The sequence below is a fragment of the Micromonospora sp. NPDC023869 genome (assembly GCF_055559695.1).
Genome location: NZ_JBVHKD010000001.1, coordinates 1,159,312 through 1,273,694, shown reverse-complemented (window position 1 = coordinate 1,273,694; position 114,383 = coordinate 1,159,312). Strand labels below are relative to the sequence as shown.

The following is a 114,383-nucleotide window of genomic DNA, read 5'->3' as shown; positions in this document are numbered from 1 at the left end:
TCCGGGACACCGCCGCCGACCCGGTCGCCGCCGGGCTCGCCGGTCTGGTGCGCTCGGCGCAGTTGGAGGCCCCGGGCCGGTTCGTCCTGCTGGACGTGGAGGACCCGACCCGGATCGGACCGCTGTCCGCCGCCGCGCTCACCACCGACGAGCCCGAGATAGTGGTGCGCGCAGGCACCGCGTGGGTGCCGCGGCTGGAACGGACCGGTGCCGCCCCCGCCGCCCCCACCCGGGGCTGGGACCCCGAGGGCACCGTGCTCGTCACCGGAGGCACCGGCGCACTCGGCGCGCTCTTCGCCCGGCACGCCGTCACCGGGTACGGTGCCCGCCGCCTGCTCCTGGTGAGCCGGCGTGGGCCGGCCGCCCCCGGTGCCGGGGCCCTCGCCGACGAGCTGACCGCGCTCGGCGCGGACGTCCGGATCGTCGCCTGCGACGTCACCGACCGTGACACCCTGGCGGGGTTGCTCGCCGATGTGCCGCTCACCGCCGTGCTGCACACGGCCGGGGTGCTGGACGACGGCGTGATCTCCGCGTTGAGCGGCGCACGGTTCGACGCCGTCCTGCGGGCGAAGGCGGACGCCGCGTGGCACCTGCACGAGCTGACCCGCGACCGCGACCTGGCCGCCTTCGTGCTCTTCTCGTCCGTGGCCGGTCGGCTCGGCGGTGCCGGCCAGGCCAACTACGCCACGGCGAACGGATACCTGGACGGGCTGGCGGCACACCGGCGCGCATCCGGCCTGCCGGCGCTCTCCATCGCCTGGGGGTTGTGGGATCGCGACGGCGGCATGGCCGGCACCATCGCCGCCACCGGCCGCCGCCGGATCGGCGAGTCCGGGCTGCGACCGCTGTCGGCGGAGGCCGGGTTGGCCCTGTTCGACGCCGCTCTGGCCGGCGACGACCCGGTCGTGGTGGCGGCGCGGGTGGACCTGTCCGCCGGCAGCGCGGTGCCCCGACAGCTGCGCCACCTCGCCCGTGGCGCGGAACGTCCGGCCTCGGCGGGGGAACCTCTGCCCACCCGGCTACGTCGGATGTCCGCCGAGGAGCGAGACCGGGCTCTGTTGGACCTCGTGGTCGGTGGCGCGACCGGTGTCCTCGGTCACGGCGAGGCGGACCGTGTCGAGGCCGACCGTGCCTTCAAGGACCTCGGCTTCGACTCGCTCACCTCGATCGAGCTGCGGAACCATTTGTCGACGACGACCGGTGTGCCGCTGGCCGCCACGCTCGTCTTCGACCATCCCACGCCGCTGGCGGTGGCCCGACACCTCGCCGAGCTGCTGGCCCCCGACGACCCCGTGCGGCACGACCGTGACCCGGACGGTGGCGAGGACGAGACGGAGATCCGGCGCCTGCTGGCGGAACTGCCCCTGGACCGTCTGCGCGCGCTGGGTGTGGTCGACGCGGTGCGGCGCGGTATCGCCCCCGTGCGGGACGACGCCGACGACCCGGTGGGCGAGATCGCACGGATGGGTGTCGACGAGCTTCTGGCCCGGGCGCTCGGCCCGACGACCGAGCCGGCATGACCGATCGGATCCGCATCGCACCGGAGGGAGTGCAGGCAGTGAACGAGGAGAAGCTGGTCGAGGCGCTACGGGCCTCGCTGATCGAGAACGAGCGGTTGCGCAAGGAGAACCAGTGGCGGGCCGTCCCGCCCGAGCCGATCGCGATCGTCGGCATCGGGTGCCGTTTTCCCGGCGGGGTGACGAGCCCCGACGAACTGTGGCAGCTGGTCACCGAGGGGCGTGACGCGATCGGGGAGTTCCCCGCCGGCCGGGGGTGGGACCTGGAGGCCGTCTACCACCCGGAGCGTGACCGCCCCGGCCGTTCCTACGTACGGCACGGCGGCTTCCTCTACGACGCCGACCAGTTCGACGCATCATTCTTCGGCATCTCCGCCAGGGAGGCGCTGGCGATGGACCCCCAGCAACGGCTGCTGCTGGAGACTGCCTGGGAGACGGTCGAACGGGCCGGGATCGACCCGGCCAGCCTGCACGGCAGCGACACCGGACTCTTCGTCGGCGCCATGTACCACGACTACGCCGCACACGTCACCAGCGTCCCCGACGGGGTGGAGGCATACCTCGGCGGAGGCAGCTCCGGCAGCATCCTCTCCGGCCGGGTCGCGTACACGATGGGCCTGCACGGCCCGGCCGTCACGCTCGACACCGCCTGCTCCTCCTCCCTGGTGGCGCTTCACCTCGCCGCCGCGGCGCTGCGGCGCGGGGAGTGCGGACTGGCGCTCGCCGGCGGGGTGACGGTCATGGCGCACCCCACCGCCTTCGTGGAGTTCTCCCGCCAGCGGGCACTCGCCGCCGACGGCCGGATCAAGGCGTACGCGGACGCGGCCGACGGCACCGCGTGGGCCGAGGGTGCCGGGCTGCTGCTGCTTGAGCGGCTGTCGGACGCCGAGCGGCACGGACATCCGGTGCTGGCCCTGATCCGTGGCAGCGCGATCAACCAGGACGGTGCCTCCAACGGTCTGACCGCCCCGAGCGGTCCCGCCCAGGAGCGGCTGATCCGTCGCGCCCTGGCCGACGCCGGTCTGCGCGCGTCCGATGTGGACCTCGTCGAGGGGCATGGCACCGGCACCGTCCTCGGCGATCCGATCGAGGCGCAGGCGGTACTCGCCACGTACGGGCAGGGTCGGCCGGTAGACCGTCCGGTCTGGCTCGGCTCGATCAAGTCGAACATCGGGCACGCGCAGGCCGCCGCGGGGGTGGCCAGCGTTGTCAAGACCGTCCTCGCGCTCCGCCACGGAGTCCTGCCGCCGAGCCTGCACGTCGACGAGCCGTCGTCGAAGGTGGACTGGTCGGCCGGGGCGGTCCGGCTGGCGACCGAGCAGCGTCCGTGGCCCGAGGTGGGCCGCCCACGCCGGGCGGCGGTCTCGTCGTTCGGGGTGAGCGGCACCAACGGCCACGTGATCCTGGAGCAGTACGTGCCCACCACGCCCGACGAACTGCGGGAGGCGAGCGGTCCGGTGCTCGTGCCGCTGCCGTTGGCCGCCCGCGCCACGGAGGCGCTGCGCGGCCAGGCCGACCGGCTCCGGCGTCGCATCGAGGACGATCCCACGGTGCGCCTGGCCGACCTCGGCCTCTCCCTGGGCACCACCCGTACCGCGTTCCCGCACCGGACGGTCGTGGTCGCCACCGACCGAAACGAGGCCCTGGGCGCCCTCGCCTCGCTGGCCGCCGGGGAGCCTGCTCCCCACGTCGTGAGTGGACGCGCCCTCCCGGGTCGTCTCGCGGTTATCTTCACCGGTCAGGGCAGCCAACGCCCCGGGATGGGCCGGCAGCTGTACCAGGCGTTCCCCGAGTTCCGGCGGGCCTTCGACGCCGTCTGCGCCGAACTGGACGCCGCCCTCGCCGGTCACGTGCCCCACCCGGTCGCCGAGGTCGTCTTCGCCGCCCCGGGCACGGACCTCGCCGCCCGGCTGGACGACACGGTCTACACCCAGACCGGTCTGTTCGCGCTGGAGGTGGCCCTGTTCCGGCTGCTGGAGTCCTGGGGCGTGCGCCCCGACCTGGTCGCTGGGCATTCGGTCGGCGAGGTGGTGGCGGCGCACGCCGCCGCCGTGCTCGGACTCCCGGACGCCGCGCGGCTGGTGGCCGCTCGTGCCCGACTCATGCAGGCGCTGCCCACCGACGGTGGCGCGATGATCGCCCTGCAGGCGTCGGAGCAGGAGGTGGCGCCGCTGCTCAGCGACCGCGTCGGTCTGGCCGGCGTGAACGGACCCACCGCGGTGGTGGTCTCCGGCGACGTGGACGCGGTCGAGGCGGTCGCCGCACGGTTCGCGGCGACGGGCCGCAAGACCAAACGGCTGGCGGTGTCGCACGCCGGTCACTCCCACCGGATGGAGCCGATGCTCGCCGAACTCGGGGCCGTCGCGGCCGGTCTGACGTACGCGGCACCGACTCTCCCGCTGGTGTCGACCCTGACCGGTCGGGAGGCGGGCGCAACCGAGCTGGCCGACGCGGCGCACTGGACCGGGAACGTCCGCCGCCCGGTCCGGTTCCTGGAGGCGGTCCGGGAGCTGCAGGCGCGTGGGGTCACCACCTTCCTTGAGGTGGGGCCCGGCGGTGTGCTCAGCGGCATGGGTCCGCACTGCCTGAGCGAGCCGACCGACGACGTCGAGTTCGTCCCGGCCATGCGGGAGGCCGACGAGCCCCGCGCCGCCGTCGCCGCCCTGGGGCACCTGCACGTCCGCGGGCACGCGGTGGACTGGCCGGCCTTCTTCGCCGGTCATCGGGCGCGTCGCGTCGAGCTGCCGACGTACGCGTTCGATCGCAAGAGGTTCTGGTTGCAGTCCGGCAGCGTCACGAGAGAGGTCACCCACGCCATGCCCACCGAAGAGCCCGAGACGGCACCGCTCGCGCAGCTGGCCGGCCTGGACGAACCCGCGCGCCGCAAGGTGCTGCTGGAGCTGGTCCTCGCGGAGGCGACGATCGCCGCGGAGGAGGCCCTGCAGACCCCGCTCGATGCGGAGAGTCCCTTCTTCGAGGTCGGCTTCAACTCGCTGTCCGCCGTCGAGGTGCGCAACCGCCTGGTCCAGGCGACCGGCCTGTCCCTGACGCCGATGCTGCTGTTCGACTACCCGACCCCGGAGATGGTCGTGGACTACCTGATCATCCTGATCGACGAGGAGCGCGCAGATGTTTGACGTGGACAAGTACCTGGCGGTGATCGGCCATACCGGTCCGGTCAACACCGACCTCGCCACCCTGCGGGCGGTGCAGAAACGACACCTGATGTCGATACCCTTCGACAACGCCGTCTACGGCGCGGTGGATCGCGGTATGGCCATCTGGGACGAGGTGGACATCGACGGCGACGCGATGTTCGACACCATCGTCACCGGCGGGCGCGGTGGCATCTGCTACGAACTCAACGGCCTGTTCCGACTGCTGCTGCAGGGGCTCGGCTTCGACTACCGGATCTTTGCCGGCGCGATCCGACAGGTCAACGGCGCGTTCGGCCCCGACCTGGAGCACATCTTCGGCTGCGTGCTGCTCGACGGCGAGACCTGGCTGGTGGACGTGGGCATCGGCGCTCCCTGCTACTCGGAGCCGCTGCGGGTCTGCGACGAGGAGCAGGAGCAGTACGGCGTCCGCTACCGCATGACGGAGGAGGACGGCTACCGTGTCGTCTACCGCCGCCCCGCCAACGGTGACTGGCAGGTCCTCTACCGCTTCCGTCCCCAGTTCCGGGACATCGGCGAGTGGCACGACCCGGACCCCGCGCTGGTCGAGTTCCCGCCGGATCTGATCGCACCGGGCACGTTCATCCGCAGCCGGGGCACGGCCACCGGACAGCTCGTGTTGACCGGGCGTCGCTTCCTTCGCCTCGACAACGGCCACGAGGAAGTGCGTGTGCTGGTCAAGCAGCCGGACCTGGATGCGGCCGTGGACCTGATCCTGAACGGGCGGGGATGAGGACCCGATGACCACGGACGTGCTGATCGTCGGGTACGGTCCGGTCGGTCAGGTGCTGGCCCTGCTGCTCGCGCAGCGGGGTCACCGGGTCACCGTGCTGGAGAAGTGGCAGCGCCCGTTCCCGATGCCCCGGGCGGTCTCCTTCGACGGCGAGTCCGCACGGATCCTGGCCGCCGCCGGTGTCGGGCGCGAACTCGGCGACGCCGGCGAGCCGTCGCGGGACTATATCTGGCGCAACGCCCGAGGCGACGTCCTGTTGTCGGTCGACGTCGCCGAGCACGGCCAGTGCGGATGGCCGGACTCCACCTCGATGTACCAGCCGGGGCTGGAGGAGGCGCTCGCCCGACGGGGCGCCGACCACCCGTCGCTGACGGTGCTGCGTGGTCGGGAGGTGGTGGAGATCACCGAGGAGAGCGACGCCTGCGTGGTCACCGCCGCCGACCGGTCCGGCTCCCACACGGTCCACCGGGCCCGGTGGCTGGTCGGCTGCGACGGCGCGAACAGCTTCGTCCGCTCCCGGATGGGCGTCGACGAGGTGGACCTCGGCTTCTCCAACGACTGGTTGACCTGCGACGTGACCCTCCGCGAGCCGCGCGTCTTCACTCCGAACAACCTGCAGATCTGTGATCCGGCGCGGCCCACCACGGCGGTCTCGGCCGGTCCCGGACATCGGCGCTGGGAGTTCATGCGCGTCCCGGGCGAGACCGTGGCGGAACTGGACAGCCGGGAGGCCGCCTGGCGGCTGCTGGCCCCGTTCGACATCCACCCGGGCAACGCGGTGCTGGCACGGCACGCCGTCTACACCTTCCAGGCCCGGTACGCCGAGCGTTGGCGGGCCGGCCGGATGCTGATCGCGGGCGACGCCGCCCATCGGATGCCGCCGTTCGCCGGTCAGGGCATGTGCTCCGGCTTCCGCGACGCGGCGAACCTGGCCTGGAAGCTGGACCTGGTGCTGTCCGGACACGCGGGGGACGCGTTGCTCGACACCTACGAGGTCGAGCGGCGCGCACACGTCCAGCACGCGATCCTCATGTCGGTGAACCTCGGCCGCGTCATCTGCCAACCCGATCCGGCGGCTGCCGCCGACCGGGACGCGGCCATGCTGGCCAACCGGCGGCGGATGGCCGGCCACCCCCAGGACCCCCCGATGTACCAGCCGCTCACCACCGGACTACGAGCCGACAGCCGAGCGGCGGGTTGGCTGGTTCCTCAGGGCAGGGTCACCGCCGGCGGGGTGACCGGGCTCTTCGACGACGTGGTCGGCCGAGGGCTGATCCTGCTGGTGACGCCGGAAGTGGCTGCGGGGCTCAGCGGAGAGACCGTGGCCTTCCTGCGGGCGCGCGCCGGGCAGGTGGTCGTTCTGGGCGAGGGGAGTGGGCAGTGGGCCGACACGGAGGGGACCTACCGGCGTCTGCTGGCCCGAGCCGGCTGCCGCGGCCTGCTGGTCCGTCCCGACCACTACGTCTACGGCGGTGGCCGCACCGCCGCGGAACTGGACGGCGTCGTGGCCGAACTGCGCCGGAGCCTCAGGGCGCGGGTGTCGGGCGTCGCCCGGTGAACGCCGCTAACGAGGATCCGGGCGGTCCTCGGGTCGCCCCGTCGCCCGTCGCAGGTCCGCCAGCATCCGCACCGGGTCCGGCTCGACACCGGTGAAGAGGCGGAAACCCGCCGCCGCCTGGAACGCCAGCATGCCGACGCCGTTGAGGGTCCGGCACCCGGCGGCCCGGGCGGCGGCCAGCAGCGCCGTCTCCAGGGGCCGGTAGATGATGTCGGCCACCCACATTCCCGGCCGCAACTGTTCGGCGGGCAGCGGCATGCCCGGGGACTGTGCCATACCGACCGGAGTCGCGTTGACGATCCCGTCCACCTCCGACGCGGTCCGCTGGGTGGCGTCCACTGCAGTCGCCCGGCCGGGGCCGAACCGGTCGTTGAACGCCGTGGCCAGCTCATCCGCTCGTTGCGGGATCGGGTCGGTGACATACAGTGACATGGTCCCCGTGTGGAGGAGGGCGTGGCCCACCGCCGCCCCGGCGCCGCCCGCCCCGAGCAGGAGCACCCGGTCCCGGCGGGCGTCCGGCAGCTCGTGGTCCAGACTCATCGCGAAGCCCCACCAGTCGGTGTTGTGTCCCATCGCGCCGGCACCGGTGAACGTCACGGTGTTGACCGCGCCGAGCGCGGCCGCCTCCGGGGAGAGTCGGTCCATCAGCGGAACGACCTGCTGCTTGCAGGGATGGGTGACGTTGAGCCCGGTGAATCCCAGTGCCGGTGCCGACCGCACCAGCTCGGGCAGCGCGACCCCGGCGGCGACCGCTTCCCGCACGTCGACCGTGCGGTAGAACAGGCGGATACCGCGCCGGTCGGCCTCCGCCTCGTGCAGGGCCGGACTGAGCGAGCCGTGCACGTCGGTGCCGATCAACCCGATCAGGCAACGCGCGGGGCCTGGAGTGTCCGGGACCATGTGACGCCTCCGTAGGGACCTTCCGCATCGAAACCATCTGCTTCGGATGGGTCCTCGTTATGCTTGCAGGATGACCGCCACCGCGCCAGTGTCGTTGGACAACGACCTGATGTTTCTACTCTCCTGGGCGAGTCACGCGCTGGCCACGGAGCAGACCGCCGGACTGTCCGGTCTGGGGATCACCCCGCGCGCCTACTGCGTTCTGGTGAAAGCCATGGCGGCGGACACCACCCAGACCCAATTGGCCCAGCTCTGCGGGCTGGACAAGACCACCATGGTTGCCACCATGGACGAGCTGGAACGACTGCAGCTCGCGGAGCGCCGGCCATCGGCGACCGACCGCCGGGTACGGATCATCGCCGTCACGCCGAAGGGACGCCGGCTGGTGGCCAAGGCGGCGGACATCGTCTCCCAGATCCAGGACGACGTTCTCTCGGCCCTGCCCGTGGAGAACAGGCGGGTCCTGATGGACAGCCTCGCGCAGCTCGTGGACGGCCGCCTGGCCAGCCTGGTCCCCTGCGAGCGGGCGCCGCGCCGCCGCGAGCGCCGACTGGCCTGAACGCTGCTCCCAGCCCATGTCAGGGGCTTGATAGGGGTAGGCCGGCCCGCACCCTGACCGTAACGTCCCAGCCGTAGGCGACGGACGTGGGTGTCGTGGGGGATCGGTATGGGTTTGCTGACGCTCGACCCGGCGGAACGCTCCCCGGGGCCGACTCCGGCGGCCCGTCGGCGCCCACGCCGTCTCGTCCGTCTCGTTCTCGTGGTGGCCGCCACGTCCCTCGCCGCCGCCGGCCTGGTGCTCGCCGTGCGGGACGCCGTCACGCCGCCGGCCACCGCCACCGCCAGCCTCGCCGGCGTCACGCTCGCTCCCGGTGACGCCGGCTGGACCGCGATGGCGGCGCACCACATGGACGGCCAGGCCGGATACCAGATGCCGGCGCAGATGATGCCGGGCGCCCCGGAGGGCGACGACATGCGGCTCGGCGTGCCGGTCACCCTGGTCAACTCGGGTCACACCGTCCGGGCGCTCGATCTGGGCGCCGAGGTGTCACTGGCCGGCGGCCGCATCGACGGCCGGGAACGGCCGCATTCGGACACCATCGGCCGGTTGGCCCGCCTGGCCCCGGGCACCGCCGTGCACGGCGTGCTCTACTTCGACACCATCGTGCCCGGCCCGGACGACCCACCGCTGTACCTGACCTGGGAACGTGACGGCGGGGTACGGCGGCTGGAGCTCAGGATCTCCGGCGACGCCACCGGGCACCACGGCCACGGCTAGCTCTTCCCGCCCCGCCCGCACGACGAGGAGTCCTCGATGCGCGTATCGCGTCGGTCCACCCTGCCCGAAACCGGGACTGGAATCGCCCGTACCCGCCGTGCCGGCCCCGACGGCTACCGCAGCACACTGCTGCCGGCGTTGCTGCTGGCCGTCGGCGCTGCGTTCTGGCTGCACCGTGGCCTGTTCACCGACCCCCTTCCGGGGATGGTCGGACGTCTGCTGGTGGACGTGGCCGTCGCGCTGCCGCTGATGGCCATGGCGGTGGGTCTGGTCGATTCGCTGACCGTGCCGCGCGACCGTGTCCGCGGCGCCATCGGCGACCGGGCCGTCCGGTCCGCGGCACTCGCGGTCACCGCGGTCGTGTTCTACGTGCCGGCCGCAGCGGTACAGGCATTCCTCCGCACCGCCACCGGGGACAGCGCGACGCGCCCGCTGGCGGAGGCGCTCGCGACCGCCGTCCGGGCGGCCCCGGTGCTGCTGCTGGTCGCCACGATCTGCGTGCTGTTCGCCGAGTACGGCCTGCACCGCGTCCGGGATGACCTCGCACGTCCACCCGGCCCCGGTGACCGGCGCGTGCCGGGTCGGCTGGCCGCCACCGGGCTGCTGCTGTCGGCCCTGCTCGTGGTGCCGACGGCCGGCGCGGAGCCGGTCTGGGCCGGCCCCACCGGCTGCGACAACGCCGCGCGCCGTACCTTCGACGTCTCGGCGATCAACCTGGACATCACGGTCAACCGGTTCGGCGACCACGACCCGTACGGCTTCATGTACGTCCTCGCCGAGCGGGAGGACGACGTGCGCCGCCAAGAGGCCGCGCTGCTGGCCGCCTCGGCGATGGATCGGGACGACCCCGCCGCCGCGAAGGTCTCTGTCGGACTCGGCCAGGACCCGATCCAGCCGTTGGTGATTCGTGCCCGTCTGGGCGAGTGCGTGGTCATCAACCTCACCAACAAGCTCACCATGACGCCGCGCGGCGGTCCGCTCGGCAACCCGGCGCTGCTACAGCCCGGCGGCGTGCCGTCGGTCTCCATCGACATGTCCGGGGTCGCGTACGACGCGGCCGGCGGCGACGGTGGGCAGGCGGTCGGCGCGAATCCCGTCGCGGTGATGGTCGCACCCGGGCAGACCCGCCAGTACCGTTACTTCTTGGACCCGTCGATGGGGGAGGGCGCGAAGGTCTTCCAGAGCGGCGGTGAGTCGACCCAGTTGACCGCCCACGGGCTCTTCGGCGCGCTGGTCGCCGAACCCGCCGGAGCCCGGTGGTACGACCCGGTCACGGGTGTCGACCGTACCTCGGACACCGGCTGGAACAACTGGGAGGCGATGGTCAAACCCGGTGCCGGACCCGCCTTCCGCGAGTTCACGCTGATGTACCACGAGATCGGCGACGTGAACTTCAACCTGCGGCGTCCACTGCGGGAGAACGACGAGGGCATCCCGATCGGTCAGGATCCGGGAGTACCCGTCGGCGACCAGGAGCAGTACGGGCGACCGCTGCCGATGTTCGACGTCCGCCCGCCCATACCCCAGGTCCCGACCGAGGGCGGCGGAGGCACCAGCGCCTACCGACCGGCCAGCCGCGCGATCAACTACCGCAGCGAGTCGTTCCACCGTCGACTCCAGTTGGAGGCTCGACGCGGCAGCGCGGCGCAGCAGGCGAACAAGTCCCTGGCGTACAGCTCCTACACCTACGGTGACCCGGCCACCCCGATGCCGCGTTCCTACCTGGGCGAACCGACGAAGACCCGGGTCGTGCACGCCGGGTTCGAGCAGTTGCACGTCCACCACGTGCACGGCGGCGGAACGCGCTGGCTGGCCAACCCCGACGGCGCCGACGCAGGTACCACGATCCGACTGGACTCACAGACGATCAGTCCGCGGGAGAGCTTCGACCTGGTGCACGAGTGCGGCGCTGGCGGCTGCCAGCAGGCGGCGGGGGACTTCCTCTACCACTGTCACATCGGGCAGCACTACGTCGCCGGCATGTGGGGACTGTGGCGGGTCTTCGACACCGCACAACCCGACCTCGCGCCCTTGCCCGGGGCCGCGGCCCCGCCCGTCGGCGTGACCTCGGCGCAACTGATCGGCCATCGGGTGCAGGGCCGGGAGGTGGTCCCCCGCGCGCGTCTCAGAGACCCCTCTCGACAGGTGGCGCTGGAGACCCTCGTCGAGGGGTACCTGCCGCCACCGGGCGCCCGGTGGGGCACCGAGACCGGCACCCCCGATCCGGACGACGCGACCGTATGGGACTGGGTGCGGTCGGGCCCGGCGAACGCCCCGGTATACCTCGGCGAGCCGGAGACGACCGAGACATGGGCCAACTACCGCCCGAACAACCCCGGCACGCGGCCCGAGATCCTGTTCAACCCGACGACCGGACGGCCGGCGTACCCGATGCTGCGCCCGCATCTGGGCATGCGTCCACCGTTCGCCCCGGGCGGCCACTCCGGCACGCCGGGTCTCGGGGACACTGCCGGGCGCGACAGCCCGAACGGGATCTGTCCGCAGCGCGCCCCGGTGCGACGGTTCGACATCACCGCGATATCGGTCGCGGTGCAGTCCACCGCGCGCGAACGAGACGATCACGGTCGGATCTTCGTGCTCAACGAGGACAAGGACGCGGTACGCGCCGGCACCAAACCCGTCGATCCCCTCGTGATCCGTTCGAACGTCGGCGACTGCGTGGCGCTGACCTTCGGCAGCGAACTTGACCCGGCGGCACAGAGCAAGGTGAACATGCACACGCACCTGGTGCTCTTCGATCCGCTCGGGTCCGACGGTGTGGTGGCGGGCTTCGCGTACGAGCAGTCCGTCTTCGCGGCGGGCCGGGACGGCCGCCGACTCACCTCCGCGTCGGGCAGGCACATCACCGTGGACACGGTCGGGAAGCTGCGTCCCGGTGTCGCGATCGGCATCGGTGTCGGCCGGAAGAACGTCGAGGTGCGGACGGTGACGGCCATCGACGGTGACCGGCTCGTCCTGGACCGACCGCTGACGAAGAGACACACGGCCGGCGAGCCGGTGACAGTGGAGTTCGTGCAGTACCGGTGGTATTCCGACATGGACACCGGCACCGTCTTCTGGCACGACCACGTGGATGCCATCCGGTCGTGGGCGCACGGGCTCTTCGCCGCCCACATCGTCGAGCCGCCCGGCTCCACCTACCACGATCCCCGCACCGGCAAGCAGGTCAAGAGCGGCACGATCGTCGACGTGGTGAACCGGTCGGGGTCGGTCGGGGTCGGCCAGTCCGGCGCGTTCCGCGAGTTCACGATCTTCTTGCACAACGGCAGGCGTGGCCGCACCGAGCTGACCGCACCGCCCTCGGTCGACGGGCTGAATCCCTTCAACGCCGGGCAGGAGTGCGAGGAGGGAAGCATCAACCTGCGAGCCGCCCCGCTCGGCGAGCGAACACCGCCGGGAGCGACGCCGGCCGACCCCACCACCACCGACCAGCGACGCGAGTACAACGGGGCACGATGTCGCAACGCCTTCACCCGTACCCCGGCTCCGCCCGAACAGGCGGACGCGAACACCGTCCGCGCCACGGTGACCACGGTGGACCCGTACGTCTTCTCCTCCGTCAAGTACGGCGATCCGGACACTCCGGTGCTCCGGGCCTACCTGGGCGACCCGGTGGTGATCCGCACCGTCGGGGTCAACGACCGGGCGGAGTCGCTGCGGGTACAGGGCCATCGGTTCCGCAAGGAGCGTTTCGACCGTGCCGGGCAACTCGTCGACACGGCCACCACCGGCATCTCCGAGCGGTTCGACTTCGTGATGGACGGCGGTGCCGGCGGTCCGGCGCGCAGCCCGGGTGACTACCTGTACTACAGCACCCGAACGTTCGCGCTCGACAGCGGCGCGTGGGGGCTGTTCCGGGTACACGACCGGCGCCAGGCCGACCTTCGGCCGTTGCCCGGACACCGACCACCGGCACCGGGGGCGGGCTTCCCGCGACAGCGACCCGCGACCGGAGACACCCAGGCGGCACCCGGTCCGGATCCGGTGTCGGCCAGACGGGCCGACGGCACACCGGACCCCACGGTGGTCACCGCGACGTCGCCGACCTGCCCCGGCCCGGCCCGCCAGCTCCGGTACGACGTCTCCGTCATCAACCAGGAGCTACCCACCGCCCCGAACGCGGATCCGCACGGTGTGATCTATGTCCTCACCGCAGACGTCGCCGCCGTCAGAGCCGGACACAAATCGGTCGAACCGCTGGTGCTGCGGGCGAACGCAGGGGACTGTGTGGTGCTGACGCTGCGCAACCAGACCACGCCCGGTTCCCGCTACGGCGGCCACCGCGCCGGACTGGACCTGGCCAAGCTGCTGCGCGACCAGCAACTGGCCGCAGGGGCCGCGATCGGCCTGAACCCGGATCCGACCGTGGCGCCCGGGCAGACGGCGACGTACACCTTCCACGCCGACCGGGAACTGGGCGCCTCGTTGTTCCAGAACCTGGCGTCAGTGGCGTCGCTACGGCACGGCGGGTACGGCATGCTGATCGTGGAGCCGGCCGGTTCCACCTGGTCGGACAGTACGACCGGGAAACCGCTCGGACCGGACGCCACCAGCACCGGGGCGGTCATCCGGCCCCCCGGCGCACCGGCGTTTCGCGAGTTCGCGCTGCTCATGCAGACCACCGACCAGCACTTCGCGCGCGGTGTCCTGCCCTACGGCGAGTTCGTCGCCGGCAGCGGCGTGAACAGCCCGACGGCGGCCAACCGGCAGATCCCCCCGGTGCCCGGCGCGCCACCCGGCACCGAGGGCAACGCGGGATCGGCCGACAAGGCCTACAGCCACGTCAACTACCGCAGCGAACCGTTGACCGAGCGGCTGGGACTGACGGCTCATCCCGACGACTACACACGGGCGTCGGTGACCGGCTCCTTCGGTACGGCGTTCAGCTCGGCGGACCACGGTGAGCCCCGCACGCCGGTCCTGCGTGCGATCACCGGCGACCCGGTGGTTCTGCGCGTCGGCGTGGGCGCCTCCGACCAACTCCATCCGTTCACGGTCAGCGGGCACGCGTTCCGGCCGGAGCCACGCCTCCACGGCTCGCCGCAGGTCTCGACCCGCACCCTCGGTGCGGGCGAGACGGTGGACGCCAGGCTGGGTGGGGCCGGGGGAGGAGCCGGCAACAGCGGCGACTACCTGTACGCCGATGCCCGGGCGCCGTTCGCCGCGGCCGGTATGTGGGGCATCCTGCGGGTGCTCCCATCCGGTAGGCCCGGCGGCGCCGCTCCCCTCTAGGGCCCGTTCCACCGCGCCCAGGCCCAATGAAGGGAGGGCCCCCGGCAGTGCGCCGGGGGCCTTCCCTTCGCGGTCAGTCGCTCAGCAGACCGGCGACGACGGTGGCGAGTTCGATCGACTGGGCGCCGTTCAGACGCGAGTCGCAGGGAGTCTCGTAACGACCGGCCAACTCCGCCTCGGTCAGCTGGCCGGGCCCGCCGAGGCACTCCGTCACGTCTTCCCCGGTCAGCTCCACGTGTACGCCGCCCGGCCAGGTGCCGGCCTGCCGGTGCACCTCGAAGAACCCGGTCAACTCGTCGACGACCCGGTCGAAGCGCCGTGTCTTGTAGCCAGCCGCCGACTCCTCGGTGTTGCCGTGCATCGGGTCGCACTGCCAGATCACCTCGTGGCCGGATCCCGCCACGGCGGCGACCAGCGGCGGAAGGGCGTCCCGAACACGCCCGGCACCCATCCGGGCGATCAGGGTCAGTCGGCCCGGGCGACGGTGCGGATCGAGGCGGCGTACGTACTCCAGGACCTGGTCCGGTGTGGTTGACGGGCCGATCTTCACACCCACCGGGTTCGCTATCAGCTCGGCGACGGCCACGTGGGCGCCGTCCGGTTGCCGGGTCCGCTCGCCGACCCAGAGCTGATGCCCGGAGCTGGCATAGAGCCGCGGTCCGCCCGATGTCTCCACCACCCGCAGCGCGGAGCGTTCGTAGTCCAGCAGCAACGCCTCGTGGCTGGCGAAGATCTCCCGACCGGCAGGTTCCCCGGTCAGCGCGCGGACCAACTCGATGGTGGCCCGTGACCGGTCGTGGGCGTGCAGCATCCGCGTCGGGTCGGGTCGGCGGGCGGCGGGTGTGGGATGCGCCGAATGCACGATGTCGCCGCGGTACACCGGCAGCCCGAGCGCGTCGACCTGGGCCGAGCGCGGCTTGGCGTACTGGCCGGCGAACCGGCCCACGACGACGACCGGCGGTCCGGTGGCGGCGATGACATCCGCCATCTGCGACAGGATTCGTACCGTGGCCCGCACGTGCGCCGAGTCGTCGCTGAAGGACTCCGCGCAGTCGCCGCCCTGTAACAGGAACGCCTCGCCGCGAGCCACGGCGCGAAGCAGCTCACCCAACCGGTCGGTCTCCTCCGGTGTGGTGACGGTGGGCGCCCCGGCCAGAGCGTCGACCACCTCACGGGCCGCCGCGAGGTCGGGCCAGGCCGGTTGCTGCGCGGCGGAGCGGGCAAACGCCCGGTCGACGACTTCCCGCAAGCCAGGAGGCAGGGCGGCGGGCGCCGCATGTCGCGGCGGCGCGTTGGTCGCTGATGTCACGGCGAAATCTCCCTTCGACGCTGCTTGTCTGTCCCGACGGTTCAGGAGCTGAGCCGTCGACGCCGCGTCGAGGCCGTCTCGACCGACAGGTTGGCCGGCAGCTCCTTGCGTTGGCGTACGCCGAGCTTCCGGTAGACGCGGGTGAGGTGCTGCTCCACTGTGCTCGCGGTGATGAACAGCTTCATGGCGATCTCGCGGTTGGTGTAGCCCATCACGGCGAGCGAGGCGACGCGGCGCTCGGAGTCGGTCAGCGCTTCCACGCTGTCGGAACTGGACGAGACTCCGTCCAGCGCGCCCAGGTCGCCGTCGATGGCGAGCAGCTCGTTGCAGATCGGCGTGGCGCCGCACATCTTCGCGACGTGCCAGGCGCGGCGGAAGATGGTACGCGCCCGGCGCCGGTTGTTGGTGGTGTGCAGGGTACGGCTCAACGTCGCCAGCACCCGGGCCATCTCGTACCGGTCGCCGCAGGCCTCGAACAGCTCCATCGCCTCGGTGAGGATCGCGGGGCGCCGCGCGAGCGGGCTGATCAGCGCGAGCAACCGCAGCGCCGTGCCGCGGACCCGGGGATTCGACGCCTCGGGACGGGCCAGCTGGTCGTAGATGAGCCGTCCGGCCTGGTCGTGGTTGCCGAGCCGTAGCCACGCCTCGGCTGCGCTGGTCCGCCAGAGCACCGGCGCGGCGAGTGCGAGGTCCCACGTCTGGATCAGCTCGCCACAGGCCAGAAAGTCGGACAGCGCCGCGTGCGGGTGGTTGGTGGCCAGGTAGTGGTCGCCCCGGGCGTGCAGGTAGTCCAGGCCGTACGTGGTCTCGAAGAGCGTCTCCGGGACCAGGAGCGCGAGATACCGGGTGGCCTCGTCGAACCGTCCCATCCGCGTCGCCGCACGCGTCGCCAACGCCACCGGCAGGCTCGCCGCCACGCCCCAGGCCCTCGGTGAGAGGACCGTCATCGCCTCCTCCGCCAGTTCGCGCGCAGCCGGCATGTCGCCCTGACGAAACGCCAGGCCGGCGGCGGCGACGGCGAAGATGGCCCGCCAGGTCGGCGCGGTCGACTCGTCGCAGTCCCCGCGCAGGCGGGTGCACCAGTCGCCCGCCACGTCCCACTGGTCGACCGAGACGAGGGTCCGGAGCGCCAACAGCGCCGCCTCCTCGGTCCAGGCGGTGCCGCGCCGCAGGCGCAGGTCCCGCAGTACCGTCTGGGCGTGGTCGGCCGCCTTGCCGAACTGCCCGCGGCCGAGGAGCTCGGACATGGTGGCGGCGGCACGCAACCAGGGGTCGGTCCGCGTGGTCACCGGGACCGGCCGCCGTGCGTTCAGCGAGGCGGCCGGAGCGCCCCGTCGGGCGAGGGGTGGGTGCAGGTGCGCCAGCCACAGCTCGGTGTCGGCGAGCTCGGCGGCGGCCTCCGGTGCCGTCCCGGTGTTGGTCTCACGCAACCCTTGCAGCACCGGCACCGCCTCGGCCGTGCGGCCGTGCCAGAGTAGCTGGCGGACGGTCGCGGTCCGGTCCTGCCGGCTCAGCCGGGCCGCGTTCGCCGGGGCGGCCAACGTGGCGAGGTGCCGAGTGACCGCCAGCGGGTTGAGCGGCCACTGCGCCTGAGTCAGCCGGGCCAGGATGGTGAGGCGCTCGCCGGGCTCATGGGACTCCCGGTGCGCGAGTTCCAGGCACCGGGTGGCCGTGTGGGGGTCGTCACCGACCAGCGCGTGTTCGGCCGCCGCGAGCAGCACGGAAATCGACCAGGGGTCCTCGACCCGGTCGGCGTCAACGAGGAGGCGGGCCACCACGGTCACCGCGTGACCGAGATCGTGCAACTGTCGGGCGGCGCGCAGGTGCAACGAGGCGTGCTCGTCGGCGCTGAGGTCGTCCAGAACCGCGGTCCGCCCGGCCGGATGTCGGAAACCGTTGTCGACGAGGAACCGTGCGGTGACCATGGTGTGCAGCGCGTGTCCGACCGCGTCGAAGTCCAGCCCGGTCAACTGGCTCAGGCCGGCCGGCCCGGCGTCGTCACCGAGGACGGCCAGGCCCCGGGCCACCCGCAGCACCTCCGGATCGCTGCGGTGCAGACAGACCAGCAACGTCCTGCCGTAGCCCTGGACGCGTACGTCGCCGCCGGAGCGATGGTCCTCGACGAGCGCCTCCAGCAGGGCCGGGTTCCCGCCACTGAACGTCGTGAGTCCGGTCGCGAGTCGACGAGCGGCAGGTTCGCCCAGATTCCGTCGGATCAGCTCGGCGACCCCGCCAGGGGAGAGCGGGCCCACGCCGGTGGCGTGCACGTTGGGCTGACGTCGCAGCGTCGAGCGGAGTGACCACCGGTCGGGGCGCTGGTCGAGGTCGTCGGTGACGACCACCAGCACCGGTGCGGTGTGCACCCGCCTTGCCAGGTGCACGATGAACTGCATCGAGGCGTCGTCGGTGTGCTGCAGGTCGTCCACGGTGACGACGAGTGGACGCTGTCCGGCCAGGTCCAGCAGGGCCACGCAGAGCCGGTGGAACAGCCGCAGGGTCTCCGCCTCGTCCGGCGCGGTCTGGTCCGCGGCGCGCGCGGCGGGACAGAGCCGGGCCACCACCTCGGCCGGCAGCGGGGAACCACGGAGCAACTGTCCCAGCACGCCGAAGGGCAGCGACTCCTCGGCGGCTGAGCCGACCGCGCTCAACACGAGAGCGCCTGCTGCCGCCGCCCGATCTACGCAATACTGCAGTAGTGCGGTTTTTCCCGTTCCGACCGGACCGTGCAGAAGAATGAGCCGACCTGCTCCGGAAACAAACTCTGAGACATGTTTGTCTAGCTGTGTGAAATGCCCGTCTCTTTCGACCAGCTGCATCGTTCCCCCGAGATCGATCAGTTGTGGCGTCAGCCATCGAGGCGCATCGTGTGCCGGTCGAGCCTATCCAGCGATCGTCGAGAGACGGAAAATTGTTGTCCACCATCGAGCAACAGGCCACCCATCGCTCGATGTTGCTAATGTTTCCGCCCGGTGACGAACTGTTCGGGCGGTGGGTCTGCGGACACCGGGTGTGCACACGCGCTGTCGTCGGCGGCGAGCCGGTGTCCGCGACCGCGACGTCAGGGACGGCGCAACCGGCTGAGCAGGTACAGCAGCACTGCGGCCGGCGGGAGGTGCAGAGGCAGGAGCGCCAGGGCCGCGGCGTTGCTGAGCCCGGGGTAGTGCGGCGAGGACTCCATGCCGAGCAGCAGCAGCGGCGGCACCATGCTGATCACCAGCACCACACCGACGACGATCGCGAAGGTGCGCAAGGGACGCCGGGCGCGCCGGCTGATCAGCTGATAGAGGGCGGTGCCGAGCAGGGTCGCCACCACGGTGTTGAGCACCACCGCCACCGGCTGGAGTTGGCTGAACTCGTCACTGATGTCGAGCGCGGCGCGCAGGACGAGCGCCAGCACCACGTTGATGACCGTCGAGACGAGGGCGGCGAGCAGGCCGGCCAGCCAGATCTGCTTTCCAGAGGTGCGCTGCTCAACGGTGGTGCCGGGGTGCGTGGTCGCCATGTCTACTCTCCATTGGTCCGTGCGGGATTGATCGGTATAGGACAGTCTAGGACGGATCGACTGGCGGGAGCAATTCGCCCCGCGCGCGGGCGAGCAGCAACGCCCCGTGTAACGAGGAGAGCCCGCCCAGCGTGGCGGCGGCTACTGGGGGCGTGCGGTGACCGGGCCGGGCCAGCGCGGCTGTCGCCGCCGCGACCTGGTCGACATAGCCCGGTGTGCCCGCCGCGAATCCACCCCCGATGATCAGCACGGACGGCCGTACCAGCTCCGAGAGGCTGACCGCCGCAGCAGCCAGGGCGCGCGCCGACGCCCGGACGGCGCCCGTCGCCCACTCCGCTCCGGCGGCGACGCCGTCCCGCAGTTCGGCGAAGCCGACCGGCGATCCCCGCAGCTCGGTGGCCCGGCGCAGCGTGGCCGGACCGGAGGCCAGCGCCTGCACACAGCCCCGGCGACCGCAGTCGCAGCGGGTCCCGCCGAGGTCGACCACGATGTGCCCGACCTCGCAGGACCCCCGTGGCCCCGGCACCGGTTGCCCGGCCAGGACCACCCCGCCGCCGATACCGGTGCCGACGCCCAGGTAGACCGCGTGAGAGACGCCGGCTGCGTCCGCTTCCGCGATCGCCGCGAGGTCGCCGTCGTCGGCCCAGGCCCGCTGCGCCTGCGGAAACAGGTCGGCGAGTGTCGCGTCCAGATCGAGTCCGGTCCACCCCGGACGCCCTGGCCAGGCCGTCACCCGGCCGGCGTGCGTGGTGGCGGGCATCGCCACGCCGACGCTTCTGATCACCGGACCCCACGCCTCGGTCAATTCCCTGACCTGTGCGGCGAGTGCCGCCAGGTCGCGTTCGCGGTCGTCGCCGGCCGGCCAGGTGACGGTGGCCAGATACGGCTCCCGGCCGTCGGCCTCCGCCCGCAACGCCACCTTGGTGCCGCCGATGTCTATCCCGAGAAATGCTGTCGAGGAGGCCGCCGTCGTCATGGTTGACGAGTATTCCGGCGATGGGCATTCGCGCGGGAAGCCCCCGGTAATTTTCCGGCCATCGCCCTTCCTCGGTGAGATGTTGGGGGTGGACGATCAATCCATGCCATCGGTACGGTCGTTGCAACGAACCGGGTTGGGTCGATGCCCGGGTTTCCAAGTCATTTGCGTGGGGCCGACTCCGGCATTGGTGATCTGGATGGAGACCAATGGGTAACGTGATTCTGATGGTGAACATGCCTGCGCGCGGGCACGTCTTCCCGACCCTGGCCGTGGTCGCCGGGCTCGTCCAGCGCGGCCACCGGGTCGTCTACACCGCCGTCGGCGAGTACGCCGACCTGGTGCGCTCCGCCGGTGCCGAGGTGTTGTCCTACGACTCGGTGGACCCGATGTCGGTCATCGGCGGCGCCGACTCCGGCCGGGTCCCGTTGCTGCTGCTCGACGAGTGTGAGGCCATCATCCGGGCGGCCCGGGAGCACTTCGCCGACGCCCCGCCGGACCTGGTGGCCTACGACGGCGCGTTGCTGCAGGCCGGTCGGATCCTCGCCCGGGTCTGGGGACGCCCCGCCACGCAGCTCAGCCCGGTCTTCGCCTCGAACGAGCACTACTCGTTCCCGGAGCAGATGATGAAGGCTGCCGGCCCCGCCAGCATGGACAACGGCGTGATGGCCGAGTTCTTCCCCCGGATGGCCGGCATGCTGGCCGCACACGGCGTCGACCTGGACCCGATGGAGCTGGTCACCGCCGTCGAAGGGCAGAACCTGGTGTTCCTGGCCCGGGAGTTCCAGCCGGCCGGTGCCACCTTCGACGATCGCTTCGCCTTCGTCGGGCCGTGCCTGGGCGAGCGTGGATTCCTCGGCGACTGGCGGCCACCGTCGGACGGTCGGCCGGTGGTCCTGGTCACCCTGGGCACCGTGCACAACGGTGACACCGAATTCTTCCGCTCCTGCCTGGCCGCCTTCGCGGACGGTCCGTGGCACGTGGTGATCTCGGTCGGCGGGGGCGTGGACCCGGCCGACCTGGGCGCGCCGCCCAAGAATGTCGAGATCCACCGGTGGGTGCCGCACCTGAAGGTGTTGGAGCACGCCGACGCATTCGTCACCCACGGCGGTATGGGCAGCGTGAACGAGGCGCTCTACTGGGGATGTCCGATGGTGGTCGTGCCGCCGTGGCCGGACGTGGTGCCGAACGCCTGGCGCCTTGTCGAGCTGGGCATCGCCCGTCAACTCGACCCCTCCGAGATCAGTGCCGACCTGCTCCGCGAGTCGGTCGCGGCGGTGACCGACGACCCGGAGATGCGGGAGCGGGCCCGGCAGATGCGTACCCACACCCGGGAGGCCGGCGGCGCACCGCGCGCCGTGGAGGAGTTGGAGGCCTACCTCCAACGGGCGGCCTGACCTGGCACCCGCCCGCCGCGCCGGGCTCAGCTGACGTGCACCACGTCCCGGTACCGCCGAAGCAACTGCGCCCGGCCCGGGTCGTTGGGCGGGCACAGTTCCAATGCCGCCTGGTAGTACCGGGACGCGGCGTGCTGGTGCCCCTTCATCGAGGTGCGCTCCGCCGCGATGACGAACGCCGTCCGGGCGTGCCGGGTGAGCGCTTCGATGGGTCGCCCGGCGTCCCTGCTGAGTGAGATCGTCTGCCAGTAGTGGTGGATGAGCAGATGCGGGTGCTCTGGCAGCCGATGCTCGACCCACCGGGCGGCCTGGTGGTGCTTGTCGAGCCGGACGGAGCGGGGCAACTGGGAATAGGCCACGTCACGGATGAGGATGCTGCGGAAGGCGTACTCGTTCTGGCCGAGCACCGACGCGCTGTGCACCCGGTCGACCAGGTCGCGGCGCTCCAACTGCTCCAGGCGCCGGGCCACCTCCTGGGCGTCCCGGTTGCCGAGCGCAGCGACCGGACGAGGCCACACCACGTCACCGAACACGGCGGCGTCCTGGAGTACCGCCTTCTCCACGGCGGGCAGCGTGTCGAGCTGGGCGGCGATCGTGTTGTAGACCGACTGTGGCAGTTCCAACAGCTTGTTGGCGGAGTACTCCTGCGACACGGGTGGGGCCGAACCCGCCGACGCCGCCGGGATCTCACCACGATGCATCCGGAAGTACTCGGTCGCGAAGAGTGGATTGCCGCCGATCCGGCGCAGCAGCGCCCGACATTGCGCGCTGACCGCCGCCTCCCGGCCGCGGTCCGGTCCGGGAACCGGGCCGGGACCGGGCTGCTGCGCTCCCGCGCAGATGCCGTGGTGCAACGCCAGCGACTCCAGCACATGCCAGGTACCGGTGGCGGACAACGGTGTCAGCGTGATGACCGTGGCGTTGCGCATGCCACCGCCCCAGAACGGCCTGCGCTGCAACAGCTCCGGCCGCGCGGTGGCGAGTATGGACAGAGGTACGCCCGTCGTCTGGTTTGCCAGCTCCTCCACGAAGTCCAGGAGCAGGTCGTCGGCTCGGTGCAGGTCCTCCAGCACCACGACGGTGAGCTGTTCCACCGCGACCGCCTCCAGGAAGAGCCGCCATGCGGGAAAGGAGTGGCGGATCGCGGTCGGCATCGGTGGCTCGGACCAGCCGAGCAGCGTACGCAGATGGGAGAGCAGCCACGCGGTGGAGCCCGAGGTCTGCGGCAGGCCGTGGACGGCGACCTGTAACTTCCGTTCCGCGACGGTGCGGGAGTCGGTCTCCGTGATCCCGGCGAAGGAACGCGCTATGGCCCGCAGCGGCGCCATCGGCTCCGTGCCCGGACCGGGTGAGGTGCCGGTCAGCAACCGCGCCGGGGGTACGCCCTGTCGCAGGGTCGCGAGCCACTCGGTGACCAGTCGGGTCTTGCCGATTCCGGCCTCGCCGAGCAGGGTCATGAGGTTCGGTTGGCGCCGGCGGTGGGTATCCGCCAGGAGATTGCCGAGGATGTCCATCTCGCGGTCCCGTTCGACCAGCGGCGCGAGCCCGGACAGATGGGCGTGCAGAGCCGGGTTACGTGGAGTCGGTTCGCCCTGCGGCGAGTAGTGGAAGACGTCCGCGGTGGCCTGCCGGGTCACGTCGCAGACCCGTATCGCACCGGGCGGCACCTCGTCGATGACCCGCAGGTTGGTGTTGAGCATGCTGCCCTGGACGTCGGTCGACCCGTCGCCCACGCCGCCGGTGGGTTTGTATGTCACCAGCGCGTCTCCGGTGGCGATGGCGATCTGGACGGCGACCTGTGGCGGACCGCAGCGGGTCGGTGACGGGCCGGTGGCGATCCGGTCACGGATGGCCAACGCCGCCCGCACCGCCAGTTCGGGGTCGTCCTCACCGGTCGACGGGACACCGAAGAGGGCGAGCCAGGCCGAGCCGACGGCCCAGAAGTTCTGCACCAGCCCGCCGAGCAGCTCCACCTCGGATCTGATCAGCCCGTCTAGGTTGCTCAGCACCTCCGCCATGTCCTCCGGATCGTCGGTGCCGAGCGGCAACTCGATCCGGGTGCGGATGTGCAGGACACTCACCCGTTTGCGTTCGGTCCGCACCGACACGGTGGGTGCCTGCTCCTTCCGGCGTGCCGGCGGGCCGACAGTCGGTTCGGTGTCAGGCTGGTCGGGTTCGGGGCTGACGACCGGAACCGGCGGTGGCTGGTGGGTCGGGTGGGCCGGCGGTTCGCCACGGTCCTGCCGCGCCGGAACCGCCGTGCCGGCGGCCGGGACGGCCGCGACCCGCGCAGGATGCGCAGCCCCGACGCCCTCGGTGGCAGCCGGCAGTATCAGCGACGGGTCGTGGTCGAGGATCTGCCGCTCCAACTGTTGCAGTGCCCGGCCGGGATCCAGACCGAGCTGGTCGGCGAGGGTTTCGCGCAGCCGGCGGTAGACGGTGAGGGCATCGGCCTGCCGGCCGCTGCGGTAGAGAGCGAGCATCAGCTGGCCGCACAGCCGTTCGCGGGGCGGGAGAGCGTCGGCGACGGCCCGTTCCAACTCGTCGAGGACCGCCTGGTGCCGGCCGAGAGAGAGCTCGGCATCCACGTACGCCTCGATCGCGGCGAACCGGAGGTTCTGCACCGCGGACAGCTCGGGCCACTCGATACCGAACTCGACGAGATCCGCCAGTGCGTGGCCCCGCCACAGGGCCAACGCCTCCCGAAGAGTGCGGGCGGCCGCTTCGGTGCCGCCCGAGTGCGCCTCGGCGTTGCCGCGTTCGACGAGCCGCTCGAAGCGGATCAGGTCGACGCTTTCAGCCGGCACCCGCAGCAGGTATCCGGGAGGTGACGTGAGCAGGACCGGCGCACGCTCGCCGTGTGCCGAGGCGGCCAGCAGCGACCGCAGCCGAGACACGTAGTTCTGCAGCATCTTGCGAGCCGTCGCTGGCGGCGTGTCGCCCCAGAGGCCCTTGATCAGGCGGCTGGCTGCCACCGTGTTGTTGGCGTGCAACAGGAGCAGACCCAGAACCGCCCGCTGATTGAACCCGCCGAGCGGGAGAGGTGAACCAACAGCTTCCACTTCGAGTGCACCCAGGACCTTGAAGTGCACGTATCACTCCTCCCGAAAAGCGCGGACGTGACAGTGGAGGTTGATTCCCAGTTCACGGTCCCAGCCGGCGGATAGGCTGGTTTGCGGGCCGAGTGTCATGATGTTCCCCCGTCGACATAACTGATCCCCGGCCCAGAATATCGGCCGGGGACGCGATAAGAAGCGCGTTCTATTATCGGCACGTCGGCGACATAAATCGAGACTCATCCATCTTGGCATCCGCCTTCGTTCGGCGCAACCCTCAAGGTCGCCAAGGCGTCGGCCCTCCGGCGCCGCGCCACCCCTGCGGGCTCAGAAGCGTCGCCCGCGGCCGAGTCGTGGCAGCTCACCGTCCAGCTGATCGTGCCGCACCAGCCGTCTTGCCCCGGATCCCGTCCGGTGTCCCCGCGTCAGCGGCTCGATCCGCACGAGTGAATCACGCTCGGATCGGCCTGCTGGGCGGCGTGGTGCAGGGTCGGTGGCGACGCGGTCGGCGGTCGGCCGGTCGGGCAGGTGTTCGACCTGCCGGACGACTGAGTGCCGAACTGTCGATAATCGCTTCCCGCCCTGGTCTGACCGGAGTGCTAGGGGGCGTTGTGGGGTATCCGCCCGCCCTTTACGTCCCTATGCTCGGGTCAATAAGCGCCGGAATCAGGCGACGCGACCGGTCCGGTCCGTGATTCGGCATAACCATTCTTCTGGGACGTTCTCTCATTCAGGGGGCCACGATGATCAGTAGACGTACGATGCTGCGCGCCGGCGGGAGCCTCGCCCTCGCGACCGCAGCGGTCGGGGCCGGCGGGTCGGCAGTCGCCGGCGGCCTGCCCTGGTGGCGTCTGCGGCATCTGCTCCGGGGCGACCTGGTGCTTCCCTCGGACGCCGGTTACGACTACGCCCGACAGTTGCAGATCGCCCAGTACGACGCGATCCGACCGGCCGCTGTCGCCTACTGCGAGACTCCGGCGGACGTGCGGGCCTGCCTCCGTTTCACCCAGGACCACGGCGTCTCCCTGCGTGTCCGCAGCGGCGGACACAACCTCGCCGGCTGGTCGACCGGCCCCGGCCTGGTCGTGGACCTGTCCCGGATCAACCACGTCGGCGTCGGGGCATCGACCGTACGGCTCGGGTCGGGCGTGCAGTCGATCGACGCGCTCACCGCACTCGCCGCTCGAGGTCGACAGATCGTGACCGGAACCTGTCCCACGGTCTGCGCGGGAGGATTCATCACCGGCGGCGGCGTGGGCTGGCAGACCCGGAAGTTCGGCCTCGGCAGCGACCGGATGGTCTCCGCCGGCGTGGTGCTCGCCGACGGGCGGTACGTGCGTGCCTCCTCCCGCGAGGAGCCCGACCTGTTCTGGGCGCTGCGCGGCGGTGGCGGTGGCAACTTCGGCGTGGTCGTCGACTACGAGGTCCAACCGATCGCTGTGCCCACCCTGGTGCGGTACACGGCGGTGTGGCCGGGGGAGCGGGCCGAGACGCTGCTGGCGGAGTGGCCCGCGTGGTGCGCCGCCGCGCCGCATGAACTGGGGTCCTCACTGCTCCTGGTGCCGCCGGTCGACGGCGGGGGCGCGGAGATGGTGCTGATCACCGGTGTTCATCTGGGTGCCCGCGCCGGGCTGGACAGGGTGTTCGCCGAACTGACCGAGCGCGCCGGGGGGCCGCCGTTGAGCCTCGTCGTCAACGAGTCGGCCTACGCCGAGGCGATGAAACAGTCGTACGGCTGCGAGTCGCTGACGGTGGACCAGTGTCACCGGGTCGGGTACAACCCGAGCGCGGTGCTGCCCCGTACCGGTTTCCAGCGCCAGGCGTACCGCCTGGCAGCGGCCCCGTTGACCGCTCGCGCCGCCGCACGCGTGGTCGCGGCCTGGCGGCGTGGGCTGGACGCGGGCATGCATCAGTGGCTGCAGTGCATGGCGCTGGGAGGCGTCGCCGCCGAGCGCTCCCCGCACGGCACCGCGTGGGCGCACCGGGACGCCGCCTTCCTGATCGGGGCCCAGGTGGGTGTGGACGACCCGACCCCGCCGGCCGATCGGGTGGCTGCGGCCGAGGCGTGGACCCAGGGCGTCGCGGCGGCGCTGGCCGGGGTGACCAGCGGTGCCTACATCAACTTTCCCAGCTCCGTGATGCCGGCCGACTGGGCGCGGCTGCACTACGGACGCAACTACGAACGGCTGCGTCGGGTGAAGCGCCAGTACGACCCCCACGGCGTCTTCACGCACCCGTACAGCATCCGTTGACACCGCGTCGAACGGGCGTTTCTGCAGTTGAAAGCCGAACGGGAAGGCTTTTCTTCAACGGAACCTTCTCGAACGGACCTTTCTGGTATCGTCCGTTCGACCGGTGCCGCCACGCGCGCACGACAGGAAGGAACCACAATGGTCGACGCCGCTCCGCAGCCCGCCAGGTCTCGCTGGCTCGCCTTCGGGGTCCTCTGCTCGGTGCAGCTGATGGTCATCATCGACACGAGCATCGTCAACGTGGCGCTCAAGTCCATCCAGGAGGACCTCGGCTTCAGCCAGGCCGACCTGGCCTGGGTGGTGAACGCCTACACGATCTCCTTCGGCGGCCTGCTGCTGCTCTCCGGGCGGCTCGGCGACGTGTTCGGTCGCAAACGGGTCTTCATGACCGGCTTGATCGTCTTCACTGTCGCCTCGATGCTCTGCGGCGTCGCCAACAGCCAGGAGATGCTGATCGCCGCCCGGTTCCTGCAGGGTGGCGGGGCAGCCATGGCCGCCGCGGTGGTCATGGGCATCGTCATCACCATCTTCCGAGAAGACCGGGAGCGGGGCCAGGCGATCGCGGCATTCAGCTTCGTCGCCGCTGCAGGCGGGTCCATCGGCGTGCTGGCCGGCGGCATCCTCACCGAGGGGATCAGCTGGCACTGGGTCTTCTTCATCAATGCGCCGATCGGCGCGCTCGCCGTCGCGCTCGCCGTCCCTCTGATCATCAGCGACCGGGGGCTCGGTGTGAAGGCCGGCGCCGACCTGCTCGGCGCGTTTCTGGTGACCGCCGGGCTGATGCTCGGCGTCTACACGATCGTCAAGGTCGGAGAGTACGGCTGGGGCTCCAGCCACACCCTCGGCCTCGGTACCCTCTCGGTGGCGCTGCTCGTCGGTTTCGTGATCCGCCAGACGCGGGCCGCCAATCCGCTCGTGCCGCTCTCGCTCTTCCGCAGCCGCATTGTCTCCGGTGCCAACCTCGTGCAGGTCACGATGACGATCGGTCTGTTCGGCTTCAACTTCCTCGGCGCGCTGTATCTCCAGCGTGTGCTGGGTTACACCCCTGTCGGCGCCAGTTTCGCCTTCCTACCGATCGCGGTGGTGCTGGCGGTCGTCTCGCTCGGCCTGTCCGCCCGGCTCAACGTGCGATTCGGCCCGCGCAACGTCCTGCTGGCCGGCTTGACGCTGATCGCCGCCGCACTGTTGTTCGCCGCCCGTGCTCCGGCGAACGCGGAGTACCTGGTGGACGTGCTGCCGATGGCGGTGTTCCTGGGAGCCGGTGCCGGTCTGGCGATGCCCGCCGTGATGACGCTCGCCATGTCGACCGCCACGCCGCAGACCGCAGGCGTCGCATCCGGGCTGGCCAGCACCTCTGGCATGGCGGGCGGCACCATCGGGCTCGCGGTGCTGGCCACCGTGGCCGACGTGCGGGCCCGCAACCTGGTCGGTGAGGGCGCGGACCCGATCGGCGCGCTCAACGACGGCTTCCACCTCGCCTTCGCGACCTCGGCGGTGGTGTTGGTGATCGGCATCGTGCTCGCACTGGTGATGCTGCGCTCCGCGCCCGCCCCGCAGGGTCCGCCCGGGCCCCCGCCCGGCGAAACGGCCGATGCCCACGGTGCCGACGAGACGCCGTCGCAGACCGCCGAGGCCACCAGCGGTGGACGCCGGGAGGTCTCTCATGGAGACTGACCGATGGGCCGGCAAGACGGTGCTCGTCACCGGCGGGATGGGCTTCATCGGGTCGCACTTCGTGGAGGAACTGCTGGCCCGCGAGGCCCGCGTGATCAGCGTGCACCGCCGTGAGGTGCCCAGCGGCCTGGACCCCCGTCCCAGGCTCCGGACGCTCCGTCTGGACCTGCTCGACTACGCCGAACTGCGCGCCGCCTGTCGGTACGTGTCCCCGAGGCTGGATGCGATCGTCCACTGCGCCGCGCTCGACGGCAACACCGAGTTCAAGCTCCGGCACTCCGCCCAGATCCTCGACGCGAATCTGCGCATCGGTTCCAACGTGCTCAACTGCGCCCGCGAGTACGACGTGCCGGACGTGGTGCTGATGGGCTCGGCGGAGGTCTACGCGGGCACGTCCGAGACCCCCCGCCGCGAGGACGACGACTACCGCCGGGACATGCGCTACACGGCCAACGGGTACCTATTGTCCAAGACGTTCCTGGAGATCCTGGCGGAGTTGCACCGGGAGCAGTTCGGCATGCGCATCTTCGTGCCACGCCCCACCAACGTCTACGGCCCGGGTGACTGGCCGGTGCCCGGCTCCGGGCGAGTGATTCCGACGATGCTGCGGCGGATCCGCTCCGGTGGGCCGGTGGAGATCTGGGGCGACGGCTCCCAGAGTCGTACCTTCGTCCACGTCCACGACCTGGTCCGAGCCACCCTGCGGATGGTGGAAAGCCGGCGCCACTCGACCATGAACATCGGCACCGATGAGCCCGTCTCGGTCCTCGCCCTGGCACAACTGCTGTTCCGCCTCACCGGCCGTCCGGAGCTGATCCAACGAAATCCCGACAAGCCGACGGGCGCGCCCAACCGCGTGCTGGACCTGACCCGGATGAAGGAGACCATCGACTTCTCGCCGCGGCCCCTCCTGCTGGGCCTGCGGGAGACGGTCGCCTGGTTGGACGACCACGAGCGGGCCATGTCCGGCGACACCGCTGCGCGTACCGCCGCGGCCTAGATGTAGGCCCGCGAGTCAATCCCGAGAGAGGACCGACGAAGTGATCAAGGTGGGCATCATCATCGGCAGCACGCGGCCACGCCGCAACGGCGAGGCCGTGGCGCGCTGGGTGCACGATGTGGCGGCCAAGCGGAGCGATGCCGAGTTCCAGCTCATCGACCTACTGGACTACAAGCTTCCGCACCTGGACGAGGTCATGCCGGCCTCTCTGGGCCAGTACAGCCAGGAGCACACCAGGGCGTGGGCCAACGCGGTCGCCGGGTTCGACGCGTTCGTCTTCGTGACGCCCGAGTACAACCACTCGACCTCCGGGGCTCTGAAGAACGCGATCGACTTCCTGTACGCCGAGTGGAACAACAAGGCAGCAGGCTTCGTCAGCTACGGCAGCGCCGGAGGCACCCGGGCGGTGGAGCATCTGCGGTTGGTGGTCGCCGAACTGCAGATGGCCGACGTGCAGGCGCAGGTGGGTCTCTCGCTGTTCACGGACTTCGAGCACTTCAGCGTCTTCAAGCCCGGCCCTCACCAGGAGGAGGCGCTCCACACGATGCTCAACCAGTTGGTCGCCTGGGGTTCCGCGCTGGCATCCCTGCGCGAGTAGCCGCCGTGGAGATCGAACCCCTGGCCGTAGAGGGTGCCTGGCTCATCAGGCCGACGCAGTGGCCGGACGACCGCGGCGCACTACTTGAATGGTACCGCCCGGATCTGCTGGCCCGCCGGATCGGACATGAACCGGTGATCGCCCAGGCCAACCTGGTCGTCTCCCGCGCCGGGGTGATCCGCGGCATCCACTTCGCCGACGTCCCACCCGGCCAGGCCAAGTACGTCACCTGCGTGTCCGGATCCGTGCTGGACGTGGTGGTGGACGTACGCGTCGGCTCGCCCACCTTCGGGCAGCACGTGGCGGTGCCGCTCGACGATGTCGGGCGGCACGCTGTCTACCTGGCCGAAGGGCTCGGACACGCGGTCTGCGCACTCTCCCCGGACGCCACCGTCACCTATCTCTGCTCCACCGGGTACCGGCCGGGCGCCGACCACACCGTCCACCCGCTCGATCCCGACATCGGTGTGCGGTGGCCGGCCGGGGAGCTTGTGCTCTCCGATCGCGACGCGGCCGCGCCGTCACTCGCCGAGGCCGCCGAAAAGGGCCTGTTGCCGAGCTGGGAAGCATGCCGGGAATGGTCTCGCTCAATCGCCTTAACCTCCTCCTGAAAGCGTAAGAACGGGGTCGTATAGGGGAGCGACTAGGGTCCCGTAGGCGCTTCCTCTCGCTAGCATTATCGCGGGTGCCGATCGGTGCCTTGACTGTGGCGAGAGGTGCTGGCAATGGACCATTCCTCTGCGGCTTACGGCAACGACGTCGTAACAGATCCGGAGAATGAGATCGAGGTCGTGCTGGAGGGCGGCCCGACGAATTTTCCGCTTCAGCTTCGCAGGCGCAGGATCCTCCCTGGCCTCGACAAGATCAAGATTCATTACAATGGAGGCTACGAGCACTTCGAGCGGACGGATCCGGGTACGGAGAAGACGATCGTCTACCGATGGGTGACCCGGACCCGCATCGCCGAGTGACAAACCGTACGAACGACAGGGCCGGGTCGAGTCGACCCGGCCCTGCGCCGATTCAGGCTTGCGCGGCTGTGCGCTTGAGCGGTGCCCACCAGTCCCGTGACTGCTCGTACCAGCGGATGGTCGCGGCCAGCCCCTCCGAGAAGGGGACTCTCGGGCGGTAGCCGAGCTCCGTCGCCGCCTTGCCGCAGTCGACCGAGTAGCGCAGGTCGTGCCCCTGGCGGTCCTGAACGTGCCGGATCATCGAGCAGTCCTGACCGAGCGCGTCGAGCAACGTGCGGGCCAGGGTCAGATTGTCCAACTCCGTGCCGCCGCCGATGTTGTAGATCTCGCCCGCACGGCCGCGTTCGGCGACCAGCGCCACGCCTCGGCAGTGGTCGTCGACGTGCAGCCAGTCCCGCACGTTGCGTCCGTCGCCGTAGAGCGGCACGGGGAGACCGTCCAGGAGGTTCGTCACGAAAAGCGGGATGACCTTCTCCGGAAACTGATACGGCCCGTAGTTGTTCGACGCCCGTGTCACGCACGTGTCCAGTCCGTACGTCCGGTGGTAGGCGTGCACCAGCAGGTCCGACGAGGCCTTCGAAGCCGAGTACGGTGAGTTGGGCGACAGCGGCTCCGCCTCGTCCCAGGAGCCCTGCGCGATCGATCCGTACACCTCGTCGGTGGAGACGTGGACGAAGCGGCGGACACCCTCCCGCACCGCCGCCTCCAGCAACACCTGGGTGCCGAGCACGTTGGTCCGTACGAACACACCGGCTCCCGCGACGGAACGGTCCACGTGCGACTCGGCCGCGAAGTGGACGACCACCTCCGTCCCGGTCATCGCAGCGCGGACCGTCTCGGGGTCGGCGATGTCACCCTGCACGAAGGTGAGGTCCGGGTGGTCGATCACCGGGGTCAGGTTGGCCATGTTCCCGGCGTAGGTGACCGCATCCAGCACCCGGACCGGGCCGGCCAGCGCCGGGTACTCGCCGGTGAGCAGGCGACGGACGAAGTTGCTGCCGATGAAACCGGCACCGCCGGTGACGAGAGTACGCACGTCAACGCACCTCCGCGTGCGGGCCACCGCCGTGTTCGGCGGCCACGTCCATCACGTACCTGCCATAGGGCGCGTTGGACAGCGCCAGGCCCATCCGGTAGCAGGACTCGGCGTCGATGAAGCCCATCCGCAGGGCGATCTCCTCGAGGCAGGCGATCCTGACTCCCTGGCGCTGCTGAAGGGTCTGTAGGTACTGCGAGGCCTGCATCAGCGCGTCCGGGGTCCCGGTGTCCAGCCAGGCGAAGCCCCGCCCCAGGTCGACCAGCTCGGCGGTGCCGCGCGCGATGTAGGCGCGGTTGACGTCCGTGATCTCGGTCTCGCCGCGGGCCGAGGGGCGCAGGCTCCGGGCGATCTCCACCACGTCCGAGTCGTAGAAGTACAGGCCGGTGACGGCGCGGTTGCTCGGCGGCGCCACCGGCTTCTCCTCGATCGAGACCAGACGGCCGGCATCGTCGGTCAGGCCCACGCCGTACCGTCCCGGATCGTCCACCGGGTAGCCGAACAGCACGCATCCGCGGAGCGCCTCGATGCTGCGGCGCAGCAGCTCCGAGAAGCCGTGTCCGTGGAAGATGTTGTCACCGAGGACCAACGCGGTGGTGTCCCCGGCGATGTGATCGGCCCCGATCAGGAAGGCCTCCGGTATGCCCTTGGGCTCCGGCTGCGTCGCGTATTTCAGGTCGAGTCCCAGTTGCGAACCGTCACTCAACAGCCGCTGAAAGAGGGGCAGGTCCGCCGGGGTGGTGATGAGGAGTATGTCTCGCACGTCGGCGAGCATGAGAACCGAGAGCGGATAATAGATCATCGGCTTGTCGTAGACCGGCAGCAATTGTTTCGAGACGCTCGTCGTCGCCGGTCTCAGGCGAGAACCCGTCCCGCCCGCGAGAATGATTCCCTTCACGGCTGGACCGTATCCGACGGCAGGTTTTCGTAACCAGTCCACGGATCAGGGTTAGGGGGGCGGGTCGGAAATTGAGCGTCAGATAAGGGGTTGCCGAAACGTCCGCCCGCCGTCCGGCCGTGCGGACGCCCACAGCACTGCATGCGCCCACCAAGAATGGGTCACGAGCCTGACCGGATCGCTCAGTGCGACTGTCGTCGACGTCGAGGCTCTCGGGGCGATGGGCCGTCACGTGCGAGGACTGTGGCCGGCGATACCGCCGTGTCACAGCCGGGCACGGTCAGCGGCCTGCCGGCCGGACTCCCAGCCGTCGCGGCTGTCCACCCGGATGGCCCGGGACCGGACCGTGTCCGGGAAGACCCGCCGCATGGTCTCGCGGATCTGCTCGTCCCGCGCGGCGAGTACCGGCAGCAGGTCGGCCGCGTCGCTCGCACCGTTCCCGTCCCGCCGATCGGTGGCCTGCGCCAACGCGACCTGCGCCGCGGCGGTCAGCCGTTCGTCGATCCGGTCGGCGAAGGCCACCAGGAACGACTGACGGTACGCCTTCAGCCGGCTCCGGCCGGCCTTACCGCCCGGCGGCTCGGTCCGGGCCATCGCCTGATGCGCCTGCACCAGCAGCGAGGTGTAGAGCAGGTCCACCGCGTCGATGTCGGTGTCGAAACCGAAGACGGTGCTGAACGCCAGCTCCGGTGACCAGACCGTGTGGCAACGGTTCGCCTTGGCGACGGCGGCCAGCAGGGACGCCTTCTCCCCGTCGTGCGGGTGGTCCACACCGATCCGGCGCGCGTACGGCACCACCCGAGCCGTGTCACCGCTACGCGCTGCCAGCAGCGCCTCGTCCAGACTGTGCCGGGTGACCAGTTCCTGCGCCTTGGCGGTGTACGCCTGCGCCTCGGCCGGAAACGTCGTCGACTCCGCCTTGGCGAGCAGGGCGCGTACCCGGTCCAGCAGCCGGGCGTCGGTCCGTGACGACCCCGACCCGCCGACCGGCGCGGCGGCGGACCCGGGCGGCGGGACGAGCACCTCGATCGGCGGGAGCGCGGCCAGGATGGCGAGCAGGCCCAACACCAGGTCGAGTACGGCCACCCGGTCGAGCCGCCAGCGGGCCGCGAGAGCGTCGACGTATCCCGCGTCGTCCGCCCACCAGACCTGCGCCCCGAGCGTGTCCGCCTGCGCCAGCCACCGCCCGTCGACCGTGGTCCGGGGAAACCGTCGCAGGTACGCGGCGACCGCGTCGGTCACCAGGTCGGCCTGGCGCGGCAGGCCCCGCCGCGCGACCACCCGGTGCAGCTCGGTCGGCTGCCACCCGCCCCGCCACAGCCGCGCGAACGCCTCGTCCCGCGCCGCCACCAGCGCCGGGTCGACGTCGACCGACGGTGTGACGGTCAGCGCGTCCAGTCCCGCCTCGTAGTCGACCGACCCGGCGAGAACCGCCCTGATCCGTTCCCGCACCGATGTCACCAGCCCAAGCCTACGGAGCCCGGGTCGTTGATGTGCAGCGGTGGGCGGGCCCGACATGACGTCGAGCCCGCCCGGTTCATCAGGCACACCTCGCAGGTGTCAGACCTGGCTGCGCAGCTTGGAGAGCTGCGTACCGGCCAGGTCGGTCACGATCATCTGGCCGCGAGGCGGAACTGCTGGTTGGTTTGTCCGTGGCAGTCGTAGAGCTGGATCTGTGCGCCGTTGGTGGTGTTCCAGGCGTCGAGGCAGCGGCCGGATTGGACGCCGCTGATGGTGCCGTTGGTGTTGATGTTCCATTGTTGGTTGGTCTGGTTGTGGCAGGCGTAGATCTGGACGGCGGCGCTGTTGGCGGTGCCGGCGGCGTCGAGGCACATGTCGCCGTAGACGCGGAGTTGTTTGGTGGAGCTGTTGTAGGTCCAGGCTTGGTTGGTCTGCTTGTTGCAGTCGTAGAGCTGGACGCGGGTGCCGTTGGTGCGTGACGAGTTGGGGACGTCGACGCACCGGCCGGACTGCGTACCGATGATCTCGCTGGCGGAGCCGGGCGGCGGCGTGGTCGGCGGCGGCGTGGTCGGCGGCGGCGTGGTCGGCCCGGGCGTGGTGGGGGTCGGCGTCGGCGTGCTGGTCGGCGGCGGCAGCAACGGGCACGTGCTGCGGTAGGTGACGACGCCGCTGTTGTCCATCAGCGGGCAGAGGAACTGGGTGTACCGGGCGTCGTTGTCGACGAACGTCTTCAGGAACGGCAGCATGGTCCGGATCAGCACCGGGTTCGACCGGCCGACCATGAAGCCGTGGTCGCCACCGGCGACCTCCAGGTAGACGCTCTCCGTCGTGGTCGGGATGCTGTTGTACAGGCCGAGGGCGTAGGACGGGGTCACCACCGTGTCCGCCTGCCCAGAGATGATCATCGTGGGCACCCGGTCGTTGGCCAGGTTCGACGACGGCGAGTACGGCGTGATGCCGGCCACCGCCTTCAACGACGGGCGTCGCATGGCGGCGCTCAGCGCCCCGCCGCCGCCCATCGAGTGGCCCGCGACGGCCAACCGGTTCGGGTCGACCCGGGTGCGCACCGTGCTCTGCTGCGTCAGGTAGTCCAACGCGGCGAGCAACTGGGTGCCCCGAGCCGTGTCGAAGTCGTTGCGGCTGTTGGTCTCGATGCCGATCACCACGAAACCGTGCGAGGCCAGCCACGGTCCCATCCACGCCAGTTCGGCGGAGAACAGAGCGGTGTATCCCGGCGAGATCGCGATGGCCCCGAAGGTGCCCTGACTGGTGTCGGTCGGGTAGTAGATCCGACCGCCGTTGAAACCGTTCCCGGACGGGACGCTGACCGACGTGTTGGCGAAGGGGCCGTTCTCGGCCGCGACGCTGTTCCGGGTGGGGTCCGGGCCCCGCTGGTACGGGTTGTCGGCGGCCGACGCCGACCCGGTCGCCATCGTGATGGTGAGCAAGCCGACGGCGGCGGCGAGTCCGGCGGTGGCGAGCGTGAACAGCCGTCCCCGGACGCGGGGGGACGCTCGGTGAGCGTCAGTGATCCCCGAGGGCAGGGGAGGGGGCGCATGTCCTCGCACTGTCGATACCTCCTGGTGGTGGGGGTTGGTGTGGGATGGGCGGGTCCGGTATGCACCGGACCCGCCCGCGCCGGCTGTGCCCTAGCCGGACCTGCACGCGGTCAGCGTTGCAGGGTGAGTAGTCCGGGGCGGTAGGGCAGGAGGCCGTAGTCGCCGCCGGAGTTGGGTGAGCGGCCTTGGTAGAGGAACTGGAGGTTGCAGGCGTTGACGGTCATGGTCTGGTCGGCGTTGGTGCGGATGAGTTCGCCGTGGCTGATGTCGTTGGTCCAGGTGGCGCCGCTGTTGGCCTTGCCGGCGAAGGGGTTGCTCTCGGTGGCGGCCTGGGGGGTCCAGGTGCCGCCGAGGCTGGTGGCGGTGAAGGAGCGGAAGTAGCGTCCCTGGGAGCCGATGGCCTCGACGAGCATGAGGTACCGGTTCTCGCCTTCGAGCTTGTAGACCTGCACGCCTTCGAACAGGTTGTTCGTCGTGTCGGTCATGATGGTGGTGTAGTTGGCGCCGAAGCTGCCGGGGAAGTTCCCGATCGGCATGCTGGCCCGGTAGATGCGGCCGTTGTCTCCGGCGAAGAAGAGGTACATGTTCTGGCTGTCGCCGATGAGCGCCTGGTCGATGGGGCCGGTGCCGGAGTTGGAGATGGATCCGGTGAACAGGGTCTGCGCCGGTCCCCAACTGTTCACGTTCGTCGGGTTGGTGGAGGTGCGGTAGGAGAAGGCGGGGCCGCCCCACTGGTAGGCCAGGACCCAGACGTTGCGGGGTGCGAAGTAGAACAGTGAGGGGGCGACGGCGGAGAACGGCATCTGGTTCTGGCTGGCCGAGCCCATCTGGTTCCAGTTGGAGAACAGGCCGAAGTTCATCGACCCCCAGCTGGTGCCGGTGTCGTGGGTGGTGGCGTAGACGAGCTGCTGGCCGTTGTAGGGGGCGTGGGTGAAGTCCTTCAACGACACCCACCCCGAGCGCGGCTGCGCCAACGCACCCGTTGACGACCACCGGTACGACGACGGCAGAGAGCAGTTACCCGACGGCGGCGGAGTGGTCGGGGGCGGGGTGGTCGGCGGCGGCGTGGTGGGCGGCGGGGTGGTCGGCGTGGTGCCGCCGTTGCAGGCCACGCCGTTGAGGGCGAAGTTGGTCGGTGCCGGGTTGCTGCTCGTCCAGGAGCCGTTGAACCCGAAGGACACCGAGCCGTTGGTCGGGATCGCGCCGTTGTAGCTCACGTTCCTCGCGGTCACCGCCGTGCCGCTCTGCGTCAACGTGGTGTTCCAGGACTGCGTCACCGTCTGCCCGGCGCCGAAAGACCAGGTCAACGTCCAGCTACTCAACGGATCGCCGAGATTCGTGATCGACACGTTGGCGCCGAATCCACCCTGCCACTGCGACGCCACGGCGTACGTGACCGAACAACCTGCCGCTGCGGCGCCGGCCGGCGGTGCGACGACGGCCACCGCCGACGTCGCCAGCATCGCCACGCCAGCCGACACCAGACTGGCATTGACCATTCTGGATCTAGCCATAAAGCATCCTTCCCAGCGCAGAATCGACCAACGCATTCGCGAGGGTCATTGTTAGGTGAGCGTTAACATACGTGTCAGGCATGCTACGGGAGCGCTCCCAACCCCTCAACCTTTGACGCCGATGGATGCGATTTAGGTCTTTGCGCCCATCCGAGGCCCGGTGCCGACGCCCACGCGCACCTGGGTACGCGTACTCAACCCGGTCCGGCCCGCGCGCTCAGGTGCCGGCGCGTCGGCGCGAACAGGATTGGCGACATGGCCGAACTGCCGCACCGACACATCGCCCTGGGTACCGCCGAGTCGCCGTTGCCGGCGCTGGCCGCGCGGTGCCGACAGACGACGCTGGCGACCGGCGGCCGCGCGGTCGCCACGCTGACCCGGCTCGCCGGTCGCCACCCCGCCGGATGGCGGTGGCTGGCCCGGCGGCACCACCCGCTCCTGGACCGGCTGGCCGCGGCGAACGCCCAGGCGGTCTGCGAGCGGGCCGCTCGACAGGTCCCCGCGTACCGGTCCTTCCTGCGCACCCGCCCGGCCCGCGCCCGCCGCCGACTGGCCGATTTCCCCGAGACCGACAAGCACGGGTACGTGACGGCCTACGACGCCGCCGCACGCTGCTGGCAGGGACGCATGCCGACCCGGGGAGTGGTGGTCGACGAGTCGGCCGGTTCGTCCGGGCGGCCGTTCAACTGGCCCCGGGGCGACCGGGAGCTGCGCGCGGTGCACCGGGACATCGCCGGCTACACCGGACTGGTCTTCCCGATGCGCCGACCGTTCGTCATCAACGCGTACTCGATGGGGGCCTGGGCCACCGGGACCACGACCGGCGCGGCGATGTCCCGGATCGCGGTCGTGAAGAACACCGGCCCGGACCTCGGGAAGATCGTCGACACGCTGCACGAGTTCGGTCCCGACTACGACTACCTGGTGACCGCCTACCCGCCGTTCCTCAAGCACCTGCGGGACCGGCTTGACGCCGGCGGCTTCGAGTGGGGGAAGTACCGCGTCTTCGCCAGTTGCGGGGGCGAGGGCATGACCGAGGCGCTGCGCGACTACCTGGAGCAGCGGTTCGCCCTGGTCCGCTCCGCGTACGGGGCCTCGGACCTGACCATCGGCATCGGTGCCGAGACCCGGTTCACGGTGTGGCTGCGGCGACGGTTGCAGACCGACCGTGGGCTGCGGGCCGAGCTGCTCGGTGCCGACGAGCAGCGACTGCCGATGGTGTTCCAGTACAACCCGTTCTCCACCTACCTGGAGACGAACGACCGTCGGGAGCTGGTGTGCACGGTCACCGCAGACGTGCTCCAGCCCCGACTGCGCTACAACATCGGCGACGAGGCGGTGCTCGTGCCGTACCAGCGGATCGTCGAGTTGGCGCACGCCGACCCGGTCCGCCGAGCCGAGTTCCGCACCGCCGTCTCCGTCGAGCGGATGACCCTGCCGGTGCTGCTGCTGTTCGGCCGGCGCGACTCCACCGTCTCCTACCTGGGAGCAAACCTCTATCCCCAGGACGTCGAGTACGGCCTCTACACCGGCAACCCGCACGCCGCCGAGATCAACCGCTTCTGCCTGACGTTGGTCGAGGACGCGTCGCTGGAGACCCGGCCGGTGATCCACATTGAGCTGCGCCGCCCGCTGCCCGAATCGCAGCGCGACGCGCTCGTCGCCGCCTGCCGCAGCGGCGTACGCCGGCACCTCACCTCGGTCTCCCGGGACTTCGCGCAGTCGCTGCTGGAGGACCCGACCGCCGGAGACCTGCGGGTGGAGCTGCACGAGTCGGGCAGCGGCCCGTTCACCGGCGAACAGAAGATCAAGAACGTCTACCTGGTGAGGTGATCATGCGTACCCGTGACTTCTCCCGCGCGCCCGCGCAGGCCCGCGCCGGCGCCATGTTCATCGGCGGGACCCGCTACGCCAACCCGCTGGTGCTGCTGCGGCTGGCCCCGGACTGGTTCCGGATGGTCCGTGACATGCGCCGGATGTCCGGCTACTGCTGGCACACCGTCTACTGGCAGTTTCCGCTCACGCTCGGCACGATCGCGTTCTTCACCGACCGCGACGCGATGCTGCGCTTCGCGCGTACCCGCCACCACCGGAAGCTGATGGCCTGGCTGACCGACGGCACTCGGAACGCGACCGCAGGATTCATCCGGCTCTACACGGCCTCGCCGGACGGGTACTCCAACGGCACCTGGCGTGCCGAGGGGCCGGAGATGGGGCACATCGACACGTTCACTCCGCTCGGTGCGGAGACGACCGGCCCGGCGGTGATCCGGTGAGTGCCGACGCGTACCGCTTCGAGCGGGCCACCTGCCGCCGTGGCCTGCGGGAGTTCCTCGGACTGACCGACCGCCTCTATGCCGACGAGCCGCGTCATGTGCCCACTCCGCGCCAGCAGATCCGGCAGTGGTGGCAGGACGGCATCCCGATGTACGTGCTGCGGGACGCCACCGGCACGGTGGTCGGCCGGACCACCCTGCACACCGACGCGGCCTTCGACGCCAAGATTGGCCGCCGGTGCCAACTCTTCGGGCTGACCGAGTTCACCGCCCCGGCCGCCCGACCGTTGTTCGACGCGATCTCCGCGCACGCCGACCCCGACCGGGACCTGCTCTTCGGCCCGGTGGCGTTGCTGCCCAACCAGGCCGGTGGCGTGATCACCTCCGGGTACGCCGAGCGCGGCTTCGTCGACAGCGCCTGGAACCCGGCGCACTACGCGGCGGCGTACGAGGCGTACGGGTTCCAGCGCCGGTTCGAGTCCGACACCTGGATCTGCCCGGTGCCCACGCCGGCCGAAGCGGCGCCACCGGTACGCGTCGACCCGGACGGGGCGCGGATCGAGCTGCACCGGGGTGACGTACGGCGTCTCGATGACCAACTCGACCTGCTCCGCGGCATGCTGAACGACTCCTTCGCCCAGCTCGGGTACTACACCCCGATTTGCGCCTGGCAGCTACGGCGGCAGACCGACGGGCTGGCGTACCTGCTGGACGAGTCGTTGCTGCTCTATCTGACCCGGGACGGTCAGCCGGTGGCGTTCACGCTGTGCGTACCGGACATCAGCGAGTTCATGGTGGCGGTCCGGGGCGACCTGCACCTGGTCAACCAGATCCGGCTGCTCGGCACCCGCCGCCGCTACCGGCGGGAGGCGGTGCTGATCGTCAAGGGTGTGGTCCCGGAGTACCAGGGGCGCGGCTACCAGCGGTTGCTCTCCACACACCTGCACCACAACCTGCACACCGCCGGCTACACCGCGCTGCGCAGCACCTACGTCGGTCGGGACAATCCGGCGTCGGCGGCCCAGTACCGACGCCTCGGTGGCCGCCCGTTGCACGGCTACACCTTCTACGCCAAGGAGCGGTAGGTGGACGTCGCCGCGTTCCGCGCCCTCGAACCGCTCTGCTGGCGTGCACCGAGCGCGCACAACACCCAGCCGTGGCGGCTGCGGTACGAGCCCGGACAGATCCGGGTCGGGTGGAACCCGGCGTACACCCTGCCGGCGGCCGACCTCACCGGCCGTGACCTGCGCCTGTCCCTGGGCGCGTTCGTGGAGACCTGCCTGATCGTCGCCGCCGACGCCGACCTGCCGCTGGAGTACGTCGCCGACCACGACGACCCGTGGGTGGGCCGGTTCCAGCCGGCACCGAGCCGCTACCCGACGCCCTTCCGCACCACCGAGGTCTGGGATCGGCGTACCCACCGGGGCGGTTTCGTCGGCGGGCCGGACAGCGACGCGCTCGCGGCGGTGGACGCGGTCGCCCGGCAGGCCGGCGGCAGTGTCCGGACCGTGCCGCACGCCGACCGCCTCGGCGCGCTCCTGCGCGAGGCCGACCGGCAGGTGTACGCGGACCCGGCGGTCGTCGCCGAGCTGCGCCGCTGGCTACGGCTGACCTCCGCGCATCCCGACTACCGCGCCGACGGCCTCACCGACCGCTGCCTCGGGCTGTCCCGCCCGGCCGCGAACGGGCTGCGGGCGGCGCTGGCCGTGTATCCGGCGCTACGGCGGCTGGGGTTGCCGAGGCTGCTCGCCGCCGCCGACGACCCGCTCGCCCGAGGCGGCGACGTGCTGGTCCTGGTCGCGCCGGAAGGGCTGGACCGGACAGGGCAGGTGGAGTTCGGGCGGGTGCTGCTGCGGTGCTGGTTGACGCTGCACGCGGCCGGGTTGGTGGCGCACCCGCTGAGCCAGCTCGTCGACGTCGCGGCCACCCGGACGGCGCTCGGCACGCTGTTGGACGTGGCACCGGACCGGCTGCTGCACGTGACCAGGGTGGGCCGCCCCACCCGACCGGCGCCCCGTTCCGCACGCCGCGTCACCGGCAGTGAGCACCCCAGCGCCGCCCCGATGTAAGGAAGGGACCCTTTCAATACACCAGGCGTTAGTAGGGGACCCCTCCTTGCATCTCGGACGCCGGTCAGAGCGACAGCAGGGTTGCGGACGGTCACCTTGGAGGCGACACGTCGCAACATTGACACACATCGTTGACGCGGCATACATTCGTGCCGATCTGGCAAGCGCTTTCATCATCGCCCCCGTCCTGGGCACAGCTGGGCGGCCTTCGCCGCACTGTGGGAGCGCTCCCGTCTCTGCGTCGTCACCGACGGCAGGTCGAGGCATCCAATTCCGAGGAGGACCGGAGCAGCGATGAAAAGACGAATGAGAGCGTTCACACACAATGCGGCCCGGGTGACCGCAGGTGCCGTACTCCTGGCGTCGGCCGGCGTCGCCGTGGCGATGCCCGCCGGTGCGGCGGCGGCCGGTTGCACGGTGAACTACGCCGTGTCCTCCCAGTGGCAGGGCGGCTTCGGCGCCAACGTCACCATCACCAACAACGGTGATCCGATCACCGAGTGGACGCTGACCTGGTCCTACAACGCCGGGCAGACCGTCGACCAGGCGTGGAACGCCACGGTGAGCCAGAGCGGCGCCGCCGTCACCGCCCGGAACGTCAGCTACAACGGCGCCGTCCCCACCAACGGCACGGTCTCGTTCGGCTTCAACGGGTCGTGGACCGGCAGCAACCCCGCCCCCAGCATCTTCGCGCTCAACGGCGTGGGCTGCACCGGCGGCACCATCCCCACCCCACCGCCGACCACCCCGCCGCCGACGACGCCACCGCCCACCACGCCACCGCCCACCGGCGCGGCGGACATCACGGTCAACAACGCCACCCGCCACCAGACGGTCGACGGGTTCGGGGCGGCGCAGTCGATCTGGGGCAGCGCGTGGTCGACTGCCGAGACGCAGACATTGGTCGGGATGGGTGCCAACCAGTTGGGGTTGTCCATCGTGCGGACCGGTCTGTCGCCGGTGTCGAGCGAGTGGGCGACGCATGTGAACTCGTTGAAGACGGCCAAGTCGTACGGGTCGGGCGTGAAGATCCTCGCCTCGCCCTGGACGGCACCGGCGGCGTGGAAGACGAACAACAGCCGGATCAACGGCGGCAAGCTGCGGACCGACTACTACGACGACTACGCCAACCACCTGAACAGCTACGTCCAGTACATGCGCGGGCAGGGCGTGACGATCGACGTCACCTCGGTGCAGAACGAGCCGGACTGGCACCCGGACTACGACTCGATGGACTGGAGCGGCACCGAGCTGCGCAACTTCGTACGCGACCACGGCACGCGGGTGCAGAACACCAAGCTGATGGTCGCCGAGGCGGTGAACCTGAACTACACCTACACCGACCCGACGCTCAACGACACCACCGCCCGCAACAACATCGGCTACATCGGCGGGCACCTGTACGGCACCGAGGCGTCCGGGCGACTGCGGTCGTACCCGCTGGCCGACCAGCACAACAAGCCGGTGTGGATGACGGAGTGGAACCTGCACGCGGCCGACGGCAACGGCTCCAACATCTGGGGCAACCCCGGCAACCAGACGGTCTGGAACGAGACGCTCGACGACATCATGCGTACGGTCCACCGGTCGATGGAGGCGAACTGGACCGCCTACGTCTGGTGGTACGGCAAGCGCTACTACTCCTTCATCGGTGACGGCGAGGCCGCCTTCGGCACCACGGCCGGCGCGCCGCTCAAGCGCGGATACGCCTTCTCGCAGTACTCCAAGTACGTCCGCCCCGGCTACCAGCGCGTCGCCCTGGCCAAGAGTTCCAAGGCCTCGCCGTTGGAGGTGACCGCGTACCAGGGTGGCGGGAAGACCACGCTGGTGATCCTCAACCGCTCGACCAGCGCGGTCAACAACGCCGTGATCCAGGTGCCGCAGTCCGTCACCCGGGCGGAGCACTACCTGACCTCGCTGAGCGCCAACGCGGCCAGCCAGCCGACCAGCGTCAACGGCGGGCAGGTCTCGGTCAACGTGGGCGCGCGCAGCATCTCCACCGTCGTCCTGACCCACTGAGCACCTCCCGACGACAACTGCGTGGCGCGCATGATCGCGCGCCACGCAGTTGCCGTAGGGCGCCCGGTAGCCGCGACCGCCGCCCCGGTCCGGCGGATCGTCGGCACTGTCGGTCCCGGATGTGATGCTGACCGTCGTGATCGTGACGTTCGACAGTGAGTTGTGGACCTGGGCCGCCCGCCGTGACGAGAGTTGGACCTTCGTCAGCATGCCGGTCGGGGCGTCCGAGGAGATCCGCGAGATCTCCGGCGGGACGCGTCGGGGTTTCGGTGCGGTACGAGTCCGGGCGGCCATCGGCGGTAGCCGGTGGACAACCTCGGTGTTCCCCGACAGCGCGCGCGGTTGCTACGTCCTTCCGGTCAAGCGGGCCGTCCGCACCGCCGAGGCACTCGACGTGGGTGACACCGTCACCGTGACCGTCGAACTGGTCGACCACGGATGACGACGGTCACGGTCGACCCGCCGGCACCGGTCGACCTGCCGGCACCGCCGGAGTCGGGGCGGATCAGGGTCGCAACCACCACAGGCTGGTGTAGGCCACGCCGAAGTCGTTGCAGGGGTGCCCGACCGGACCCGGTGTGCCGTTGGGCAGGGCCGGGTCGGAGATCCGCAGGACCACCCAGTCACCGTCGGCGGCACGCAGCGGCACGGTGACCTCGGTGAGTCGGCCGTTGACGGTCTCGACGACGGTCGGCGTCGAGGTGCCGGGACGCAGCACCTGGACGCGCAGCGGCTTGCCCTCCCAGGCCGCGCCCCGGTCGATGTCCACCAGGAATCGCACGTCGCCGGAGGTCACGTTCACCACGCCACCCATGCGTACGCCGTTGGCCGTGGCGTCGACCCGCAGCCCGGAGACCCGGGTGGCGAAGCAACGGCGGGCGGCCATCGCCTCGAACACGGCGGCGCGGGTGTTCTCGGTGACCCACAGGCCGCTGCGGCCCTTGCCCTCGTGGAAGCCCCAGGTCGTACCGTGCTCGTCGGTGACTCCGGTCAGGCCCGGACGCCATCCGGCGTTGAGGCAGGCCACCAGCGGCGACGTCCGGCCCGACGACCAGCCCTCGAAGAGGTAGTCGTCGGTGCGGTTGAACATCTCCAGGCCGACGAGTTGGTCGCGGGCCGAGGCGTGGAAGGAAAAGTCGTCGAAGCGGCCCAGCTCCCGGCCCGGGTCCGCTACTCCGACGAGCTGAGGCGGCCAGCATCAGCATGCCGCCGGCACCACCCGGCAACGCCCGCCGACGGACGCGGCGACGTCGACCTGGCCGTACGGTGCCTCGTCGGTGGACCGGTGGTCGTGGTGACAGTGATGCGGGTGAGGGTGTCCACTCCTGACCACACATAAACGTATGGCGATGTGAGCACGCCACCGCCTCGGAGCGTCGGTCAGACGAGCAGTGCGCTACAAAAAGGCCCGCACGGCACATTCTCGGGTCGCATTCGCGTCGAATTCCGGGAGTGGCTCACACGCCTCGCTACGATCCGATCGAACCGCCGTTCCCGGCGACCCGACTCCCCGTCGACATCGTGGAAATTCCACGCCCGACCGGAAAGGACTGCCGCTGATGAGAAGTGAGCATCCTTCCCCACTCAACGACGACGGGGCCCGCCGAGAGGACCTTTCACTTCCGGCGGGAGAAAGCGCCGAGGCCGATCCCGCCGACCCGGACGGCACGCCTGACATCGTCGAGCAGCGCACGCCGCCCGGCAGCGAGGAGTTCACCGCGCCGCCTTCACCGACCGCGCCACCGGAGACCGACGCCCCGGTGACCCGCACCCGTCGGCAGCGACTCCGTCGCGCGTTGAGGTCGGTCCCGGGGCTGATCGGCATCGTCGCCGGGCTGGTCGGGATCGTCGCCGGCATCGCGGCACTGGTGCCCAAGGAACAGCCGTCGGACCCGTTCCAGAAGGCGTTGTTCACCGAGCCGTTCACCTCGACGGCGAGCGATCCGGACGAGGTCCGGCAGAGGTACGCGCTCTGGGTCGACACCGAGGACGGCAACGATGACGTGTGGCGGAGCGAGGTCGACACCGCCCAGGGCCTGTTCCGGCTCTCCAACCAGACCGGCTCCAGCCAGGTGCGCTACATCTGGCTCAACGCCACCAACGCCGGTGACCGGGTGCCGGTCGACATGACCGACAGGCCGGTCTCCGTCGACGTACGAATCGCGAAGCGGAGCCGATCCACGAGCGCGGCCGGATTGATGTACCGCTGGTCCGGACAACCGAAGCGGTATTACGCATTCCTGCTCTCCGGAGACGGCACCTATTCGTTCGTGGCACGCAGCGACGCCCTCGGATTCTCCTACCGGCTGACCGAGCGTTCCGAGAAGATCACCGCCGACGGCTGGAACAGCCTCGCCGTCGTCGGCAACGGCGATCAGCTCGATCTCTATATCAACGGCACGAAAGTGAAGACCGTCGACGCCGTGGACTTCCCGGACGGCACCACGGGGGTCATCGCGACCAGTATCGGCGCCTACGAGTTCGACAACTTCCGCATCTACGAATGACGGCGCCGGTGCACGCCACCGGGCTCCTCGCGAGACGTGAGCCGGACGCCCACCCGGGCGAGCCGAGGCTCCGTCGGGGTGACGGCGTGTCGATCTCTGCACGGTCCTGACCAGGAGCGACCCGAGCCGTAACAGCCCTGGAACACCCTTGACATCGAAAGGCGACCCCCGCCACACTACCGATGCTAATTCGATTTAGCACAGACCAGGTCCACAGAGTACCGAAACGGGTCATAACCCCCCACCGGGCAGTAGCCCACGTGGCCCACGAGGAGGCTCTCCATGTCCGACCGCCCCGCGCCTCGTCGCGCAGACCCCACCCACCTTCAGCGGCTCCGGCGGCAGTGAGCCGGAGTCGAGAGCCAGAGTCCGAACACGACCACGAGATCCGAACAGCACCGCGAGAAGCGGTTGTAGAGGAGTGTGCTCAGTTGAAGACAGAGACCGGAAGGCGCAGGCTCAGGCGTACCGTCTCGTTGCTCGCGACCATGTCACTCGGAGTCGGCCTCGTCGTCTCCGCGCCGGCCGCCGCCTCGGCCAAGCCCACGGGCACGGAGGGTGCGACCGTCAAGGCGGACAAGCACTCACCGACCGGATACACCGTCACCTTCGTCTACCGCAATCCGAACGCCACCCAGGTCCGTCTCGCCGGGGACCTGACCCTGCTCGACGTCAACACCGGCAACACGCGGTACCAGCCGGAGGAGTGGCAGCCGGGTCGGTACCACGCCGGGGGAACCGAGTTCCTCCGCGACATGACCCGGGACAAGAAGGGCAACTGGTCGGTCTCACTGCCGCTGCACGCGGGCGGCATCAGCTACTGGTACCGGGTCTGGGACCCGACCCAGGGCTGGGAGAACAAGCGCATCTGGGACCCCGCCTCGACCAACCCGCGTCCGCCGGGCGAGTCCTCGTTCCGGACCCGGAACAACGACGTCCTCGACGCCGTGTACGTGCCGTACGCGGCGAAGCAGAACGACCCGGTGCTCAAGAGCCGTGCCGAGTACGAGCTGCCGGCCAAGCCCAAGGACCGGGGCACCGTCCGGTACGTCCCGTACACCACCATCCTCGGCGACAGCGGCCACTACCTCGGTGTCTACCTGCCGCCCGGCTACGACGCCAAGCGCGCGAAGCCGTACAAGGTGGCGTACCTGGCGCACGGCATCTTCGGTGACGAGACCGACTTCATGGTGCCGGCGAACGTCCCGAACATCCTGGACAACATGACGGCGAAGGGCGAGATCGAGCCCACCGTGGTCGTCACCATGGGCAACCACTTCACGGGCACCAGCCTCGGGTTCGCCTCGTACAACCAGACCAACGCCGCCAACAACCTGGTCCAGACGATCCTGCCGCTCATCGAGGACCGGTACAACGTCGCCACCGACCGGTCCGGCCGGGCGTACGGCGGGTTCTCCTACGGCGGCATGACCGGCGCCCACGTGATCCGGGGCTACCCGACCACGTTCGGGTACTACGGTCACTTCTCCGGCAACCCGTCGCTGAGCGCCCAGGACTACGACAACGTCGCCAACGCGGTCGGCGACGACGACCTCCTCGTGTTCCTCGGCAACGGTGTCTTCGAGGGCAACCTCAACAACCAGAACGCCATCGCCGACAACTTCCGCGCCCGTGGGTACACCGCCCACACCACCCAGGTCCCGGGCGCGCACGACGGCATGACCGCGAGCCAGCTCTTCACGATCTTCGCCCGCGACCACCTCTGGACGGGCGTCGACACGGTCGGTGACGCCCGTGCCAAGGTCAAGGCGAAGGCCGCGCCTGCGTCGGTCCCCGCCGGGCGCACGTTCACGCTCGACGTGGAGGTGCGGGCACAGACCCAGCACAAGAAGTCCCCGACGCCGACCGGCGAGATCACCGTGACCTTCGCCGGCGCCACGCACGTGGTGACGCTGAACAAGGGCAAGGCAGTCGTGAAGCTGCCGACCACCGGGCTGTCCGCCGGGTCGTACGAGGTCCACGTCGCCTACTCCGGTGACCGGACCTATGCGCCCACCGCAGAGGTGCACCAGAAGCTGCGGGTGCGCTGAGGCGCTGAACACGGTGGGTCGGTGACCTCCCCCGTCCTCGGCCCACCCGCACCGGCGGGGTCGCGTCACACCTGACGCGGCCCCGTCGGGGTGTCCGGCAGCCGGACGGTGAACAGGCTGCCCTCGCCCAGGGTGCTCTGCACGTCGATGGTGCCGCCATGTGCCGTGACCAGGTGCTGGGTGATCGCCAGGCCGAGGCCGCTGCCGCCGGTCGCCCGGGTACGCGACCCGTCCGCCCGCCAGAACCGGTCGAAGATCTTCGGCAGGTGCTCGGCCGCGATGCCCACCCCGGTGTCCCGTACGGTGATCGCGGTGCCCTGCGCGGCGACGGTGACCGACCCGCCGGGCGGGGTGTACCGGATCGCGTTCGAGACCAGGTTGCCGACGATCTGCCGCAGCCGGACCGCGTCGGCCGGCAGCACGGGATCGTCCTCGATCTGCATGGTCAGCGCGATTCCGGCCGCCTGTGCCGTACCCCGATGACTGTCCACCACCTGCGTCACCACGTCCGCTACGTAGGTCGGCTCGGGATGGATCCGCAGCGTGCCCGCGTCCGCGGCGGCCAGGTCGGCGAGGTCGTCGATGATGTGCTGGAGCAGTACCGCCTCCTCGTGCAGCAGACCGAGCAGTTGGGCGTCGGTCGGCGCGAGGTCGTCCTGGGCCGCCTCCAGCCAGCTGCGGATGTTGGTCAGCGGCGTACGCAGTTCGTGTGCGACGTCGCTGACCATGGCGCGTCGCTGCGCCTCGGCGCGGTCCCGGCGATGGATCGAGTCGTTGAGCGCCCGGGCCAGCCGTCCGATCTCGTCCGGTGCGGAGACCGGGGCCGGCTGCTGCCGGTCGACGGCGTCGGTGAGTGTCCGCAACGGACGGACCAGCCGACGGCCGACCAGCACCGTGACGATGATGGTGGCGACCAGCACCGCGCCGGTGACCGTGACGATGCGGACGGTGTTCTCGCCGGACAGCGTGAACGTGGTCTGGTCGGCGCCGCTGTCCGGGGCGGTGATGAACAGCAGCACGGCCGGGGCCACGTGCGGCTGGAGCATGCTCCGCCGCGACTTCTCCACACACTCGCTGATCCGGGCCGCCTCGTCCGCGTCCACGTCGACCCGGAAGGTCTCCCGGGGGGCGGGACGGGCACTGCGCTCGTCGACGTAGTTGATCAGGTACGCGTTGAAGTCGGGCAGGATCTCCAGCCCCTCGTCCTCGCCCAGGTCGAGGCACTTCCCGGCCAACTGCCCCAGGGACCGCAGCGCCTTCTCCTCGGCGGCGCTGGCCGTCACGGGCTTCGCCTCGCATCGACCTGCCGACCCGCGCGGATCCGGCGTCGTCAGCACGACGGTGAAACGCCCGTCGGGCAGCGGCTTGATCTCTCCGTCCAGGCGACTCCCGCGCAGGCACGCCAACTGTTCCTTGGCCCTCGCAAGCAGTTCGTCGCTGACGTCGTCCGGCAGCCGGAACGGGCCGACCGCCCGAGGGTCGATGCGGTCGGTGCCGCCGGTGAGGCCGAGATCCAGGTTCAGCGGATCGACCACGGCAGCCGGGCGGGCGGAGTCCAGCGAGGGGCCGTCGAGCGTGTCGGCGACGATCGTCCGGTCGTCGGTCATCAGGGTGATCCGCCGGTCCAGCCCGGCGGCCCGCTGCTCGATGAGCGGCGACACCGCGGACCAGTCCGGGTGGGTGGCCGCGTACCCGATCAGCTCGTTGTAGACCTCGGTGTTCTCGGCGAGTGAGCGCCCCTGCTCCTGGCTGATCGCCCGGGTCGCGGTCCGGGTGGCGAGCCATGCGGTGGACGTGATCGCGGCGATCGCGATCAGCACCGAGGTGACCAGCAGCCGGGTCACCAGGCTGTGCCGGATCGGCACCCGCCGGGCGCTCACCGGGATGTCGCCGGACCGCCGGCCAGCTTGTAGCCGACCCCGAAGACGGTGACCAACCAGGCCGGACGCTGCGGATCGCGTTCTATCTTGCGGCGCAGGTTCATCACGTGGACATCGATGGTCCGCTCGGTCGAACTGCGGTCGAGACCACGGGTGTGGTGCAGCAGTTGACCTCGGGTGAAGACCCGGTTCGGCTGCTTCACCATCGCCGCCAGGATGGCGAACTCGCCCCGGGTACAGGCGACCGGAACACCGTCCACGGACACCTGGTGCGCGGTCGGGTCGACCTCGATCGGTCCGACCCGCAGCAGCCCGGCCCCGGCATGCGGCGACGTGCCCGGTCTGGCCCGCCGCAGCAGGGTACGGACCCGGGCCATCAGCTCCCGTGGGCTGTACGGCTTGGTCAGGTAGTCGTCCGCGCCGAGGTCCAGTCCGGTCAGCATGTCGTCCTCGGCGGACCGGGCGGTCAGCATCAGCACCAGCACGTCGGACTCCCCGCGCAGGGTCTTGCACACCTGGAGACCGTCCAGCTCCGGCATCATCACGTCCAGCACCAGCAGGTCGGGGCGGAGCCGACGGGCGGTGTCCAACGCCGCCCGGCCGTCGTGCACCACCACGGCGTCATGGCCCTCGGCGGTCAGGTATCGGCGTACCACCTCGGCCTGTCGAGGATCGTCGTCGGCGACCAGAACCTGTGCACACATGGCGGCGATGATAGGTCTGGATCCCCGCCGGTAGGGCTTCGGCGGCGATACCTGACAGGTTTCTAACGACCGATGGACACCCTCGTCGGCATGGATCCGAAGCATGACGCCCCGACCGAGTTCATACCGCGTGTGCCCGATCCGCCGGTGCGGCGACGCGGTCTGCGGTGGCTCGCCGTGGTGCTCGTGGTGGCGGTGCTGACGGTGGGTTCCGGGATCGCGGTGAGCCGGCATCGGGCCGACGCTCAGCCGGTGTCGGCGAACACGGACGTCGTCGCGACCACGCCGATCGTGCGCCGCGACCTGTCGACCACCCGGACGCTGCCCGGCAGCATCGGGTACGGCCCGACGCGTCCGATGGCCGGGCACCTGGCGGCGACGGTGACCTGGTTGCCGCGCGTCGGCACCACCGTCAAGCGGGGTGGACAACTGTTCCGGGCCGACGACCGGCCGGTGGTGCTCTTCTACGGCAGCCTGCCGATGTACCGGGACATCGCCGGACCGAACCTGGTCGGCCGGGACGTCCGGGTGGTCGCGGACAACCTGCGCGCGCTCGGCTACTCGGTCGGTCGGCAGCCGTCCCCCGGCGAGTGGGTGACGCCCCGGTCGCCGGCCCGGAGCGTCGCCGACGACGATTCCGTCGAGACCGGTGCCGCAGGGGCCGGTGCCGCAGGGGCCGGTGCCGCAGGGGCCGGTGCCGCAGGGGCCGGTGCCGCAGGGGCCGGTGCAGCGCCGCATCGGGTACGCAGCGGCGAGGGCGTCCTCACGCCGGCCCTGGTAGCGGCGATCAAACGCTGGCAGACCGACCTCGGTGTGCCGGCCACCGGCACGATCCCGGTGGGACACGTCGAGGTGGCGAGCGGAGCGGTCCGGGTGGACTCGGTGACCGCACAGCCCGGTGACCCGGCGGAGACGCCACTGATGGCGGTGACCTCGGTCCGCAAGGTGATCACGGTCGGTGCCGAACTCACCGACGCCGCCACCATCAAGCGCGGGGACCGGATCCAGGTCGGCCTGCCCGACGACCGCAAGGTCCCCGCCCGGGTCGTCTCCGTCGGCCGTGATCTCGTCGCCAGCGACAGCGGCATCGCGAGCGGCCCGCCCCTGCTGACCGTGACGGTGGCCGTCGACAAGCCACAGGCCATCGCCGATCTCGACTCCGGAGAGGTGCAGGTGCACTTCACCGGGCGTACCGCCGACGACGTCCTGGTCGCGCCGGTCGAGGCGCTGGTGGCGTTGCGTGAGGGCGGTTACGCGGTGCAGGGACCCGGCGGGCTGGTCGCGGTACACACCGGTCTGTTCGCCGACGGCTGGGTGGAGATCACCGGCGACGGGCTGACCGAGGGCACCGAGGTGGTGGTGCCCTCGTGACCGGGCCGGTGCTCTCGGTGCGCCACGCGTCCATGGTCTATCCCGGCGGGGTGACCGCGCTGGCCGACGTGAGCCTGGACGTCGCCGCCGGGGAGCTGGTGGCCGTCGTCGGCCCGTCCGGATCGGGGAAGTCGACCCTGCTCAACATCATCGGCACGTTGGACCGGCCCACCTCGGGCACCGTCCACATCGCCGGTCAGGACGTCGCGACACTCGGGGACCGGCGGCTGTCGGCACTGCGGGCCCGGGAGATCGGCTTCGTCTTCCAACAGTTCCACCTCGCCGACGGGCTCAGCGCCGTCGACAACGTCGCCACCGGCCTGCTCTACGCCGGGGTCCCACGGCGGCAGCGGCGGGAGCACGCCCTGCGCGCCCTGGCCCGGGTCGGCCTGGCGCACCGCACCGGCCACCGCCCGGCGCAGTTGTCCGGAGGCGAGAAGCAACGCGTGGCGATCGCCCGCGCGCTGGCCAACCGGCCGTCGCTGGTGCTGGCCGACGAACCCACCGGCGCGCTCGACACCGCCACCGGACAGTCCGTACTGCGGCTGCTGCGCCGACTCAACGAGGAAGGCACCACCATCGTGCTGATCACCCACGACCGGGGCATCGCCGCGTCTCTGCCCCGACAAATCGAGATCCGCGACGGACGGCTGATCCGCGACGACACCGCGTCCTCGGCCGTACCGGCTCGCGCCGCGGTGTCGGTCGGCCCCGCTCGGTCGGCGGTGTCGGACCGGTGACCGCGCCGATCGACCGGGCGCTACGGCCGGCCCGGCTGGCCGTACCGGACCTGCTCGCGCTCGGGCTGACCGGCCTGCGAGCCCGTCCGCTGCGGGCGGTGCTCTCGGCACTGGGCATCGCGATCGGCATCGCCACGATGATCGTGGTCACCGGTATCCCGGCCGCCGGCCAGGCCGCGCTGCTGACCGAGTTGACCGCGCTCGGCACGAACTCCCTCCAGGCGATGGCGGCACCGGACCGCGATCCACCGGTCAAGCTGCCGGAATCAGCCGTGGGGATGGTGCAGCGCATCGGCCCGGTCACGGCGGCCAGCGCGGTCGGCAACACCCGCACCGTGGTACGCCGCAACGACCTCCTCGATCCCACCGACGGCTCCGGCCTCACCGTACTGGCCAGCCGCCTGGACCTGTTGCCCACGATCAACGCGCGGATCCGCGCCGGCAGCTGGCTGAACCCGGCCACGGCGGATTTCCCCACCGTCGTACTCGGCTCGGTGGCCGCCACCCGGCTCGGCATCGCCGACCTGCCCGCCGGAGAGCCTGCGCCCCAGGTGACGATCGCGGACCGCCGGTTCACCGTGATCGGCATTCTGGCCGAGACCCCGCTGTCCCCGGACATCGACCGGTCGGTGCTGGTCGGCTGGTCGGCGGCGCGCAGCGAGCTGCGGTTCGACGGTCACCCGACGGTGATCTACATACGCTGCGAGGAGTCGCAACTGGAGGCGGTACGCGGTGTGCTGGCGGAGACGATCTCGCCGGAGCGCCCCGGCACGGTGGTGGTCAGCCGTCCCTCAGACGCGTTGGCCGCGAAGCGGGCCACCGAGGGCAACTTCTCCGTGCTCTTCCTGGCGCTGGCTGCGGTCTCCCTCCTGGTCGGAGGCATCGGGGTGGCCAACACGATGGTCGTCTCGGTCCTGGAGCGCCGCGCCGAGATCGGCCTGCGGCGGGCGCTCGGGGCCACTCGTGGACAGATCCGCAGCCAGTTCCTGACCGAGTCGACCGTGTTGGCGGCACTCGGCGGTCTGGTGGGTACGACGGTGGGGCTGCTCGCCACCGTCGGGTACTCCGCCTGGCAGGGCTGGCCGTTGGTGCTGCCCGGCCAGGCGGCGGTCCTCGGGGTGGGCGGCGCCGTGGCGATCGGCGTGCTCGCCGGTGTCTACCCCTGCGTACGCGCGGCCCGGCTGCCCCCGACACAGGCCCTCGCCGCCGCCTGACCCCACCCGAACACACAAGGGGGCGCGGCGGCCGGTGCTCGTGTGTAAGGAGGGGTCCCTTCCTAACGCCTCGTGTATAGGAAGGGACCCCTGCTTACATCTCGGCGGGCGCCGTCAGTTCTGCGCGGCGGCGACCTTGCGCTCGCACTCGGGTGCGAATTCCAGGCCCATGCTGATCGAGCGGGAGTGGTTCTGGTCGCCGCCGAAGGCGAGCGAGATGCCGTCCTCGGAGACCTCCACGTACTTGACGCCCTTGTCCTTGAGGCACTTCACGACGGCGACCGCGAAGTCCCGCGCCTCCGGGTTGGCCGGGTCCTTCTCCCACGGCGGCAGCGGGTAGTACTTCGGCTCACAGATCCGGTTCGCTGCCTCGTACGCCTCCGCCTCCTTGGCGTTGGTCTCGCCGGACGGTCGGCCGGGGTGCCCGGCCGTCAGCTTGTCCGGGACGCCCTGCTGCTTCAGGCACTTGCGGTACGGCCCGAGCAACGCCTCGTACTCCTCCGACGTGGTGTCGAGCCGCTCGCGCGGACGTTCCTCCTTCGGCTGCGCCGAACCGGTCCGTTCCGGCTCGGGGGTGGCCAACGAGGCCACCTGTCCGGTGCCGTCGTCCGTCTTCGTCTCCTCTGCCGTCGCCCCGCAGGCCGACAGCGCGATCAGCATGACGGCACCCATCAACAGCGTCCGGTTCCTGCGCATGACAACGCCCTTCGTCCGATCGGTCCGGGAGGGTCCCGGGCCGCTGCGGCCGGTTCTCGGCCCGACCGCAGCCAGCCTCCCGAGCGGACGTGAGGAACATGTCAGGTCGGCGGGCCCCCCGCCGGGCATCGACGGAGGGCCATGACGACTCAGCTCTGGGTGATCACCGGGTCTGCGGCGAGGCTCTCGGTGCGTTGACCGATCAGGGTGCGCAGCCGATCCGCGTCATTCGTCACGGTCTGCGCGTCCTGCCCGTCGACGCTCGACAACACCTCGGTGATGCCGTCGAGTGCCGCCAGGGCCGCGCCGTCGGCATAGACCTGCCGATAGAGCTCGCGGTACGCGTCCTCGTACACCTGCGTGAACGTCTCGCTGGCAAGGAAGCGTTCCTTGAGAAGGTGGCCGCCGCCACCGGGCCCACCACCGCCGGGCCCGCCACCGGGCCCACCACCGCCGGGCCCACCGCCCTCTCGCCCACCCGTACGGGGCTCCTCGGCGTCGGGACGGTCCGCACGCTCCGGCCTCGTGTCGGCGGCGCCGGGTACGCCTCCTGGCTGACCGGCGCCGGGCAGGTCCATGCCGGGCAGGTCCATGCCAGGCAGGTCGGTGCCCGGCTGGCCGGTGCCCGGCGCGGTGAAGTCTGGACGTGCCCTACCTCCGGTCTCGGCGTCCTGCTGGCCGGGCATCGTACGGGTGGCACCCCCGCCCCGGAAACCACCACCGAGGCGCCCCTGCTCGTGCGGGCCCTGACCGGCGTCACCACTGAAGGCGAGGTTGTAGTCCCAGCCGACCACGGTGAACTTCTTACTGGTCAGGTCGTACCAGAGGTAGTAGTTGCGGCCCGGCCCGGACATGTCGTCGAAGTTGAGCAGCAGGTTCTGCCAGGCCACATAGCGGGCGAAGGACTCCACGTCGACCCGGTCGGCGAGGTGTTCGTCGAACTCGGTGTCACTGGCGTTCTCGACCCATCTGATCAGGTCGATGACCGGTTGCAGGTCCTGACTGCCCTTCATGGTGATCTGTTTGAAGTCGTCGGCGTAAGCGGTCGGGTCGTCGCCCTTGTCGGTGAAACTGCCGGTGGCCAGCGACTTGTAGAGCACCCCACTGCCGTCGATCTTCGCGGTGAAGTTCTCGTCGGGATGTTCCACCACCAGGCGGGCGGTGGTCGGCCGGTCGTTGACGGTGAAGCTGGTGTACGCGTACTCCTGGGCCACCTCGCCGGCGTCACCGAGCAGGTCGAGCGTCACCGCCTCGTTGAGCACCGTGGAGCCGCCGCCCATCCCGGCGACGCGCAGGGAGACTTCCCGGTGCCCCTGGTAGCGGCGACCGTCGACGTACTCGTCGAAGCGGATGAGCCAGGGCAGGTTCTCCGGTTCCTCGGCCTGGAGCGAGATCCGCGACATCCCGCCGCCGTTCGGCCCGGGACCAGCACCGCCGCGATCGACGCCTTCCGGCAGAGGACCGGCACCGTCGCGATCGGCGCCGGGCAGCATGGGACCAGCACCGTCAGGTGCCGCGCCGCCCGGTCCGCCCTGCGGGGTCTCGCCGTTGCGGCTCAGGCTGCGCAGCGTGGAGTTCCCCTTCAGGCGGATACCGACGCTCGGCACGCTGGTGCCGTCGACGACCAGGTCCGCCTCGATGTAGTCCTTCTCGCCCTCGGCATAGAAGGTGTCCAACATCCGCTGGTAGTCCGCGTCGCGGAAGACGAGCGTGATGCTGTGTGCCACGGTCTCGTCGAACAGGTCGACGGTGCCGGCGATGTCCTGGGTGACCACGTCACCGCCGACCGCGCTGCTGGTGACGTACGGGCGGATGCGGACCGTGCTGAGCGTCACCGTGAGGACGAGCAGGAAGGCGACGCAGCCGGCCAGGAACTTCCAGTAGTGCCGGACCCGGACCGGGATCCGGTACTTGAGCCTCATCACAGGTCCGTCTGGTCGTAGCCGGTCAGCACCGTGACCCGCTGACCGCCGGTGCGTTCGGCCAACGCGGCGATCAGTTGACCAGGCTCGGTGCCCTTCTTGAGCCGCACCGTGTACATGATCTCGGTCAACGCGCCGCCACGAATCGTCTCCATGCTCACCAGCTCGAACTCACTGGTGTGGCGGACCAACACGTCCTGGATGGACTCGGTGTAGTTCTCCACCGGCGGGACCTGCACCTTCACCACCTGCCGCTGCACGTTCGCGGCGAACCAGTTGAAGCGGTACATCAGCACGATGATCATGCTGATCACGACGGCGGCGACCACGGCCAGGACGTAGAACCGGGTGCCGCAGGCCATGCCGATGCCCATCACCAGGAAGATGAAGCCGACGTCCCGGGTCTCCTTGATGGCGTTCCGGAAACGCACTACGGACAGTGCGCCGACCAGAGCGAACGCGCGGGCGATGTTGGACCCGACCACGAGCATGATCAGCGAGATGAGCATGCCGAGGATGACGAGCGTCTGCACGTACGACTGGCTGTACGAGATGTTCCGGTGGGTGAATCGATAGACCCAGCCGATCATCGCGCTGAGCAGGAAGGACAGCGACAGGGCGAGGGCGATGTCGCCGACGCTGAACGTACCGGAGAGGTCCTGGAATTCGAACGGCATGAGAATCAGCGCTCTCTAGGCGGAGGGATGGGAGACGGCGGCGTCGTCTTTCACGTGGAAGACGGAACGAGGGGCGCCGCCGAACGCCTCGACGCTCTGGCAGTACTTCGACATCCGGACGATCGACAGGTTCGCCCGGGCGGCCAGGTCGGTGAGCCAGTACGGCACCCGCTCGTTGGCCTTGATCTCCACCACGGCGAGCGTGGCCGGCACGATGAGCCGGTTCTCCGCCTCGGCGCCCAGGTGGAAGTCGCGGTCCCGGCCGCGTACCCGATGGTCGATGGTGACTCGCAGGCCGACGTCGGAATCCCGTCCGACGAACGCCTCCCGCTGGTAACCCGTCATGGCGACCGGACGCAGATCCAGTCCACAGATCAGTTCCAGCACCTCTTCGAGGAAGGCCCGCTGTTCGGAGTGGTGCTCGACCATCTGTCGGCGATCGCAGAGTTCACGTGCCAGGCGGTACGGTACGGCGACGCGGCGCTTCTGGGTGACCCGGTTCACCCGCTGCTTGATCTCGACGTGCACGATGCTGTCGTCGGTGATCGTGGAGCGGTCGCCGTAATGGCGTACCCGCAGTTTGCGGCGGAACCGGAGACCCTCGATCTTCTCCCAGTAGAAGCGCAGTCCATCGGTGTCGTAGTAGACGCTCCACACGCCGTACCCGGTCCGGCCACCATGACTGTCGCGACCCATTCGCGCGTCCAGTTCGGCACGCAGCGTCGGCACGTCACCGACCGGCACCACGTACTTGACCTCGTACCGATTGAACGCGTGCAGTCGGCTCGGTGCGCGGAGGGCGTGCCCGGCCTGATCGTCGCGGTCCGCAGCCGGGCCGGGCCCGACGGTCGGTGCCGATGGCGTACGCGTTTCGGGACGGGCGGGTGCCCGGTTGCGCCAGGTGAGCATGGGATGTTGGCCGATCCGTAGGCGACAGGTGCCCACGAATCCCAACAGGCGTACCTATGAACGAGCTTTGATTCTCGGATGAACCCCCGGTGAACGACGTCGGCGTCACCACACCGGTGACGCCGACGCCGTCCGGGCCCGTTACGGGGTGACCACCCGGCCGCCGAAGGTCACGACCAGCCGGCCGTCGGAGGCGAAGGACCAACCCAGAGCCCCCGAGTACGACGAGCACCGGGACCCGTTGGTGCCGGACCAGAACTGGTTCGAGCTGTCGGAGTTGCCGATGATCCGGTCGTTCGAGCCACCGCTGCACGAGGTGTTGTTCCGGAACACCGAGGAGCCGCCGTCGAAGTTGAAGTTGCGCTCGGTGTTGCCGATGTTGGCGTTGTTCGACACCGTCATCGTGCCGGGGTTCCGGTTGTAGGTGAACCCGTGCTTGCCGTTGTCATAGGCGATGTTGCCCCGGATGGTGTGGTTCACCGCGATGTCCTCACCACCGAGCTTGAAGCCGTTGCGGTCACCGTTGCCGGCCTGACCACCGTTGCTCAGGGTGCCGTTGCCGAAGGCGAGGGAGGACTCGATGGTCACCGCGCCGATCGCGCCGGTGTCGCTCTTGGTGTAGAGGTCGTACCCGTCGTCGATGTTGTTGTGGGCGACCGTGTAGCGGAAGACGTTGCCGGCGCCGACGGTCAGCTTCGGGGCGAACCCGTCGGCGTCCTCACCGTCGGAGTCCACGTTGTCGTGCGACACCGTGCTCACCACGAGATTGTTCGAGGGCCACTGGTCGCGGGGCGCGTTGGCGATCAGCCGTGAGAGCTGGAGCCCGGAGTCCCGGTTGTGGCGGGTCACCACCCGCTCGACGATGTTGTTGTTGCCGGCGAGCAGGATGCCGTTGTCCCCGGCCCGCTCGACGACGATGCCCCGAACGTGCCACCACGAGCCGCCCATTTCGAGCCCCCGGTTGGCCGGGTCCTCGCTCTGCGCCGAGAAGTTCAGGATCGGGGTCTCCCCCGCGTACGCGAAGATGTTCTTGCGGGCGCTCGACGTGCCGTTGTTGCCCTGGCCGATGGTGATCGTCTGCGAGTAGCGGTAGGTGCCGCCGCGCAGGAAGATCGTCCCGCCCGCGGTGATCCGGGTGATCGCGGAGGTGAGCGTCGTCGGGCTCGCCAGCGTCCCGGGCGCGCTGTCGGTGCCGGTCGGCGCCACGTACAGGGTGTTCGACGACGGCGGCGGGGTGGTCGGCGGAGGCGTGGTCGGCGGCGGGGTGGTCGGCCCGGTCGTCGGCGGCGGCGTGGTCGGCGGAGTCGTCGTGCCGGAGGCGTACGTCTCGAACTCGGCGACCCTCGGCGTACCGCTCGCGCTGGTGATCTCGAAGTTGATTTTGCGCAGCGAGGTGGCGGCGAAGGTGATCGTCCCGGCCCCGGTCCCGCTGGCCAGGGTCGCGCCGGTGTCGTTGTTGACGAGTCGCCAGCCGCCGATGACCCCGACCGTGCCGGACGCCTCGCGGATGGTGACCGAGCCGACCGTGGTGGCGGAACCCCACTTGACCGAGATGCGGCCGGTCGAGCCGGACGGCGACCAGTATGTGCTCACGTTGCCGTCGATCACGTCGCCGTAGCTGGTGCCGCCGCCCTTGCTGGAGCCGTCGGCGCCGGCACCGATGCTGAGGTTGGTCGCGTTGGCGACGACCGAGGCGGCGACGAGGCCGTCCGCCGCGCCCGACGCATGGGTCAACGGCAGCGCCGCAGCCACCACGGCCACCGCGACCACGGCGGTACCGCTGGCCAGAAGCCTGTGTCGCACTGTGGTTCTCACTGATGGACTCCTCGGGAGTGAGCGCGGCGCGAGACACGTCCTGCACAGCCCGACACCGCAGGTGACTGAGTTTCGTAAGCCCTCGAAATGGCCATAGAGCGAAACATCGATGTAATCTCAGGCTAGGAAAGCGCTTACTCGCGGCGCAAGAGTGGAGATGTGCAGGTTTGTTGCAGAACGACTCCCGGTGGCGGCTGGTCGCCGGGCCGGTATCGGCCGTCCGGGATCGCGACGCAGCTCAGCGGCGCCTCCGATCCGGCAGTCCCATGTCCTCCCGGCCGCCTTTGCTCTGCTTCAACCCACGCACCGCTCCCGCACGGAAACCGTTGCGCGGGTTGAAGCAGAGCAAAGGGAGCCAATGGGGTTACCTGACGGAGCGACCCCGGCACAGTCATCCCTGGTGAAGTCGGGGTTGGCAGCCGGAACGCCCGGCCCCAGTAACGCGGTCCACCCCATCGCAGGCTGCCGCTACTGGCGTGCGGATGGCGTCGCCTCGCCCCGTCGATCATGGAGCCGCGGCCAAGGTTCTGTCCGATTAAACCTTTTCGCGGCGGCCACAACTCCATGATCGCGCACGGGGACGGTGTGCGGGGACGGTGTGCGGGAACGGTGTGCGGGGTCAGGCGTTGGCCACGGACTTGCGGATCGCGTCGCGGGACTCGGTCACCTGTCGGCGCAGGTCGTCCAGGTCCACGCCGACGAGCTGACCGTTCCGCTTGCGCACGTGGCCCGCGACCACGACGGTCTCGATGTTGCGGGCGTCGGCACCGAGCACCAGCGTGCCGACCGCGTCGTTGAGCGGCATCGTGTTGACGTCGTCGGCGGCGACCACCAGCAGGTCCGCCTGCTTGCCTGGAGTGAGGGAGCCGGTGACGTCACCGAGTCCGTTGGTCCGCGCGCCCTGCGTCGTGGCGAAGTCCAGCACGTCGCGGGTGGTGATCCGGTCCGGCGTGGTGTCCGTGCCGTACGCGGCGTTCACCGCACGCATCCGCTGGATCGCGTGCAGGGTACGCATCTGGGTGAACATGTCGCTGGCCAGCGCCACCTCCACGTCGATGCTGAGTCCGGGCCGGATACCGACGGCCAGCGCCTCGTCGATCGCGGGTACCGCCGTCTCCAGGCCGATCTGAGCCTCGGAGGTCGGGGCCAGCGACACGGTGACTCCGGCGTCGCCCATCGCCTGCCACGCCTGCGAGGTGAGCCCCGTGGCGTGGATCAGGGTCAGGTCCGGGCCGAGCAGCCCGGTGGCGGCCCAGCGCAGGATCGCCGCCGACGACGGCACGCCGAACACCGCGTCCACGCTGACCCCGAGGTCGAGATCGCGGGCGACGGCCGCCAACTCCGGCCCGTAGGCCAGGGCCGGACCGGCGATCTCGTCGGTGGCCAACGCCGCCAGGCGCAGGGTCACCAGGCCACCGTTCGTCCCCTGGTACGCCCCGCACAACCGGGCCAGGTCGCCCGGCCACTGGCGGTCCCACTCACCGAAGTGCGGACCCATGGACGCGTGTACGCCCCGGATGCCGGTGTCGACCAGCGCCTGGATCGCCGCGTCCGAGTGCGCCGCCGTACGGGAGTTGTGCGAGAAGTCGAGCATCGTGGTGATGCCGGCGTCGAGGGCGGTGAGCGCGGCGAGCCGGGTGCCGACGTACATGTCGTGGGCTGTGTAGACGGGCGCGATCCCGGCCAGCGTCGACATCACGTACGCCCCCAGGTCGGTCACGTCCGGGATGCTGCGGCGCATCTGCGCCTGCCAGGCGTGCCGATGAGTGTCGACGAATCCGGGACTGACGATCCGGCCGGTCGTGTCGATCACGGTCGCGCCCGCCGCCTCCGGATGAGACCGCAGGTCCGGGCCGACCGCGACGATCCGGTCCTCGCGGACCAGCACGTCACCTCGTTCCAGGTCGCCGATGGCCGGGTCCATGGTGACGACCGTGCCTCCGCTGAACAACATCATCGAACTCTCCCTTCGCTGTCTGCGGTCACCGGCGGCGCAGGACGTAACCGGCGTGGTGCAGGACCCCGTCGACGAACCGGCCGTACGCCCAGAAGCCCAGGTCGTCGCGGTAGACGATCCGGTCGCCGTCGATCCAGAACGCGCCCTGGTACGCGTGCGGTCGGCCGCCCCGCGTCTCGTCGTACCGGCCGTCGGCGGTGAGATCCTGGTGCAGGAAACCGGTCTCGTCGATCCACATGCCCAGGTAGGGGCTCTCGACCGATCGTGGTCCCGGCTCGGGCTCGATCGGGGCGGGCGTGAGCCGACGGCCGTTGACCAGTGCGATCTCGCCGTCGACGACGATCGCGGCGGCCTGCTCCGGACGCCAGACGATCATCTCCAGCACGGACCTGCCGCCGGTCGGGCCGGCGATCAGGGCGAAGGTGGCCGGGTTTCCGGGGGTGAGCGCGCCGACCCGGTCGGCCGGACGAACGCGCAGGCCGGCGACGGCGACACCGTCCACGACGGCGGGCACGATGGCCAGGCCGGTGCAGTCGATGACGATCGCGCCGTCGTCCTCGGCGGCGGTGTGCAGGCCGGTGCCGACCGCGACGATCTCGGTCGTACCGACCAACAGGTCAGCCGTGGCGAAGTCACCGATCACCGGGTCGAGCGTGTGGATGGCGGCGTTGACGAACATCAGTGGCCGGTGCTGGTCACCGGTGTTCCCGGCGATCTCCGCCAGTACCGCCTCGTCGAGCATGGGGCTGCTCATGGCGTACCTCCTGGGGTGGGGTTTCGTGGTTCCACCGTCACCGGCGGCGGAGTCGGCAGCCAGGCCGGACCGAACCAGGGTGTGCCGCACCCTGCCTGGCCGGCGCCCGCACGGATACCGTTGGTGGCATGCCGACGACCGCGCTCGGGGCGTTCCTCACCGCCCGACGCGCCCGGTTGACCCCGGGCGACGTCGGCCTCGTCTCCAGTGGCACCCGACGGGTCGCCGGGCTGCGCCGCGAGGAGGTCGCGGTGCTGGCCGGGGTGAGCGTCGACTACTACACCCGGCTCGAACAGGGCCGGGAGCGCAACCCGTCCTCGTCGGTGCTGGCCGCCGTGGCCCGGGCGCTCGACCTCGGGCCGGACGCCCACGACCATCTCTTCCGGCTGGCCGGGCTCTCACCCGGCAGTACGCCGACTCCCGCTCGACCGCAGGTCGGGCAGAGCCTGCGGGAACTACTCGACGCCTGGCCGGACACCCCGGCCGTGGTCATCGACCGGCGACTCGACCTGCTGGCCGGCAACGCGCTGGCCGACGCGTTCTACGCGGACTTCGCCGAGGCCGACAACCTCGTCCGGATGGCCTTCCTCGACCCGGCCGGTACGACGTTCTTCGCCGACTGGCGGCGTACCGCCGAGGCGTGTGTGGCGAACCTGCGTCTGGCCCTCGGCCACGACCCGCACGACCGGCGGGCGCGGGAGCTGGTCGAGGAGACGGGTGCCGCGAGCCCGGAGTTCCGCAGGTTGTGGGGGCGGCACGACGTACAGGGCAAGACGCACGAGGCGAAGACGTTCCGGCACGGCGCGGTGGGCGAGCTGACGCTGTCGTACCACGCGTTCGACGTACGGGACGCGCCCGGCCAGCAGTTGATCGTGTACCGGGCGGAGCCGCACAGCCGCAGCGCCGAAGCACTGCGGCTGCTGGGCACCCTGGCCGTCAGCCGTTGGCTCCGCTGACCCGCGAACCCAACCTGGTCCCTATCCGTCCGTCCTCGCTCGCCGGTGCGCGTCGCTGCCCTCGCGATAGAAGACGTATCCCGCGTGGTGCAGCACGTCCCCGTCGAAGGTGCCGTCCGCGCTGAAACCGGTGTCGTCGACGTACTCGATCCGGGTCCCGACGACCTGGTAGGAACCCGTGTAGGCGCTCTCCCGCTCGCCCCGGGCCTCGTCGTACCGGCCGTCCGGCAGCAGCATCTGCCGGATGTGGCCGTCGGCCGTCACCCACATCCCGACGTACGGGTGCGGCGACACGTCACCCGCCCCCGCCGGTGGCGTCACAGCGGACGGCGTCGCAGTCGGTGCGGCAGTCGCCGAGTGCGGCGTCGCGCCGTCGGAAGCGGCACCACCACTGCCCGCCTCGGCGGAGCAACCCACGAGCAACAGGACGCCGCAGGTCGCGCTGAACAGGCCCCCGAGTCTCGAATTCGCCATGTCGACCACGGTAGGTATCCGGTCCGGCAACAGCCTGGTCCCAGTCCTCCCAGGAAGAACGCGCTACCCGCCCTTACGGCCGGCTCTCACAACGCCGGAGTTCTCGCGTGAGGACGGGGATCATCACCGCCGCAGGGACCAGGTGCAGCCCGAGGAGGGCGGCGATGGTCGCGACGTTTCCGCCGGTCGTTGCTCCTCTCGTTGCGCGCCGGATCGGGACCGGGACTGCTCGGTGCCGTCCGCCGGCAGCGACGTCGGCACACCGATCCGGGGGAACTGGTCGGCGTGGAACGTGATGATCTCGGTGATCGCTCCGCCGCTGATCCGCAGGACGTCGATGGTCAGCGGCAGGTACGCGGCTCCTTCCTCCCGTCGGTGGTAGAACGCGATCGCCGGCTGCCGGTTCACCGAGGTGGGGACGGCGCGCAGGTTCGTCATGTCCTCGAAGCCGTTGTCGACCCAGTCCTTCACCACCGTGTCGCGGCCGACGAACAGGCCCGGGGTGGGCGGCATCGAGCAGCGGACGTCCTCCCGCAACAGCGCGGTGAGCCCACCGATGTCCGTGGCCACGCTGGCGTCGGTGTAGCGGCGTACCAGCTCGCGCGTGCCGGCGTCCTCCTCCCCGCCGGTCCAGTCCTGGCGCTCGGCGGGCAGGTGCTCGCGCATGCCGGCGCGGGCCCGCTGCAACGCGCTGTTCACCGAGTTGACGGAGTCCCCCAGGAGATCCGCGACGTCCTTCGCCGGCCAGCCGAGCACGTCCCGCAGGATCAGCACCGCCCGTGGGCGCGGCGCGAGATGCTGGACCGCGACCAGGTACGCCAGCTCGATCGTCTCCCGCGCGACGGCGACCGCCTCCGGCTCGTCCGCGTCGCCGGTGGTCAACTCGTCGAGCAGCCGGTCCGGGTAGGGCTGCAACCAGAGCACCTCGCCCCCGGTGGCCGGTTCGGGGCGGCGTTTGGCGAGCAGGTCCAGGCAGGCGTGGGTGGCGATCCGGTACAGCCAGGCCCGGAACGTCGACCGTCCCTCGAATGTCTCCCGCCGACGCCAGGCACGCAGGAACGTCTCCTGCACGGTGTCCTCGGCGTCCTCGAACGACCCCAGCATCCGGTAGCAGTGCACGTGCAGCTCCCGCCGGTGCCGTTCCGCCAGCCCCGAGAACGCCGACTCGTCGACCTCGCCCAGACCGCTCATGACCTGCTCGTCCATCACGCCATCCTCATGCCTCGTCGGGTCCTGACGTAGGTATGACGGGCGCGGGCCCGACAACTCATCACTCCTGCCCGCAGGGCCGGATGCACAGGGGGGTGGGTGGATCTGTTGTCGCCCCAACGACAACAGATCCACCCACCCCTGCCGACCGACGAGAGGGCCGGTTCGGAACGGATGCGCTGCACTACTCGGAACAGGCGTCACCCGGGTCGCCGCCGAAATCGCCGAGGAAGAAATCGAACGCCAACCCCTGGCCATCGATCTCCAGCGGAAGGCTGTACGACAGACCGCACTCACCGCCGAAGGTCGCGGTGACGGTGTACGTCCCCGGCGGCACGCCGGTCAGGGCGTAGCTGCCGTCGGCGGCGGAGGTGGTCTGGTATCCGCCGGGCTGCAACTGGACCACCGCCCCCGCCAACGGCAGGAAGTATTCGTTCCACACGTTCCCGGACAGGCTCGTCGCCGACCTCACGGTGAACTCACCGTCGTTCTTGTCGCTCACCCGGTTTCCGTCGGCGACCGCTGCCGCGTAGACCGGGCGGGAACCCCTGGTATCGCCGACGTCGAGGGTGACGGTGGCCGTGCCGCCCGGCGTGGCGGCATTCACCGTGCTACCGAGGCCGGCGTCGCCCATGCTGTACCGGAAGGCGGTGACGTTCGTGTCACCACGTGCGTCGAACCGTACGGTGATCTGTCCACCCCCGGTGACCTCGCTGCCCTGCGGGAACGTGACCGTCGGCGGCAGCGGCACGGCCAGCTTCGCCAGCTCCGTCGAGGTCTCGACGGAGGTGTACACCCGTACGTCGTCGACGAGGCCGGTGAAGAAGCCGTCGTCGCCACCGTTCCACCTGCGTTTGCCGACCGCCACCTCTGCGGTGGCGTCGAACCCGCCGACCAGGGTCGTGGTCGCGGCCTGGGCGACACCGTTGACGTACAGGGTCATCGTCTTGGTGCTCGCGTCGTAGACGCCGGCAAGATGCGTCCACCTGTCCACCGTCGGCGCCGCGTCGGACAGCACGCTGTGCAGGGCCGCGTCGTCGGTGTCGGCGGCCGCCATGGAGAAGCGCCACCGCTGGTCACCGCCGGAGAAGCCGAGGTGGTACGCGGACGTCCGCGAGCCGCTCGCGCTCACCACGGTCTGCACGTCGCCACCCGACGTCGAGCTGATCCTGGCCCAGACGGCGACGGTGAAACTCGCGTCGGTCCTCATCGGGGTCGACGCACCGGTGAAGGGGTGCGGGGTGTGGAGCGCTGCGGTCCTGGTCGCCGCAGTTGTGCCCGGCAGCGACAGCGCGGTGCCCACCCCGGACCGGCCGGCGACCCGGACCGCAGACTCACCGAGTGTCAGGGCGTTGCCGTGGCCGGAGACATCGGTCGCGGTGGCACCCGTCTCCTCGAACATCCAGCGGGCGGCGGGACCGGAGTCGGCTCGGACGAAGAACATGTACGTCACCTGGGTGGAGATCCGACCCGCATGACTCTTCGACCAGACGTGGAGCACGTTGGTGCCGTCATGCCGTGGTGCCACCGTGATCGATGCGCCGTGGTCCGTCGGCCGCGCCGCGACGGTCTCCGCTGCGCTCACCACACCGGATTCGAGGCTGTAGGCGTACTCCTTCACCTCGTGTGTGCGGGTCGTCGGCGGGATCACCTCGAACGTGCCGGGCAGTCCGACGCCGCCGCGCGGCGCACCGTCGCTGAGGTAGTCGTTGGAGGTCACCGCCGCCGGTGGCGGTGGCGCCTCGGTCGAGGTGGACGCTGCCGCCCCGGCCGAGGTGGGCGCTGCCAGCGGCGACGACACCAGTGCCAGCGTCAACCCCACTGTCCACCAACGCCGAGACGCACCCGTGCGGTCACCAGCCACCTGACACCCCCGTGATCAAGCCAGTCGATGCACGAACAGTAGGCATCGGAGACGTTCGGTGTAAAGAGCGATCACAAGACGTAGCCACAGACGGGTGCGCCGTCCCTACCGGAGCGCAACCATGCTCCGGTAGGGACGCCTGCTCCGGAGCTCAGAACTAACTAAGAAGCTCAGGCCATCGCCCGACACGGTCGCCGCACATGCAACCGCCACGGTCGGATCGACCGCTTGACGCGTTCACCGCCGGCGCCGGAACCGCACCGGTCCCGACCATCGGTCGCGATCGGCGACCCGCGACCACGCGCGGACCGAGGCGTGATGCAGCCCGGGGCGAGGCCACTGCATCTCCCGCCCCGGCTCGGGCCCGCGGCGACGGCTTCGCACCGGACGAGTGAACCTCTGCCGCTCTCCCCGGCGCCACCGCACGATCAGCGGTTCGGGAAGACCATGAATGACGAGGGTGGAGGCGGTGTCGGACTGACAGTGACCAGCGGGAGTCGGCGGCGACAAAAGCCGGACAGGTAGACCGATGGGGAACGACATGATGAGAGGACGCGTAGACATGATCCCTTTGAAGACCTGACGAAGGGCACGGAAAGAGAGCCGACGGCGAGGTCGGCGACCGATGCGCGAAGCGGTGTCAGGTCTACAGAGCGGGCGGGGTCACGCGGAGTGATGTCCTCTCGGAAGGGGGCACAGGAAGACGTTCTCGCTGAAAGATAGGCCGGAACCGGGTGGCGAGGCCACCGATTAGTCCCGCCGCCGCCTAGCCGTCGGCCTGTGCCACCTGCTGGTCCGGTGGTGCGAGGAGACGTTGCAGCAGTAGCAGGCCGCTCTTGATGTCGGCGCTCCCGTCGAGCAGCCACTGGGTGCCCAGGCCGTCGGCCGCCGCCAGCAGGAGTGAGGCCGCCTGGTCCAGAGGGATGTCCGTACGTACGGCCCCGGCCTCCTGGCCTTCGGCGAGCAGGCCCGTAATTTGCTCGCGCAGGTCGGCGTACCGCTCGGAGAAGTGGGCGCGCGAGCGTTCGTTGCCGGCCTCCAGCGCGTGGGCCACCATGCTGTTCAGCAACGACATCAGCCCCGGTACGCGCATGCTGTGCTCGGCCGACTGGTGGATCAGGTCGACGAAGCTGGCGTCCCCGTCGTACGCGGTCTCGAGGAAGCGGCGGTCGTGTTCCCGCAGCACCTCGATGAAGAGCTGCTCACGGGTGCCGAAGTGGTGTTTGAGCACCGGATGGGTCACGCCGATCGCCTCGCCGATGGCGCGCAGCGAGGTGCCCTCGTATCCCAGCCGGTCGTAGACCGCCAGCACCTCGTCGATGATCTGCTGCCGCCGCGCGAGCCCCTTGGCGTACGGGCCCCGCTTCGAGCTGCCCCGCTTTTCCGGGTCGGTCATGGCCCACCTCCAGAGCGATCGGCGGTCGGCATGGGTGCGCCGCCTGCCCGATCCTATGACCACCACCACCAAAATATCCAGTCGGATATTTTCGTGCTAGCGTCTGCGGCACGACAGGCCGTGAGGTCGCGCTTCGTCGGCTGGAGCCGGGCGAAGTGCCCACGCGGGACCTGTTCACCGAGACGCAGGAGGAGACGGCATGGCATGGCACTTGTTCAGGCTCGGACGCTGGTCGTTCCGACGCCGCTGGACCGTGGCGGGAATCTGGGCCCTGCTGCTCCTCACCGTCGCGCTCGGTGCGACGACCCTGTCCGGCAAGACGAATGACGGCTTCGAGTTGTCCGGCATCGAGTCGACGCAGGCGTTCGACCTGATCAGGGAGCGGGACCCCGAGGCCGTGCCGAACGGCGCGACGGCGCGGGTGGTGTTCCAGGCCCCGGACGGCGAGACGCTGGCAGACCCGGCCAACCAGCAGGCCGTGTCCGACTCGCTCGCCGCGCTCAGGACCGAGAACGTCCGGTCGATCGTCGACCCGTTCCAGGCCGGGGCCATCTCCGAGGACGGGCGTACCGGCTTCGCCTCGGTCAGCTACGCCCGCGGCGCGGTCGACCTGACCACCTCGGACCGGGAGGCGCTCGAAGCCGCCCGCGACGTCGCCGAGCGGGCCGGACTGACCGCCACCGTCGGTGGAGACGTACTCGGTGTGGAGATCGGTGGAGCCATCGCCGAACTGATCGGCATCGCCATCGCCTTCGTGGTGCTGGCCCTCACCCTCGGGTCGCTCGTCGCGGCCGGAATGCCGCTGCTGACCGCGTTGGTGGGCGTCGGAATCGGTGCCGCCTCCATCGCCGCTCTCACCGGCTTCGTCGATCTGAGCACCACCACCCCGGCACTCGGCACGATGCTCGGGCTGGCGGTCGGCATCGACTACGCGCTGTTCATCCTGTCCCGCTACCAGGCCGAGGTCCGCCAGGGACGCCCGCTGGAGGAGGCGGTGGGCCGCGCCGTCGGCACCGCAGGCTCCGCAGTCGTGTTCGCCGGGCTCACCGTCGTCATCGCCCTCGTCGGCCTGGCCCTCTGCGGCATCGGATTCCTTACCGAGATGGGGCTGGGTGCCGCGTTCACCGTCGCGCTCGCCGTCCTCATCGCGCTGACCCTGCTGCCCGCACTCCTCGGTTTCGCCGGTACCCGCGTGGTAAGGAAGCAGATCGCCGCCGCTGCCGAGGAGACCGCCACCGACCAGAGTGCCCGCACCTCGCGTACCCTCGGTCGCCGCTGGATCGAAGGTCTCGCCCGCCTCCGCTGGCCCGCGCTCGTCGCCGGCATCGCGGCTGCCGTCGTGGCCTCCATGCCGGTGGCCTCCCTGCAACTCGCGCTTCCGGACGACAGCACCAAGCCCGCAGGAAGCGATGTACGGGTCGCCTACGACCTCATCGCCGACAACTTCGGCGCGGGCGCCAACGGGCCGCTGCTCGTCGTCATCGACACCGCGCAGGCCACCGACCCGGCCGCCGCGGTCGGCACCGCCACCGAGCGGCTACTGGCACTGGCCGCCGAGGACGACTCCAACATCACCGCCGTGATCCCGCCCATCACCAGTGACACCGCGCAGGCCCAGCAGGCCTTCGCAGAGCAGCTCGGCACGACGCAGTACGCCACCCTCACGGTGATCCCCCAGTCCGGCCCCGCGAACGAGTCGACCAAGGAACTCGTCGCCGACATCCGGGCCACGCTCTCCGACCTGCCCGACCAGACCGGAGCCCGCGCCCTGGTCACCGGCGTCACCGCCGTCGGCGTCGACATCTCCAACGAACTGACCGAGGTGTTCCCGCTCTATCTCGCCGTCGTGGTGGGGCTCGCGCTCATCCTGCTCATCGCCGTGTTCCGCTCGATCTGGGTACCCGTCAAGGCAGCACTCGGTTTCCTGTTCTCGGTGGGCGTCTCGCTCGGGGCGACCGTCGCGGTCTTCCAGTGGGGCTGGCTCAACGAACTCGTCGGTCTGGACACCGAGGGCCCGGTGCTGTTCCTGCTGCCGATCCTGCTCACCGGCATCCTGTTCGGCCTGGCCATGGACTACGAGGTCTTCCTCGTCACCCGCATGCGGGAGGCGTACGTCCACGGCACCCCGGCGCGCCAGGCGGTCATCGACGGCTTCACCCACAGCGCCCGCGTCGTGGCCGCCGCGGCGCTCATCATGGTCGGCGTCTTCGCGGGTTTCACCCTCACCGACGACATCATCCTCAAGACCATCGGGTTCGCGCTGGCCATCGGCGTCCTCGTCGACGCCTTCCTGGTCCGCATGCTCATCGTTCCCGCCATCATGCTCATCCTCGGCCGGCGAATCTGGTGGATGCCCCGCTGGATGCAGAAGGTCGTGCCGACCTTCGACGTCGAAGGCGAATCGCTCGCACGACACCTCACCTGACACGCGGCCCGCGCCGGGCCGGCCTCTCGAACTCGGCAACCAGACTCGAAATTCGCTCCGGTGTGGTGGCGGTCCCGCCACCACACCGGAGCGTTCGAGTCCGATGCCCACAGAACCCGGACATGCACACATCGCCGTCCACGTCGGCGAGTCCCCAGCACCCCAGACGATACGAGGGGCGTCCGACGCACTAGCATTGCCGCGGTCCGCAGCGGCTGAAACGAGGCGAGATGCGTTGGCTCCGGCAGTTGCTGGGTAGCAGGCGAGTCCAGCTCGATCCAGAGCGGCAGCAGGCACTGCTGCGGGACGTGCGGCACCGGTACGGCGCGGGATCACAGGCCCGGTTCCCGGAACAGGTCGAAGCGATCACCCGGATGCTGAATGACGACGACGGCCTGGTGGTGGCGGCCCGAATCGTCAGCGAGGCCGCCGACGAGGCCCACACGCACCTGCAGGCCCAGGCCCACGACGTGTACCGACGGACGGGCCGACGGCTCCTGGTGCACCGCCGCAACTACCGGCCGCTGTGGAAGGAGGCCGGACCGGCACTGCGGTGGCCCCTCGTCGGGCTGCCGTGCGGCCTCCACCCGTACGCGCAGGTGACCGCCGCCGTCGCGGTGGTCGGCAGTAACGCATCCCGGCTCGACAAGGTGACCGACCCGAACCCGCTCCTCACCCGCGTGTTCGAGGTGCTCGACCTCACCACCGTCGGCATGGAGCACGGCCAGGTACGGGTGGACACCGATGCCGCAGCGCTGGCCGATCGACTGATCTCGACCGCCGGGCAGGTCCTCGCGGCCATGGACGACCCGCCCCGGCTGCCGCCCTCGGTCCGCGAGGTGATGCGCCGCAACAACACGCTCGATGTCCACGATCCGTCCGGTCCCCGAGTAGTCGGCGGGATCAACCTGGGCGCGCGGATGCGGGAGAGCCTGCTGGTCTGACCACTGCGACGGAATCAGGGTTTCGATCGCCTGACCTCGTCGCGTACCGCACTCCTTTGTCCTTGGTGACGGGCGAGCCGATGTGGGGTGCCCCTGGCAGGGCCAGGGTGCCCGGTTGCGGCATGTCGAGGTGGTCAGAGTGGAGGGAGGACCTGGGCCACCCGGGTCGCCATCGCCTGGTATCCCGGGGCGTTGGGTGGAACGAGTCGCTCTGCGGCGAGGTGAGGCCGTTGATTCTCGCGTGAAGGCGGCGCACTCGGCCGTCCCGGGTCTACTTCTAGCGCTGGCGCATCGCCGACCGGACTACACGCTGGTCAGTCGGGGCGCTGCTCGCCGCCCACGTCGTTCAGGCCGTCGACGAGCATCTCTGCCTCGTCTGCCGAGATGGCCATTGTGCTGCTGAGCAGCTCGATCGCCTGCTCGCGCTGCCCGGCTTCCACGAGTGCCGCGATCCGGAGCCAGGTGAACGCGTCGGCCATCGCGTCGCTGTTCCCGGCGGGTGCCGACGGCCACCCGGGCGGTGGAGCAGTGGTGTCCGGGGCCGACCGGTTCACCGCCGTGGCGTCCGGAAAACCCGCTCCGGGTGCGGCGTCTGACGCCACATCCGCAGCAGGCGTGTCAGAGGTCAGCGCGCCAGAAGGGGCGCGGGAGGCGGCGTCGTGAATGCGGGCCTCGGCGATCTCGGTGGCCGCGTCCCGCAGGCGGGTGTCCGCATTCGGGGAGGCAGCGGCGGCGGCCCGCGCCTGCATCTCGCGTACCTGGGTGCCCAGCAGGTCCTGGCGGCCACTGCGGCGACGCAGGATCGTCGTGATCACCGCGATGACCGAGACCGCGACGAGGAAGCCCACCACCAGCTCCAGCAGGCTCGCATCGGTGCCACCGGGGCTCATGAGGTCAGCCGGCCTCGACCGAGGCGGGGCGGCCCGGCCGGGACGAGGTCACGATCCGCAGGTCGGGCAGGTTCGGATCGACGATGTCGACGTACAACGCCACCGCCGCGATCACTCCGGTCTCCCTCCGCATGCCGGGCATCGTAGTGCGGCAACGTGCCGGAGATGCATCTACCTGCCCGTGGTTCGGCCCACTCCTCGTCCAGGACCCGCCCTCCGGTGGCCTCGACGGCGATCGCGTACACCGGGGTCCACTGGCCAACCGCTGAGGGCTCGCCTCGGCAGCGTTGCATTCTGGGCCATCAGCCGATCGGATGGCCGAAGGCGATGATCGGCCATTTCGATGGGCGACGGACACCCCCCGACGCCTAGGAAGGAGGCATGACCAACGAACGGACCGTTCCCCTGCTGCCGTGCGCATCCATTGACGACATCGAAGCGTTCTACGGAGTTCTCGGCTTCCGCACCACGTACAAGCAGCGCAAGCCCAACCCGTGCGTGGGGGTGCAGCGGGAGGACCTGCATCTACAGTTCTTCGAGATCGCCGGATTCGACCCGGAGCAGTCCTATGGCTCCTGCCTCGTACTCACCGCGGACATCGAGGGACTACACCGGGCATTCGCCGCCGGCATGCGCGCCGCCTACGGCAAGGTCCTGGTGTCCGGAACACCACGGATGACCCGGCCCAGGGCGCGGAAGAACGCCGACGGGGTCGGCGGATTCAGCGTCATCGACCCGGGCGGCAACTGGATCCGCGTCTTCCGGGACGCCGCCGCCCTCATGCCGGCCACCACGCCTACCGGGCGGCTCGCCAAGGCCCTGGCCAATGCTGTCGTGCAGGCTGATTCCCGGGGAAGCGTCGGACAGGCCGTTCGGATCCTCGACAGCGCGTTGGCCCGCCCGCAGGCCGACGACGACCCGGTCGAGCAGGTGGAGGTCCTGGTCTACCGCGCCGAACTCGCGATGGTGCTGCACGATCCGAAGACCGCGACCGAGATGCTGGCCCGCGCCCAGTCCGTCACGCTCACGAAAGACGAGTCCGAAAGGGCCGCACCCGCGTTCGACAACGCCGCCGACCTCGCAGCAGCACTACGGTGACTCACCAACGAAACGCCCCCTCATCTCGGCCACGTCCGGACGTAGGTTGGCTCGAGAGCAGTCACCGTCCGTGGCACGCGGACAACGGCATGTCCGCGCCTCGGATCAACGTCCCGCCGGCTCACTCGCTCGCCAACCTCAAGGTCGTGCTCGATCCGGGATCGAGTGGTTACGGAAGCGCTGGGATGCCACTCGATCCCGGATCGAGCGTGACCTTGGCCCGGAGAGCATCACCGACCGCACGACGTACGCTTATCGGCAGATCCGGATGCCCCCAGGGCTCGACGAGATCGTCGTCATTGGTGGCGGCCCCCAGGCCCACCACCTCGCACCACAAGGCAAAGCGCACCGGTCCAACTCGACGGCAAGATGCGGAACCACGCCCCTCACCCCACCTCTCCCTCCACGCATTCGATCAATCTTCGTGGATTAATTGAGGCAGGGCGGGAGTTCGGAATCGTCAAGCTCGCATGGACCCGACCGGACGCCCCCGGACAGACCGACACGCAGGGGATGCTCGTCGCACGAGCAGCCACCGAGCAGCCAACCGTCCCTCATGGACAGAAACAGACAAGGCCCCGACCGCCGTTACAGCAGGTCAGAGCCTTGTCGATCTTGTGCGCCCGAAGGGACTCGAACCCCTAACCTTCTGATCCGTAGTCAGATGCTCTATCCGTTGAGCTACGGGCGCTGGTGCTCAGCCAGTCTACACACCCGGCTTTCGCGCGGAGACTCCGGGATTCGAACCCGGGAGGGGCTTTAAGACCCCAACCGCATTAGCAGTGCGGCGCCATAGACCAGACTAGGCGAAGTCTCCCTGGTGGCCTGCAGACCACCGCGCCCGAGGATACAGGCCCCGCCCGTCCGGGGGCAAAGCGACTACCGGATCCCGCCGACCCGCAGACCGGCGAGGGGATTCTTGCGCTGTGCGGCGCCGTGATCGCGACTACGCTCCATCGACATGCAGGAGGAGTCGCCACGCGATCATGACCGTCCGGAACCTGCTCGGGATGCGCGTCGCCGCTCCCCGAAGGCGACGTTCACACCCCCTCCGGCGCCCGTGCCTCCGCGCGAGGCTGAGCCGCAGGAGGACGAGGGCGGGCGTCGACCTCCTCGGACGAAGGCCGCGCCGGGTGTGATCTTCCAGCCGCCCCCCGTCCCGGAGCAGCCGGTGCCGCGCCAGACTCGTCCCGCTTCGTCGAGGACGCCGTTCACCCCCACGCCACCGTCTGCGACTGCACCCCCACCCGAGGCCGGACCGGCATCGGATACGGAAGGCCGGCCGGGCCGAAGCGGGAGCCCCGGAGCAGACGGGGCAGCTCCTGACACCCCTGCGCCCACGCGCCGCAGGGCCGCCGCGAAGAAGGCGCCTCGATCGAACCCCGAGCCGACCCGGCCGGAACCGGTCGCCACCGGCCCCGCCGACAACCGCAGGACGTCGGCGGCAGCCCTCACGACGCCGCCGAGCACCGAGCAGCACGATGCGACCGAGGCACCCTCGCCGAGCGACGGGCAGCCGAACGCGACCGAGGCACCGTCGGCTGGCGACGGGCGGAACGATGCGACTGCGGCGGCGCAGGCGGGTTCGGCCCGGAAGGTGGCCAGAAGGGCCGCGCCGAGGAAGGCAGCGACGGCTGAGACTCCCTCCTCCGGGTCAGCCCCGGTGAAGAGGACGGCGAGGAAGGCAGCCGTGAAGGCCGCACCGGCACGGAAGACTGCGACGAAGGCGACCGGGGTCGCGGCAGCCGGAGCCGGGCCGGACAGTGCGACGCCGCAGACGAAGCCGGTCGCGTCGGACCGGACCGACGACGCCCTCCACGCGGAGCAGGCCGTCGAACCGATCTCGGCCGAGCCGACCACGACGCTGACCGCCGCAGCGCAGACCGACGCCGACCTTGGCGATCCGACCGAGTCGGATCCAACGCGACCGAAATCCGCTGAGACGACCCGACCTGAGCCGGCTCCAGGCAAGCCGACCCCGACCTCACCCACACCGGCCGAGGCAACCTCGCGCCCACCTGCACTGGCCGAGCCGACGCCGCTGACCGGCGCCACCTCGGCCGACGGGAGCGAGGCGGGGCTCGCTGGGCGTACGCCTGATCTGCGGATGCTCGTGGTGCGGGTGCTGGACCACCCGGGCTATGCCCCGGAGCTGCTCGCCCTGACGGCGGTCGAGGCGCTCGGGCCGGGGGCGGCGGCGTGGGCGCGGCGGCTGCGGCAGCGGTACCCGGAGGCGGACGGCGACGGGCTGGCCCGGCTCGCCGGCCAGCGGTTCGTCCGGCAGGCGGGGGTCGGCGGGGCGACTGCATCGTTGGCGGGTGCGTTCGCGCCGGTGGTGGAGTTGGCGGCGGTGCTCTGGACGCAGGCGAACCTGGTGCTGCACCTGGCGGCGGCGTACGGCCGCGATCCGGCGGATCCGGAGCGGGCGGTGGAGTTGCTGGTGTTGGCGCAGGTGCATCCGGACGAGGCGAGTGCGCGGTCGGCGCTGGCGGCGGCTCGGGCGGCGGACGGGCCGGGCGAGCAGCCGGGGCCGAGGGCTGCCGAGGCGGCCTGGCGGCTGGCGGCGCCGTTGGCCGCGCAGGCGGGCGGCTGGCTGGCGTTGCGGTGGGCGTCCCGGGTGCTGCCGGGTGCGGCGCTGGTGACGGCGGCGGTCGGTGACTCGGCGGCGGCGCAGCGGCTGGCCTCCCGCGCGGTCGCCGCCTACCGCCCGCCCCGACGTCGCTGACCACGGCCCCCCGGACCCCACGGCACCCCGCGCCCCCGACGGAGGCCAGCCCGACCATCCGGGAGCGCGACCGCCACCGGACGAGGGACCTGCGCGGTCAGAGCCAGTCGAACCATTCTCGGGGCAGCAGGCTGTAGCCGACGAAGGCGAAGATGTCGAGCAGGGCGTGCGCCACGATCAACGGCATCACCCGGCGGGTACGCAGATAGAAGAGGCTAAACACGATGCCCATGATCGCGTTGCCGATGAATGCGCCGAAGCCCTGGTAAAGGTGGTAGGAGGCGCGGAGCAGGGCGCTGGTGGCGATGATCGCGCCGACTCGCCACTGGAGCTGCCGTAGCCGGGTCATCAGGTAGCCGACCACGATCACCTCCTCCAGGATCGAGTTCTGGAAGGCGGCGAGGATCAGCACCGGCACGGTCCACCACAGGTCGGGCAGCGCGGCCGGCACCACGGTGGCGTTGATGCCGAGTTGGGCCGCCGCCCAGAACAGCACCAGGCCGGGGAGTCCGATCAGGGCCGCCAGCCCGGCTCCCTGGGCGAGGTCGGCCCAGGGCCGTCGGGCGTCCAGGCCGAGGGTGCGTACCGGGTCGCCGGGGTCACGGGTGAGCAGGTGTACGGCGAGCAGCACCGGCAGCAGCGCGAAGACGATGCCGAGCAGCTGGTACGTGAGGTCGAGATACGGCCGGGCCGACGCGGAGGTGTTCAGCGCGGCGGTCTGCCGGGAGAGTCCGCCCTCGGCGGTCAGTTTCGCGATGATCGAAACGGTGGCGTAGACGGCCGACTGGCCGAGCGAGAGGCCGAGCACGAGCATCGTCTCGGTGCCGAGTGTCCGACGGGACGTCGGGCGGGTGAGCTCTGCGGTCACCGCACCACTGTGCCCGACCGTCTGCGCTGGTGGCATCCGGGTGCCACTGAGCGCGCCTCACGTCGGATCGCACATTCTGTGCGACCTTCATGCACGCTCCGTGGACATTCTATCGGTGTTCCCGATCCCGCCGGCAGAAGAAGGAGCGCTCCCAGGTGGACAACTTCGCGCGGCTGCTGAAGGAGAGCTGGGCCCTGGTCGAGGAGGATCGGGCCCGGTTGACCGACCACTTCTACGCGCGGGTCTTCCTCCTCGACCCGGAGCTGCGCAAGTTGTTCCCGGTGCAGATGTCCGGGCAGGGCGACCGGCTCCTCGAAGCGATCATCACGGCGATCCACACCGTCGACGACCCGGAGGGGTTCGACGAGTTCCTGCGGGCGCTGGGCCGGGACCACCGCAAGTACCACGTCGACACGGCGCATTACGACACGATGGGTGTCGCGTTGTTGGACGCGTTGCGCAGCACCGCCGGGGACGGTTGGAACCTGGAGTACGACCAGGCGTGGCGGGACGCGTACGCGGCGATCGCCGAGAAGATGCTGGCCGGGGCGGCGGCGGACGACAACCCACCGTTCTGGCACGCGGAGGTGTTGACCCACCGGCGGTACGGCTCGGACACCGCCGTCTTCACCTGCCGGGCGCTGCAACATCCGCTGTCCTGGAAGGCCGGCCAGTACGTCAGCGTGGAGGCGCCCCGGCACCATCCCCGGGTGTGGCGGACGTACTCGGTGGCGAACGCCCCGAACGACGAGAACGTGCTGGAGTTCCACGTGCGTACGCCGTCGGAGGCCGCCGGCTGGGTCTCGGGTGCCCTGGTCCGCCGGATCAAGCCGGGTGACCTGCTGCGGGTGGCCGCGCCGATGGGTTCGATGACGCTGGACCGCGCGTCGGAGCGGGACATCCTCTGTGTCGCCGGTGGGGTCGGGCTGGCACCGATCAAAGCGCTGGTGGAGGAGTTGGCCGGCTTCAACCGGGCGCGTTGGGTGCACGTCTTCTACGGTGCCCGTACCGAGGCGGACCTGTACGGTCTCGACCGGTTGCGGGAACTGGTGGCTGACCATCCGTGGCTGTCGGTCACCCCGGCGTGCAGCGACGACCCGGACTTCGACGGCGAGCAGGGTGACATCTCCGACGTGGTGGCCCGGTACGGGCCGTGGACCGCGCACGACTGTTACGTCTCCGGGTCCGCCTCGATGGTCCGGTCGACGTTGCGGGTGCTCGCCGCCGACGACGTCCCGCCGCAACAGACCCGGTACGACACCTTCGGCAACCTGTAGAGCTTTTCTCCCCCCGAGCCGGGGCGCGTGCCCCTGCCCCCTGGGGCACGCGCCCCGGTCCCCCCTGATCGGGCGGACCGGCACCGCCCACGCCACCCGCGCCCGTCCGGCCGTCGTTCCCACCCGGGCGGGCGCGGTGGCACCACCCGTGAGGGCGCGCTCCGGAGCGGACACGGTGGCGGCACGGGGTCAGTAGCGCCAGGGGTTCCCGGACTCGCGGTACTCCTCGACCGGCACCAGCGGCACTCCGGGCGCCATCCGGTCCACGTACAGCCGACCCTCCAGGTGGTCGATCTCGTGCGCCACCAGGCGGGCCATGCCGAACTCGAATGAGGTGATCACCCGGCCGCCGTCGAACTGCGCGTGCTCCACGTCGATGCGCAGCGCCCGGGGCACCAGCCCACGGTGGTCGAAGAAGGAGAGGCAGCCCTCGTACTGCTCGTCGGTGTCCGGTGCGGCCTCGACCACCCGGGGGTTGAGCAGCACGACGGGCTCGGCCGTGCGGTCGGGCGGGCGGACCACGGCCACCGCCCGGCCGATGTCGAGCTGCGGTGCGGCGACGCCCACGCCCTTGGTGAACGGGTGGATCTCGTCCAGTCGGGCCACCGCGGTGACCAGCCGGTCGACGATCTCGCGGGCGGACTGTTCCTCGCGGGGCAGGTCGAACGGTCGGGCCGGCTGCCGCAGCAGGTCGACGCCGCGCTGCACGATGCCGAGTCCGCGCATCCGGTCGGACGGCCGGACCCGGCCGCCCTCCGGCTCGGTCTCCGGCTCGGCGCGGAAGCGCCACTGCATCCGGTAGCGGGCGTTCAGCGGCGGCTCGTCGGTCGCCCAGTCGAAGATCGCCCGGTCGCCCTCGTCCCGCCGGGTCACCGCCGTGCGCAGCGGCCCCTCCTCCGCCGAGAGCGAGGTCTCCGCGCCCCAGACCTGCGGGTCCAGCGCCACCGGCAGATCCAGGCGTACGGCGAGGTGCCGGGTCGGTACGCGGACCGCCCGCTGGAACCAGGGGCCCCACTTGTCCCGCCCGACGGTGTACGCGTACTCGATGGTGGCGCGACGACCCGGGTAGAGCGGGAAGCGGCGGTCGGCGTTCTCGAAGAGCAGCCAGATCTCCTTGAAGGCGTCCCGGTCGTGCTTGGCCCGCCAGTGCATGGCCTCTCGCTCGCCGGACTCCTCGCGGAATGCGCTCAGTTGCAGCTCGGCGAAGGTGAGCGGGTGTTCCCGGTGGTGCCGGTTGGAGCGGCCCGGGTCGTTCGGGTAGCGGTCGACGGCGATCCGGACGAGGTAGCGGGTGACCGGTTCGGTGCCGGCGTTGTACAGCTCCCGACGGATGACGCAGTGGTAGGAGTCGTCGGTGTGCGTGAGGATGGCCGTCTCGCGTTCGACGATGAGTCCGGTGCCCGGCGGCATCCACTGGCCGGGGAGGACGGGTTCCCGGTGGTGCCGCTCGGCGCGGGCGTGACGCAGGTCGTCGTACTCCCGGAACCGCTGCCAGATCGCGCCGCTGGCCTCCAGGACGGCCTCGGCGCGCCGGGCGAAGTCCTCGGTGGGTCGGTGCCGCCGCCCTTCCACGTGGCTGACGTAGGACGGGTCGAAGCCCATCAGGGTGGCGAGTTGTTTCTTGGACAGCCCCCGCTCCGTCCGGTGCCGTGCGAGTTCGGCGGCGAACGAGTCGGCAGCCCGATCGAGCGGTGAGGTCGTCATCAGCTTCCTCGTGGCCGGGTGCATCAAGTTTCACGTTGCGTCGCCGATCACGCACACAACTGGCACCTTCTCGACAGGACCCTTGACCCGTGAGCGTTTTCTACCGATACTGCCCCGAGTCTCCGGTACGACACTCAGCGTGACCGCCGACCACCGAGTGATCCGAGCCTCTCGCTTTCCCCCTCTTTCCGGGTTCCCCGCGCAGCCGAAGTGTGGTTAGGCTAGCCTTAGTTTGGCCATCGGGGTCTCGGACGGGGGGTGGAACAGGTGACAGCCGTGCTGCCCGTCCACGCCGCCTCGGCCGCGCCGCTGGCCCCGGTCACCGCGACCCTGCGGGCCATGTTCGGCACCGACGCGCTGCCCGGCCTGGCCGCCGGGCTGGTCGTGCCGGACGAGGCGGGTTGGGCCCCGGCGACGACGCTGACCAGCGGCGCCCAGGTGCCGGAGCTGCTCGACTCGGCCGTCCGCCTCTGGGGCGGCACGCCGCACGCCTCCGCCGCGGTCGCCTGGAAGGCGTACAGCTACTGGGCGGCGCTGCCGGTGGTGCTCGGCTGGGCCGTCGCCCGACGGGTGCCGCTGCTCGACGCCGACGCCGCCCTCGTGCACTTCGCCGACCCGCGCACTCTGATCACGCTGGGTCTGCGCCGGTCCACCCCGATCGCGGTCCTGCCCAACGACCCGCTGGCCCTGTCCGGGCCGCCCCAGGTCCGGGTGCTCGCCGACGAGCAGGCCCTGCTGACCGCACTGCGCGGCACGCTGCTGGACGCGCACCTGTCGCCGGTGATCGCCGCCATCCAGGGCGAGGTCCGGATCGGCACGCGTACGCTGCTCGGCTCGGTGGCCTCCGGCATCGCACACGGGGTGCTGCGGGCCGCCGACAGCCTGCCCGGCTCGGCGGTCGAGGCGGTGGACACCCTGCTCGGCGCGCTCGACCTGGCCGACCTGGTGGAGCTGGTGCCGGGCCGCAACGGCGAGCCGACCGTGCAGCGCCGCACCTGCTGCCTGGCCTTCACCCTGCCGTCGCCGAAGGTCTGCCAGGGCTGCTGCATCCGCAGCTCCTGAGCGTCACTCCCCGACCAGCGGCCGGACGTCCCAGAGCCACACCCCGCCGGTGTACGTGGGCTCCACGCCGGTCAGTGCGGTCATCCCGGTACGCAGCGCCTCGGCCTGCTCGTGCGGGCCGAGGACCACCGCGCCGGCCCGCCAGTACCGCAGGTCCTCGACCGCCTCCTGCCGGTCCCGTGCGGTGATCTGCGGCACCTCACCCGTCCGCCGGATCGCACCGAAGAAGGTGCTGGTGGGGCGCGGCGGCGCGGTGAACAGCGCGACCCGGTCCCGGCCGGGTCGGGTGTCGGGGCCGAGGAAGTAGCCACGGGCGATCGGCATCTGCAACCGGGTCTGCGCCGACCAGCGCAGCGGCTCGGCGTACTCGGTGTCGGGCAGCGGCAGGGTCACCAGGCTGCGCCCGCCGGCCAGATAGGGACGCCAGGCTCCGGAGGTGACGAACTCCGGGGTCGGTTCGAGTCGCTTGGTCGGCAGCGGGGTGGGCAACACCGGCACCAGGGCCATCGCCAGCACGGTCGCCGTGCCGAACCGGATCTGGGTACGCCGGTCCGGGTGCCGGGCGGCGACCTGCCGGACCCGTTCGGCACCGTAGGCGAGCAACAGCCCGACGATCGGCGTGATCGCCAGCGACCAGCGGGTCGGCACCACCGAGTGCAGCACCGGCAGGTCCTCAAGTGCGGCCCAGGGGCCGGGTATCCCGGTGCCCCGGCCGTCGAAGCGGATCTCCCGCCCGAGCGAGAGCACCGCGAAGATCAGTCCCAGCCCGGCCAGCGCGATCACCACCGGATTGCGGCGCAGCCACCACACCACGGCCGCCACCAGGATCACCAGCGGCCAACCGAAGAAGGCGTTCTCCTCGGTGGGGTTCTTGACCAGCCGGGCCGCGCTGAGCGCCTCTCCACCCACCGACTCCCGGGCGTAGGTGAAGAACGAGGCCAGGTCGGTGGAGTAGCCCCGGATCAGCCAGGACAGGCCGTTGTACGCGCCGGGCCCGAAGAACTGGACGTAGAGCGGGTACGCCAACAGCGCGAGCGCGATCGCGGCGGCGACGCCGAGTCCGGCGAGGAAGGGGCGGGCCCGTCGACGCAGGTCGGGCCGCGCGACGGCCAGCACCACGACGACCACGCCGAGACCGATCGCGGTCATCAGCAGGATCTCCAGGTTCAGGAACGCCTGCCAGACGATCACCAGGGCGAGCAGGACGCCGTTGCGCAGCCAACGGCCGGGCTCGGCGAGCCGCACGGTACGCCAGACGATCAGCGGCACCACGAACTGGGACACGATGTTCGGGTGCGCGTTGGCGTGCGAGACCATCGCCGGGGCGTACGCGCAGAAGGCAGCGCCCAGCCAGGCGGGGCCGCGCGAGCCGACCAGGACCCGGGAGAGTACGAAGTACCAGGCGGTGGCCGTGGCGATCATCCCGAGCGTGAGGAAGAGCAGGAACGACGCACGGGTGCCGAACAGCAGTGTCACCGGTGTCATCGGCAATGAAACGGATAAGACCGAGGTATTTGCCATCAAATTGACGGATTCCGGCACGTTCATCCGATCCGAGGAGAACGGGAACGCGAATTCCGTCACCACCCGAGCACCGTGGGCCATCATCCACTGAAATTGGGCCATATCGGTCTGATTGTCGCGAATCCCGTCGGCCGGGTTGAGCCACATCCGGGCAGTGACCCAGAAACCGAGCGCCGTGAAGCTCATCACGGCGACGACGTCCATCCACCGCCCTGAGCTGGGCCGATGACCATCGTCCGGTGGCCCGTCCGGCACCCCTGGCGCCTCGGACTCGTCGGCGGAGCGGCCCGATTCAGGAGTAGTCATGGTAATTCGGAGCGTAGTCGGCGTATCGGGCCATCGTGCGGCCTTCAGGCCACTGGCGTAACATCTTCCGAGTTCGCTGACCACCACCGATCGTGCAGCTACCCGACCGTAATTCGGCCACCGCGGGCCCCGATATTCCCGCCCTCCAGGCGGATGGTTCACTCAGTCGGTCCTGGCGCGGGGTCGAGTCATATCGTGAGGAATCGACGCATGGCAGAAATCACTGGGGATCAGCGCGTGCAGTCCGAGGTTCTGGAGGGCCTCGCCACCGCGGTCAACCACCGACGCTGGTTCGTCGAGCTGGCCGTGCCATACCTCGGCGACAACCCGATCGAGATCGGCAGCGGGCTCGGCGACTACGCGCTGGAGTGGGCGGAGCACTTCCCGCGCTTCACCGCCACCGAGGCCGACCCGGACCGGCTGGTCGCACTCAAGGAGCGCCTGGCCGACCAGCCGTCCATCGAGGTACGCCAGATGCTGCTGCCCAACACGGAGCGGGGTGACTACAGCGCGGCGGTGTCGTACAACGTGCTGGAGCACATCGAGGACCACGTCGAGGCGCTGCGCACCATGGGCCAGTTGGTCCGCCCGGGCGGGGCGGTGGTCATCATCGTCCCGGCGTTCCAGTTCGCGATGAGCCCGGCCGACATCGCCACCGGCCACGTACGCCGCTACACCAAGAAGACGCTCTCCGCCGCGATGACCGATGCCGGCCTGCGGGTGGAGAAGATCCACTACGCGAACGCGCTCGGCCTGATCGGCTACTTCATGGCGACCAAGGTCTTCCGGCTGATGCCGAAGGAGGGCCCGATGGTGAAGGTCTACGACACCCTCGTCCTCCCCGCCACCAAGGCCGCCGAGCAGGTCGCCCGCCCACCCTTCGGCCAGTCCGTCTTCGCCGTAGCCCGCACCCCCGCCTAACCCTGCCCCCACCCCCTGCGCTTCCCCCCGGCCCTCCCGCCCGGGCGGGTTCACCGCGTTGATCAAGAAGTTTGTGCCACGCCCGGTCGGGATTGGTGGCCAAAACCTCTTGATCAACGCGGCTCACCGGCGGGGTGGGGTCAGGCGGTGATCTGGTAGGTGGGGCGGATGGTGGCCCGGGCGAGGGTGTGGAAGGCTAGGTTGAAGCCGACGTAGGCCGGTGAGGCGTCCGGCGTGAGGTCCAGGCTCTCCACGTCGAGGGCGTGCACCGCGAAGACGTACCGGTGCGGCCGGTCACCGGCCGGCGGCGCCGCACCGCCGAACCCCTGCACGCCGTAGTCGTTCCGGACGCTGAACGCCCCCCGCAGGTCGCCCTCGGCGACGCCACGCGGCAACTCGGTCACATCCGCCGGGAGGTTGACCAGCACCCAGTGCCAGAACCCGCTGCCGGTCGGTGCGTCCGGGTCGAAACAGGTCACCACGAAGCCCTTGGTCTCCGCCGGGAAACCCGACCAGGCCAGGTGCGGCGACACGTTGCCCCCACCGGTGCTGTCATGGGCGTGCGCCGCGTCCATCGGCTCGCCGTTGTGCACGTCGTCGCTGGTCAGCGTGAACGAGGCGACAGTCGGCAGCAACTCGTACGGGTCCGGGGCGATGGGTCGTTCCAGGGTCATCGACACAGGTCCTTCCGGTGGAAGTGGTGTTCTGCGTCCCCCTTCATACCCTGTCGCGCGGTGCCAACCGGGAAAACGCGAGGTGTCCGCCGTAACCGAAGGCCGCTCGCTCGGGTTGTCAGCCTGGCACCCATCGAGCGAGGGAGATCCGTGGCCGGCATCTGGCGCGACTTCGTCACCGCAGCCGTCGACTCCGTACGGGAGCGCGACGATCAGCCCCGACCCGACGAACGCCGCCGGGCCCTGGACCGACTCGCCACCGAGAAGATCCGCGAGAACCAGCAGGTACGCCCACCGAAGCGCTGAGGCACCCACAGGTCACGACGCTCGCGCCGCCTCGCCCCCACCGCCGCCCCCACCCGCTCCCACACCCCCACCCCACCCCGCCCCGCCGCCTACCCCGCCCCACGCCCCGCCCGCCCCACCCGCCCCGCCGATCATGGACTTGTGGCAGGGAAAAATCAGGGCATTCAGGCGCTTCTCGCGTGCCACATGTCCATGATCGCGGCGGGCATGCCCGTGACGCGGCAGGTGGTGGGGCGCGTGTGCGGGTCCGGGTGCGTGGACGGGTGCTGGTCCGGGTGCGTGGACGGGTGGAGGGTGAGCGGAGGGTGTGGGATTCGAACCCGATTCAGGTCCCAGGCCAGCGGCTCAGGAAGTGCGTTTACCTGCTGGAAGGTCAGTGAAGGTCAGTCGGGTCCGGTCGTCCTCAGTCCCCAGACCCCCCAAATTCCCCCCATCGGGGGGTGCGGGAAGCATGCCGACCACCGTGGCCATCACACCCTCGTCAACCTCGGCGAGCAGGTGCCCGTACACGTCCGAGGTGACCGCGATCGAGGCGTGACCCATCCGCCGCGAGATCGCCGTCAACGGCACCCCCGCCGAGATCAGGTGCGCCACATGCGTGTGGCGTAGGTCGTGCAGCCGCACCTTCCCCAGCCCCGCGTCCGCCAGGATGCGGGGCCAGACGCGCTGACGGAAGTTGCGGGTGACCGCCCGCTTACCGTCGAGGTCGCGGAACACCAACTCGTCCCGACCCTTGTCGACGAGCAGCGGCGCCAGGGTGTGCCCCACCGTCGCCGGGAAGGTCACCGTGCGGCGCGACCGGTCGCTCTTGGGGTCGGTGAAGATAGGCACTCCCCCGATCCCATCGTGCAACGTCTCCAGCACCTCCAGGCGGCCAGCCAGGATGTCCACCCTCCCGACCCGCAGCCCGACAGCTTCCCCGTACCGCAGGCCCGTAGCGACGAGCAGCGTCACCAGCGGCACCCAGTGCTCCGGCGTGGCCGCCAGGAGCCGGCCGATCTCCGGAGTGGTGAGGAAGCGCATCTCCTGACGGCGCACACGGGGCAGGCCCGTCGACCCGGCCGGGTTGACCCGCAGGTACCGCTGCGCCACCGCGGCGTCGAGCACCTTGTGCAGGATCGCGTGCGTGTTGCGGATCGTCTTCGGGGTCAGCTTGCGTCTGCCCGGCCAGTCACCGGACGCGAGCCGGGACACGAGCTGCTGGATCGCCAGGGCATCCACCTCGTCGAGCGGCAGGTCGCCGAGCATGGGCCGGATGTGGTTACGCACCCGGGAGTCCTCGGTGCGCTGCGTGGTGGGCTTGAGGGTGGCGGCGTACGACGGCCACCAGGCGTCGATCCAGGCGTTCAGGGTGATCCGACCGGCGCGGGGGGCAATGTAGTCCCCGCGCCACCGGTCGGCCTTCATGCGGGTGATGGCGGCCTTGGCGGCGGTTTTGTTCTGGTAACCGGACTCGATGGTCACCTTCTTGTCGCCGACCAGCTCACGGATGCGCCAGCCGGTTCCGTGCCGCTCGACCCACACGGGGATCTAGCCCGCTCGGCGTGTGCGCCCGTCACCGGGTGCGCGCGGGGTGGTCGCCTCGAACCACTCGGTCACGAACTGCACTCGGCCGAGGAGTTCCGACCGGCGATTGGCATCGGCCGTCTGCCACTGCTCGATCAGCAGCTCCAGCTCCGGCGGAAGCTGAGTCGGCACTGACGCCTGGGCGAACCCTTCGGCAACGCCGGCGCGCGCCGCGAGGTCGTGGGCGCTCACGTCGAGGGCGGCGGCCAGCTTGGTGATCGCGGTCAGGCTCGGCTTCTGCTTGCCGCTGCGCCAGTTGCTGACCGCCGAGTGGCTGATCTCGGCAGCTTCGGCGAGGGCTGCGTCGTACCGAAAGCCCCGGGCATCCTTCAGCCGTTCGAGGTGGGCGATGAACGCCTCACGCTCCGGCCAGTCGACTGTGCGCACGCGCACGAGATTAGGGACCACTGCGCGGCCTGTCACGTGCGTGCCCAGACGCACATCCGCGCTGGTCAGGGCATCGCCGCGTCGTTCGGCCGTCATTGTGTTTTCTCCCAGGGCATCCATGGATTTGTGTGCCCGCAGCGTAGCCCGTTCGGATGAGTGCGGGGTGACCTCCTGTCTTACTTGTGCGCGTGCGCACACACAGGCTATGTTCTGTGCGTGCCCACAACTGAGCACAACTGATTCGCACTGAGAGGAGGGGTCCTGTGGATGCGCGCCCGCTGACCATCAAGCAGGCGGCCGAGGTGCTCGGCATGTCGCAGTGGACGCTGCGCGATCGGGTGACCGCTGGCACCGTCCCGCACCGCCGCACCGGCAAGGTGCGCGGCGTCGTCTTCGACCCGGAGCACATCGAGCAGATCAAGAAGGCGGACTCGCGCCCAGCGCTCGGCACCCCGAGCCGCGCCGCCGCCCGCACCCGCCGCGCCGCTCGGACCACGCGTCAGCCGAGCGCCGCGTGATCACCCGGGTCGCCGCCCGGCTGGCCGTCGTCGTCGGGATCGCCCTGATCGCCGCCGGCACCTTGCCGACCGTCCCGCCCGTTCCGGAGCCGACGTACCACCGGCCGGCGACGCCCGCCGAGGACCGGCAGTGGCAGCTCGACCGCCTCGCCGACGCGATCGCCGAGGCCCGCACCCAGTAACGCACGAGGCCCCACCCGCAGCCACGGGCGAGGCCTCACCACCCGGACACCAACCGATCAAGCAAGGAGTCCAGATGTCCGATCAGCCTACCGAGTACACGCCGGAGAGCTACGCCGAGCTCGCTGGCTACCTCATCCAGACCATCACGGGCATCGCCGACGACCACCCGACCGACCCGAATGTGGTCTCGGCGCAGGCCGTCATCGCCCGGTTCCGGTCCGCGCAGGACGCAAAGCTCGCCGAGCGGCTGAGGAAGGCGAACCCGCACCGCGTCTGCCGCGACTGCGGCGCCACCAACGGTCTGGTCATGCGCCCGTACGGCCCGCTGGACCCGGTCGAGTACGAGTGCAACGACCGCGAGGCGTGCCAGGCGCGCGTGATCGTGCTGGCCAAGCTCGACCGCCAGGACGGTGCCCAGTGACCCAGCCGCACCTGCCGCCCAGCCCCTGGCATCCCACCATCACCCCGTCCATCAAGCCGTGCTGCGGGACCGTCCTCGCCGGCGAGTTCTGCGACTGCTCGGACCTGCTGGCCGACTGGGCTGTCGCCCCGGTGGTGGCGTTCGCCCCGCTGCGGGCCGACGGTCCGGTGGCCACCCTGCCGTCGCACGCCCCCGGCCTGGTGGCGGCCGTCGACCCGGCCCTGCGGCAGGTGGCGTGATGCCGAAGCGGATCCAGCGCAAGCGCACCGCCGGATGGCGGATGCCCGAGAACACCGTCTACGTCGGCCGCCCCACCCTGTTCGGCAACCCGTTCCAGTACCGAGGGCAGTGGGGGCTCGTCCACTACGGCCCGCAGCACCACGAACGGTTCGGCCGCGACTGGGACCACGAGGGACGCATCAGTCGCGCCGGCAACCGCCACGACATGTTCCTGCCCAGCGTCGGCTCGCGTGACCTGGACCAGGTCGAGACGTACGTCCGCTGGGGCACGCGGGCGGAACTGGTCGAGCTGTTCCGCCTCACCCTGACCGACCCGACGCTGGGCATGCGGTTGGCGTACCCGAGCGCTGGCGGCCGGTTCTTGAAGGTCACGCCCGACGAGATCCGCACCCACCTGGCCGGCAAGAACCTCGCCTGCTGGTGCCGACTCGATCAGCCGTGCCACGCGGATGTGCTTCTGGAGATCACCAACAGGCAGGTGGCCCGATGACCGCCGTCCTCGCCGCCCTGGTCGCCGCCATCCTCGCCGGGCTCGCCTACTGGGCCGGCTACCACCGGGGCATCACCCGCCTCCACGCCGACGTAACCCGGCTGCGGGCCACCGTCGACGCCCAACACGCCTCGCTGGTCGCCATCCCCGCCGCCGAGGTGGAGCACCGGCAGCGGGTGGCCGCCGACCACCAGCGGCGGGCCGCCGCCACCATCGCCCGCCTCGACGCCTCGGTGCTGAGCCTGCGGACGGTGCGCCATGGCTGACCGCTACCTGGAGTTCCTTCACGCCAAGACCCCGGTCGCCGCCTCCGCAGGCATCGAGGTCGACCCGGCCGAGGTGAACCCGATCCTCAAGCCGCATCAGCGGGACATCGTCACCTGGGCGGTGCGCGGCGGCCGGCGGGCCATCTTCGCCGCGTTCGGGCTCGGCAAGTCGTTCATGCAGTTGGAGGTCCTGCGGCTGGTGCTGGCCCGCACCGGCGGCCGGGCGCTGATCGTGTGCCCGCTCGGCGTGCGGCAGGAGTTCGTGCGGGATGCGGCGAAGCTCGGCATCACCGTCACGTTCACCCGCACCAACGCCGGAGTCGACGGGCCGGGCATCTACCTGACGAACTACGAGTCGGTGCGCGACGGCAAGCTCGACCCGGGCCTGTTCGACGCGGTCAGTCTCGATGAGGCATCGATCCTGCGGTCGTTCGGGTCGAAGACCTACCAGACGTTCCTGCCGCTGTTCGACGCCGTGGCGTACCGGTTCGTGGCCACCGCCACACCGAGCCCCAACCGGTACAAGGAGCTGATCCACTACGCCGGGTTCCTCGGCGTCATGGACACCGGCAACGCCCTCACCAGGTTCTTCCAGCGCGACAGCACGAAGGCCAACAACCTGACCTTGTACCCGCACAAGGAGCGGGAGTTCTGGCTGTGGCTGAACACGTGGGCGGTGTTCCTCCAGAAGCCGTCAGACCTCGGCTACTCCGACGACGGCTACGACCTGCCCGAGCTGGACGTCGTGTTCCACGAGGTCGCCGTCGACCACAGCCAGGCCGGCGCTGACCGTGACGGGCAGGGTCACCTGTTCCGTGGGGGTGCGCTCGGTGTCGCCGACGCGGCCCGCGAGAAGCGGGTCACCCTCGACGCCCGGGTGGGAAAGGCCGCCGAGATCGTCAACGCCGCACCGGGTGAGCACTTCATCCTCTGGCACGACCTCGAAGACGAACGTCGCGCCATCAAGAAGGCCCTACCCGATGCGGTGGAGGTCTACGGCTCCCTCGACCTGGACGTGCGCGAGCAGCGAGTCATCGACTTCGCGGAGGGCCGATCGCGGCTGCTGGCGACCAAGCCGGAGCTGTCCGGGTCGGGTTGCAACTTCCAACGCCACTGCCACCGGGCCGTGTTCGTCGGCGTCGGGTTCTCCTTCAACGACTTCATCCAGGCCATCCACCGCATCCAGCGGTTCCAACAGCCGCACCCGGTGCGCATCGACATCATCCACGCCGAATCGGAGCGCGAGGTCGTGCGGACCCTGCGCACGAAGTGGGCCCAGCACAAGGAGCTGACCGCGAAGATGACCGACGTCATCCGCCAGCACGGCCTCAACAAGGACAGCCTCACCGCCGAGATGGGCCGCTCCATGGGCGTCGACCGGGTGGAGGCGTCCGGCGCGGGCTGGCTGGTCGCCAACAACGACTGCGTGATCGAGACGAAGGCCATGGACACCGACTCGGTGGACCTGATCGTCACGTCGATCCCGTTCGCCAACCACTACGAGTACACCCCGAGCTACAACGACTTCGGCCACACCGACGACAACGGCCACTTCTGGGCCCAGATGGACTACCTGACGCCCGAGCTGCTGCGGGTGCTGACGCCGGGCCGGATCTACGCCTGCCACGTCAAGGACCGCATCCTGTTCGGCAACGTCACCGGCGCCGGGGTACCCACCGTGTCCCCGTTCCACGCTGAGGCGATCTTCCACTCCCGCCGGCACGGCTTTGACTACCTCGGCATGATCACCGTCGTCACCGACGTGGTGCGTGAGAACAACCAGACGTACCGGCTCGGCTGGTCGGAGCAGTGCAAGGACGGCACCAAGATGGGTGTCGGCTCGCCGGAGTACATCCTGCTGTTCCGCAAGCCGCAGACCGACCGGACCCGCTCCTACGCCGACCTGCCTGTGGTCAAGGACAAGGCAGACTACACCCGGGCCCGCTGGCAGGTCGACGCCCACGCCTTCTGGCGCTCGTCCGGCGACCGGCACCTCACCCCCGAGGAACTGGCGGCCCTGCCCCCGGACCAACTGTCGCGGCTGTTCACCGAACAGACCTTGCGCCAGGTGTACGACTACGACCGGCACGTCCAGGTCGGCGAAGCCCTCGACACGTCCGGGTCGCTGCCGGCCACGTTCATGAGCCTCGCCCCCGGATCGCACCACCCCGACGTGTGGCACGACGTGAACCGCATGCTGACCCTCAACACCGAGCAGTCCCGCCGGGCCCAGCAGATGCACGTCTGCCCGCTCCAGTTCGACATCGTCGACCGGCTCATCAACCGCTACAGCAACCCCGGCGAGCTGGTGTACGACCCGTTCGGCGGGCTGTTCACCGTGCCGGTACGCGCCCTGCGCGCCGGCCGCCGCGGTCGGGCCGTCGAACTGAACCCTGGCTACTTCGCCGACGGGGTTCGCTACCTGCGGGCCGAAGAGGCGCGAGTCGGCATGCCGGCCCTGTTCGACCTCGAGGGCCTGACGACCACCCAGGTCGGTGCCGCATGAGCCGCCTGTCCCGGCTGCGCATGGCCGTCGACGCCGCCCGCGCCCTGGCCGCCGCACTCCTGACCACGCCCGCCCGCCGCCGTGCCGCCGCCGCCCGCGACGTGGAGCGCCACGCCGACCTGCGCATCGCCCAGGCCAACCACGCCCGGAAGGACAAGCCGTGACCGACCCGTCGATCCGAGACCGCATCATCGACACCCTCTCCCCGCACGCCACCAACTGCCAGGACCTCGGCTGCGAGTGGTGCGACGACGCCGCACAGCGCGCCGACCTGGTCCTCGCCGAGGTCGCCGACTGGATGACCGACGGCAGCCACGCCTTCCGGCTCGCACTCGCCCTGGACGCCGCCGCCCCCGGCGCATTCGAGTACGGCGTCCACGGCGACGCCGGGCTCAGCGACGCCGCGATGGCCGTCGTCTCCACGCTGGCCCAGAGCATCCGGCCGGCGGAGACCGTTGAGCTGCCGGAGATGGCGAAGTGACCGCCGAGACCATCGCCCGGCCCACCACCGGCCAGCACCGCTGGGACAAGGGCGGACCCGTCGATCACACCGGCCGGCGCACCGTCACCAACCCCGTCGACCCCGACCACCGGCTCACCCCCGCCGCCTACCAGACGCACACCCGCACCCACGAACAGGTGCCCGCCACCGTCGACCAGCCCACCGGCCTCCTGTTCCCCCGCGACGTCACCTCCACCAACCAGTGGACCGTCACCGCCGGGCAGGGCAGCGAGCAGGACGGGGACGACCAGTGAACGCCCCCCGGCTGGCCGCCGCCGATCTGCTCGGCACCGCCCCCGAATGGCAGGAGCGGGCCCTGTGCTCGCAGACCGACCCCGACGCGTACTTCCCCGACAAGGGCGGATCCCCCGCCCAGGCCAAGCGGGTGTGCGCGCGGTGCGAGGTCAAGCAGAACTGCCTCGACTGCGCCCTCGACCGTGACGAGCGGTTCGGGGTGTGGGGCGGACTCACCGAGCGGGAACGCCGGCAGCTCAAAAGGAAGGCGGTGGCATGACCCCCGTGGACCTCGCCGTCATCACCGAGCCGGGCGTCTACGCCGGCATCCCGGACACCGTCTACCACGGCGACCCCGTGCCGCAGGGTTCACTGTCCAGCTCCGGCGCTCGGAAGCTTCTCCCGCCGTCCTGCCCGGCGCTGTACAAGCACAACCGAGACAGCGGACAGGCACCGAAACGCGAGTTCGACCTTGGCCACGCCGCCCACACCCTCGTGCTGGGCGCCGGCCCGGAGATCGTCGAGGTGGAGCACGACAACTGGCGCACCAACGCCGCGAAGGACGCCGCCGCCGCCGCCCGCAAGGCGGACAAGGTGCCGTTGCTGTCGAAGGACTACACCGTCGTCCAGGAAATGGCTGCCGCCCTGCGCGCACACCCCACGGCTGCGGCGCTGCTGCGCCCCGAAGGTGGGCGGCCCGAACTGTCGATGTTCTGGGTGGATCCGGAGACCCGCATCTGGTGTCGGGCACGCACCGACTGGCTGGACGTGTCTCGGCCGGGCCGGCTCATCGTTCCCGACTACAAGACCTGCGTCTCCGCAGCCCCCGATGACCTGCAACGGGCCATCTGGGACCACGGCTACCACCAGCAGGCCGACTGGTACCTGAGCGGCCTGCGCGCACTCGGGCTGGCGTCCGCGGACTCACAGTTCGTCTTCATCTTCCAGGAGAAGCGCGCCCCCTACCTGGTGACGGTGGCGCAGCCGGATCCGACGGCCCTGAGCATCGGCGCGCACCTCAACCGCGAGGCCCGACACCTGTACCGCGAGTGCGTCCAGTCCGGCCGGTGGCCGGGCTACACGGACGACGTCGCCCTCATCTCGCTGCCCGGATGGGTCGAGAACCGATACGCCAAGGAGCTGATGTGAGCAGCAACAACCGCGCCCCGGAGCGCATCGCCGGCCCGTCCGTCCCCGTTCCCACGCACCTCGGGCAGGGCACCGCCATCGAGCAGTCCCGCGCGGTCGCCGAGGTCCAGGCCGCCGTGGTGGTCGCCCAGCAGTGCCCGCGCAGCATCACCGCCGCGCAGGCCATGATGCGCGAGTCCTGCGGGCAGGCCGGCCTCGCCGAGCGGGCCTTCTACCGGTTTCCGCGGGCCGGCGGCACCGTTACCGGCCCGTCCGTGCACCTGGCCCGTGAGCTGGCCCGCTGCTGGGGCAACGTGCAGTACGGCATCGGTGAGCTACGGCGCGACGACGCGGGCGGCTACTCGGAGATGCAGGCGTGGGCGTGGGACGTGCAGACCAACACCCGGTCCGCGTCGATCTTCGTGGTCCCACACAAGCGGGACACCCGCGATGGGGTGAAGGACCTCGTCGACATGCGGGACATCTACGAGAACAACGCCAACAACGGGGCCCGCCGGCTGCGTGAGGCCATCTTCTCGATCCTGCCGCCGTGGTTCGTGGAGGACGCGAAGGACCGCTGCTCCAAGACGCTGCGCGACGGGGGCGGGAAGCCGCTGGCGCAGCGGGTCGCGGGGGCGATCGAGTTGTACGCCAGCCGGTACGGGGTGACGCAGGACCAGTTGGAGCAGAAGCTCGGCCGCAAGTCGGACCGGTGGACGGAACACGACGTCGCGCAGTTGACGGTGACGTACCGGTCGCTGGAGCGGGGCGAGGTCACGAAGGACGACGAGTTTCCGCCGCAGCGAGTCACGGCTGCGGAGATCGCCGCTCAGGCCGAGTCGCCGGCCGCGTCGGTCAGCCCGGACAGTGTTGCCGGGATCGGTGAGGACGCGTGGCCGGAGACGGCACAGCCGGGCGGTGACCGGTGAGACGCGACCCGTTCGCCGAGGCGATGACCGAGGCCGAGCTGATGGCCAACATCCGCGAACTCGCCAACCGCATCGGCCTGCTCACCTACCACACCCACGACAGCCGCCGCTCCGAACCCGGATGGCCCGACCTGGCCATCGTCGGCAGCCGCCTCCTGCTCCGCGAACTCAAGTCCGAGACGGGTCGGGTCCGGCCCGAACAGCAGCGGTGGATCGACGAACTCGGGAAGGCCGGCGCCGACGTGGACGTGTGGCGGCCGTCGGATTGGCGGTCCGGGCGGATCGCCGCCGAGCTGACCGAGGTGGCCCGGTGAGCCCGCACCCGTACATGCCGGACCCGGACCTGCCCGGCGACCCGCTCACCACCGGCGCTGAGCCGCCCTGCCGGTGCGGGCGCCCGCAGACCAACCAGGCACACGACACCGCCGAGGTCGACGCCGCCCAGGCCGAACACCTCCGCCGCATCGGAGAGGAGTCGGGACAGTGAACCGTCCGCTGTGCATCGGCCGCCCGCCGGAGTGGTGGGACACCGGCGACCCCGGCAGCCGGCTCGCCCTGGCCCTGTGCCGGGTCTGCCCGGTCCGCACCGGCACCACCTGCCAGGCGGGGGAGCCCGACCCGCGTCCGGCCGGGGTGATCCGCGCAGGGGTGGCCTACACCGAACGCCGCACCACCTGCCCGATCTGCGACCGATGCGGCTACCCGGTCGACGACCGGCCCGACTCGCGCCGCCAGCGGGAGGGATGCCGGAACTGCCGTGCGCCGCAGCCCCGGAACTGGGACCGCACCTTCAACGGCCGGCGGCAGTACCAGGCCGCCCGCTACCTCCGCCGCAAGGCGACCGACCGGAATCCGATCCCCGCCTGACACCGGTGGGCCGGGTCAACCAGGCCCGGCCCACCCCAGGACGTAAACCCCCGCGCGCTGCTCCCATCAGCCCGCACACCCACGGCACCACCACATAGATCAGGAAGGCGCAGGACGTGGCCCGGATCCGCACCATCAAGCCGGAGTTCTTCACGAGCCTCACCGTGGCGAGCCTGCCCATCGAGGCCCGGCTGACCTTCATCGGGCTGTGGACGCACTGCGACGACGAGGGTCGCTGCGTTGACGACGCCCGGCTCATCAAGGCCGCCGTCTGGCCCCTCGACGACCGCCTCTCCACCGACGTCGAACTCGACCTCAAAAGACTCAGTGAGTCCTCACTGATCCTTCGTTACAAGGTGGGCGAGCGCTCATATCTGACTGTCCGAGGGTGGTCTGAGCACCAGCGGATCAACCGCCCGACGAAGAGCAAGCTCCCGCCGCCCCCGAAGGACGACAGACCGCCCCCGGACAGGGAGGACACCTCACCGCCACCTGCGGAAACGCCTGTTCAGAGCACTTCCGAACCCCCGACCAGTGAGTCCTCAGCGCAGCCTCACGCACATCTCACTGAGGACTCACTGGCGGAAAGGAACAGGGAACAGGGAACAGGGAAAGGAACTAACCCCCCGTCCGCTGCGCGGCCGGGCGAGGACGACGCCGTCGAAGGCGAGATCGTCGACACCCCCCGCGCCCTGGCCCTCGTCACCACCGACGAGCCCGAGAACGCCGGACACATCACCAAGCAGTGGATCGACCACTGCACCGCCGGCCAGGTGAAGCTCACCGACACGATCATCAAGCGGTACGCCGCAGGCATCGCCAAGGCCCTCAAGCAGGACTTCCCGCCCGCTCTCATCAAGACCGCGCTCGGCCAGATGCTCACCGACCGCGTCGCCAGCCGACCCGCCCTGCTCGACAACTACCTGGTGCGCGCCCAGCAGGGCCCCGAACTGCCGCCCCGCCGCGCCACCCGCACCGAAGCATCCATCGCCCGCAGCAACGGCAGCAGCAACGCCGCCCTCATCCGCGACGCACTCACGAGGCCCGCATGAACTACGAAGAGGCACAGGCACTCACCGCGATCATCTTCACCGCCTACGACCGCGAGAAGCCCGACGGCATCGACGAAGTGTGGTTCGCCGCCATGCAGGACGTCCCCTTCGACCTCGCCCGCGCCGCCGCCATCCAGATGATCCAACGCTCCACGTTCCTGCCGAAGGTCGCCGAGATCCGGGCCCGCGCCGCCGACCTCAACCGGGAACGGCGCCGGGAGCTCCGCGAAGCCACCGAGCAGAAGGCCATCGAGGCGTACGCCGCTACCGCTGGCCCGCTCCGCGACCGCTCCGCCGACATCCGTGACCTCATCGGCCAGGTCCGCACGGTCATCCCCGACGGCGACCGCGAGGCGCTGATGCCGCGCATCGTCGCGTGGGAGAGGGAGCACCGCCACCACCAGCGCCAGGCAGCCGCCGAGCCGAACCCGGCATACGACCCGCGCATGGCCCCGGTCGCCGAGTGGAACGCCGGCAAGGCCAAGGAGCCTGCGGGCGCCTGGTGGGAGGACGGCGACGCTCGGGAGCGCCACGCGAAGACCCTGCTCGCCGAAGCTGGCCGGCTGCGGCGCCGTGATGACGAGGCGGTGGCCTGATGACCGCCCGCCCCCGCGACCTGACCGACCGCAGTCACACCGACCGGCTGCACCTCGGCCAGCAGCTGCGCGCCCGCCGCGACCGCCTCGGCATGACCCAGCGCGACGTCGCCCGCATCGCCTACATCCACCAGCAGTCCGTCTGCCACGTCGAAACCGCCTGCCGGGACGTCATGTCGTCCACCGTCATCGACATCGCCGCAGCCCTCGACCGCCGCCTCGCTGTCGTCGCCGAGCACCACCTGCCGCTGCTCGACCTCACCCCGGCCGAGATCGTCGCCCTCGTCGCCGCCGCCAGCGCTCACGCCGACGAGTGGGCCGCCGCCGAGGAGTCCGGTCTGCCCGCCGACCAACTCGACCCGCACCTGCTCGCCGCTCTCGCCAAGACCAACCCCGCCGCCTGAGGAGCCCGCCATGACCCACGACCGCATCCCGCTCGGCGACCGCCTCTTCGACCAGGCCGCCGCCCACGCCCACCAGATCCGCGACGCCCGACCCGACCAGCCCGACACCTACCGCGACCACATGGCCGCCGTCGACTACGCCACCGCCGACGCCCGCGCTGTTCGCGCCGAACAGGAGCGCGACGAGCACCTCGCCACCCTCACCGACGTGTGGCACGCCCTCAACACGGCCGGCATGACCGGGCCCGCCACCGCCGCCGACCACATCACCCGCCTCGCCGCCCAGCGCGATGCGGCCCGCACCGACGCCGGCCAGTGGGGTGCACGCGCCGCCCAGCACGCCGCCCAGCGCGACAGCCTCCAGCGCGACCTCAACGGCGCCGGGGCCGAACTCCGCAGCCTCCGCAAGGCCAACGCCGCGTACGTCACCGAGAACAGCCGGCTGCGGCAGCAGCGCGACGAAGCGGTCCGCCTCACCGAATTCCGGCAGCGCGTCAACGACAGCCTCCGCCAGGACCTCTCCGACGCCGGTGACGTCATCGCCGTCGCCCGCGACACCGTCGAGCAGCTCGACCGCGCCCTGGCCCGCTACGACGCCCCCGCCGACCTCGCCGGACCCGTCAACGAGCGAAGGGCCGAGGCGACCGCTAACGCCGTCGCCCCGGCTCCGCCCGCGCGCATGCAGGAGCCCCAGGTCGCCAGCGCCGGACTGGACGACCGGCTCGCCGCAGCCCTCACCCACGCCATGCGCCGACTCGGCGGCGACGGCATCACACCTAAGACCTGGGACGGCTGGACTGCGCTGCTGGCCGAGCACGCCGCGAAGGCCGAGGGCTGACCGGTGAACGCCCAACAGCTCGTACTCCCCATCCCCGTCGCTGGCCGCTGCGGCTACTGCAAAGGCCCGTTGGTGCTGCAACCAGCCGGCGACGCTGCCTGCCCTCACTGCCGCCCACGCCTCGCCCAGATCGGCACCGCTCTGGAGTGGGTCGCCTTCCACCGCGCCATCCGCCGCCGTACCGCCGCCTGAGGGAGCCTCATGTCGTCCCCGCACCACCTGCACGCCACCGCCGCCGCCGCGAGCCTCCACGACGCTCTCAGCGGGCTGGAGGGCCACGCCCTGGCGGCAGCCCGCGACGCCATCGTGGGCACCAGCGCCTTCCACGACATCCCGCTCGCCTCACCGGCATGGGGCCGCCGCCACGCCCTCGGCGGCCACGGCGACCCCACCGCCAGCATCGCCCTCGGCGCCTGGGCACCCGGCGCACCCGACCCCCACGCCGCCCTCCTCGGCGACATGCTCCGCCAACTCGACCAGGCCGCCGCCCACCTGCCGGGCGCACCCGGACAGGATCCACTCACCCGCATCCGCCGTGCCATCCCCGCCATGAGCGTGCACGCCGCTACTCGCACCACCGAGGCGCTGGAGCACCTCGACCGCGCCGCCCGCCGCCGGCTCGGCGTGTCCGCCCCGTGGCGGCACCTGACCGGCCGCGAATGCCCGGCCTGCCGAGAGCGGCTGATGTACGAGCTGGCGTGCGTGCCCGAGCCCCGACCGGTGCGCTGCCAGGCCGCCGACTGCCGCTGCACCGGTGCCGGCTGCCGGTGTGGGATGCCGGGCGCGGTGGAGGGCGTGCAGCACATCTGGCCCCGCGACGCGGTGATCGGCGCGGTCGCGGGGGCCACACCGAGCCCGACCAACTGACCCGTACCGACCCGAAAGGACCCGCCATGCCCGCGACCCTCGCCCCCGACCAGGTCTGCCGCTACTGCACCGCCCTCGCCGACAGCAGGGACCCCCGCCACACCACCACCCCCGAACTCTGCCGACTCATGCACCGCGACGAGCCCCACATCTACGCCCTCGCCGCCGCCCTCGCCCGCGCCCTCACCGACCCCCACCCCACCGACGCGCAGATCGGCGACCTGCTGACCGACGCCGACCAAATCGTCTACGGCTTCCCGGTGCCGCCGACCGAGTGGCACGTCGAGTTGCTGCCCGAGCACGAAGACGACTGGGACCTGGACGTGGTGACCCGGCTGTCCATCAACGGCGTCCCGCACGCGGTGGACACGGACAACAACCTGGTGCCGCTTGCCCTGACCGCCTGACCCGCACCGACCGAAGGAGATCGCCATGCCCGTCGAGACCAAGAACTGGCAGACCCGCTGCGACTGCTGCGGCAGCGTCTACGGCGAGTACTGGGACACCGAGAACGACGCCAAGGCGTATCACGCCGAAGGGGGCGGTGTCTGCGACGACTGCGCCGGACACCAGCCCGCCTGACCCGTTGTCGGCCCGGGGCGTCCGTCCCGGGCCGACACCAACCCGAGAGGACCGACCGATGGCCAAGACGGTGAGAGGCAGGCCGGGCACCACCCACTGCGGTCGCTGGATCAGCGTGCCCATCGGCGAGCGCTACGGGTGGGTGAGCCGGCTTGTATGCGTCCGCACACCACACAAGCGGGGTTCGCACCGATCGCAGTCCGGGTGGTACTGGGATTGAGGTCAGCGCGGATGCCACCAGAAGTGCCGGTCTGGAGGCATTCCGGTCCGGCACCCGATACCAGCCACTAAACGGTTAGATCCACAAACCTGCATCGTCAGAACTGACATTCCCGCGAACCAGAAGACAGGAGGCCCGAGTGATCACCATCGACGGTCGCGAGTGGGGCACCGCCGCCGACCTCGCCGCAGCCCTCGGCGGAGACGTCACCGAGGCCATGGTCCGCCGGTGGCGTGACCGCAAGGGCCTCACCACCCGCGCCGGTTACAGCCCGCTGGACGAGACGGCCCGCATCGAACGTGACGTGCGACTCGGCGGACGCGGTCGGCCGCGTCGAGTTGACGTTGGAGAGCCGGCCGCTGCATGATTTGTTCACACGGCCACGCAGGTGGCCAGTGCCCACAGCCCGGTTGAGCCCCCACGGCTCCCGGGCTGGCTGCGTTCTGGGACGAGACGCAGGCAGGGGTGCGGGGAAGAGCGGGCAGGCCGGAAGTGGTGCTCCGGCCTGCCCGCACACCGCCGTCGTCCACCTGACAGCGGGGGATGATCACAGCCCCCACCATGGGCGGATGTCCCAAGACCCCCACGAAGCAGCCACCCGCGCCCACAACGCCGCCGTCTGGTCAGACCGCCTCGCCACCGCACACCTCTGGCTCTGGGGACTCCTCCTAGGCGTACCCCTACTCGCCATCTGCGCCTGCTGCGGATGGTCCCTCACCAACTAGACCCAGGGGGCACCAGTGCCCCGATCCCGCCACCGCACAGGCCGCCCCTACCGCACCGCCCGCGCACGGATGTTCGCCATCTACGGCCACACCTGCCACCTGTGCGGACACGACGGCGCCTACACAGCCGACCACCTGGTGCCCGTGAGCCTGGATCCTGGCCAGCGCATCGACCCCCACGACATGCGCCCAGCCCACGGCACGCGCGGCGCAGCACCACCCAACCCCTGCCCCACCTGCGGCCGACTCTGCAACCAAGAACGCGGCAACAAGCCACTCGATGGGCTGTTCACACCAGCACTCGAATGGTGAGTTTCAGCAGGTCACAGGGGAGGGGCGGTCAGAATCGCTCGGCACAGCGGCAGGGAGATCCCACGCCCACAGCTCCCGTCTCTCCCCCCGCGCTGGATCTTGGAGGCGGCTCGTGGCGTTGACCAACGCGCAGCGCCAGCAGCGGTATCGCGACCGGAAGCGCGCTGAGCGGCAGAAACAGCCGCCTGTTACGCCGCCCGTGACGGACCCGGAGCCGCGTAACGCCGTTACGGAGACACCGGACCTGGGGCGGCGCGGCCGGTGGCTCTGGCAGCAGGTGACCGAGGAGATCTCCGAGCTGCGGCCGACGGAGCGGGTGACGCTCGAAGAGGCGTGCCGGGCGGCGGACCGCTTGGACGTGCTCGACCGGATCCTGCGCGGTGACGAGGACGCGTGGATGCGGCTGCACTCGGCCTCCGAGGACGGGTCGGTCGTCAAGGTGGTCCTCAACAACGCGCTGGCGGAGGCGCGCCAGCAGCAGACGACGCTGGCGCGGCTTCTGGCCGAGCTGCGGCAGTCCCGGGCCACCGGCGCGGGTGGTAAGCCGGGTGCGTCCCGGCGTGCGGGTACCGGTGTGAGCCGCCCACCGGCGGCAGGCAAGGAGGGCGGTGGTGTCGTTGCTGACCTCGCCGCTTGGGTTGCCGGGAAGTCCGCGACCGCGGGTTGACACCCACGCCCCGTACGAGACGACGTACGGTCCGGCGGCGGTGCGGCTCGCCGAGGCGGCGGGACTGTTCCTAGACCCGTGGCAGCAGGAGTCGCTGCACCGGATGCTCGCCGTCGACGAGTTGGGTAAGTGGCGGCACTTCGAGGTGGCCGAGTTGGTGGCCCGGCAGAACGGCAAGGGCTCCATCCTGGAAGCCCGGGTGCTGGCCGGGTTTCTGCTGTTCGGCGAGCGACTGATCATGTGGTCGGCGCATGAGTACAAGACGGCGATCGAGCTGTTCCTGCGGGTGAAGCAGCTCATCGGCACGCTGATCGAGGCCGGCGAGCTGGACGGCGCCGACATCAAGGTCATTCACACTAACGGTGAGCAGGGCTTCGAGCGGTTCAGTACGGGTCAGCGGGTCAAGTTCATCGCCCGCAGTAAGGACAGCGGCCGGGGGTTCTCCGGCGACCTGAACGTCATCGACGAGGCGTACGCGTACACCCCGGCGCAGCAGTCGGCGCTGATGCCCACGATGTCCGCTCGCACGAACCCGCAGATCGTCTACGCCTCCAGCCCTCCGTTGGACGGTGCGTCCGGCGAGGTGCTGTACGCGCTCCGGGAGCGCGGCGACCCGGCAGCCCCACGTCCGGCCGACGCACCGCCGTGGCAGCAGGACGAGTCCCTCGCCTACCGGGACTGGGGTGCCGCAGGTGACCTGGAGAACCTCGACGGCGTCGACCTCGGCGACCCGGACCTGTGGCGGGCCACAAACCCGGCCCTGGGCGTGCGGATCACCGAGCAGTTCGTGGGCCGCGAGTTCCGGGCCATGTCCCGGGAGCACTTCGCCCGCGAGCGGCTGGGTATCTGGCCGCGCCGGGCGACGGGCCGGTCCGGGGTCATTCCGGACGAGGTGTGGCGCGACCAGGTCGACCCGGCGGCGAAAGCGGGCCAGCCGGAGCGGATCGTGCGCCCACGCGACGTGGTGTTCGTCGTCCAGGTCAACGCGACCCGCTCGCACACGACGATCGCGGCGGTCGGTATCCGGCCGGACGGGTCGCTGCTGGTGTCGATCGTCGACCACCGGGCCGGCACGCACTGGGCGCCGTCGAGGCTGGCGGCGTTGAAGGAACGGCACAACCCGCTGTTCATCGTCGCCCAGGACAAGGGTCCGACGGGCTCGCTGTTCACCGGCCTGGCCGACCTGGGGATCACCGAGGCGGAGGACCGGGAGCGGCCACGTCGCGGGGATCTGGTGGTGCCGTGGGCCGCCGACGTGGCGGTCGCGTACGGGCTGTTCCTCGACGCGGTCGTCGACCAGCAGCGGCTGTTCCACCTCGACGAGGGCCCGCTGAACGTGGCGTTGGCCGAGTCGGCGACGCGGGCGCTGGCGGGCGGCACGGCGTGGGACTACACGGTGACGTCGGCGGGCCCGCTGCTGGCCGTGACGTTGGGCGTGTGGGCGGTGCTCGCGGTGAAGCTGCCGCCGGCCCGCCGGTCGGCGTACGAGGACACGGAATTGACGGTCGTATGACCAGGGAGGGGGCCGGATCGTGCTGACCGTACGCCGGCGCACCATCGTCGTGAACCTGGTCGACGGACACACCACGCTGGTCGGCATGCGGCGCTGGTCGTGGCCGTGGCAGGTCCGGCTGACGGGCGCCCAGGTGCATCGCGGACCGGGCCACCCGGAGCAGCCGGTCGACGGGACTGTGATCGTGCCCCGGCATCGGGTCGACTGGATTCAGGTGGTGGGCTGATGGCGTTCGCCGTTTCCGCTGGCCGCCTGCGGGCTATCGGGCCCACTCCCACTGCCTCGGTCTGGCCGAGCTACGCGACACCGCTGGGCACCGGCGGCAATGCGATGACGTACGCGGCGATCTACCGCGCCCAACCGGCCGTCCGCACGGTGGTGGACTTCCTGGCCCGCAACCTGGCGCAGCTCGGACTGCACGCGTACCGGCGGATGGCCGACGACGACCGCCGCAGGCTCACCGACCACCCGATCGCGACGCTGCTGGCTGCACCGAACCCGACGACCACCACCTACCGGCTAATCCGGGCGCTGGTGTCGGACCGGGCGATCTTCGATGACGCGTACTGGGTGAAGCTGCGCGCCGAGGGCGGCCAGCCGGTGGGTGTGCGTCGGCTGCCTCCGTGGCGGGTCGAGGCGCTCGGCGCGGACTGGACCGACGCGGAGAAGTACCGGCTGCACGGCTCTCACGGGCACATCGACCTGGACCGCGCCGAGATCGTGCACTTCCGGGGCTACAACCCGGACGACTCGCGGGTCGGCTGCGCACCGATCGAGGCGCTGCGGCAGGTGCTCGCCGAGGAGTACGCGGCGGCGCAGTGGCGTGAGCAGATGTGGTCCAACGGTGCCCGGGTGACCGGCTACATCGAGCGGCCGGCCGACGCGCCGGAGTGGTCGGCGCCGGCCAAGGAACGGTTCCGGGCAGGCTGGCAGGCCCAGTACAGCGGCAACGGTCCACACGTCGGCGGGACGCCGATTCTCGAGGACGGCATGAAGTTCGTGCCAGCCAGCATCAACCCGAAGGAAGCGCAGTACGTCGAGTCGCGCAAGCTGACCCGGGAGGAAGCCGCAGCGGCGTACCACATCGCGCCGCCGCTGGTCGGGATCCTCGACCACGCGACGTTCTCCAACATCCGGGAGCAGCACAAGCAGCTCTACCAGGACACGTTGGGTCCGTGGTGCGCCGAGATCGAGCAGGACATCGGCTTGCAGCTCGTCCCGGACCTTCCGTCGAGCCGCCGGGTGTACGTCGAGTTCGAGATCCGCGAGAAGCTCCAGGGCTCGTTCGACGAGGAAGCCGCCATGTTGCAGGCCGCCGTCGGTGGCCCGTTCATGCTCCGCGCGGAGGCCCGGGCGCGGATGAACCTGCCCCGCATCGACGGCGCGGACGAGCTGATCGTGCCGCTGAACGTGCGGGTCGGCGACGAGGAGCCGCCACCGACTGAGCCCGAGCAGCCTGCGCTGCCCGCCGGAGAGCCCGGCACCGACACCAACACCGGGGAGGGGCCCGATGAGGACTAAGGCGTTCCCGGCGCACGTGAAGGCGGCCGGCGAGCAGGACGGGCTGGCCGCCGGCCAGTTCGAGGCGATCGTGTCCGTGTTCGGCAACGTCGACCACGGCGGTGACGTGGTCATGCCGGGCGCGTTCTCCCGCACGCTCACTGAGTGGAAGGCGGCCGGCGACCCGATCCCGGTGATCTGGTCGCACCAGATCGGCGACCCCGACTCGCACATCGGTGTGGTGGTCGACGCGGCCGAGCTGCTCGCCGGTGACGAGCGTCTGCCGGAGAAGCTGCGCAGCCTCGGTGGCCTGTGGGTGCGCGGTCAGCTTGACCTCGACGAGCCGCGCGCCGCGAAGGTTCACCGCCTGCTCAAGGGGCGGCGGGTCAAGCAGTTCAGCTTCTCGTACGACGTGCGGGACGGCGCGCTCGGTGAGCGTGACGGCGACCCGGTGTACGAGCTACGCGACCTCGACCTGTTCGAGGTCGGACCCACCCTGCTCGGCATGAACGCCTCCACCGACCTGGTCGGGGCGAAGGCCGGCACCTGCCCCACCTGCGGGCAGCCTGACAGCGTCAAGGCCAAGCCAGCACCGGCCCCCGACGACACCGAGCCCACGCCTGCCACCGCGCAGGCCCCGGCGACGCCCGTCGAGCCCACCCTGAGCCCCGCCTCCGTCCTGCTGTCGTTCCAGGTCGACGCACTCGCGTACGACCTCGACTGACCAATCGGAGGAACACCAGCATGTCCGCACTGATGGAGCGGCTCCGCAAGGAGCTGGCCGACGCGCTGACCCCGGCGCGGGACATCGCCGCGAAGGCGGAGTCCGAGAAGCGGGACCTGACCGACGACGAGCGCACGAAGGTGACCGAGGCGGTCAAGACCGCCAACGGCATCAAGGCCCGCATCGACCAGGCCAAGGCCGACAACGACCTCACCAAGCAGCTCGGCGACCTCGGCGACGGCATCGCCTTCGAGCCGCGCGAGAAGAACAACCAGCCCACCGACGGTCTGTGGACGCCCGGCAAGGGCGAGACGATCGGCCAGGCGTTCGTCAAGTCCAACCAGTACAAGGGCCTGCTCGCTGAGGCGCACGGCGGTACGTTCGGCAAGAACCAGCGGGTTCACTCGGCCCCGTTCGGTGCGAAGGCCCTCGTCACCGGCCTCAGCGACACCAGCGCGGGCGCCCTCGTTCAGAACGACTACCGCGGTCTGCAGGTCGGCCTGGAGGCGTTCCAGCGCCCGCTGACGATCCGGGACCTGATCACCAACGGCAACACCACCTCGGACGCGATCGAGTACGTGCGGGTCACGTCGACCACCAACAACGCGGCGCCGGTGCCCGAGGCGACCAGCGCGGCGGCTCCGACCGCCCCGTCCGGTGCGGGTGCCCTGGTGCTGGCGACCGGCGGCGGCTACAAGCCGGAGTCGGGCCTGGCCCTGCAGAAGGTCTCCACCACGGTGAAGACCATCGCGCACTGGATCCCGGCCACGAAGCGGGCACTCGCCGACGCCGGCCAGGTCCGCACGCTGATCGACCAGTTCCTTCGCTACGGCCTGGAGGAGGAGCTGGAGGACCAGATCGTCAACGGCGACGGCACCGGTGAGAACTTCGAGGGCCTCACCACCGTCTCCGGCACCCAGTCGCAGGCGTACGACAGCGACATCCTCACCACCCTGCGCAAGGCCAAGACCAAGGTCCGCACCGTGGGCCGTTCCATCGCCACCGCCTACGTGATGAACCCGGCCGACTGGGAGAAGGTCGACCTGCTCCAGGACAACGAGGCCCGCTACTACTTCGGCGGCCCGGCCCGCGAGGGCCAGCCCACCGTGTGGGGCCTGCCGGTCGTGGAGTCCGAGGCCGTCCCGGAGGGTGCGCCGTGGGTCGGCGCGTGGCGCAAGGCCGTGATCTGGGACCGGGAGCAGATCAGCATCCAGGCCACCGACAGCCACGCCGACTACTTCATCCGGAACCTGGTGGCGATCCTCGGCGAGATGCGGGCCGGCTTCGGCGTCATCCAGCCGAACGCGTTCGTCGAGATCGACCTCACCCCGTAAGGAGGGCTGTGTCATGGGTTACCTGAAACCAGACCAGGGGGCGCAGCGGGCCGGCAAGCGGGCCGCTGCCGTCACCGACGCCGCCGCGCTTACCTCGGTGGTGGCGGCGGGGGCGAACCCGACGAAGGCCGAGTACGACGCGCTGCGCACGGACGTGGCGGCGCTGCGGACGAAGGTCAACGCTCTGCTGGCCGCGCTGCGGACCGCTGGCATCATCGCGCCCTGATGCTGATCAGTTCGTCCGGTGCCGGGTGTCCGGTCTGCGGTGCTGCACACGCAGCCTGCGGCCCGCCCGGCACCGGCACACCCGTAGACCTACCGGTGAGGAGTGATCGCACGATGGGAGCGGTCCGCAAGTACCACGTGATCCACAACGGCCACGAGACGATCCTGCGGCTCAACGACGCCGACGTGAAGCTGCATCCGGGTGCCCGGCCGGTCGACGAGCCCGAGGCGACGGCTGACTCCGACGAGCCGGAGGCGTCCGGCAAGGCACGCACCCCGGCCAACAAGCGCCGCAGTGGCGCGTCGAACAAGTCCAGTGGCTGACCCGTACGCCCCGCTCGCCGAGCTGAAACAGCTACGCCGCATCACCGACACCACCGACGACACCCTGCTGGCCCGGGTGTTGGAGGTGGCGTCGCGGCGTATCGACGCCCGCTGCAACCGCCGGTTCTGGCTCGACGAGCAGCCCGTCGCGCGGGTGTTCGGCACCGCCGGCCGGGTCACCCCGGACCTGCGGCTGCTCGTCGACGACATCGGTTCGGTCGACGACCTGCTCGTCGAGGTGGGCGCCGGGCTGACCTGGTCGCCGCTGACCGGCTGCGAGCTGGGGCCGGCGAACGCCCTGGCCGCCGGGTGGCCGTACACGGAACTGCACGGCATGTGGTCCGGCACGCGGGTGCGGATCACCGCCCGGTGGGGATGGCCGTCGGTGCCTGCGGACATCTCCATGGCGACGTTGCTGCTGGCCAGCAGGCTGTTCAAGCGCCGCGACTCCCCGGAAGGGCTGATCGCCTCTGCGGAGTTCGGGTCGGTGCGGGTGTCCCGGTGGGACCCCGACGTGGAAGCCCTGATCGCACCGTACGTCCAGCCCAAGCCCGCGTGAAGGTGATGGCGATGCCGAACGTGATCGAGCAGGCCGCCGATGAACTGCGGACCGCGCTGCGCACCGTGCCGGACCTGCGGGTGCCGCCGGACGTCGGGCCGGGCGTGGACGCGCCGGCAGCGGTCGTCGGGGTGCCAGCGCTGCAATGGGAGTCCATGTGCGCGGGCCCGACATCGGCGCGGTTCCTGGTGTACGTCGTCGAGCTCGCCAGCGACCGCGCCGTCTCGAAGCTGTTCGAGTGGGTGCTCGCGGCCAGCGCGGCGATCGACGAGCAGACCGACGGCACGGTGATTCGGGCCGATCCGGGCGTCTACCCGTCCAACAGCGGGGACCTGCCCGCCTACCAGATTCAAGTCGATATGCCCCTGGGAGGGTGAGGTGTCCGTTCACCACCGCAAAATCAAGGTCATCACGTTCTCGCTGGACTCGGAGAACTACGAGTGCCAGGTCCGGTCCTGGAACGTCAACAACGGCACCGACGACGGCGAGGTGCTCTACACCCAGTGCCCCGACGGCGAGGTGCGGGAGGACGCCGACCCCTCGTACACGCTGGAGCTCACGTTTCTGGCGGACTGGCGAGTGGGCGGCATCTCCGACGTCCTGACGACGCTCGACGGCGAGACCGTCGACTTCCAGATCGACCACCACCCGGACATCCCGGCGGAGCACGTCCGCTGGAACGGGCAGGTCACCATCAAGGCGCCGAGCGTGGGCGGCGAGGCGCGCGCCACGGAGACCACCGAGGTGACGCTGCCGATCATCGGCAAGCCGGTCTACTCGCGGGTCGGTGCCTGATGGCCCGCGCCAGCGTCACCACCCAGCAGGTCACCCGGACCGGCCTCAACCCGACCCTGACCGCGGCGGCAGCGGACGGCGACATCGTCGACGCCGGGGCGGTCGCCCTGTGGGTCGACAACGCGGCCGGGTCGCCGATCACCGTCACGGTGGAGGCCACCGCCGCGCAGGACGGCCTGGCCGTCGGTGACCTGAGCGTCACCGTGCCGGCCGGCGCGCAGCGGCTGATCGGCCCGCTGCCCGCGCGCACGTTCGCCCAGCCGTCCGGTGAGGTCGGTGCCGGGCGCGTCCTCGTCAACTACAGCGCGGTCACGTCCGTGACCCGTGCCGTGATCAAGCTCTAGGAGTCCCTGTTGTTCGAGTTCAAGCTGACCATCGACGGCAGGGACGAGCCGGTCGAGGTGGTCGCCACGTCCCGTGACGTCCTGATGTGGGAGAAGACCACCAAGGGCGCCAGCCTCGCCAAGCTGGAGCGGGACCTGCGCATCGGCGACATGTACGCCCTGGCCTGGCAAGCCGCCCGCCGGCACGGGCACTTCACCGGCGACCTGGAGGCGTTCCAGACCACCGTCGACCTCGAATTCGAGGACTCGGGTGGCGCGGAGGACCCTACCCCGCCGGCTCGCTGAGCCGGGCGCTGGTCGCACTCGCCATCCACTCCGGCATCCCGCCCTCGACGTGGGAAGCCGAAGGTGGCCGCACCATCCAGACCGCCCTGGAACTGCTCGCTGAGCAGAACCGGCGCGGCCCAGACGACGACGGGCCGCAGACGAGCGGCTGACAAGCAGGCCCGGGGGTGCGCGGTGGACCGGATCACGGTGCGGGTCGACGGGGTCTGGCCGGTGCTGCGGGACCTGCGCCGCTTCCCGCGCGACGCCGATCAGGAGCTACAGCAGGTCGGCTACCAGCTCGCCGTGCTGCTGGCCGGGCGGGTCGCGGCGTCGGCCCGGTCCGACAGCCGCCAGTCGGCGCTGATGGCTCCGACGGTCCGGCCCGTCGCCGGCCGGAACCCGTCGATCGTGGCTGGCGGCTCCGCGCTGGTGGGTCGCCGCCGCAAGCCCGCCTTCAAGATCCTGTTCGGATCGGAGTTCGGGGCGGCCACCCTGCCGCAGTTCCGGCCACACCTCGGCTCCGGCAGCTACTGGATGTGGGCCGAGATTCTCGACAGCCAGCCGCAGATCGACGCCGCCTCCCGTCAGGGCGTCGAGCGGCTCGTCCGTGCGTTCGACCGGGGAGTGTGACGGATGGCGCGGACGATCACGATCCGGTTCGGTGGCGACGCGTCGGGGGCGACCCGGGCCGCCGCGCAAACCGACCGGGCCATCTCCGGCGTGCAGGGTCGCGTCGGTCAGATCACCCGGTCTGTCGGCCGCATCGTCGCCCTGGGCGTCGCCTTCGGCGGGGCTGCGTCGTACGCGATCGCGTTCGGTGCGGCGGCGTCCCGGGCCGGTGGGGCGGTCGCCGCCCTGCCCGCGTTCCTCGCTGCGGCCGTCGCGGGAGTGCTCGCGTTCCGTGCCGTCACGATGGGGCTCGGCGAGGCGTGGAAGGCCACCGGCAAATCGATCTCCGGCGGTGGTGGCTCCGCCGCCAACACGGGCCGGCAGGTGGAGGCCGCCCAGCGGCAGGTCCGTGCCGCCACCCGCGCCCTGGCTGACGCCCAACGTGACGCGCTGCGGGCCCAGGAGGCCATCACCCGGGCACGGAAGGACGAGAAGGAACGCCTCGACGACCTGTCCCGGTCGGTGCGCGACGCCGCCCTGGACGAGGAAGAGGCGGTGCTGCGGCGTGAGGACGCGCAGCGGGAGCTGGCCGAGGCGCAGCAGATGGTCGCCCGCGCCGAGGAGGCGGTGGCGAAGGCGCGGGAGAGCGGCGATCCGACCGCGATCCGCCGCGCCGAGGAAGACCTTGCCGAGGCGCGTCGCACCGCCCCGGACCTGATCCGGCGCGCGGACCTGGCGCTGCGGCGGGCCATCCTCGGCGTCGACATGGCCCGCGACGCCCACCAAGACCTCGCCGAGGAGCAGAAAGAGTCGGCGCGTCGCGGTGTCGAGGGTTCCGAGGCGGTGCAGGACGCCCTGGAGCGGCAGGCCGAGGCGCAGCGGCGGGTCACCGAGGCCGCCGAGCGGCTCACTGAGGCGCAGCAGGCGGTCCGGGACGCCGGTCAGAGTGCCGCGTCGGGTGGTATCGACCCGGCAGCCGAGGCCCTGAACCGGCTGGCACCGTCGGCGCGGCGGGTGATCCTGACCCTGCGGGACCTGGTGCCGGCGTGGGAGGGCGCGGCCCGGGCCGCTCAGGACCGGGCGTGGCAGGGCGTCGACCGAGACCTGCGGCGCCTGTCCGGCACGTACCTGCCGACGGCCACACAGTGGCTGATCCGGATGGGTGGTGCGTGGAACACCGCCGTGCGGCAGGCCGCCGGTCTGCTGACGACCCGTAAGACGGTCGCGGACGTCAACGCGGTGCTCGATGGCACGGCAGGGTTGACGGAGCGGCTGGCGCGGGCGGTCCGGCCCCTGATCAACGGGTTCATGCAGTGGGCTGCGGTCGGGTCGGGCACGCTGCCGCAGTTCGGTGACTGGGTGCTGTCGATCGCCGAGCGGTTCGAGCGGTGGTCGATCGCGTCTCGCGAGTCGGGCCGCATGCAGGAATGGATCACGTCCGGCACGGCGACGCTGCGCACGCTGTGGCAGATCACCACCAACGTCGTCGGCAGCATCCGGGCCATCTTCCGCGCCGGTGACGACGGCGGCAGCACCTTCGAGTCGTTCGAGCGCGGCACCCGGGCGATGCGGGAGTGGCTGGACTCCGCCCAGGGCCAGGAGACCGTCTCCAACATCCTGGAGCAGCTCCGTCAGATCCTCGGCGGTGTCGCCCAGGTGCTACCCACAGTGGCTGCCGAGGGCAGCAGCTTCCGGGACACCCTCTCGGTCACCGGCACCGTGGCGTCGTTCCTGGCCGACAACCTCGACACGGTGGCCACCCTGCTGCCGTACCTGGCGGCGGGGCTGATCGCGGCGAAGGCCGCCCAGCTCGCCGCCAACGTGGCTGCGGTCGCCTCGGTGCCGATCCAGATCGCGCAGGCGGTCGTGAACGCGCGGCTGGCCAAGGCGATCCGGGCGCAGACCGCCACCATGCGTGCCCAGACCACGGCCACAGTCATGCAGGACACCGCCCAGAAGCGGTCGGTGGTCTCCACCATCGCCTCGCGGGTGGCGATGGTGGCGTCGGCGGTCGCGGCCAAGGCCATGGCGGCGGCGCAGTGGCTGCTCAACGCCGCCATGTCCGCGAACCCGATCGGGCTGGTGATCATCGCGATTGTGGCGCTGGTCGCCGCGATCGTGATCGCCTACCAGCGGTCCGAGACGTTCCGCAAGATCGTGGACGGCGCGATGCGGGCGGTCGGTGCCGCCGGCATCTGGTTGTGGGACAAGGCCCTGAAACCGGCGCTCAACCACATCGTGCGCGGCTGGAAGATGGTCGCCGACATCGTGTTGTGGTGGTGGAAGAACGTCACCGTGCCGGCGTGGACGGCGGTCGCCCGGGGCGTGATCTGGCTCAAGGACCAGATCGTCACCAACTTCAACCGGTGGCTCGACGTGTTCCGCCGGGTGGCCGGCTGGGTCGCTGACCTGCGGCAGCGGGCCATCGACCAGTTCAGCCGGCTGGTCGGCTGGGTTGCTGACCTGCCTGGCCGGCTGCGGTCTCGGCTGGCACCGGTGGAGCGGATCCTGTCCGCGCCGTTCAAGGCGGCATTCAACGCCATCAGCAGGTTCTGGAACTCGACCGTCGGTCGACTGTCGTTCACCGTCCCGTCGTGGGTGCCGGGCGGCATCGGCGGCAAGGGCTTCTCCATGCCGAATCTGCCCACCCTCGCCAAGGGCGGCATCGTCCGGGCGACCCGGGGAGGAACCCTCGCCATCATCGGCGAGGGCGGCCAGGACGAGGCCGTGGCGCCGCTGTCGCGGCTCGCGTCGATGATCGAGGCCGCCGTGCGGGTCGGTGGCGGCGGTGCCGCGCAGGCCGTGCCGACGAACGTGCACGCCGAGGTGAGGGTGTACGTGGGGACCCGGGAGATCACCGACATCGTCGACGTGGTGGTTGAGCAGAAGAGCAGCGAGCGTGACCGACAGACCCGGCGACGGGTGACCGCCGGCTCGGGGAGGGCACGCTGATGGCGCTGACGCTGACCTACGATCCGCAGCTTGCCCGGGTGCGGATCGCCGTCGACGGCCTGCCGGGCGGGACGCCGGTGACGGTGCAGCGGTCGGCCAACCTGATCCGCTGGACGACCGTGCGCGGCGGCACCGACATGGCACCCGCTGGTGGGGGCGTGCGCCTGGACGACTACGAGTTCGTCTCCGACGCGGTCAACCACTACCGGGTCATCGACCCGTCGGTGGTGGCCACGGGGCAGATCACGCCGGCCCTGGGTGGCGTGTGGCTCAAGAGCATCGCCCGGCCGTTCCTCAACCGGCAGATTGTCGTCGCGGACTACAGCGACATCGAGCGGCCGTCACGGGGGGGTGTCTTCGAGGTGGTCGGCAGAAGCATGCCGGTGGCGATCTCGGACGTGCGCGGCTCGCGGCGCTGGACGATGGAGGTCCTCACGTCCACGCCGGCCGCAGCGAGAGACCTGGACCTGATCCTCGCGTCCGGGGATACGATGTTCATCCACATCCCGGCGGGGTGTGACGTGCCGGGCGGCTACGTCGCGATCGACACCGTCACCATCAGCCGGCGGGCCCGCCGCACCCCCCGGCGAGTGTTCGCCTTGCCGCTGGTGGAGGTTGCGGCGCCGGGCCCGGACGTTGTCGGTGCCACCGTCACATGGCAGACCGTGCTGGACACCTACCCGACGTGGCAGGCGGTCCTGGACGCGCACCCGACGTGGGCGAGCCTGCTGGAGCTGATCGGTGACCCGACCGACGTGATCGTGCCATGAGGCCGGTCTCTGCCGCGTTCCTACGGTCGGTGCGCGGCTCGCATCGCATGGTGGCGGAGGCGCGGGTGGTCGCGCCCGGGCAGACCGGTGTGTCGCCGGCCGGCACGCTGCTGGACATCGAGAGCGGCGACGTGCAGTTGGACGGCACCGCCGACGTGCGGTCG

At 70.6% G+C, this 114,383-nt stretch carries 108 protein-coding genes, 2 tRNA genes and 1 pseudogene (2 of these 111 only partly in view); 76 read left to right on the top strand and 35 right to left on the bottom strand.

Translation table 11 applies throughout. The features are described from left to right. From ACZ31C_RS05645 to mhpA, 4 genes and pseudogenes are all read left to right on the top strand, one after another. A pseudogene (locus ACZ31C_RS05645) lies at window positions 1-1,520 on the top strand (type I polyketide synthase) (its annotated part extends 3,790 nt beyond the left edge of the window); the annotation flags it as partial. Then, entirely contained in the window at window positions 1,517-4,654 is a 3,138-nt protein-coding gene (locus ACZ31C_RS05640) for a type I polyketide synthase (RefSeq protein ID WP_465794326.1), read from the top strand. The pseudogene ACZ31C_RS05645 and the gene ACZ31C_RS05640, both read left to right, overlap by 4 nt. Further along, window positions 4,647-5,426, top strand: coding sequence for an arylamine N-acetyltransferase family protein (locus ACZ31C_RS05635; RefSeq protein ID WP_396752289.1), 780 nt, complete (start codon window positions 4,647-4,649; stop codon window positions 5,424-5,426). Before ACZ31C_RS05640 ends, ACZ31C_RS05635 begins: the two co-directional genes overlap by 8 nt. 7 nt (window positions 5,427-5,433) lie before the next feature. Next, window positions 5,434-6,984, top strand: a complete 1,551-nt coding sequence (gene mhpA, locus ACZ31C_RS05630; protein WP_465794325.1) for a bifunctional 3-(3-hydroxy-phenyl)propionate/3-hydroxycinnamic acid hydroxylase MhpA — start codon at window positions 5,434-5,436, stop codon at window positions 6,982-6,984. Window positions 6,985-6,990: 6 nt separating this feature from the next. Here the strand turns inward: mhpA and ACZ31C_RS05625 are convergent, their stop codons facing one another. Continuing rightward, on the bottom strand, window positions 6,991-7,884 hold the full coding sequence (locus tag ACZ31C_RS05625) for a shikimate dehydrogenase (RefSeq protein ID WP_465794324.1): 894 nt from the start codon (window positions 7,882-7,884) through the stop codon (window positions 6,991-6,993). Between the two features lie 70 nt (window positions 7,885-7,954). Between ACZ31C_RS05625 and ACZ31C_RS05620 the strand changes: the two genes are divergently transcribed. The 3 genes from ACZ31C_RS05620 to ACZ31C_RS05610 all read left to right on the top strand — a co-directional run bounded on the left by ACZ31C_RS05620 (window position 7,955) and on the right by ACZ31C_RS05610 (window position 14,416). Then, window positions 7,955-8,443 carry a MarR family winged helix-turn-helix transcriptional regulator gene (locus ACZ31C_RS05620; RefSeq protein WP_465794323.1) on the top strand — a complete coding sequence of 163 codons (489 nt, stop codon included), beginning with the start codon at window positions 7,955-7,957 and terminating at the stop codon, window positions 8,441-8,443. Window positions 8,444-8,551: 108 nt separating this feature from the next. After that, window positions 8,552-9,163: a hypothetical protein gene (locus tag ACZ31C_RS05615; protein WP_465794322.1), complete on the top strand. Its 612-nt coding sequence runs from the start codon at window positions 8,552-8,554 to the stop codon at window positions 9,161-9,163. Between the two features lie 36 nt (window positions 9,164-9,199). Next, window positions 9,200-14,416 carry a hypothetical protein gene (locus ACZ31C_RS05610; protein ID WP_465794321.1) on the top strand — a complete coding sequence of 1,739 codons (5,217 nt, stop codon included), beginning with the start codon at window positions 9,200-9,202 and terminating at the stop codon, window positions 14,414-14,416. A gap of 73 nt (window positions 14,417-14,489) precedes the next feature. Here ACZ31C_RS05610 and ACZ31C_RS05605 read toward each other — a convergent pair whose 3' ends face one another. From ACZ31C_RS05605 to ACZ31C_RS05590, 4 genes are all read right to left on the bottom strand, one after another. Then, entirely contained in the window at window positions 14,490-15,725 is a 1,236-nt protein-coding gene (locus ACZ31C_RS05605; RefSeq protein WP_465794320.1) for a 3-deoxy-7-phosphoheptulonate synthase, read from the bottom strand. A gap of 41 nt (window positions 15,726-15,766) precedes the next feature. After that, entirely contained in the window at window positions 15,767-18,541 is a 2,775-nt protein-coding gene (locus ACZ31C_RS05600; RefSeq protein WP_465794319.1) for an AAA family ATPase, read from the bottom strand. Window positions 18,542-18,783: 242 nt separating this feature from the next. Further along, on the bottom strand, window positions 18,784-19,227 hold the full coding sequence (locus tag ACZ31C_RS05595) for a DUF6069 family protein (protein ID WP_396752271.1): 444 nt from the start codon (window positions 19,225-19,227) through the stop codon (window positions 18,784-18,786). Between the two features lie 46 nt (window positions 19,228-19,273). Next, complete coding sequence (locus ACZ31C_RS05590) at window positions 19,274-20,203, bottom strand: ROK family protein (RefSeq protein WP_465794318.1); 930 nt, start codon at window positions 20,201-20,203, stop codon at window positions 19,274-19,276. Window positions 20,204-20,430: 227 nt separating this feature from the next. On the opposite strand from ACZ31C_RS05590, the gene ACZ31C_RS05585 reads away from it, so the two are divergent. Beyond that, the gene (locus ACZ31C_RS05585) at window positions 20,431-21,600 is read left to right on the top strand and encodes a macrolide family glycosyltransferase (protein ID WP_465794317.1); all 1,170 of its coding nucleotides are present in this window, start codon (window positions 20,431-20,433) and stop codon (window positions 21,598-21,600) included. 26 nt (window positions 21,601-21,626) lie between these two features. Here ACZ31C_RS05585 and ACZ31C_RS05580 read toward each other — a convergent pair whose 3' ends face one another. Continuing rightward, window positions 21,627-24,692, bottom strand: coding sequence for a BTAD domain-containing putative transcriptional regulator (locus ACZ31C_RS05580; protein WP_465794316.1), 3,066 nt, complete (start codon window positions 24,690-24,692; stop codon window positions 21,627-21,629). Window positions 24,693-25,399: 707 nt separating this feature from the next. Between ACZ31C_RS05580 and ACZ31C_RS05575 the strand changes: the two genes are divergently transcribed. From ACZ31C_RS05575 to ACZ31C_RS05550, 6 genes are all read left to right on the top strand, one after another. Beyond that, window positions 25,400-26,908, top strand: a complete 1,509-nt coding sequence (locus ACZ31C_RS05575; RefSeq protein WP_465794315.1) for an FAD-binding oxidoreductase — start codon at window positions 25,400-25,402, stop codon at window positions 26,906-26,908. A gap of 27 nt (window positions 26,909-26,935) precedes the next feature. Further along, a complete protein-coding gene (locus ACZ31C_RS05570; protein ID WP_465794314.1) occupies window positions 26,936-28,582 on the top strand; it encodes an MFS transporter in 1,647 nt (548 codons plus the stop codon). Continuing rightward, on the top strand, window positions 28,572-29,582 hold the full coding sequence (locus tag ACZ31C_RS05565) for an NAD-dependent epimerase/dehydratase family protein (RefSeq protein WP_465794313.1): 1,011 nt from the start codon (window positions 28,572-28,574) through the stop codon (window positions 29,580-29,582). The genes ACZ31C_RS05570 and ACZ31C_RS05565 overlap by 11 nt, the downstream gene beginning before the upstream one ends. A 40-nt stretch (window positions 29,583-29,622) precedes the next feature. Further along, window positions 29,623-30,180: an NADPH-dependent FMN reductase gene (locus ACZ31C_RS05560; protein ID WP_396752255.1), complete on the top strand. Its 558-nt coding sequence runs from the start codon at window positions 29,623-29,625 to the stop codon at window positions 30,178-30,180. Between the two features lie 5 nt (window positions 30,181-30,185). Beyond that, on the top strand, window positions 30,186-30,791 hold the full coding sequence (locus tag ACZ31C_RS05555) for a dTDP-4-dehydrorhamnose 3,5-epimerase family protein (protein ID WP_465794312.1): 606 nt from the start codon (window positions 30,186-30,188) through the stop codon (window positions 30,789-30,791). Window positions 30,792-30,905: 114 nt separating this feature from the next. Beyond that, a complete protein-coding gene (locus ACZ31C_RS05550; protein ID WP_396752250.1) occupies window positions 30,906-31,151 on the top strand; it encodes a DUF5988 family protein in 246 nt (81 codons plus the stop codon). A gap of 52 nt (window positions 31,152-31,203) precedes the next feature. Here the strand turns inward: ACZ31C_RS05550 and rfbB are convergent, their stop codons facing one another. The 5 genes from rfbB to ACZ31C_RS05525 all read right to left on the bottom strand — a co-directional run bounded on the left by rfbB (window position 31,204) and on the right by ACZ31C_RS05525 (window position 37,619). Beyond that, complete coding sequence (rfbB, locus tag ACZ31C_RS05545) at window positions 31,204-32,187, bottom strand: dTDP-glucose 4,6-dehydratase (RefSeq protein ID WP_465794311.1); 984 nt, start codon at window positions 32,185-32,187, stop codon at window positions 31,204-31,206. 1 nt (window position 32,188) lies between these two features. Next, window positions 32,189-33,085, bottom strand: a complete 897-nt coding sequence (gene rfbA, locus ACZ31C_RS05540; RefSeq protein ID WP_465794310.1) for a glucose-1-phosphate thymidylyltransferase RfbA — start codon at window positions 33,083-33,085, stop codon at window positions 32,189-32,191. Window positions 33,086-33,349: 264 nt separating this feature from the next. Then, window positions 33,350-34,546: a DUF2786 domain-containing protein gene (locus tag ACZ31C_RS05535; protein WP_465794309.1), complete on the bottom strand. Its 1,197-nt coding sequence runs from the start codon at window positions 34,544-34,546 to the stop codon at window positions 33,350-33,352. A gap of 152 nt (window positions 34,547-34,698) precedes the next feature. Further along, window positions 34,699-35,979 carry a poly(ethylene terephthalate) hydrolase family protein gene (locus ACZ31C_RS05530; RefSeq protein WP_465794308.1) on the bottom strand — a complete coding sequence of 427 codons (1,281 nt, stop codon included), beginning with the start codon at window positions 35,977-35,979 and terminating at the stop codon, window positions 34,699-34,701. A gap of 236 nt (window positions 35,980-36,215) precedes the next feature. Beyond that, on the bottom strand, window positions 36,216-37,619 hold the full coding sequence (locus tag ACZ31C_RS05525) for a glycoside hydrolase family 62 protein (RefSeq protein ID WP_465794307.1): 1,404 nt from the start codon (window positions 37,617-37,619) through the stop codon (window positions 36,216-36,218). A 255-nt stretch (window positions 37,620-37,874) separates the two neighbouring features. On the opposite strand from ACZ31C_RS05525, the gene ACZ31C_RS05520 reads away from it, so the two are divergent. The 6 genes from ACZ31C_RS05520 (at window position 37,875) to ACZ31C_RS05495 (ending at window position 44,425) form a co-directional block, all read left to right on the top strand. Beyond that, entirely contained in the window at window positions 37,875-39,452 is a 1,578-nt protein-coding gene (locus tag ACZ31C_RS05520; RefSeq protein ID WP_465794306.1) for a phenylacetate--CoA ligase family protein, read from the top strand. Between the two features lie 2 nt (window positions 39,453-39,454). Further along, window positions 39,455-39,895: a DUF4188 domain-containing protein gene (locus tag ACZ31C_RS05515; RefSeq protein WP_350699051.1), complete on the top strand. Its 441-nt coding sequence runs from the start codon at window positions 39,455-39,457 to the stop codon at window positions 39,893-39,895. Continuing rightward, window positions 39,892-40,980 (top strand): hypothetical protein, encoded by a 1,089-nt coding sequence (locus ACZ31C_RS05510; protein ID WP_465794305.1) that lies wholly within the window; start codon window positions 39,892-39,894, stop codon window positions 40,978-40,980. The genes ACZ31C_RS05515 and ACZ31C_RS05510 overlap by 4 nt, the downstream gene beginning before the upstream one ends. Next, window positions 40,981-41,964, top strand: a complete 984-nt coding sequence (locus tag ACZ31C_RS05505) for a nitroreductase family protein (RefSeq protein ID WP_465794304.1) — start codon at window positions 40,981-40,983, stop codon at window positions 41,962-41,964. It begins immediately after the preceding gene. Window positions 41,965-42,270: 306 nt separating this feature from the next. Then, a complete protein-coding gene (locus ACZ31C_RS05500; RefSeq protein WP_465794303.1) occupies window positions 42,271-43,983 on the top strand; it encodes a cellulose binding domain-containing protein in 1,713 nt (570 codons plus the stop codon). 136 nt (window positions 43,984-44,119) lie between these two features. Next, entirely contained in the window at window positions 44,120-44,425 is a 306-nt protein-coding gene (locus ACZ31C_RS05495; protein WP_465794302.1) for a DUF1905 domain-containing protein, read from the top strand. A gap of 63 nt (window positions 44,426-44,488) precedes the next feature. On the opposite strand, the gene ACZ31C_RS05490 is transcribed toward ACZ31C_RS05495, so the two are convergent. Continuing rightward, window positions 44,489-45,073, bottom strand: a complete 585-nt coding sequence (locus ACZ31C_RS05490; RefSeq protein ID WP_465794301.1) for a hypothetical protein — start codon at window positions 45,071-45,073, stop codon at window positions 44,489-44,491. Between the two features lie 469 nt (window positions 45,074-45,542). Here ACZ31C_RS05490 and ACZ31C_RS05485 point away from each other — a divergent pair, with 469 nt between their 5' ends. Both ACZ31C_RS05485 and ACZ31C_RS05480 read left to right on the top strand, forming a co-directional pair. Continuing rightward, window positions 45,543-46,490, top strand: a complete 948-nt coding sequence (locus ACZ31C_RS05485; protein WP_465794300.1) for a LamG-like jellyroll fold domain-containing protein — start codon at window positions 45,543-45,545, stop codon at window positions 46,488-46,490. 488 nt (window positions 46,491-46,978) lie between these two features. After that, entirely contained in the window at window positions 46,979-48,541 is a 1,563-nt protein-coding gene (locus ACZ31C_RS05480; protein WP_465794299.1) for an alpha/beta hydrolase-fold protein, read from the top strand. 65 nt (window positions 48,542-48,606) lie between these two features. Here ACZ31C_RS05480 and ACZ31C_RS05475 read toward each other — a convergent pair whose 3' ends face one another. Next, window positions 48,607-50,421, bottom strand: coding sequence for a sensor histidine kinase (locus ACZ31C_RS05475; RefSeq protein ID WP_465794298.1), 1,815 nt, complete (start codon window positions 50,419-50,421; stop codon window positions 48,607-48,609). Continuing rightward, the gene (locus ACZ31C_RS05470) at window positions 50,418-51,125 is read right to left on the bottom strand and encodes a response regulator (protein WP_465794297.1); all 708 of its coding nucleotides are present in this window, start codon (window positions 51,123-51,125) and stop codon (window positions 50,418-50,420) included. Before ACZ31C_RS05470 ends, ACZ31C_RS05475 begins: the two co-directional genes overlap by 4 nt. Window positions 51,126-51,215: 90 nt before the next feature. On the opposite strand from ACZ31C_RS05470, the gene ACZ31C_RS05465 reads away from it, so the two are divergent. From ACZ31C_RS05465 to ACZ31C_RS05455, 3 genes are read left to right on the top strand one after another with little or no spacing between them, the layout of a single operon-like run. After that, window positions 51,216-52,496, top strand: coding sequence for an efflux RND transporter periplasmic adaptor subunit (locus ACZ31C_RS05465; RefSeq protein ID WP_465794296.1), 1,281 nt, complete (start codon window positions 51,216-51,218; stop codon window positions 52,494-52,496). Beyond that, window positions 52,493-53,236: an ABC transporter ATP-binding protein gene (locus ACZ31C_RS05460; RefSeq protein ID WP_465794295.1), complete on the top strand. Its 744-nt coding sequence runs from the start codon at window positions 52,493-52,495 to the stop codon at window positions 53,234-53,236. Before ACZ31C_RS05465 ends, ACZ31C_RS05460 begins: the two co-directional genes overlap by 4 nt. Next, window positions 53,233-54,450, top strand: a complete 1,218-nt coding sequence (locus ACZ31C_RS05455; protein ID WP_465794294.1) for an ABC transporter permease — start codon at window positions 53,233-53,235, stop codon at window positions 54,448-54,450. Before ACZ31C_RS05460 ends, ACZ31C_RS05455 begins: the two co-directional genes overlap by 4 nt. A 114-nt stretch (window positions 54,451-54,564) precedes the next feature. Here the strand turns inward: ACZ31C_RS05455 and ACZ31C_RS05450 are convergent, their stop codons facing one another. From ACZ31C_RS05450 to ACZ31C_RS05420, 7 genes are all read right to left on the bottom strand, one after another. Then, window positions 54,565-55,146: a hypothetical protein gene (locus tag ACZ31C_RS05450; RefSeq protein ID WP_465794293.1), complete on the bottom strand. Its 582-nt coding sequence runs from the start codon at window positions 55,144-55,146 to the stop codon at window positions 54,565-54,567. 149 nt (window positions 55,147-55,295) lie between these two features. After that, window positions 55,296-57,068, bottom strand: coding sequence for a CotH kinase family protein (locus tag ACZ31C_RS05445; protein WP_465794292.1), 1,773 nt, complete (start codon window positions 57,066-57,068; stop codon window positions 55,296-55,298). After that, on the bottom strand, window positions 57,068-57,745 hold the full coding sequence (locus ACZ31C_RS05440) for a DUF4956 domain-containing protein (protein ID WP_465794291.1): 678 nt from the start codon (window positions 57,743-57,745) through the stop codon (window positions 57,068-57,070). Before ACZ31C_RS05440 ends, ACZ31C_RS05445 begins: the two co-directional genes overlap by 1 nt. Window positions 57,746-57,760: 15 nt before the next feature. Further along, window positions 57,761-58,654, bottom strand: a complete 894-nt coding sequence (locus tag ACZ31C_RS05435) for a VTC domain-containing protein (RefSeq protein WP_465794290.1) — start codon at window positions 58,652-58,654, stop codon at window positions 57,761-57,763. 141 nt (window positions 58,655-58,795) lie between these two features. Next, a complete protein-coding gene (locus tag ACZ31C_RS05430) occupies window positions 58,796-60,469 on the bottom strand; it encodes a cellulose-binding protein (protein WP_465794289.1) in 1,674 nt (557 codons plus the stop codon). Window positions 60,470-61,088: 619 nt separating this feature from the next. Beyond that, on the bottom strand, window positions 61,089-62,426 hold the full coding sequence (locus ACZ31C_RS05425; protein ID WP_465794288.1) for an amidohydrolase family protein: 1,338 nt from the start codon (window positions 62,424-62,426) through the stop codon (window positions 61,089-61,091). A 25-nt stretch (window positions 62,427-62,451) separates the two neighbouring features. Then, window positions 62,452-63,180, bottom strand: coding sequence for an Atu4866 domain-containing protein (locus ACZ31C_RS05420; protein ID WP_465794287.1), 729 nt, complete (start codon window positions 63,178-63,180; stop codon window positions 62,452-62,454). Between the two features lie 128 nt (window positions 63,181-63,308). Between ACZ31C_RS05420 and ACZ31C_RS05415 the strand changes: the two genes are divergently transcribed. Then, window positions 63,309-64,136 carry a helix-turn-helix domain-containing protein gene (locus ACZ31C_RS05415; RefSeq protein ID WP_465794286.1) on the top strand — a complete coding sequence of 276 codons (828 nt, stop codon included), beginning with the start codon at window positions 63,309-63,311 and terminating at the stop codon, window positions 64,134-64,136. Between the two features lie 21 nt (window positions 64,137-64,157). Here ACZ31C_RS05415 and ACZ31C_RS05410 read toward each other — a convergent pair whose 3' ends face one another. The 4 genes from ACZ31C_RS05410 to ACZ31C_RS05395 form a co-directional block, all read right to left on the bottom strand. Further along, entirely contained in the window at window positions 64,158-64,610 is a 453-nt protein-coding gene (locus ACZ31C_RS05410; protein ID WP_465794285.1) for an Atu4866 domain-containing protein, read from the bottom strand. Window positions 64,611-64,733: 123 nt separating this feature from the next. Then, window positions 64,734-65,816, bottom strand: coding sequence for an RNA polymerase subunit sigma-70 (locus tag ACZ31C_RS05405; protein WP_465794284.1), 1,083 nt, complete (start codon window positions 65,814-65,816; stop codon window positions 64,734-64,736). A gap of 187 nt (window positions 65,817-66,003) precedes the next feature. Then, window positions 66,004-67,620, bottom strand: coding sequence for a LamG-like jellyroll fold domain-containing protein (locus tag ACZ31C_RS05400; protein ID WP_465794283.1), 1,617 nt, complete (start codon window positions 67,618-67,620; stop codon window positions 66,004-66,006). A gap of 829 nt (window positions 67,621-68,449) precedes the next feature. Next, the gene (locus ACZ31C_RS05395; protein ID WP_465794282.1) at window positions 68,450-69,079 is read right to left on the bottom strand and encodes a TetR/AcrR family transcriptional regulator; all 630 of its coding nucleotides are present in this window, start codon (window positions 69,077-69,079) and stop codon (window positions 68,450-68,452) included. Between the two features lie 199 nt (window positions 69,080-69,278). On the opposite strand from ACZ31C_RS05395, the gene ACZ31C_RS05390 reads away from it, so the two are divergent. Together ACZ31C_RS05390 and ACZ31C_RS05385 are read left to right on the top strand one after the other, a co-directional pair. Next, window positions 69,279-71,504: an MMPL family transporter gene (locus ACZ31C_RS05390; protein ID WP_465794281.1), complete on the top strand. Its 2,226-nt coding sequence runs from the start codon at window positions 69,279-69,281 to the stop codon at window positions 71,502-71,504. A gap of 230 nt (window positions 71,505-71,734) precedes the next feature. Continuing rightward, complete coding sequence (locus ACZ31C_RS05385) at window positions 71,735-72,448, top strand: hypothetical protein (protein WP_465794280.1); 714 nt, start codon at window positions 71,735-71,737, stop codon at window positions 72,446-72,448. A gap of 314 nt (window positions 72,449-72,762) precedes the next feature. On the opposite strand, the gene ACZ31C_RS05380 is transcribed toward ACZ31C_RS05385, so the two are convergent. Next, the gene (locus ACZ31C_RS05380) at window positions 72,763-73,338 is read right to left on the bottom strand and encodes a hypothetical protein (RefSeq protein WP_465794279.1); all 576 of its coding nucleotides are present in this window, start codon (window positions 73,336-73,338) and stop codon (window positions 72,763-72,765) included. Window positions 73,339-73,342: 4 nt separating this feature from the next. Continuing rightward, on the bottom strand, window positions 73,343-73,471 hold the full coding sequence (locus ACZ31C_RS05375; RefSeq protein WP_465794278.1) for a hypothetical protein: 129 nt from the start codon (window positions 73,469-73,471) through the stop codon (window positions 73,343-73,345). Between the two features lie 248 nt (window positions 73,472-73,719). Here ACZ31C_RS05375 and ACZ31C_RS05370 point away from each other — a divergent pair, with 248 nt between their 5' ends. Beyond that, entirely contained in the window at window positions 73,720-74,436 is a 717-nt protein-coding gene (locus tag ACZ31C_RS05370; protein WP_465794277.1) for a VOC family protein, read from the top strand. Between the two features lie 618 nt (window positions 74,437-75,054). Here the strand turns inward: ACZ31C_RS05370 and ACZ31C_RS05365 are convergent. Continuing rightward, window positions 75,055-75,127: transfer RNA gene (locus tag ACZ31C_RS05365), tRNA-Arg, on the bottom strand. A gap of 35 nt (window positions 75,128-75,162) precedes the next feature. Next, window positions 75,163-75,253, bottom strand: a tRNA-Ser gene (locus ACZ31C_RS05360). Between the two features lie 873 nt (window positions 75,254-76,126). Here ACZ31C_RS05360 and ACZ31C_RS05355 point away from each other — a divergent pair. After that, a complete protein-coding gene (locus tag ACZ31C_RS05355) occupies window positions 76,127-77,161 on the top strand; it encodes a hypothetical protein (protein WP_465794276.1) in 1,035 nt (344 codons plus the stop codon). A gap of 97 nt (window positions 77,162-77,258) precedes the next feature. On the opposite strand, the gene ACZ31C_RS05350 is transcribed toward ACZ31C_RS05355, so the two are convergent. Beyond that, a complete protein-coding gene (locus ACZ31C_RS05350; RefSeq protein WP_465794275.1) occupies window positions 77,259-78,029 on the bottom strand; it encodes a CPBP family intramembrane glutamic endopeptidase in 771 nt (256 codons plus the stop codon). 155 nt (window positions 78,030-78,184) lie between these two features. Here ACZ31C_RS05350 and ACZ31C_RS05345 point away from each other — a divergent pair, with 155 nt between their 5' ends. Further along, on the top strand, window positions 78,185-79,306 hold the full coding sequence (locus ACZ31C_RS05345; protein WP_396743458.1) for a globin domain-containing protein: 1,122 nt from the start codon (window positions 78,185-78,187) through the stop codon (window positions 79,304-79,306). A gap of 189 nt (window positions 79,307-79,495) precedes the next feature. Here the strand turns inward: ACZ31C_RS05345 and ACZ31C_RS05340 are convergent, their stop codons facing one another. Continuing rightward, window positions 79,496-81,010: a peptide deformylase gene (locus tag ACZ31C_RS05340; RefSeq protein ID WP_350698085.1), complete on the bottom strand. Its 1,515-nt coding sequence runs from the start codon at window positions 81,008-81,010 to the stop codon at window positions 79,496-79,498. Between the two features lie 279 nt (window positions 81,011-81,289). Between ACZ31C_RS05340 and ACZ31C_RS05335 the strand changes: the two genes are divergently transcribed. Next, complete coding sequence (locus ACZ31C_RS05335) at window positions 81,290-82,072, top strand: hypothetical protein (protein ID WP_465794371.1); 783 nt, start codon at window positions 81,290-81,292, stop codon at window positions 82,070-82,072. A 3-nt stretch (window positions 82,073-82,075) separates the two neighbouring features. Here ACZ31C_RS05335 and ACZ31C_RS05330 read toward each other — a convergent pair whose 3' ends face one another. Next, window positions 82,076-83,902, bottom strand: a complete 1,827-nt coding sequence (locus ACZ31C_RS05330) for a DUF6311 domain-containing protein (protein WP_465794274.1) — start codon at window positions 83,900-83,902, stop codon at window positions 82,076-82,078. A 210-nt stretch (window positions 83,903-84,112) separates the two neighbouring features. Here ACZ31C_RS05330 and ACZ31C_RS05325 point away from each other — a divergent pair, with 210 nt between their 5' ends. Continuing rightward, window positions 84,113-84,823, top strand: a complete 711-nt coding sequence (locus ACZ31C_RS05325) for a class I SAM-dependent methyltransferase (RefSeq protein WP_465794273.1) — start codon at window positions 84,113-84,115, stop codon at window positions 84,821-84,823. 140 nt (window positions 84,824-84,963) lie between these two features. Here ACZ31C_RS05325 and ACZ31C_RS05320 read toward each other — a convergent pair whose 3' ends face one another. After that, window positions 84,964-85,497, bottom strand: a complete 534-nt coding sequence (locus tag ACZ31C_RS05320) for a YbhB/YbcL family Raf kinase inhibitor-like protein (protein WP_396743470.1) — start codon at window positions 85,495-85,497, stop codon at window positions 84,964-84,966. A gap of 150 nt (window positions 85,498-85,647) precedes the next feature. On the opposite strand from ACZ31C_RS05320, the gene ACZ31C_RS05315 reads away from it, so the two are divergent. Then, window positions 85,648-85,803, top strand: coding sequence for a hypothetical protein (locus ACZ31C_RS05315; RefSeq protein ID WP_350698081.1), 156 nt, complete (start codon window positions 85,648-85,650; stop codon window positions 85,801-85,803). A gap of 345 nt (window positions 85,804-86,148) precedes the next feature. Here the strand turns inward: ACZ31C_RS05315 and ACZ31C_RS05310 are convergent, their stop codons facing one another. Beyond that, entirely contained in the window at window positions 86,149-87,327 is a 1,179-nt protein-coding gene (locus ACZ31C_RS05310) for a tyrosine-type recombinase/integrase (protein WP_465794272.1), read from the bottom strand. Between the two features lie 6 nt (window positions 87,328-87,333). Then, window positions 87,334-87,852 carry a helix-turn-helix transcriptional regulator gene (locus ACZ31C_RS05305; protein WP_465794271.1) on the bottom strand — a complete coding sequence of 173 codons (519 nt, stop codon included), beginning with the start codon at window positions 87,850-87,852 and terminating at the stop codon, window positions 87,334-87,336. A gap of 167 nt (window positions 87,853-88,019) precedes the next feature. On the opposite strand from ACZ31C_RS05305, the gene ACZ31C_RS05300 reads away from it, so the two are divergent. From ACZ31C_RS05300 to ACZ31C_RS05095, 42 genes are all read left to right on the top strand, one after another. Beyond that, window positions 88,020-88,274, top strand: coding sequence for a MerR family transcriptional regulator (locus tag ACZ31C_RS05300; RefSeq protein ID WP_465794270.1), 255 nt, complete (start codon window positions 88,020-88,022; stop codon window positions 88,272-88,274). Further along, a complete protein-coding gene (locus ACZ31C_RS05295) occupies window positions 88,271-88,456 on the top strand; it encodes a hypothetical protein (protein ID WP_465794269.1) in 186 nt (61 codons plus the stop codon). Before ACZ31C_RS05300 ends, ACZ31C_RS05295 begins: the two co-directional genes overlap by 4 nt. A gap of 74 nt (window positions 88,457-88,530) precedes the next feature. Then, on the top strand, window positions 88,531-88,878 hold the full coding sequence (locus ACZ31C_RS05290; RefSeq protein ID WP_465794268.1) for a hypothetical protein: 348 nt from the start codon (window positions 88,531-88,533) through the stop codon (window positions 88,876-88,878). Then, entirely contained in the window at window positions 88,875-89,117 is a 243-nt protein-coding gene (locus ACZ31C_RS05285; RefSeq protein ID WP_465794267.1) for a hypothetical protein, read from the top strand. The genes ACZ31C_RS05290 and ACZ31C_RS05285 overlap by 4 nt, the downstream gene beginning before the upstream one ends. Next, window positions 89,117-89,608, top strand: a complete 492-nt coding sequence (locus ACZ31C_RS05280; protein WP_465794266.1) for a DUF4326 domain-containing protein — start codon at window positions 89,117-89,119, stop codon at window positions 89,606-89,608. The genes ACZ31C_RS05285 and ACZ31C_RS05280 overlap by 1 nt, the downstream gene beginning before the upstream one ends. Continuing rightward, window positions 89,605-89,874: a hypothetical protein gene (locus ACZ31C_RS05275; RefSeq protein WP_465794265.1), complete on the top strand. Its 270-nt coding sequence runs from the start codon at window positions 89,605-89,607 to the stop codon at window positions 89,872-89,874. The genes ACZ31C_RS05280 and ACZ31C_RS05275 overlap by 4 nt, the downstream gene beginning before the upstream one ends. Continuing rightward, on the top strand, window positions 89,867-92,380 hold the full coding sequence (locus ACZ31C_RS05270) for a DNA methyltransferase (RefSeq protein ID WP_465794264.1): 2,514 nt from the start codon (window positions 89,867-89,869) through the stop codon (window positions 92,378-92,380). The genes ACZ31C_RS05275 and ACZ31C_RS05270 overlap by 8 nt, the downstream gene beginning before the upstream one ends. Continuing rightward, on the top strand, window positions 92,377-92,544 hold the full coding sequence (locus ACZ31C_RS05265; protein ID WP_465794263.1) for a hypothetical protein: 168 nt from the start codon (window positions 92,377-92,379) through the stop codon (window positions 92,542-92,544). The genes ACZ31C_RS05270 and ACZ31C_RS05265 overlap by 4 nt, the downstream gene beginning before the upstream one ends. Beyond that, window positions 92,541-92,861, top strand: a complete 321-nt coding sequence (locus tag ACZ31C_RS05260; RefSeq protein ID WP_465794262.1) for a hypothetical protein — start codon at window positions 92,541-92,543, stop codon at window positions 92,859-92,861. The genes ACZ31C_RS05265 and ACZ31C_RS05260 overlap by 4 nt, the downstream gene beginning before the upstream one ends. Further along, window positions 92,858-93,136, top strand: a complete 279-nt coding sequence (locus tag ACZ31C_RS05255; RefSeq protein ID WP_465794261.1) for a hypothetical protein — start codon at window positions 92,858-92,860, stop codon at window positions 93,134-93,136. Before ACZ31C_RS05260 ends, ACZ31C_RS05255 begins: the two co-directional genes overlap by 4 nt. After that, window positions 93,133-93,396: a WhiB family transcriptional regulator gene (locus ACZ31C_RS05250; RefSeq protein ID WP_465794260.1), complete on the top strand. Its 264-nt coding sequence runs from the start codon at window positions 93,133-93,135 to the stop codon at window positions 93,394-93,396. The genes ACZ31C_RS05255 and ACZ31C_RS05250 overlap by 4 nt, the downstream gene beginning before the upstream one ends. Further along, window positions 93,393-94,265, top strand: a complete 873-nt coding sequence (locus ACZ31C_RS05245) for a PD-(D/E)XK nuclease-like domain-containing protein (RefSeq protein WP_465794259.1) — start codon at window positions 93,393-93,395, stop codon at window positions 94,263-94,265. Before ACZ31C_RS05250 ends, ACZ31C_RS05245 begins: the two co-directional genes overlap by 4 nt. Further along, window positions 94,262-95,173 carry a hypothetical protein gene (locus ACZ31C_RS05240; protein ID WP_465794258.1) on the top strand — a complete coding sequence of 304 codons (912 nt, stop codon included), beginning with the start codon at window positions 94,262-94,264 and terminating at the stop codon, window positions 95,171-95,173. Before ACZ31C_RS05245 ends, ACZ31C_RS05240 begins: the two co-directional genes overlap by 4 nt. Then, window positions 95,170-95,487, top strand: a complete 318-nt coding sequence (locus tag ACZ31C_RS05235) for a VRR-NUC domain-containing protein (RefSeq protein WP_465794257.1) — start codon at window positions 95,170-95,172, stop codon at window positions 95,485-95,487. The genes ACZ31C_RS05240 and ACZ31C_RS05235 overlap by 4 nt, the downstream gene beginning before the upstream one ends. Further along, window positions 95,484-95,660, top strand: a complete 177-nt coding sequence (locus ACZ31C_RS05230) for a hypothetical protein (RefSeq protein ID WP_465794256.1) — start codon at window positions 95,484-95,486, stop codon at window positions 95,658-95,660. The genes ACZ31C_RS05235 and ACZ31C_RS05230 overlap by 4 nt, the downstream gene beginning before the upstream one ends. After that, window positions 95,657-96,040: a hypothetical protein gene (locus tag ACZ31C_RS05225; protein WP_465794255.1), complete on the top strand. Its 384-nt coding sequence runs from the start codon at window positions 95,657-95,659 to the stop codon at window positions 96,038-96,040. The genes ACZ31C_RS05230 and ACZ31C_RS05225 overlap by 4 nt, the downstream gene beginning before the upstream one ends. A gap of 116 nt (window positions 96,041-96,156) precedes the next feature. Further along, window positions 96,157-97,092: a hypothetical protein gene (locus ACZ31C_RS05220; protein WP_465794254.1), complete on the top strand. Its 936-nt coding sequence runs from the start codon at window positions 96,157-96,159 to the stop codon at window positions 97,090-97,092. Continuing rightward, window positions 97,089-97,688, top strand: coding sequence for a hypothetical protein (locus ACZ31C_RS05215; RefSeq protein WP_465794253.1), 600 nt, complete (start codon window positions 97,089-97,091; stop codon window positions 97,686-97,688). The genes ACZ31C_RS05220 and ACZ31C_RS05215 overlap by 4 nt, the downstream gene beginning before the upstream one ends. Further along, the gene (locus tag ACZ31C_RS05210; protein ID WP_465794252.1) at window positions 97,688-98,092 is read left to right on the top strand and encodes a helix-turn-helix domain-containing protein; all 405 of its coding nucleotides are present in this window, start codon (window positions 97,688-97,690) and stop codon (window positions 98,090-98,092) included. Before ACZ31C_RS05215 ends, ACZ31C_RS05210 begins: the two co-directional genes overlap by 1 nt. A 10-nt stretch (window positions 98,093-98,102) precedes the next feature. Continuing rightward, a complete protein-coding gene (locus ACZ31C_RS05205; protein ID WP_465794251.1) occupies window positions 98,103-98,930 on the top strand; it encodes a hypothetical protein in 828 nt (275 codons plus the stop codon). A 201-nt stretch (window positions 98,931-99,131) separates the two neighbouring features. After that, entirely contained in the window at window positions 99,132-99,797 is a 666-nt protein-coding gene (locus ACZ31C_RS05200; protein ID WP_465794250.1) for a hypothetical protein, read from the top strand. 26 nt (window positions 99,798-99,823) lie between these two features. Continuing rightward, the gene (locus ACZ31C_RS05195; RefSeq protein ID WP_465794249.1) at window positions 99,824-100,204 is read left to right on the top strand and encodes a hypothetical protein; all 381 of its coding nucleotides are present in this window, start codon (window positions 99,824-99,826) and stop codon (window positions 100,202-100,204) included. Between the two features lie 25 nt (window positions 100,205-100,229). Beyond that, window positions 100,230-100,379, top strand: a complete 150-nt coding sequence (locus ACZ31C_RS05190; RefSeq protein ID WP_465794248.1) for a hypothetical protein — start codon at window positions 100,230-100,232, stop codon at window positions 100,377-100,379. Between the two features lie 359 nt (window positions 100,380-100,738). Continuing rightward, a complete protein-coding gene (locus ACZ31C_RS05185) occupies window positions 100,739-100,966 on the top strand; it encodes a hypothetical protein (RefSeq protein WP_465794247.1) in 228 nt (75 codons plus the stop codon). Window positions 100,967-101,168: 202 nt separating this feature from the next. After that, window positions 101,169-101,324, top strand: coding sequence for a hypothetical protein (locus ACZ31C_RS05180; protein WP_465794246.1), 156 nt, complete (start codon window positions 101,169-101,171; stop codon window positions 101,322-101,324). Between the two features lie 424 nt (window positions 101,325-101,748). After that, the gene (locus ACZ31C_RS05175; protein WP_465794245.1) at window positions 101,749-102,303 is read left to right on the top strand and encodes a hypothetical protein; all 555 of its coding nucleotides are present in this window, start codon (window positions 101,749-101,751) and stop codon (window positions 102,301-102,303) included. Continuing rightward, window positions 102,248-103,816 (top strand): hypothetical protein, encoded by a 1,569-nt coding sequence (locus ACZ31C_RS05170; RefSeq protein ID WP_465794244.1) that lies wholly within the window; start codon window positions 102,248-102,250, stop codon window positions 103,814-103,816. The genes ACZ31C_RS05175 and ACZ31C_RS05170 overlap by 56 nt, the downstream gene beginning before the upstream one ends. 19 nt (window positions 103,817-103,835) lie before the next feature. Continuing rightward, entirely contained in the window at window positions 103,836-104,042 is a 207-nt protein-coding gene (locus tag ACZ31C_RS05165; RefSeq protein ID WP_465794243.1) for a hypothetical protein, read from the top strand. Then, window positions 104,042-105,337, top strand: coding sequence for a phage portal protein (locus tag ACZ31C_RS05160; protein ID WP_465794242.1), 1,296 nt, complete (start codon window positions 104,042-104,044; stop codon window positions 105,335-105,337). Before ACZ31C_RS05165 ends, ACZ31C_RS05160 begins: the two co-directional genes overlap by 1 nt. Further along, on the top strand, window positions 105,327-106,040 hold the full coding sequence (locus tag ACZ31C_RS05155; RefSeq protein WP_465794241.1) for an HK97 family phage prohead protease: 714 nt from the start codon (window positions 105,327-105,329) through the stop codon (window positions 106,038-106,040). The genes ACZ31C_RS05160 and ACZ31C_RS05155 overlap by 11 nt, the downstream gene beginning before the upstream one ends. Window positions 106,041-106,060: 20 nt before the next feature. After that, window positions 106,061-107,374, top strand: coding sequence for a phage major capsid protein (locus ACZ31C_RS05150; RefSeq protein ID WP_465794240.1), 1,314 nt, complete (start codon window positions 106,061-106,063; stop codon window positions 107,372-107,374). Between the two features lie 13 nt (window positions 107,375-107,387). Then, entirely contained in the window at window positions 107,388-107,600 is a 213-nt protein-coding gene (locus ACZ31C_RS05145; RefSeq protein WP_465794239.1) for a hypothetical protein, read from the top strand. Between the two features lie 113 nt (window positions 107,601-107,713). After that, window positions 107,714-107,923, top strand: coding sequence for a hypothetical protein (locus ACZ31C_RS05140; RefSeq protein ID WP_465794238.1), 210 nt, complete (start codon window positions 107,714-107,716; stop codon window positions 107,921-107,923). Continuing rightward, window positions 107,916-108,482, top strand: a complete 567-nt coding sequence (locus tag ACZ31C_RS05135; protein ID WP_465794237.1) for a phage head-tail connector protein — start codon at window positions 107,916-107,918, stop codon at window positions 108,480-108,482. The genes ACZ31C_RS05140 and ACZ31C_RS05135 overlap by 8 nt, the downstream gene beginning before the upstream one ends. Before the next feature lie 11 nt (window positions 108,483-108,493). Continuing rightward, window positions 108,494-108,859: a hypothetical protein gene (locus tag ACZ31C_RS05130; RefSeq protein ID WP_465794236.1), complete on the top strand. Its 366-nt coding sequence runs from the start codon at window positions 108,494-108,496 to the stop codon at window positions 108,857-108,859. A 1-nt stretch (window position 108,860) separates the two neighbouring features. After that, window positions 108,861-109,277 carry a hypothetical protein gene (locus tag ACZ31C_RS05125; RefSeq protein ID WP_465794235.1) on the top strand — a complete coding sequence of 139 codons (417 nt, stop codon included), beginning with the start codon at window positions 108,861-108,863 and terminating at the stop codon, window positions 109,275-109,277. Beyond that, entirely contained in the window at window positions 109,277-109,621 is a 345-nt protein-coding gene (locus ACZ31C_RS05120) for a hypothetical protein (protein WP_465794234.1), read from the top strand. The genes ACZ31C_RS05125 and ACZ31C_RS05120 overlap by 1 nt, the downstream gene beginning before the upstream one ends. A gap of 9 nt (window positions 109,622-109,630) precedes the next feature. Further along, entirely contained in the window at window positions 109,631-109,906 is a 276-nt protein-coding gene (locus ACZ31C_RS05115) for a hypothetical protein (protein WP_465794233.1), read from the top strand. A gap of 174 nt (window positions 109,907-110,080) precedes the next feature. Further along, on the top strand, window positions 110,081-110,518 hold the full coding sequence (locus ACZ31C_RS05110) for a hypothetical protein (RefSeq protein ID WP_465794232.1): 438 nt from the start codon (window positions 110,081-110,083) through the stop codon (window positions 110,516-110,518). 3 nt (window positions 110,519-110,521) lie between these two features. After that, window positions 110,522-113,449 carry a hypothetical protein gene (locus tag ACZ31C_RS05105; protein WP_465794231.1) on the top strand — a complete coding sequence of 976 codons (2,928 nt, stop codon included), beginning with the start codon at window positions 110,522-110,524 and terminating at the stop codon, window positions 113,447-113,449. Further along, a complete protein-coding gene (locus ACZ31C_RS05100; RefSeq protein ID WP_465794230.1) occupies window positions 113,449-114,219 on the top strand; it encodes a hypothetical protein in 771 nt (256 codons plus the stop codon). Before ACZ31C_RS05105 ends, ACZ31C_RS05100 begins: the two co-directional genes overlap by 1 nt. Next, window positions 114,216-114,383, top strand: the start of a protein-coding gene (locus ACZ31C_RS05095) for a DUF5047 domain-containing protein (protein WP_465794229.1). Its footprint extends 954 nt past the window's final position; only the first 168 of its 1,122 coding nucleotides appear in the window; it begins with the start codon at window positions 114,216-114,218; the stop codon falls past the right edge of the window. Before ACZ31C_RS05100 ends, ACZ31C_RS05095 begins: the two co-directional genes overlap by 4 nt.

Excerpts from the sequence above, each read along its gene's own strand:
- ACZ31C_RS05640 (WP_465794326.1), top strand. The coding sequence starts at position 1,517 with ATGACCGATCGGATCCGCATCGCACCGGAGGGAGTGCAGGCAGTGAAC.
- ACZ31C_RS05635 (WP_396752289.1), top strand. The coding sequence starts at position 4,647 with ATGTTTGACGTGGACAAGTACCTGGCGGTGATCGGCCATACCGGTCCG.
- mhpA (WP_465794325.1), top strand. The coding sequence starts at position 5,434 with ATGACCACGGACGTGCTGATCGTCGGGTACGGTCCGGTCGGTCAGGTG.
- ACZ31C_RS05625 (WP_465794324.1), bottom strand. The coding sequence starts at position 7,884 with ATGGTCCCGGACACTCCAGGCCCCGCGCGTTGCCTGATCGGGTTGATC.
- ACZ31C_RS05620 (WP_465794323.1), top strand. The coding sequence starts at position 7,955 with ATGACCGCCACCGCGCCAGTGTCGTTGGACAACGACCTGATGTTTCTA.
- ACZ31C_RS05615 (WP_465794322.1), top strand. The coding sequence starts at position 8,552 with ATGGGTTTGCTGACGCTCGACCCGGCGGAACGCTCCCCGGGGCCGACT.
- ACZ31C_RS05610 (WP_465794321.1), top strand. The coding sequence starts at position 9,200 with ATGCGCGTATCGCGTCGGTCCACCCTGCCCGAAACCGGGACTGGAATC.
- ACZ31C_RS05600 (WP_465794319.1), bottom strand. The coding sequence starts at position 18,541 with ATGCAGCTGGTCGAAAGAGACGGGCATTTCACACAGCTAGACAAACAT.
- ACZ31C_RS05595 (WP_396752271.1), bottom strand. The coding sequence starts at position 19,227 with ATGGCGACCACGCACCCCGGCACCACCGTTGAGCAGCGCACCTCTGGA.
- ACZ31C_RS05590 (WP_465794318.1), bottom strand. The coding sequence starts at position 20,203 with ATGACGACGGCGGCCTCCTCGACAGCATTTCTCGGGATAGACATCGGC.
- ACZ31C_RS05585 (WP_465794317.1), top strand. The coding sequence starts at position 20,431 with ATGGTGAACATGCCTGCGCGCGGGCACGTCTTCCCGACCCTGGCCGTG.
- ACZ31C_RS05575 (WP_465794315.1), top strand. The coding sequence starts at position 25,400 with ATGATCAGTAGACGTACGATGCTGCGCGCCGGCGGGAGCCTCGCCCTC.
- ACZ31C_RS05565 (WP_465794313.1), top strand. The coding sequence starts at position 28,572 with ATGGAGACTGACCGATGGGCCGGCAAGACGGTGCTCGTCACCGGCGGG.
- ACZ31C_RS05550 (WP_396752250.1), top strand. The coding sequence starts at position 30,906 with ATGGACCATTCCTCTGCGGCTTACGGCAACGACGTCGTAACAGATCCG.
- ACZ31C_RS05530 (WP_465794308.1), bottom strand. The coding sequence starts at position 35,979 with ATGGCGACCGGGTCGGCGTCGGCCGCCGACAACCCGTACCAGCGGGGC.
- ACZ31C_RS05525 (WP_465794307.1), bottom strand. The coding sequence starts at position 37,619 with ATGGCTAGATCCAGAATGGTCAATGCCAGTCTGGTGTCGGCTGGCGTG.
- ACZ31C_RS05520 (WP_465794306.1), top strand. The coding sequence starts at position 37,875 with ATGGCCGAACTGCCGCACCGACACATCGCCCTGGGTACCGCCGAGTCG.
- ACZ31C_RS05515 (WP_350699051.1), top strand. The coding sequence starts at position 39,455 with ATGCGTACCCGTGACTTCTCCCGCGCGCCCGCGCAGGCCCGCGCCGGC.
- ACZ31C_RS05500 (WP_465794303.1), top strand. The coding sequence starts at position 42,271 with ATGAGAGCGTTCACACACAATGCGGCCCGGGTGACCGCAGGTGCCGTA.
- ACZ31C_RS05490 (WP_465794301.1), bottom strand. The coding sequence starts at position 45,073 with ATGTTCAACCGCACCGACGACTACCTCTTCGAGGGCTGGTCGTCGGGC.
- ACZ31C_RS05485 (WP_465794300.1), top strand. The coding sequence starts at position 45,543 with ATGAGAAGTGAGCATCCTTCCCCACTCAACGACGACGGGGCCCGCCGA.
- ACZ31C_RS05480 (WP_465794299.1), top strand. The coding sequence starts at position 46,979 with ATGTCACTCGGAGTCGGCCTCGTCGTCTCCGCGCCGGCCGCCGCCTCG.
- ACZ31C_RS05470 (WP_465794297.1), bottom strand. The coding sequence starts at position 51,125 with ATGTGTGCACAGGTTCTGGTCGCCGACGACGATCCTCGACAGGCCGAG.
- ACZ31C_RS05465 (WP_465794296.1), top strand. The coding sequence starts at position 51,216 with ATGGATCCGAAGCATGACGCCCCGACCGAGTTCATACCGCGTGTGCCC.
- ACZ31C_RS05450 (WP_465794293.1), bottom strand. The coding sequence starts at position 55,146 with ATGCGCAGGAACCGGACGCTGTTGATGGGTGCCGTCATGCTGATCGCG.
- ACZ31C_RS05445 (WP_465794292.1), bottom strand. The coding sequence starts at position 57,068 with ATGAGGCTCAAGTACCGGATCCCGGTCCGGGTCCGGCACTACTGGAAG.
- ACZ31C_RS05440 (WP_465794291.1), bottom strand. The coding sequence starts at position 57,745 with ATGCCGTTCGAATTCCAGGACCTCTCCGGTACGTTCAGCGTCGGCGAC.
- ACZ31C_RS05435 (WP_465794290.1), bottom strand. The coding sequence starts at position 58,654 with ATGCTCACCTGGCGCAACCGGGCACCCGCCCGTCCCGAAACGCGTACG.
- ACZ31C_RS05425 (WP_465794288.1), bottom strand. The coding sequence starts at position 62,426 with ATGATGTTGTTCAGCGGAGGCACGGTCGTCACCATGGACCCGGCCATC.
- ACZ31C_RS05420 (WP_465794287.1), bottom strand. The coding sequence starts at position 63,180 with ATGAGCAGCCCCATGCTCGACGAGGCGGTACTGGCGGAGATCGCCGGG.
- ACZ31C_RS05415 (WP_465794286.1), top strand. The coding sequence starts at position 63,309 with ATGCCGACGACCGCGCTCGGGGCGTTCCTCACCGCCCGACGCGCCCGG.
- ACZ31C_RS05410 (WP_465794285.1), bottom strand. The coding sequence starts at position 64,610 with ATGGCGAATTCGAGACTCGGGGGCCTGTTCAGCGCGACCTGCGGCGTC.
- ACZ31C_RS05405 (WP_465794284.1), bottom strand. The coding sequence starts at position 65,816 with ATGGACGAGCAGGTCATGAGCGGTCTGGGCGAGGTCGACGAGTCGGCG.
- ACZ31C_RS05395 (WP_465794282.1), bottom strand. The coding sequence starts at position 69,079 with ATGACCGACCCGGAAAAGCGGGGCAGCTCGAAGCGGGGCCCGTACGCC.
- ACZ31C_RS05390 (WP_465794281.1), top strand. The coding sequence starts at position 69,279 with ATGGCATGGCACTTGTTCAGGCTCGGACGCTGGTCGTTCCGACGCCGC.
- ACZ31C_RS05385 (WP_465794280.1), top strand. The coding sequence starts at position 71,735 with ATGCGTTGGCTCCGGCAGTTGCTGGGTAGCAGGCGAGTCCAGCTCGAT.
- ACZ31C_RS05380 (WP_465794279.1), bottom strand. The coding sequence starts at position 73,338 with ATGAGCCCCGGTGGCACCGATGCGAGCCTGCTGGAGCTGGTGGTGGGC.
- ACZ31C_RS05375 (WP_465794278.1), bottom strand. The coding sequence starts at position 73,471 with ATGCGGAGGGAGACCGGAGTGATCGCGGCGGTGGCGTTGTACGTCGAC.
- ACZ31C_RS05370 (WP_465794277.1), top strand. The coding sequence starts at position 73,720 with ATGACCAACGAACGGACCGTTCCCCTGCTGCCGTGCGCATCCATTGAC.
- ACZ31C_RS05340 (WP_350698085.1), bottom strand. The coding sequence starts at position 81,010 with ATGACGACCTCACCGCTCGATCGGGCTGCCGACTCGTTCGCCGCCGAA.
- ACZ31C_RS05330 (WP_465794274.1), bottom strand. The coding sequence starts at position 83,902 with ATGACTACTCCTGAATCGGGCCGCTCCGCCGACGAGTCCGAGGCGCCA.
- ACZ31C_RS05325 (WP_465794273.1), top strand. The coding sequence starts at position 84,113 with ATGGCAGAAATCACTGGGGATCAGCGCGTGCAGTCCGAGGTTCTGGAG.
- ACZ31C_RS05320 (WP_396743470.1), bottom strand. The coding sequence starts at position 85,497 with ATGACCCTGGAACGACCCATCGCCCCGGACCCGTACGAGTTGCTGCCG.
- ACZ31C_RS05305 (WP_465794271.1), bottom strand. The coding sequence starts at position 87,852 with ATGACGGCCGAACGACGCGGCGATGCCCTGACCAGCGCGGATGTGCGT.
- ACZ31C_RS05290 (WP_465794268.1), top strand. The coding sequence starts at position 88,531 with ATGTCCGATCAGCCTACCGAGTACACGCCGGAGAGCTACGCCGAGCTC.
- ACZ31C_RS05280 (WP_465794266.1), top strand. The coding sequence starts at position 89,117 with ATGCCGAAGCGGATCCAGCGCAAGCGCACCGCCGGATGGCGGATGCCC.
- ACZ31C_RS05275 (WP_465794265.1), top strand. The coding sequence starts at position 89,605 with ATGACCGCCGTCCTCGCCGCCCTGGTCGCCGCCATCCTCGCCGGGCTC.
- ACZ31C_RS05270 (WP_465794264.1), top strand. The coding sequence starts at position 89,867 with ATGGCTGACCGCTACCTGGAGTTCCTTCACGCCAAGACCCCGGTCGCC.
- ACZ31C_RS05265 (WP_465794263.1), top strand. The coding sequence starts at position 92,377 with ATGAGCCGCCTGTCCCGGCTGCGCATGGCCGTCGACGCCGCCCGCGCC.
- ACZ31C_RS05245 (WP_465794259.1), top strand. The coding sequence starts at position 93,393 with ATGACCCCCGTGGACCTCGCCGTCATCACCGAGCCGGGCGTCTACGCC.
- ACZ31C_RS05215 (WP_465794253.1), top strand. The coding sequence starts at position 97,089 with ATGAACTACGAAGAGGCACAGGCACTCACCGCGATCATCTTCACCGCC.
- ACZ31C_RS05210 (WP_465794252.1), top strand. The coding sequence starts at position 97,688 with ATGACCGCCCGCCCCCGCGACCTGACCGACCGCAGTCACACCGACCGG.
- ACZ31C_RS05205 (WP_465794251.1), top strand. The coding sequence starts at position 98,103 with ATGACCCACGACCGCATCCCGCTCGGCGACCGCCTCTTCGACCAGGCC.
- ACZ31C_RS05200 (WP_465794250.1), top strand. The coding sequence starts at position 99,132 with ATGTCGTCCCCGCACCACCTGCACGCCACCGCCGCCGCCGCGAGCCTC.
- ACZ31C_RS05195 (WP_465794249.1), top strand. The coding sequence starts at position 99,824 with ATGCCCGCGACCCTCGCCCCCGACCAGGTCTGCCGCTACTGCACCGCC.
- ACZ31C_RS05190 (WP_465794248.1), top strand. The coding sequence starts at position 100,230 with ATGCCCGTCGAGACCAAGAACTGGCAGACCCGCTGCGACTGCTGCGGC.
- ACZ31C_RS05180 (WP_465794246.1), top strand. The coding sequence starts at position 101,169 with ATGTCCCAAGACCCCCACGAAGCAGCCACCCGCGCCCACAACGCCGCC.
- ACZ31C_RS05160 (WP_465794242.1), top strand. The coding sequence starts at position 104,042 with ATGGCGTTCGCCGTTTCCGCTGGCCGCCTGCGGGCTATCGGGCCCACT.
- ACZ31C_RS05155 (WP_465794241.1), top strand. The coding sequence starts at position 105,327 with ATGAGGACTAAGGCGTTCCCGGCGCACGTGAAGGCGGCCGGCGAGCAG.
- ACZ31C_RS05150 (WP_465794240.1), top strand. The coding sequence starts at position 106,061 with ATGTCCGCACTGATGGAGCGGCTCCGCAAGGAGCTGGCCGACGCGCTG.
- ACZ31C_RS05145 (WP_465794239.1), top strand. The coding sequence starts at position 107,388 with ATGGGTTACCTGAAACCAGACCAGGGGGCGCAGCGGGCCGGCAAGCGG.
- ACZ31C_RS05140 (WP_465794238.1), top strand. The coding sequence starts at position 107,714 with ATGGGAGCGGTCCGCAAGTACCACGTGATCCACAACGGCCACGAGACG.
- ACZ31C_RS05130 (WP_465794236.1), top strand. The coding sequence starts at position 108,494 with ATGCCGAACGTGATCGAGCAGGCCGCCGATGAACTGCGGACCGCGCTG.
- ACZ31C_RS05120 (WP_465794234.1), top strand. The coding sequence starts at position 109,277 with ATGGCCCGCGCCAGCGTCACCACCCAGCAGGTCACCCGGACCGGCCTC.
- ACZ31C_RS05105 (WP_465794231.1), top strand. The coding sequence starts at position 110,522 with ATGGCGCGGACGATCACGATCCGGTTCGGTGGCGACGCGTCGGGGGCG.
- ACZ31C_RS05100 (WP_465794230.1), top strand. The coding sequence starts at position 113,449 with ATGGCGCTGACGCTGACCTACGATCCGCAGCTTGCCCGGGTGCGGATC.